Origin of the sequence: Streptoalloteichus tenebrarius, assembly GCF_024171885.1 — a bacterium.
Lineage (GTDB): Bacteria > Actinomycetota > Actinomycetes > Mycobacteriales > Pseudonocardiaceae > Streptoalloteichus > Streptoalloteichus tenebrarius.
On record NZ_JAMTCP010000007.1, the window covers coordinates 115,343 to 220,927 of the forward strand.

The window sequence follows — 105,585 nt, forward strand, 5'->3', positions numbered from 1 at the left end:
CGGGCCAGCAGCTCCTGCGCCTCGGTGAAGTGGATCTCGGGGATCTCGGCCGGGACGGACGGGAGCGCGGCGTCGAGCAGCTCGACGGCCGGGGCGGCCCGTTGGGCGACCGCGTCGACCATGCCCGCCACCACGTCCCGCAGCACGGCCATGACGTCGTGGTGGTCCGCGACGAAGCCCAGCTCGGCGTCCAGGCTGGTGTACTGCGCGAGGTGCCGGGTGGTGTCGTGCGGCTCGGCCCTGAAGACCGGCCCGACCTCATAGACCCGCTCGAACACGCCGACCAGGGCCTGTTTGAACATCTGCGGGGACTGCGCCAGGTAGGCGCGGCGCCCGAAGTAGTCGACGCCGAACACGGTCGCGCCGGACTCGGTGGCCGTCCCGACGAGCTTGGGGGTGTGGACCTCGGTGAAGCCGCGCGCGTCCAGCGCGGACCGGAACCCGGCGACGCTGGCCGCCGCGACCGCGAACCGCGCCCTGAGGCGCGGGTGGCGCAACGCCACGGGCGCGTGGTCCAGGATCGTGGGCAGCGTCGCGGAGACCGTGGGGCGGTACAGGTCGAACGGGGGCGCGACCACCGGCCCGGACAGGACCGAGACCACCGGCCGGGTGATCTCCGCGCCTCCCGGGGCGCTCGGGTTGTCGGTCACGAGGCCGACGACCTCGACGACGGTCTCCTCCGTCAGGTCCGGCCCCGCCTGCGTCTCTCCCGGTGGCAGGACGACCTGCGCCAGACCGGACCGGTCGCGCACGACCAGGAACGTCACGGACTTCAGCCGTCGGCGCCGGTGGACCCAGCCGGCGAGGCGAACGGTCTCGCCGACGTGTTGAGGCAGGTCGGCGGCCAGGGTACGAGAGATCATCTCTACTCCCGTCGGACATCGATGATCCCTTGGGAGTGCGGGCGAGAAGGGGGCTCGCGGTGCCACCGCACTTGCGCCGCCACCGGCGGAAAGCCGGGTGGCGGCCTCGTTGGCGCCCGGTCACGGGGGCGAACCGGCGGGGCATGGGGCGCGCCACCGGCTTGTGGCCGCCGTTCCTCCCCGCGCTCGGGAGGGTCTTCACCGACAGGGCGCGAGGCCGCCTTCCCAGCTCCCGGCGGCTCTCTCCTACTCGCGTGATCCTGGGCTACTCGTCTCCGTCAACGCTTTACCGCAGGATAGCCAGCACGCGGAGCGGATGCTCCCCGATTTCCCGCCGGCCTGTCCGTCGGTCGCGCGTCCGCCCCGGTGGCGACCGGAGACGGTCGACACTGGGGCGGGCAGGGCGCCCTTCCGACCTCGGCGAGCAGGGCGTCCAGTCGCGCGTAGCCCTCCACCGTGCCCGGCCCCACCCCGCTGGAGATCATCGTGTCGCGGGCCCCAGTCACTGAGGTCGTCGAACGTGACGGTCGCCAGGAGGACGCTGTCGCGCGTGCCCTCGCAGGTCATGGTGTGGATGATGCGCTGGTCGGGTCGCAGCTCGCGGAAGGAGCCGTAGAACGCCGCGATCTTCTCCCCTCCCTCCCAGTTCGAGTAGCGGAAGTTGCCGCCGGTCGGCTCCAGCCAGCGGGCGACCAGCTCCGGGTCCGTCCACGCCCGGTGCACCCGCGCCGGCGGGGGGTCGAACTCCTGGATGATGCGGACCGTCGGCAGGTTCGGGTCCACCTCGGTCCGGGTCTCCTCCTGGGGTTCCTTCGTGGAGACGGCGGCGTTCCATGCTGTCGGGCCACGGGGACCGTTCCGACTTGCCGCGGTGGTCTGGAGGGCTTGGAGCTTCGGAACCTCCAGTGCTGGCCGACACGCCAGGAGGTTCCGAAGCTCTTCGTCGGCGTTTCCTCGTGACCACTACACTCAGCCCCGGTGTTCACCGCATGGAGAACCCGGTCCCTGCTGGACAGGCAGGGCAGCACCGGCCCTCCAGGGCCGGTGAGGATCGCAACTCGGGCCGCAGGTGCAGGACTAGGGCCCGCTCGGCGTGCAGCACCGGCCCTCCAGGGCCGGTGAGGATCGCAACAGCCAGATCGGCGGACCCGCGCTCACCGGGGTTCTCGGCGGTCTCGCCGGCGCGCGCGTGGCCACCGTCGTGCTCGGGCTGTGCGCGGTCGTCGCGGGTGTGCTGGTCCTCGGCCTGCCGATACGCGACCGGCACCGCGACGACGAGCCGCTGCTCGTCGCGATCCGCCTCGTCATGTCCAGCGGGGCGTCCGCCCTCTGGTCGGATCGGAAGCTCAGGGCGGTGACCCTGGCGACGACACTGGGCGAGACCGGCATCGGAGCGCTCCCCGTGGTCGCCGCGCTGGTGGCCCAGAGCCACGGTTCCGCGTCGCTCGCGGGGCTCCTGGTGTCCGCCTTCGCGGTCGGCGCGTTGCTCGGGTCACTGGTCTACGGCAGGTATCCCGTGGGCGACGCGCTCCCAGAACTCCGGGTCGTGGTGTTCCTCGCCGGTGTCGGCCTCCCGCTGGTCCTCGTGGGCCCGTCCTCCGGGCTCGTGGCCGGGATCGTCCTGTTCGGCGTGTCCGGGCTGTCCTACGGGCCGTTGCTGATCGCGTTGTTGACCAACCGGGAGCGGCGGTCGCCCGAGGAGGCGCACGTCCAGGTCTTCGCGCTGGCTGCCGGGCTCCGGCTCAGCGGGGCGGCGGTGGGCGCGGCGGTCGCCGGGTGGTTCACGGCGTACGGCGGAGGGTGGATCGCCGCGGCGGTCGCCGCCTCCCAGATCCTGGCCTCGGCGCTGGGAGTTCTGCTCCTGGGCGGGTTCCGTCGTCTCGTGGGGACCGACAGCGTGTCGTCCTCCGACCGGTCGTGACGGTGCTCCCATCGGACCCGGCGCCCACTTCTCGGTGTCGGAGTTCTCCTGACGGCAGGGGCGTTTCGGCCGCTTCTCCTCCGCCATTCACCCGACAACGCGCTCATCCAGTTGGCAGGGTCGGCGATCCACCGCGTCGTCAACCGCCACAGTGGACAGCGGCCCTGCCCATCGCCCCGCGCGTCCCGGTGAAGGAGTCGGATAGCGTCTTGTGTGATCTCACAGTGAGGGAGGGAGCACGCGACGTGCGCGACCACGACGAGGAACGGGACATGTCACTGGTGTCGGCCACGGAGAACGGGGTCGACCTCAGTCGGCCCAACCCGGCCCGCATGTACGACTACTACCTCGGCGGTGTGCACAACTTCGCCGTCGACCGCAAGGCCGCGGCCGACGTGTTGGCGATCCTGCCCGAGACGCGGGACTTCGCCCTCCAGAACCGGGCCTTCCTGCGCCGTGTGGTGCGGTATCTCGTGCGGGAGGCCGGTGTCGTGCAGTTCCTCGACCTCGGCTCCGGCATCCCGACGGTCGGCAACGTGCACGAGATCGCGCAGGACGTGAACCCGGATTGCCGTGTCGTCTACGTCGACCACGAGCCGGTGGCCGTCGCCCACTCCCGGAAGCTGTTGCGGGACAACGACAACGCGGCGATCGTCCAGGCGGACATCCAGGACACGGACACCGTGTTGTCCCATCCGGACACCCGACGGCTGCTGGACTTCGACCAACCGGTCGCGGTGCTGATGCTCCAGGTGCTGCCGTTCGTGCCGGACGCCGACGACCCCGGCGCGATCATCGGGACCTACCGGTCGGCCTGCGCTCCCGGCAGCTTCCTGGCGCTGGCCCACAGCCTCACCCCCGAGTTCTGGCCGGGGGCGGTCGACCAGGCCATCGAGCTGTACCGGAGGAGCACGCACCCGCTGCACCTGCGCACCCCGGAGCAGGTCGAGGCCCTGTTCGACGGCTACGACCTCGTGCCGCCCGGCGTGGTCTTCACCGCCGCCTGGCGACCCGACCACCCGATCAGCCAGCAGGAGGCCATCAGCAGCCGCGCCGTCGCCGGTCTGGGCCGCCTCCCCCTCCGGTGAGGACCTGGCGTCCCTCCCCGCCGCCTCGGGGAGGGACGCCGGTGGTCCCGCGGTGAACAGGGGACCGTTCCGAGTCCTCTACCAGAGGAGGCGACTCGATCGCCTGCCACTGCTCGTCAGCCACCTCGTGCCCACATCCGACGCCTCGGGATCAAACAGATCAGCCACACCAGCTTTGCGGACAGCACACCTAGGGCCTGGCGGCGTGGGCGTAGCGTGCGGTGAAGGTGTGCAGCTCGCGTTCGAGGTTCCACTGGAGGCGCGCCTTGGCGTTGCCGCGCAGGAAGGTCCGGCAACCCTGGCTCAGGTCGCGGTCTCCTGGTCTGTCGTCGGCGCACGCCTCGACGAACCGCGTGTAGTTCCCTCGGCGCTGCCAGACGCTCCGCCCTTCGACGAAGGCGAACTCGACGGAGGCCCGGATGGCGTTCTTCAGGTCCCGTGCGGTGATTCCCGGGTGCTCCTCGACCGCCCGTTGGAACTCCCGGGAGAGGCTCCCCCGGGACACGCCGGCATCGTCGGTGGCCAGGGCGATCGGCACCCCCTCGGCCAGGTACCGCCGGATCGGGTGGGCCTCGCCCGCCACCCGCAGGATCTGGGCGTTGCTGGTCAGGGGGATCTCGACCAGGACCTGACGGTCGCGGAGGAGAGCGGGGAGGTCCGCCGGCTCCCAGGCGAGGTCGGTGCCGTGCCCGATCCGCTGGGCCCCGGCCCGCCGCACGGCCGCGTCGATGTGGAAGGCGAGGTCCTCCCGCTCGACGCCCCGCAGACCCGGCGCCAGCTCACCGGCGTGGAGCGTGAGCGGAACGTCGGCGAACCCGTTGTCCCGGAGGTACCTCAGCATGTCCATGTGGAGGAGGTAGTGCCGTCGGGCGTTCTCGTGGTCCTCCGGCTCGACGAGGTTGAGCGTGACGACGTGGGAGCGCCCGCGTTCGGCGAGCCAGAAGCCGAGGATCTGTTCGGCGAGGACCCGCTTGTTCGGGCGGTTGCGGCTCACCTCGTACCCGAACCGGATCTCCACGGCGCAGGCCGCCGACCGGGGTTGGTCGGAACAGCCCAGCTTCTCCCGGTAGCCGTCGTACGCGCTGTTCAGCGTGTGCTCGGCGACCTCGACGACCCGCCAGAACTCGTCGTTCCCGGTGAGCGTGGCGTGGAAGCGGCCGAACGCGTCCTCGTCCGTGGGCTCTGGCAACTGGTCGCCCAACCGCCCGAGCAGCGCGTCCAGCTCCTTCTCCCCCGCTGACAGCAGGGTTTCGAGGTAGCCGACGTTCTCCTCGGCCGCGGTCCGCGCGACCTCGGCGAGCATGTCCGCGTCGTGCCGGTGGGCCGTGCCGTCCGGCGCGTGGTTGACCTCGGCGAACCGGCCGAAGGCCCCGAAGAAGTGGTCGTGGCCCTCCTGGAGGTCTTTTGTGGCGAAGTCGAACCCCTCCATCGACCACGACGCGAGGACCCTGTGCCGGAACTCCTGGTCGCCGTCGGCGTGCTCGTCGGGTGGGAGGGCGTGGGTCGCGGGTCTCGTGCCGTCGGGACAGGGAACGAAACTCACGGTCGCCGCCGGCAGGTCCTCGTCGGTCAGGCACCGGTTGTCCTCGGCCGCCCATCTGATCAGGCTCTCCGTCCGCACGGCGCCGAGCAGGTGGTGGTGCAGGTCCCCGCCCTTGGGTAGCTCCCTGGCGAAGGCGGCCAGGCGCCGCGGGTCGTGGCGGACGCTGTCCAGGTAGGCGTCCAACGGATCAGACGATTCAGACGATGAGGAGGTCGACGGAGGTGGCGCGCTCCACGCCTGGGTGGGCAGTGCGACCGTGACGGTCGACAGTGTCGTGAGAGCCATCGCCATCAGTGCCACCCCACGACGACGTCGCCACCCGCGTCCCAGCGACCCGCGTCGGTCCCCGAGTTCCTGTGCACGCCGCATCGCCTGTCTCCTCCCTTGGTCACCGAACCGCGAAGCCCCTGTCCCCAAACCACTGGTCGCGCCTTGGATCAACGGCAGTATCCGAGACGGCGAGGGGATCTCGCTCCCGGAGATCTCGATGCCCACCCGAAGGTGTGCGTGGGGCCTGGCGGTCAGGACCCGAAACCGGTTGGATGGAAAGGAAAGTCGGCCCACCACGGGAGGTGGCGTGGCAGAGCCAGACAGGCCGGCGGCCCCGGAGTGGATGAGCGACGCGCCGCCCGCGCGGGGCCGGCTGACGTGTGACGTGGAGATCCGGTCGGCCGTCGCGAAAGACTTCGGACATGTCGTGCGCCGGATGCCCGACGCGGCGCTCCGACCGGAGTCGGCGGAGGACGTCGCCGCGCTCGTCACGTTCGCGGCCCAGCGGGGATTGCCCGTCGCGGCACGGGGACGAGGACACTCCACGGCGGGTCAGGCCCAGGTCGAGGGCGGCGTCGTCATCGACATGAGCACCCTCGACGCGATTCGCGACGTGGGGCCAGGTTTCGTGGACGTGGACGCGGGAGCCTCATGGCGCTCGGTAGTGGAGGCGACGCTGCCCCACGGGCTGACTCCCCCGGTGCTCACCGACTATCTCGGGCTCTCCGTCGGCGGCACGCTGTCCGTCGGCGGGATCGGCGGAGCCGCGCACCAGCACGGCATGCAGACCGACAACGTCCTCGAACTCGACGTCGTGACCGGAGACGGAGCGCTCCGAACGTGTTCCGCCAGCAGGGAAAGCTCGCTGTTCCACGCGGTTCTCGGCGGGCTCGGGCAGTGCGGGGTGATCACCAGGGCCAGGCTCCGCCTGGTTCCCGCACCAGACAGGGCGCGCTGCTACAAGCTCTTCCACCCGACGGTCCGGAGCCTCACCCGGGACCAACGCCGTCTGCTGGCCGACGGGCGTTTCCCCTATCTCGAAGGCCAGGTGAAGGCGGGCGAGGGCGGCTGGCGTCCGATGCTTGAAGCGGTGGCCTTCCTGTCGGAGGACGACCTCCCCCGGGACTCGGACCTGGTGGGCGACCTCGCCCATGACCAGGCGACGCTGGAGATCGAGGACGTTGCCTACCTCGACTTCCTCGACCGGATGGCGCCGGGAGAGGAGTACCTGCGATCCACGGGCGAGTGGTTCCACCCGCACCCGTGGTGGAACGCGTTCCTTCCGGATTCCACAGTGGACGATGTGGTCGAGGAGGTCCTGTCAGGGCTCTCCGTGGAGGATCTCGGCCCGAGTGGGGTGATCCTCCTTTACCCGACGTCGCGCCGGCGCATGTCGACGCCCCTGGTCCGGATGCCGGACGAACCCGTGGTCTTCCTCTTCGCGATCCTGCGCACCGCTCCGCTCGACGATCCGACGGCGCTCGTCGCGATGCTGCGCTCCAACCGAGCCCTGTACGAACGGGTCCGCGCCGCTGGCGGCACGCGGTACCCGGTCGCGTCGGTGCCGTTCGACCGGGACGACTGGGCACGGCATTTCGGGGCGGCCTGGCCGGGTTTCGTCGCGGCCAAGGACCGGTACGACCCGCATCGCGTCCTCGCGCCAGGTCAGGGGATCTTCTGACATCCCGGGCCACGGACCGACAGTCCACAGTGGACAAGGACAAGAAGAAGCGTCCCGACACTCATTCCCCATCGAGGGTAATGACCACCTTGACGTCGTCGGGCCTGCCCTCGAACGCCTCGGCGAACCGGTCCAACCGCACGCGGCGCGTGATCAGCCGGTCCAGCCACCCGAGGTCGGCGCGGGCGAGCGCCTCGGCGGCCATCCGGTAGTGCCGCAGGTTCGCGTTCACCGAGCCGATCACGACGTCGTTCTCCAGCACCAGTTCCCGGTTGAGCGCGCCCGCGTCGACGGGCAACATGCGCCCAGCGGGCGACACCCCGGTGAGGCACACGATGCCGTACGGCGCGGTGTACTCGATGGCCCCGAACACGACGCTGCCGGCCCCGGTCGCCTCGATGACCACGTCCGGTCGGAGCCTCGGCCCCACGACGTCGATCGGCTCGTGGTGGTAGGTCGCGCCCAGGTCCGCGACCAGACGCGGCTTCGGCCCCTCGGTGACGCGGTCGAGCACGTGCACGTCCAGACCGCGCTGCGTGCCGAGCAGCGCCGCCAGCAGGCCGATCGGGCCCGCGCCCGTCACCAGCGCCCGGCGCGGCTCGAACCAGGCGCGCTCCCCCACCCGCCACACCTGGTCCCACGCCTTCGCGACCACGGTGGTCGGCTCCATCAGCATGCCGACGCGCTCCAGCCCCGGGTCGAGCGTCACGGCGTAGTCGGGTTCCACGCACCACAGCTCGCTGCCGTAGCCGTCGATCTCCTTGATGCCGCGCTCGGTGTACCGGCCGTTGCGGCACATGTCGAACTCGCCGTGCGCGCACGCCCCGCACGGCTCCGGATCAGGACGGCGCACCACGCCGACCACCAGGTCGCCGGGCGCGAACCCACTGCCGGCGGGAGCCCGCTCGACGCGCCCCAGCGACTCGTGCCCGAGCACGAGGCGCGGCCGGCCCGGCGGGGGCCAGCCGTACTCGCCGTGGACGATCTCCTTGTCGGTGCCGCAGACCCCGATGGCCAGCCCCCTGACCAGCAGGTCGCCGGGTGCGGGCTCCGGTTCGGCCGTCTCGGACACCCGCAGCGACCCGGCCTGCCGGGGGTCCACGGTCAGGGCGCGCATACCTCCGGCCTACCCGTTCCGGCGCGGCCTACCCCTGCCAGGAGGCGATAGTAGGTGTGACGTGAGGTAGCCCCTCCGTGTGCCGACCGCCTCCCACCCGCGACCGTCCCGCTCACGGAGCCCTCGTCGGGCTCCACAGCGGGTAGGCGATCCCGGCGAGCCGGTTGATGGCGACGCCCTGCGCGGTGATCAGGATGACGCCGACCATCACCATGATGAGCTGCTCCGGGGTGCGCAGCAGTCCCAACGCGACGATCAACGTCGTGGCCCCCGCCGGAGGGTGGGACCGGTCCACCAGCGGCATGAGGCCGCAGGTGAGGCCCAACGCGATCGCGGCGGCGGCCATGCGGGCCGCGGTGACGTGGTTCAGGTCGGGCGGCTGGTCGTGCAGGCCGGTGACCAGGAGCGCGAACGCTCCGGCCAGGACGCCGACGAGGTGCCCGAGGATCGTGTTGCGGGGGCAGGCCGCCGGAGCGAGGGGCGAGGCGAACAGCAGGAACGCCGTGGGGCCGAGTGAGGGGAACAACAGCGGCTCGCCGGAGGCGAGGGCGGCGGTCCCGATGAGCGCCAACGAGACGAAGGAGTTCACCGCGGAGTAGGCGGCCCGGTTCGGCCGCGAGTCCAGCCGGTCGCGCAGGGGCGCGCGGGGACGGACGCCCTGCCGGCTCACGGCACGTACCTGCCGCGGCGGGGCTCCCGCGTCCCCAGCCCCTCTCCCCGGCTCCGGTAGACGACGTAGGGCCGGAACAGGTAGTGCACCGGCGCGGTGAAGGCATGGATGAGCCGGCTGAACGGCCACAGGCAGAACAACACCATCCCCGCGAGCACGTGCACCTTGTAGGTCAACGGGACCGAGGCCATCAGGGTGGGGTCGGGGTGGAGCAGGAGGATGCCCCGGAACCACGGCGAGACCGTCTCCCGGTAGTCGTACTCCCCCAACACGCCGTTGGTGAGGTCGGTGGTGGCCATCCCGGCCAGGAGCACCACCACGAGCAGGAGGTAGGTGAGCCGGTCGTTGCGCGTGGTCGCGGCGCGGACCGCCGGTGTCCCCCACCTGCGCCAGATCAGGGCGGCGAGCCCGCCGACGGCGGCGAGCCCGGCCACCGTGCCCATGACCAGCGCGAGCACGTGGTAGGCCTCCTGGCCCAGGCCGAGGAGCCGGGTCACGGACTTCGGCACGAGCAGCCCGAAGACGTGCCCGCCGACGACGAACAGCAGTCCGAAGTGGAACAGGGGGCTGGCCACCCGCAACACGCGGGACTCGTGGAGTTGCGAGCTGCGGGTGCTCAGCCCGAAGCGGTCGTGGCGGAAGCGCCACACCGTGCCGCCCACCAGGACGGCGATCGTCACGTAGGGCAACACGAGCCAGAGCATCAGGTCGACAGTGCTGATCATCGCGAGCCTTCCGGCGGGTGCGGCGCGCTCCCCGGCCGGCCGAAGCCGGGCAGGTCGAGGCCGACGAGTTCGGAGGGTGGCGCGGGGCTGGCGTCACGTCCGCCAGCGCCTGTCGGCGGCGTCGTCCCCACAACGGCGCGGACACAGTGGACGTACGGTGTGCCGCACCGCGCGAGGTTGTCGGCGAGGAGTTCCATCGCGGGCCGGTAGCGGGCCAACATCGCCTCGCCCGCCTGACGCGCCGGCGGGCCGCCGGTCGCGGTGAACTCCAACAGCATCGGGAGGTAGTCCGGCAGCTCTCCGCCGCTCGGCACGAACCCGTGCTCGCGGTAGAGCTGCTTGAACTCGGAGAGCGAGCCCCCGCGTCGTCGGGTGTCGCCGTCGGTGTACCAGGTCAGGTACAGGCAGAGCCGGGGCCGGCTGTCGAAGACCTCGACGTAATGGCGCGCGGCGTCCGCCTGCGGCGTGCTCGCGAGGTGTTCGACGACGCCGAGCAGCGCCGAGACCGGCTCCGACGGGTCCAGTTCGGACAGGGCGGACCGCAGGAGCGGAATCCGTTCCACCAGCAGGGAATCCGGGTAGTGCAGGCACCACGCGGCCGCCTGGCGCACCACGGACACCTGGTGCCGGCTCCGCTCCTCGGCCCGGCGTCCCCACCAGCTCATCGCGGCCGGCTCCCGGGGAAGAGGCCGTCCGGCCTGCTGTGCGGGTTCCAGACGAACAGCTCCACCGGGCCGCCCCGCGCGCTGTCACCGCCGCCCATCCCCGGCCCGCCGTCGGTGTCGAGGCTGCACCTGGTCGCCACGGCCTCCAGGTCGTGGGCCTGCCCCACGCCCGCCGTGGGGATCACGTACCGCTCCTCGTACCTGGCGAGCGCGAGCAGGCGGTACATGGCGCGGAGCTGGTCCTCGGTCAGCCCCACCTGGCTCGCGGCGGCGCCGTCGGGCACCTCGCCGAGGTTGACCGACCGCATGAAGGAGCGCATGGCGGCGAGGCGACGCAGCGAGGCGCGCACCGGTTCGGGGTCGCCGGCGGTGAACAGCTCCGCCAGGTACTCCACGGGAATGCGCAGGGATTCGATGGCGCCGAACAGGTTCCCGGTGTCCTCGCCGTCGAAGCCGGTCCTGGCCAGGGCGTCGACCACCGGTGACAGCGGCGGGACGTACCAGACCATGGGCATGGTCCGGTACTCCGGGTGCAGCGGGAGCGCGAGGCGGTAGGTGCAGATGAGGTCGCGGACCGGGGAGCGCCGGGCGGCCTCGACCCACTCGTGGGGGACGCCGTCGCGTTCGGCCGCGGCGGCGACCTCGGGGTCGTCCGGGTCGAGGAAGACGTCGAGCTGGGCCGGGTAGAGGTCCTTCTCGTCCGGTGTGCTCGCCGCCCTGGTCACGCGGTCGACGTCGTAGAGCATCACCCCGATGTAGCGCAGCCGGCCGACGCAGGTCTCGGCGCACACGGTCGGCTGCCCCACCTCCATGCGGGGATAGCAGAAGGTGCACTTCTCGGCCTTGCCCGTGCGGTGGTTGAAGTAGACCTTCTTGTACGGGCAGCCGCTGACGCACATCCGCCAGCCCCGGCACCGGTCCTGGTCGACCAGCACGATGCCGTCCTCCACCCGCTTGTACATCGCGCCCGAGGGGCAACTGGCCACACAGGACGGATTGAGGCAGTGCTCGCAGATCCGGGGCAGGTAGAACATGAACGCCTGCTCGAACTCGAAGCGCACCGCCGTGCCCAGCTCGTCCCGCAGCCTGGCCACGACGGGGTCTGCGGCCAGGTTCTCCGGCCCACCGCCCAGGCTGTCGTCCCAGTTGGGTCCGCTCCGCACGCTCGTGGGCGCCCCGGTGATCGCGGAGATCGGGCGGGCGACCGGGCTGTCGTCGCCGAGCGGCGCGGTGGTGAGCGTGCGGTAGTCGTAGGTCCACGGCTCGTAGTAGTCGGTCAGCTCCGGCAGGTCCGGGTTGGCGAACAACCGGCCGAGGCGCCGCAGCCGGCTCCCGCCCCGGAGCCGCAGGCGGCCCCGTCTGGTCAGCTCCCAGCCGCCGCGCCAGCGCTCCTGGTCCTCGTACCGCCGGGGGTACCCCTGGCCCGGGCGGGTCTCCACGTTGTTGAACCAGACGTACTCGGTGCCCTCCCGGTTGGTCCACGTCTGCTTGCACGTGACCGAGCAGGTGTGGCAGCCGATGCACTTGTCGAGGTTCATCACCATCGCCAGTTGCGCCATGACCCGCATCAGTAGGTCACCTCCTGCGAACGGCGGCGGATCACGGTGACCTCGTCGCGCTGGTTCCCGGTGGGTCCCAGGTAGTTGAAGCCAAAGCACAACTGCGCGTAGCCGCCGACGAGGTGGGTGGGCTTGATCTGCAACCTGGTCAGGGAGTTGTGGATGCCGCCGCGCCGGCCGGTGGTCTCGCTCCTCGGCACGTTCACCGTGCGCTCCTGCGCGTGGTACATGAAAACGGTTCCGGTGGGCATCCGGTGCGACACGATCGCCCGCGCGACGACGACCCCGTTGCGGTTGACCGCCTCCACCCAGTCGTTGTCCCGCACGCCGATCGCCTCGGCGTCGGCCGGGCTCATCCAGAACGTCGGCCCGCCCCGGGACAGGGTGAGCATCAGCGGGTTGTCCTGGTACTCCGAGTGGATCGACCACTTCGAGTGCGGTGTCAGGTAGCGGACCACCACCTGGCGCTGCCCGTCCGGTCCCAGTGGGGGCTCGTCGTAGAGGCGATGCAGGTCCAGCGGCGGCCGGTACACCGGGAGTTGTTCGCCGAGTTCGGCCATCCAGTCGTGGTCGAGGAAGAAGTGCTGCCGACCGGTCAACGTGTGCCAGGGTTTGAGCTGCTCGACGTTGATGGTGAACGGCGCGTACCGTCGGCCGCCCGACTCGTCGCCGGACCATTCGTAGCTCGTCACCACGCTCGCCGGCCGGGACCGGGTGTCGGCGAAGGTGACCCTGTGGTGCTCCGAGGGGGAGGACAACTGGGTCAGCGGGCGGCCGACACGCTCCTGGAGGGCGCGGAACCCCTCGTGGGCGATGCGGCCGTTGGTCGTGCCGGACAACGCGAGGATCGCGTCGGCGAACCGGCGGTCGGTGTCGATCCGGGGGCGGCCCGCCGTCGGCCCGGCGGTGAACGTCCCGTTCGACTCCCCCAGCCAGGCCAGCTCCCGCGACACGTCGACCGTGACGCCCTTCGTGGTCGTGCCCATCTTGTCCAGCAACGGCCCCAGCGCGGCGAGCTGGGCGGCCAGGGCCGGGTAGTCCCGCTCGACCACGGTGAGCACGGGCATGGTCCGGCCGGGCAGCGGAGCGCACTCGCCGGCGCGCCAGTCGCGTGTGGACCCTCCGGGCTGCGCGATCTCGCCGGGGGTGTCGTGCTGGAGTGCGGTCACCACCAGGTCGCGCCGCACCCCGAGGTGGGTGGCGGCCAGGCGGCTGAAGCACTCGGCGATCGCGTGGAAGATCGCGAAGTCGGTGCGGCACTGCCACGGCGGGTCGACCGCCGCGTTGAACGAGTGCACGAAGGGGTGCATGTCCGTGCTGGACAGGTCGTGCTTCTCGTACCAGGTCGCGGCGGGCAGGACCACGTCGGCGAACAGGGTGGTGCTGGTCATCCGGAAGTCCAGCGCCAGCAGGAGGTCGAGCTTGCCCTGCGGGGCCTCCTCCCGCCAGCGCACCGTCTCCGGCCGGCGCGACGGCGGCGTCTCCTTCGCGCGCACCTCGGTGTCCGCGCCGAGCAGGTGCCGCAGGAAGTACTCGTTGCCCTTCGCCGAGGAGCCCAGCAGGTTGGCCCGCCACACCGTGAGCACGCGGGGCCAGTTCCTCGGCGAGTCCGGGTCGTCGCAGGCGAAACCGAGCCGACCCGCCCTGAGTTCCTCGACCACGTGCGCGACCGGGTCGCGCCCCTCGGCGTCGGCCTCGGCCACGAGGTCGAGGGGGTTGCGGTCGAAGGTGGGGTAGGAGGGCATCCAGCCCATGCGCGCGGAGCGGGCCAGCAGGTCGGCCACGGTCGCGCCGGCGAGCTGGCCGCCCGCCAGCGGCCACGAGAGCACGTCGGCGCCGAGCGCGTCGTACCGCCACTGGTCGGTGTGGGTGTACCAGTAGGCGGTGCCGATCATCTGGCGGGGCGGGCGGCACCAGTCGAGCGCGCCGGCCAGCGACTGCCACCCGGTCAGCGGTCGCACCTTCTCCTGGCCCACGTAGTGCGCCCATCCGCCGCCGTTGCGCCCCTGGCAGCCCGTGAGGTGCAGCAACGCCAGGAAGGAGCGGTAGATCAGGTCGGCGTGGAACCAGTGGTTGGCCCCGGACCCCATGATGATCATGCAGCGGCCGTTCGACCGGATCGCGGTGTCGGCGAACTCGCGGGCGACCCGCACGACCTGGGCGGCGGGCACGCCGGTGATCGTCTCCTGCCACGCGGGCGTCGCGGGCTGGGAGGCGTCGTCGTCGCCGGCCGGCCAGTCGCCGGGCAGGCCGGGTCGCCCCACCCCGTACTGCGCGAGCAGCAGGTCGAAGACCGTGGTGGCCAGCCGGCCGTCCGGTCCGACCCGGATCGCCGGCACTCCGCGGGAGAGCACCTCGCCGACCCCGTCCGGGCGGTCGAAGCGGGGCAGCCCCACCTCGACCGCCTCCGCGTCCGACCGGCCGTGCAGGGACAACGTGGGTTCGATCCCGGCCAGGTCGAGGTTCCACCGACCGGGCTCCGTGGACCACCGGAAGCCGAGGGAACCGTTGGGCACCACGGGTTCGCCGGTGGCGTCGTCGAGCAGCACGGGTTTCCACTCCGCGTGCTCCTCGGTCCTGCCGAGGTCCGATGCCATCACGAACTTGCCCGGCACCAGTCGCCCGTCCCGTTCCACGAGGGAGACGAGGAACGGCAGGTCGGTGAAGCGGCTGACGTAGTCGGTGAACGCCGGCGTCCAGGCGTCCACGAAGAACTCCTTGAGCACCACGTGGCCCATGGCCAACGCCAGGGTGGCGTCGGTTCCGGGGTGGGGCGCCATCCACTCGTCGGCGAAGCGGGTGTTGTCGGCGAAGTCCGGGGAGACGACCACGACCTTCTGTCCCCGGTAGCGGGCCTCGGTCATGAAGTGGGCGTCGGGCGTGCGGGTGACGGGGACGTTCGAGCCCCACATGAGCAGGTACGCGGCGTCCCACCAGTCCGCGGACTCGGGGACGTCGGTCTGGTCGCCGAAGACCTGCGGCGAGGCCACGGGCAGGTCGGCGTACCAGTCGTAGAACGACAGCATCGGCGCGCCCAGCAGGGCCATGAACCGGGAGCCCACGGCGTGGGAGACCATCGACATGGCCGGGATGGGCGAGAACCCGGCGATCCGGTCGGGTCCGTGCTCGGCGATCGTGTGCACGTGCGCGGCGGCGACCATCTCCACCGCCTCGTCCCACCCGACGCGGACCAGGCCGCCCCTCCCCCTCGCCCTGTGGTAGGCCACCCGCTTCAGTGGATCGTCCACAATGGACTTCCAGGCGCGGACCGGGTCCCCGTGCTCCCGCCGCGCCGCGCGGTACATCTCGACCAGGACGCCGCGCGCGTAGGGGTAGCGGACGCGGAGCGGGGAGTAGGAGTACCAGGAGAAGGCCGCGCCCCTCGGACAACCGCGCGGTTCGTACTCGGGGCGGTCGGGACCCACCGAGGGGTAGTCGGTGTCCTGGGTCTCCCAGGTGATGATGCCGTCCTTGACGTACACCTTCCACCGGCACGAGCCGGTGCAGTTGACGCCGTGGGTGGAGGGCACGACCTTGTCGTGCTGCCACCGGTCACGGGAGAAGTCCTCGCCCGACCGGCCGCCCCGGCGGTGGACGGCCCTGAGGTCGGGAGAGGTGTCGGACCGGGTCAGGAACCGGCTCAGCCGCAGCAGCGCGGCGCTGGCCGAATCCTCGACGCCCTCGGGTTCGGATCTCGTCGTCCCAGCAGACATGCCGCCACTCGCCTCCCCAGGACGGTGGAGGGGGCCGCGTCGGCGCGGCCCGCTCGCACCACGCACCTCGTGCGCCAACCGAAGGTACGCCCGCCCTCACCCGAGGCACCCAAGGCAACAGAGAGCAAGCCCAAGATTCACCGGGTCGGGCTACGCTACCCCCAAAGGTTGGGAAGATTGCCCGCTTTGACCCTTACGCTCCGAAAATGTGTTTCGGGGCTATTCCTCCGATCGCGGACTCTTGCCCCGCCGCTCGGGTCATCTCGGCCCGGCAGGTGCGAGCATGTCCGACCCCACCATCCCGGACACCGGCGGACCACGGGAACACAACGGGCGAAAACAGGCTCTGACCAGGGCTTCTCCCACCGCTCGCCAGCGGAGGGAGATCGTTCGACCTGGCCTCGGCGGACGCGCGCCGCCCACACGGAGCCACCACCACGGCGCCGCCGCCCAGGGCGGTGGGCGCTGGGTCAGCCCCACCACGCGGAGCGGCGGCGTGAGGTGGAGACGGGGCGGGAGATCTCCTATCCGCTCGTCTCTCCGATCAGCGGAACGAAGGTCCTCGTGGGGGTCGGTGCCCTCGTCCACCTGACACACCGGCTGCCGGGGCGGACACGGCGGCGGCGCCCAGCCGTGCGGTTCGCGGCCTCCGGCGGCGGTAGACCACGTACGGGCGGCAGAGGTAGGCCAGCGGCACCGACCACACGTGGACGAGCCGGGTAAAGGGCCACATCGCGAACAGCACGAGCGCGCTCAGGGCGTGGAGCTGGAACACCAGGGGCACGTCGACCATGAGTTCCGGCCTCGGGTGGAACCAGAACACGCCCCGGAACCACACGGCGATCGTCTCCCGGTAGTCGTAGCCGCCCCCGAGGAGGTTGCGCCCGACGGTCCCGACGACACCGAAGGTGATCACCGCGGTCAGGACCAGGTACAGCGCCTTGTCCATCCGGTTGGTGGTGCGGCGGACCCGCCCGTTCACCACGCGCCGCAGCAACAACAGCACCAGGCCGACCACGACCAGCACCGCGGCGGCCACACCGCCGGCGAGCGCCATCACGTGGTAGGTGTGCTCGGAGACGCCGACCGCCTCCGTCCACGTCTTCGGCACCAGCAGACCCATCGCGTGCCCGGCGATCGCCATCAGGATGCCGATGTGGAACAGGGGCGACCCCAGCCGGAGCCACCGGCTCTCCAGCACCTGCGTGGTGCGCGTGGTCCACCCGAACTGGTCGACCCGCCACCGCCACACGTGGCCCACCACGAAGACGGTCAGCGCCACGTAGGGCAGCACCGTCCACAACACGACGTCCACTGTGGTCATACCCGCGCCCCCGTTCCGGTCAGGTACTCGGGTGGGGCGAACGGCGCCAGCCCCACGTCCTCGGCGGGTGGTCCTCCCGCCACCAGCTCCGCGACCGCTGATTCCTCCACAGAGGACAGTCCAGGCAGCAGCGCGGTGAGCGCGCCGAGCAGGCCGGCGTAGGGCGAGCCGGCGTCCCGCAGCGCCCGGTGGATCAGCTCGACGCCCGCCCGGTGCTGCCGCAGCGGCGCCTCGCCCGTCCCCGGGCCGGCGAGGGCGGCGAACTCGCAGACCAGGGGGAGGTAGTCGGGCAGCTCGTCGTCCGGCGGGGTCAGCCCGGCGGCGCGGTACCGCTGCTTGAGCACCAGCAGGGCCATCCCCCGGCGTCGCGTGTCACCGTGGAGGTAGTAGGTGAGGTAGAGGCTGGAGCGACGTCTGAGGTCGAAGGTCTCCACGTAGTGCCGGGCCAGGTCCATGGGCGGCTGGTCGGCGTACCAGGTCGCGAACCGGGACAGCTCGTGGCGGGCGGGCGAGTCCGGCAACGCCGCCACGGCGTCGACCAGCTCGGACCGGGCCGCGAGCAACTCGGCGTCGGGGTACTGGAGCAGCAGCGAGAGGAGGTGGAACACCGTCCCCCGCTCCGGGTCCGCCTCCACCGGACCGGACCGTCGGGCTCGCGCGGTCACGACGTCCTCCCCTCGTTCCTGACGAACAGCGGCAGGCCGATCCGGCCGTCCGCCCTGACCCCGGTGAGGGGGAAGTCGCCGCCGCCCATGCCGGGTCCGCCGTCGACGTCGAGGCCGCACCCCATGTTCTGCGACGACAGCGCGGCGGCGGTCTCCTGGTGCGCCGCCGGGATCACGTACCGGTCCTGGTACTTGGCCACGGCCAACAGGCGGTACATCTCCTCCATGTCCACTTCGGACATCCCGGTGGCCGCGAGCAGGTCCTCCGCGACCGAGCCGTCCAGCGAGCGGGCCCGCATGTAGCCCCGCATCGCGGCCAGCTTCATCAGCACCCCGGCCACGACCTCGCTGTCGCCCGCGCTGAGCAGGCTGGCCAGGTACTCCACCGGGATGCGCAGGTCCCGGATGGCGTGGAAGACGTCGTCGGGGTCGGCCGAGTCCCCGCCCCGCTCCGACACCACGTCCAGCACCGGTGACAGCGGCGGGACGTACCAGACCATCGGCATCGTGCGGTACTCCGGGTGCAGCGGCAGCGCGATCCGGTACCGGCAGATCAGCTTGTACACCGGGGAGCGGCGCGCGGCGTCAAGCCAGTCCTCGGGAATCCCCACGGAGAGCGCGGCCGAGCGCACCTCCGGGTCCTCCGGGTCGAGGAACACGTTCCGCTGGGCCTCCAGCAGGTCCGCCGGGTCCGGCGTGCTCGCGGCGGCCAACACGGCGTCGGCGTCGTAGAGCACCAGGCCGAGGTAGCGCAGGCGGCCGGGGCAGGTTTCCGCACACACCGTGGGTTGTCCTGCCTCCAGACGCGGGAAGCAGAACGTGCACTTCTCGGCCTTGCCGGTGCGGTGGTTGACGTAGACCTTCTTGTACGGGCAGCCGCTGACGCACATCCGCCAGCCCCGGCACCGGTCCTGGTCCACCAGGACGACGCCGTCCTCCGCCCGCTTGTACATCGCGCCCGACGGGCACGCCGACACGCACGCCGGGTTCAGGCAGTGCTCGCAGATCCGGGGCAGGTGGAACATGAAGGTGCGTTCGAACTCGAAGCGCACCCGCTCGGTGAGCCCGGCGAGATTCGGGTCGGCCGGGGCGTGCTCCGGCGCGCCCCCGAGGTCGTCCTCCCAGTTCGGCCCCCATGTGATGGCCATGTCCTCGCCGGTGAGGGCCGACTTGGGGCGGGCCACCGGGGTGTGGGCGCCGGCGGGCGCGGTGATCAGCGTGTCGTAGTCGTAGCTCGCCGGCTCGTAGTAGTCGTCCAGCGTCGGCAGGTCCGGGTTGGCGAACAGGCTCAGCAGCCGACGCGTCCGGCCACCCGAGCGGAGCCGGAGGCGGCCGTGCCGGTCCAGCACCCAGCCGCCGTGCCACCGCTCCTGGTCCTCGTACCGCTTGGGGTAGCCGATCCCGGGCTTGGTCTCGACGTTGTTGAACCAGACGTACTCCACGCCCTCCCGGTTGGTCCACGTCTGCTTGCAGGTCACCGAGCAGGTGTGGCACCCGATGCACTTGTCGAGGTTCATCACCATGGCGACCTGGGCCATGACCCGCATCAGTAGGTCACCTCCTGGGCGCGACGGCGGATCACCGTGACCTCGTCGCGCTGATTCCCGGTGGGGCCGTAGTAGTTGAAGGCATAGGTGAACTGGGCGTAGCCGCCGATGAGGTGGGTGGGTTTGAGCAGCAGGCGGGTCAGGGAGTTGTGGACGCCGCCGCGCCGCCCGGTCAGCTCGGTGCGCGGCACGTTCACGTTGCGGTCCTTCGCGTGGTACATGTAGACCGTCCCGGCGGGCATGCGGTGCGACACGATCGCCCGCGCCACCACCACGCCGTTGCGGTTGTACGCCTCGACCCAGTCGTTGTCGGCGACGCCGATGGCCCGAGCGTCCTCAGTGGACATCCAGATCGTCGGGCCACCGCGGGACAGGGCCAGCATGTGCGCGTTGTCCTGGTACTCGGAGTGGATCGACCACTTCGAGTGCGGCGTCAGGTAGCGCACGGTGATCTCGGGCCGGCCGTCCTCCGCCACGCCCTGCTCGCCGAAGTGCCGGTACATGTTCAGCGGCGGCCGGAACACCGGGAGCTGCTCGCCGAGTTCGGCCATCCAGTCGTGGTCGACGAAGAAGTGCTGCCGCCCGGTCACCGTGTGCCACGGCTTGTCCCGCTCGACGTTGATCACGAACGCCGAGTACCGCCGCCCTCCGGTCTCGCTGCCCGACCACTCGGGTGAGGTGAGCACCGGCTGGGGTCGGGTCCGGGTGTCGGCGAACGTGATGCGCCGGCCCTCGTTCTCCTCGGCGAGGTCCGCCAGGCGCGTGCCGGTGCGCCGTTCCAGCGTGCGGAAGCCCTCAGTGGCCAGGCGCCCGTTGCTCGTCGCGGACAGGGCCAGGATGGCCTCGCACATGTCCTCGGCGGTGGCCAGCGAGGGCCGGCCGGCGGCGACTCCACTGTGGACAACGCCGTTCTGGCTCCGCAGGTACGCGATCTCCGGCTCGACGCGGTAGGTGATGCCCTTGGTCGTCAGCCCCAGCTCGTCGAGCAACGGGCCGACCGCGCGCATCTTCTCGCCGACCGCCGCATAGTCCCGCTCGATCGTGACGAGCTTGGGCATGGTGCGTCCGGGCTCCGGCGCGCACTCGCCCGTCTTCCAGTCGCGCACACGACCGCCGGGCTGGGCCAGCTCGTCGGGTGTGTCGTGGGCCAGGGGCACGGCCAGGACGTCCGTGCGCGTCCCGAGGTGGTGCGCGGCCAGCTCCCCGAACCGGTCGGCCAGCGCTCGGAAGATGTCGTAGTCCGAGCGGGCCTGCCACGGCGGCGCGATCGCCGGGTTGAAGGCGTGGAGGAACGGGTGCATGTCCGTGCTGGACAGGTCGTGCTTCTCGTACCAGGTCGCGGCGGGCAGGACGACGTCGGCGAACAACCCGGTCGAGGTCATCCGGAAGTCGATGGCGGTGAGCAGGTCGAGCTTGCCCTCGGGCGCCTCCTCCCGCCACTCCACCTCGGTGGGACGCAGCTCCGGCGGCGACTCGGCGCTGCGGACGGCGGCGTCGGTGCCCAGCAGGTGGCGCAGGAAGTACTCGTTGCCCTTGCCCGAGGAGCCCAGCAGGTTCGCCCGCCACACCGTGAGGGCGCGGGGGAAGTTGGCCGGGTTGTCCGGGTCCTCGGCGGCGAACCGCAGCCTGCCCTCGGTCAGCTCGGTCACCACGTGCTCGCTGACCGTGCGTCCCGCGGCGCGCGCCTCGTCGGCCAGGTCCAGCGGGTTGCGGTCGAAGGTGGGGTGCGAGGGCAGCCAGCCCAGCCGGGCCGCCTTGGCGTTGCAGTCGGCGAAGGCCTTGCCGGACAGGGTTCCCCTGCCGAGCGGGCTGGCCAGCTCGTCGGCCAGGAAGCCCTCGTAGCGCCACTGGTCGGTGGCCAGGTACCAGAACGCGGTGCCCGCCATGTGGCGCGTGGGGCGCTGCCAGTCGAAGGCGAACGCCAGGTGTTGCATGCCGGTGACCGGACGTGCCTTCTCCTGGCCCACGTAGTGCGCCCAGCCACCCCCGTTCCTGCCCTGGCAGCCGGTGAGCAGCACCAGGGACAGCAGGGCGCGGTAGATCGTGTCGGAGTGGAACCAGTGGTTGGTGCCCGCGCCCATGGCGATCATCGAGCGCCCCTGGGTGCGCTCGGCGTTGCGGGCGAACTCCCTGGCGATCCTGGTGACGGTGGCCGAGGGGACCGAGGTGATGCGTTCCGCCCACGCCGGCGTGTACGGCTGGCCGGTGTCCTCATAGGACACCGGCCACTCCCCCGGCAGTCCCGACCGCGCCACGCCGTACTGCGCCATGAGCAGGTCGAAGACGGTGGTTACGAGCCGGTCGCCCACGCGCATGACCGGAACGCCCCGGCGCATCGCACTGCCGCCCTCGGTGTCGCCCACGTCGAACCGGGGCAGGTCGATCGGGACGGTTTCGCTGTGGCGGCCGAGCAACGACAGGAGCGGACGCGTGTCGCCGAGGTCGAGGTTCCACCGGCCCTGCCCCGACTCGCCCCAGCGGAAGCCGAGCGACCCGTTGGGCACCACGGGTTCCCCGGTGGTCTCGTCCACCAGCACCGTCCTGAACTCGGCGTGCTCCTCGTCGCTGCCGAGGTCGGCGGCGGTCAGGAACTTGCCCGGCACCCACGCGTCATCCCGCTCGTCGAGGGTGACCAGGAACGGCAGATCCGTGTAGCGGCGCGCGTAGTCGGCGAAGTAGGGCACCTCGCGGTCCCGGTAGAACTCGGTGAGCACGACATGGCCCATCGCCATGGCCAACGCTCCGTCGGTGCCGGGGTGCGGGGCGAGCCAGTCGTCGGCGAACTTGACGTTGTCGGCGTAGTCCGGGCTGATCGCCACCACCTTGGTGCCCCGGTAGCGCGTCTCGGTCAGGAAGTGCGCGTCCGGCGTGCGGGTGACCGGGATGTTGGAGCCCCACATGACCAGGTAGCTGGTGTTCCACCAGTCCGCCGACTCGGGCACGTCGGTCTGGTCGCCCCACACCTGCGGCGAGGCCACGGGAAGGTCGGCGTACCAGTCGTAGAAGGACAGCAACGTGCCGCCGATCAACGAGTGGTAGCGGGTCCCGGCGGCGAAGGAGGCCATGGACATGGCCGGGATCGGGGAGAAGCCGACCACGCGGTCCGGCCCGTACGCCTTCGTGGTGTGCACGTGTGCCGCCGCGACCAGTTCGAGGACCTCGTCCCAACTGGACCGGACGAAGCCGCCCTTCCCGCGCGCCCGCTTGAACCTCCTGGCGCGCTCGGGGTCGCCGGTGATCTCCGCCCACGCGGCGACCGGGTCGCCGAGCCTGGTCCTGGCCTCCCGCCACATCTCCAGCAGGACCCCGCGCACGTAGGGGTAGCGCACCCGGGAGGGCGAGTAGGTGTACCAGGAGAACGAGGCGCCCCTCGGGCACCCCCTCGGCTCGTACTCCGGCGAGTCGGGGCCGATCGACGGGTAGTCGGTGGCCTGGTGCTCCCACGTGATCAGGCCGTCCTTGACGAACACCTGCCAGGAGCAGGAACCCGTGCAGTTGACGCCGTGGGTGGACCGCACGACCTTGTCGTGTGCCCACCGGTCCCGGTAGAACCGCTCCCACTGTCCACTGTCGATCTGGTGCAGCGTCCGGCCGTCGACGGAGTGCTCCTCGCCGGTGAAGAAGCGGCGGGCCGCCAGCAACGGGACGGGTGGTGTGGTCATCCGGGGTTGGGGCGGAGTGGGACGACCGGGGTCTGTGTCCACCGGAGCTCCTCCAGTGATCGACGCGGGTGTTGCCCGCCAAGCGTCACCGGAACGGCGGAGCGGACGCAGGGCCGAAGGTCCCGTCCCGGCGTGGACGTCCGGCCATCCGGATGATGACCAACCACTCTGCTGGCGGTGTCCCGCGATCCTCGACAGTGCTGGGCGTGACGGCAGCGACTGCGCAACCTCCGCCGGCGCGGACGGGCCAGAGGTGGCTCGTCCTCGCGCTGGCCACCCTCGGATTCGCCGTGAACTTCTGGGCGTGGGCCCTGCTCAGCCCACTCGGTCCCCTGTTCAAGGACGAGTTGGGGATCAGCTCCTTCCAACAGGCACTGTTGCTCGCGGTGCCGGTCGTCGTCGGGTCGTTGGGCCGCATCCCGGTCGGGGCGCTCACCGACCGGTTCGGCGGGCGCGTGATGTTCCCGCTGGTGTCGGCCGCCACCATCGTCCCGGTGCTGGTGCTGGGCCTTGTCGGGCACGGCTCACTCGCGACCCTCCTATGTGGAGGGTTCTTCCTCGGCATCGGCGGCACGGCCTTCGCCATCGGCGTCCCCCTGGTCAACGGCTGGTTCCCCCCGCACCAACGCGGACTCGCCCTCGGCGTGTTCGGCGTCGGCATGGGAGGGACCGCGATCAGCGCGCTCACCACGGTGCCGATGGTGAAGGCCGCCGGGGTGCCCACCCCGTTCCTGATCACCGCGGCGGTGCTCGCCGCCTACGCGGTGGTGGCCGCGCTGCTGCTGCGCGACCCGCCGGGGCGTGAGCGCGTGGCCGCCCCGATGACGCGGCGGCTCGTCGCGGTGCTGCGGCTCCCCATCACCTGGCAGGCGTCGGCGCTGTACGCGCTCGCCTTCGGCGGCTACGTCGCCTTCTCCGTCTACCTGCCGACCTACCTGCGCACCGCCTACGCGCTCCCCCAGGACGACGCCGCCAACCGCATGGCCGGCTTCGTGGTGCTCGCCGTGCTGGCCCGGCCGCTGGGCGGCTGGCTGTCGGACCGCCTGCGCCCCACGCGGGTGCTGGGCGGCGCCCTGGCCGTCGTCGTGGTCGCCGCCGCCGTGCAGGCGTTCACCCCGGACCTGGTGCCGGTCGGCACGGTCGCCTTCCTGACGATGGCCGTCGCGCTGGGGGCGGCGAGCGGCGCGGTCTTCGCGCTGGTCGCGATGGTCACGCCCACCGAACAGGTCGGCGCGGTCACCGGCGTGGTCGGCGCCGCCGGCGGCCTCGGCGGCTTCCTCCCCCCGTTGCTCATGGGGGTGTTCTACGGCTCGCTGAACGACTACGGCCCAGGGCTGGCCCTCCTCGCGGTGTGCGCCGGCCTGGCCACCCTGTTCACCGCGCTGCTCAACCGCGGCTCGGCCCGCGCCGCGTGAGACACCAACCCAGCAACGACAACCCCCGTCCGGGCCTTCGGACACCGGACCCTCTCCGTCAGGAGTGCGCATGTTCTGCTTCCAGTGCGAGCAAACCGACCGAACCGGCCAGACCCCGGGGTGCGCGGGGGCGCGGGGGAACTGCGGAAAGACACCGGTCACCGCGGATCTCCAGGACCTGCTGGTGCACGCCGTGAAGGGCATCGCCCAGTACGCGAGCCGGGCGCGGGTCCTCGGCGCGGGGGATGACGACGCGGCGCGGTTCGTCCTGTTCTCCATGTTCACCACGCTGACCAACGTCAACTTCACGCCGACCCGGTTCGTCTCCCTGCTGCGCGAGGCGGAGGGGGTCCGGAACCGGGTGCGGGAGCGCTACGAGGAGGCGGCCCGCGCCAGGGGGCTCGTCCCGGAGGCGCTGTCGGGTCCGGCGACGTGGTCACCGGAGCCGGACCTGGATGGCATGCTCCGCCAGGCCGCCGAGGTCGGCGTGCGGGCTGGACTGGACGTGGTCGGCCCCGACGTCGTCGGGCTGCGCGCCCTGTGCCTGTACGGGCTCAAGGGAGTGTGCGCCTACGCGCACCACGCGACAGTGCTCGGGCTGCACGACCCGAAGGTCTACGCCGAGGTGGAGGACCTGCTGTCCTTCCTCGCCGACAACCCCACCGACCCCGACCAGCTCCTGGAGCGCGCGCTCCGCGTCGGCATGCTCAACCTCGACGTCATGCGGCTGCTCGACGCGGCGAACACCGGGACCTTCGGCAGCCCCCAGCCGACGGCGGTACGCACGACTCCGGTGGCGGGCAAGGCGATCCTGGTCAGCGGACACGACCTGAAGGACCTCGCCGCGCTGCTGGAGCAGACGGCGGGCACGGGGATCAACGTCTACACGCACGGCGAGATGCTGCCCGCGCACGGCTACCCGGCGCTGCGGGCGCACGAGCACCTCGTCGGCAACTACGGCGGCGCGTGGCACGAGCAGCAGGTCGAGTTCGCGCGGTTCCCCGGCCCGATCCTGATGACGTCCAACTGCATCATCGAGCCGCACCTCAGCTACCGGCACCGGATCTTCACGACGGGTCCGGTCGGCTGGCCCGGCGTCCGCCACCTCACCGAGGACTTCCGCCCGGTGATCCAGGCCGCCATGGCGATGCCCGGCTTCGCCGAGACCGAGGAGCCCGAGCGCGCCATCACCGTCGGTTTCGCCAGGGACGCCGTCCTCTCCGTCACCGACCGGATCGTGGACGCGGTCCGGCAGGGCGCCGTGCGCCACTTCTTCCTGATCGGCGGCTGCGACGGCCCCACGCCAGGGCGGAACTACTTCACGGACCTGGCCCTCAGCGCGCCGCAGGACTCCGTCATCCTGACCCTGGGGTGCAACAAGTACCGCTTCAACGACCACGATTTCGGTTCGATCGGCGGCATCCCCCGCCTGCTCGATCTCGGGCAGTGCAACGACACCTACTCCGCGATCACCATCGCGCTGCGGTTGGCCAAGGAGTTTGGCTGCGACGTCAACGAACTTCCGCTCACGCTCGCGTTGTCCTGGATGGAGCAGAAGGCCGTCGCGGTGCTGTTGTCGCTGCTGGCGCTGGGAATCCGGAACATCCACCTTGGACCGGACCTGCCGGGCTTCCTGACGCCGAACCTGGTCGCGCGGATCGTGGACGAGTTCGGGCTCCGGACCGTCGGCGACCCGGCCGAGGACATCGCGACGGCGCTGGGACGGCGGTAACCATGACGGACACGGTGGCACGGCAGACGCTCTCGGGGTCCCACCCCGTGACCATGACCACGGCGGACGGGGAGGTCCTGGAGATCCGGTGCGGCTCCGACCAGACCGTGGTGGACGCGGCGGCGGCAGCGGGGTTCTCACTGCCCTCGCTGTGCCACCAGGGCACCTGTGGGTCCTGCCGCGCCACCGTGACGTCCGGCGACTACCAGCTCGGCTCCCACAGCCCGGAGGCTCTCCCACCCGACAGGGGACGTGACGTCCTGCTGTGTAGGACCGTCCCTTGTGGACCCATCACGGTCGACCTCCCCTATGACCACGGCCGCATCCTCATGGGCGGAATCCCCACCCACACCGCGACGATCGCCGATCTCCGCGTGGTCGCCCGGGAGACGGTTCGGCTCGACCTCCAGCTCGACCCCGACGAGGACGGCACCCTCGGCAGCCAGTTCGACGCCGGCCAGTTCGCGCAGTTGGAGATCCCGGGCCGGGACGTGAAGCGGTCGTATTCCCTGTGCAACACGGGGAATTGGGAAGGACGACTGGAGTTCCTGATCCGACTCCGGGCCGGCGGGGATTTCTCCTCGTATCTTCGGGACGAGGCTCGCGTTGGCGACCGCCTTGTCGTTCACGGTCCCCAGGGCGCGTTCGGCCTCCACGAGACCGGCCTGAACCCGCGCTGGTTCGTCGCGGGTGGGACCGGCCTCGGGCCGCTGCTGTCGATGGTCCGGCGGATGGCCGAGTGGCAGGACCCGCAGCCGGCCCGTCTGCTGCTCGGCGTGAACGAGGAGTCCGACGTCCTCGGCCGCGCCGAGCTGGACGAGATCCGCATGCTCCTCCCCGACTTCACTTACGACATCAGCGTGTGGCGCCCGACCTCCGCCTGGTCCGGTCACGTCGGCACGCCCCTCGACCTCCTCCGGCGCGACCTCCCGTCGACCCCGGTCCTCCCGGACCTCTACGTCTGCGGCCCACCCGCCCTCATCGACTCGGTCATCGAAATCGCGACCACGCACGGCATCACCGAGGACCACATCTTCTACGAGCGCTACCTCCCCAACTGATCCCTTACTCCGCAACTACTTCAGGGCTCCCAGCCCAACATGAGGACGACACGGGTATGGCGTTCCTCTGTCGGAGATACCGGCGGTTACCCGCTAGAGCGCGTCCTCTACCGGGAATCCGCTGTGCATTGTTCGGAAAACCGCACTGCCGCCCGATAGAAGTATTGCTGACCCGCCTGATCCACGGCATTCTCACCTTCAGCCCGATGGCCTCCGACCCCCTCCCACATGACACGGAGAGAAGGTGGGTATGACGACTCCCTCCCCCCTGCGTCCCCGCATCGGCACCGCGACGGAGCAAGGCCCCAAACGGCCCCGCAACGCGGACGCCGTGGCATATCACACGATGCGTGACCGGCTGGCCGTGGCGGTCGTGGATGGCACAGGAAGTCGGCCTGAGGTCGTGGAGTGGGCGCGGGACGCGGCCGCCACCGCCGCCAGGGTGGCGGCACGGCGGGCGAGCGCCGTCCTGGGGATCGTCGCCGCGTCCGACCTGTGCGACCCCGATGACCCCGATGCGCCGGACGGCGCGATCGTCGTGGCGACGGCGGTGCCTGACGGGGACTGGCTGATCGGGTGGGCGGGCGACTGCCAGGCGATCGGCTGGGATGGTGACGACCGTGGCGCGTGGCGGCTCACCGCGCCACACACGGAGGGACAGCGACTCCGCGACCTGGGCGCCTCCGAGGAGGAGGCCCGACCCCATGACCGATCGCTCCTCCACGCTGTCGCCTCCGTGCCGCGCCACGGCATCGCTGCGGTGACCAGTCGGGCGGGGGTGCTGGTGCTGTCGTCGGACGGCCTGCACCGACTCCCTCTGTCCGATGTGGACAGCATCCTCACCGCGCACGCTGCCGACGTGGTGGGCGCGGCCGAACAGCTCGTGAAGGCCAGTCGCGCCGTCAGCACGGATGACATCACTGCCGCGGTGGTGGTGCATCCCCATCGTGCCGAGAGGAGGTGAGAGCACGTGACCGGAGACGATTTCGAGGGCAACGACGACGACACCCAGAGGCTCCCGCGCGTCCCCGGGGACCCGAAGCCCGCGAACCCGCGAACCCGCCGAAGAAGTGAGTGATCGCTGAAGGCCCCCGGCACGCCCCACAGTGTGGCGGAGGCCTTCTGCTGCCCCACCATCTCACGGGGCGGAGAGGACCGAAGCCGGGACCAACACCGTCGCGGTCCCGGCGACTCACCCCGCATCCGCGGGGAAACACGCGTCAGGGCCGGCCCACTGCCCGCACACCCAGGACTCACCCCCACTCACCCCCGCATGCGCGGGGAAGACCCTCCGTCCGGCGGCGACCTACGGACGCCTTGTGACTCACCCCCGCATGCGCGGGGAAGACCGATGCAAGGTCTGTGCCTCAAGGAGGATGGCCGACTCACCCCCGCGTGCGCGGGGAAGACGAGATCAAGCCCGACCTCACTCCCTGCATCTCCGACTCACCCCCGCGTGCGCGGGGAAGACGTGCGCCTACCTCGAACAGCGCGGTCCTCAGCGGACTCACCCCCGCGTGCGCGGGGAAGACGTGTGCAGCAGTGACATCCAGTCCCGCATATCCGACTCACCCCCGCGTGCGCGGGGAGGACCCTGTACCGCGCGACCCATAAAAGCAATGTCGTGACTCACCCCCGCGTGCGCGGGGAAGACCCTTCGTGAGCTGGGGCGATGGAGGGTCGTTACCGATTCTTGACCTGATGTCAGGCCGGCGCCTTCTCAAGGATCGGGCTCGTCGCGGGGTGACGAGCCCGCTCAGTCTCGCATGGCGGTCAGAGTTCGGGTCAGCGGTCGAGGCGTTGGTGGAGCACGAGGCGGCCGGGGAGCACGACGGCGGCCATGGCGAGCGCGGACACGGCGGCGACCACCGCCAGGTAGAACCACCACGGGATCGCGGGCCAGGGGTTCCCCGTCAGCCCGAAGGCCACGGTGACCATGGGCAGCAGGGCGGTGACCGTGCCGAGGCCGACGGCGGCGACGACCACGCCGACGCCCTCGACGACCAGGGACCGGGCGAGCTGGCGGCGGTCGGCGCCGATCCGGCGGAGCATCGCGAACGTGCTCGTCCGGCTGGTCACCGAGAGGACCAAACTGTTGGCCACGGAGACGGCGACATAGGCGAAGAGCGCGAACAGGGGCACGGTGCTGGCGAAGATCCCGTTGCTCACAGCGTCCCCTCCCCCGCCGAACGCCTTGGCGGCAGCCACGATCTCGCCGATCCGGGGAGGTTCAGCGTTCCGTGGCAGGAGAAGGAAATCCGCCGTGCTCCCCGCCGCGTCTGGCACGGCGCGGTGGCTCGTGAGCAGGTCGTAGTTCACGATCACGTCACCGAGGCCGAGTCCACGCTCGTGGATGCCGACGACGCGCGGGGTCACCTTGGCTCCGTCGGCGAGGACGAGTTCGACCTCGTCTCCGACGGAGACGCCGAGCGAGGCGGCGGTCATCGTGCCCACGACGGCCTGGTCGGCGCTGAGCGGGCTGGCCGGGTCCCAGGTCGCGCCGGGTTGGAGGCCGAGGTCGACGACCTCACCAAGCCGCCCCCGGAAACCCGTCGCCAGGTAGTCGAAGCGTTCCGGTCCTCCGAGGACGGTGGTCACCCCGACCACCTTCTGGCGGGCGACGGCCACGGCCCCGCCCGGGGCGGTCGTGGCTGGGAGGCCGAAGCCGTTCCCGACGACGGCGTGGTCCGTCTTCAGCCCGGCCGCAGCCTCCCGCTGCGCGGCGGCGGCGAGTGAGGCGGGGACGAGGATCTGGACCAGGGAAATGCCGACGATCAGCATCATCGGGGCCACGCCGGCGGCGAGCCGGGCGGCCTGGCCGGCCATTCCCGCTCCGGCGAGCCATCGGTGCGGTGTGGTGGACGCGAGGAGTCTGCGGGCCACCACCTGGAGCAGGGCGCCGACGACGGGTCGCGTCAGCAGCGCCGCGCCGAAGACGAGCAGCAGGCCGCCCCCGCTCGCCACGGCCACCCCGACGATGCCCTTGACCACGAGCGGCAGGAACGACGCGGCGATCCCGACGACGCTGAGCGCCCCGCCCACGACCAGCATCCAGCGGGGCGCGCCCCGTTCGTCGGCCGCCGCCGAGGACATGGCCGCCACCGGAGAGACGAGGGCGGACCTGCGCCCGGTGGCCCACCCGGTGGCGACGGCGATGAGCGTCGTGAGCAGAACGGCGGCGACGCCCGGAATCACGTCCAGGCTGAGCGCGAAGTCCCGTGGCAGCAGACCGACGCCGCGCAGCAGACCGCCGAGCACGGTCGTCATCAGACTCGCGGGGACCAAGCCGATCACGCCCGCCACCGCCCCGACGACCGCCATCTCGGCCACGACCAGGTGCTCCATCTGGCGCGGTGTCGCCCCGATGGCGCGCAGCGTCGCCACATCACCGCGCCGGCGGGACAACGCCACCGCACACGTGCTACCCACGACGATCAAAGTCACCAGCACGACGATCGCGAGGAGGGAGCCGGACAGCGTCTGGAGGTCGACCCGGGCGCGCGCGACGTCGGCGAACTCGACGCGGCCACGCTCGTTCCCGGTCGCGACGACGGCTCCCTTGTCCTTCAGGGCCTCGCTCAGGTCCTCGGCGAGCTTCTCCGCGTCGAACCCGTTGGCGGGTGGGAGGATTCCCACCGCCGCGACCGTGTCCTGGGAGCCGCGACGCGCCATGGCGCGGGCGGACTCGTCGGTCAGGTAGATCGCGGGTTCGCGAGGTGCGGCGTCGCCGGGCAGGGCGACCGTTCCCACGACGGTGCGGGACTGCGGCCCCGACTCGGTCAGCACCTCGATGGTGTTCCCGACCGACCAGCCCAGCGCGGCGTCGACGACGACCTGTCCCGAGGTGGCGGGCGCCGTCCCCGACACGAGCCTGAGCGGCGCGAGGACATGGGCGGACCACCCGTGCGCCACGACCGGAATCCAGTCCTCTGTGGATCGTGCGGCGACCCTGGCCGAGACATCCGGCACCACGGTCGCTCCCGCGCCGCGCGCCCGATCCCGGACGACATCCACGACCTCGCCGCCCAGGGGGCGCGGCCCGGGGAGGTCGACGCTCTTCTCCCTGCCCTCCCGGCTCACCACCGCGACGTCCGAGCCGCCGACCACGATCGGCGCTCCCGCGTACCGCTGGGCCGGGACCTCGTCCCGGATGCCGCCGGCCAGCAACGAACCGCACACCGCGAGCAGGGTGGACGTCGCGACCAGGGCCACGAGGGTGGCGCCGTTGCCGCCGAGCCTGCGCAGTCCACGGAGGATGGTCAGCATCCCGCTGCCTCCAGACGCGCCATGCGCCGCAAAACCCCGTCGACGCTGGGGCTGGTCGCCTCGTCCACGATCCTGCCGTCCGCGAGGAAGAGCACGCGGTCGGCGTGGGCGGCGGCGACCGGGTCGTGCGTGACCATGACGATGGTCCGCCCGTCCCGGTGCACCAGTTCCCGCATGAGCGCGAGGACCTGGCGCGCGGACCCGGTGTCGAGCGCGCCCGTGGGCTCGTCGCCGAACACGATCTCGGGTTCGGTGACCAACGCCCTGGCGAGCGCGACGCGTTGCCGCTGGCCGCCGGACATCTCGTGCGGCCGACGCCGCAGCAGGTCCTCCACGCCGACCCGGGACGCCAGGTCCCGCACCACCACCGGGTCGACCCTGCCCCCGGCCAGCCGGACGGGGACCTCGATGTTCTGGGCTGCGGTCAGGCCGGCGAGCAGGTTGTAGGACTGGAACACGAAGCCGACGCGGTCGCGCCGCAGCATCGCCCGCTGGGTCTCGTCCAAACCGGACACGGGAATTCGTCCGATGTGGACTGTCCCGTCGCTCACCTCGTCCAGTCCGGCGGCGCACTGCAACAGCGTGCTCTTGCCCGAACCGGACGGCCCCATGACCGCGACGAAACTCCCGCGCTCGACCCGCAGGTCGACGGAGTCCAGCGCGCGCACCCTGCCGGAGCCGCGCCCGTACTCTTTCGACACCCTGTCCATCCGCAGCGCCGGCACCACAGCCTCGTCCATACCCCGTCCCCGGCTCAGACCGTCAGCAGGACGTTGATGACCACGCCCACCACGAGGACGACCAGGAGGATCCAGGGCCACACGCGTCGTTCCTCGCGGGGTGCCCACTCCGTCGGTCCACCGGGTCGCCTGCGCTCCTTGCTCATCGTGACCTTCCTCGTCCGTGCCTGGTCCCGCGACCGCGGGCCTGACACGAGGCTAGGAACGGCGAGCGGTGAGCACAGTGGAGCGACGACGTGAATCCATGGTGGTGCCAGCGACACCATCCCGCGGGTTTCAGCTCCCCCGGTGTGCCTCGCGGAGATGGGCCAAGACGGCCCTGACCCTGCGGTGCCCCGGGCTGGAGGGCGGCAGGTCGAGCTTGGTGAACACGTTGCCGACGTGCTTGAGCACCGCGCGTTCGGTGAGGACGAGCCGTTCGGCGATCTCGGCGTTGTCCAGGCCCTCCGCCATGAGCGCGAGCACCTCGCGTTCCCTCGGCGTGAGCGCCGCGAGCGGGTCGGGGCGGCTCCTGGCCACGAGCTGGGAGACCACCTCGCCGTCGATGGCCGTGCCGCCCTCCGCCACGCGGCGCACCGAGCGCACGAACTCGGCGACGTCGCCCACCCGGTCCTTCAGCAGGTAGCCGACACCGCCGTGGCCGTCGGAGAGCAACTCGCGCGCGTACTCCTTCTCCACGTAGGACGAGAGCACGACGACCGGCAGGCCGGGGAACCGGCGGCGGGCCGCCGTGGCGATCCGCAACCCCTCGTCCCGGTGACCGGGAGGCAGCCGGATGTCGGTGACGACGACGTCCGGCGGGTCCTCCGCCAGGGCCGCCTCCAGCGCGTCGGCGTCGCCCACCGCTGAGACGACCTCGAACCCGCGCCCGCCCAGCAGGAGCGCCAGGCCCTCACGGAGCAACGGCTCGTCCTCCGCGATCACCACGCGCATGGCAGCTCCATCGTCAGCTCGGTCGGACCACCCACGGGACTGTGCACGGTGAAAGTACCGTCGAAGGCGCGCAGCCGGGTCCGGATGCCAGCCAACCCGGTGCCCGCCACCCCCTCCGCCAATGCTTTCTCCAGACCGCCGACCCCGTCGTCGTGGACCCGCACGGTGAGCAGGTCGGGCGAGCGACGAACCGTGATCCGGACGTGGGTCGCCCCGGAATGCCGGACCGCGTTCGTCAGTGCCTCCGTGGCCCCGAAGTACGCGGCGGACTCGACCGCCGCAGGCAACTCCCCAACGTCGTCGGCGTCGAGTTCGCACGGGACCGCGCAGTCCTCCGCCGCCGTCCGCAGCGCTCCGACCAGGCCACGGTCGGACAGGATCGGCGGGTAGATGCTGCGGACCACGGCGCGCAGTTCGGTCAGGGCGACCTGCGTCTGGGACCGGGCCTGCCGCGCGAACGCGCGGCCCGGGTGGTCGTCCGCCAACAGCTCGTCGAGCAGGCCGAGGTACATGCTGACGTTGACCAGCCGGGCCTGGAGGCCGTCGTGCAGGTCGCGCTCGATGCGCCGCAGCTCCGTGCCGTGCGCCTCCAGCACCTCGGCGCGGGTCCGGGACAGGTAGTCGACGCGTTCGGCGAGGTGGGCGGCCGGGTTCGGGGTGAGCACCCGCTCCCCCCACCGCGCGTAGAGGTGGGCGACCACCGGGGCGAAGGTCGCCAACGCGAGGTAGGCGAACCCGACGAAGGGGACGAGCAGGGCGCTGGACCAGCTCGTCACGGCGACACCGGGCAGGGGCGTGACCGGGTCGCTGGAGGGCATGGCCCACCACCAGAGGGGGACGGTGATCGCGTTCAGCGCGCCGAGCACGAGGTAGGCGGTCGCCATCCCGAGCACCAGTCCCCCGGTGGCGGTGATCGCGACCCAGCCGAGGTCCCGCCACGACGCCCCGTCGGTGACCAGCGCGCGGAACCTGGCCACCATGGAGGCGTCGGACGGGGCGCGGTACCGCTGTGAGACCAGTCGGCCGAGAACGCGCCCCAGCCGACGCCGTTCCCACCCGGTGAACCGCCGCACCAGCGCGGTGACGCCGACCAGGAGGGGAACGCCGACACCGACCAGGCACAACGCCATCGCCCCGAGCCAGACCACGAGCAGGAGCAGCGCCGCGACGCCCGACGCCAGGTTGACGAGCAGGACGCCTGCGGCTCTGGCGCTTCTCCGGAGCTGGTCGCTGAAGGATCTCGTGAGCACGAGGTCAGTCTGTGCCACGCGCCGCCCGGCTCTCGCGGGGAGCCGCATCCGAAGGTGTGACCGCCCACGCACGAGGAGGCCACCCAGACCTCGTTGATACGCACACAGGCCGTTACCCCGCCGGGCCCGGACCTGACGGGGTAACGACTGGACGGAAAAACCGAATCCCGAACAATCCCTCGTCTACACATTCCCCCCTTCTCTACGGGAATTCGATGGCCGGTCGGGGGCCGGGCCTACAAAGCCAACGGGCTGATCGGCGACCACAGGGCAGGGCCGGTCGCCACCACCAGCCGAGGAGCCAACCGATCCCCCGGCGGGGGCAGCGTCAACAGGGCGGCCACGACCTCACCCAGGTGGCCGTCGCGTTCCCACACGATCCCCGGCGGGTCCTCATCCGTCATCCGCAACCCGGTGACGTCAGTGGGCGACCGGACCCCGATCACGTCCCGCCACCCGCCCGGCCACTCCCGGAACCCGTCAACCTCCACCGGCCGACCATCCCGCACCAACGGCGGCAGGAACCGCCAGCCACCATTGCGCAACGTGATCAGGTGGGCGAGTTCGGGGAAGGCATCCACGGCGGCCTGGTCGGTGGCGTTCACCGCGGGTACTTCCCGGAGGCGAGCCGGGCCTGGCGCTCGGCCATGATCTTGCCGTAGTACCTGGCCAGCTCGACCGCGCGCGGGACGGGCAGGGTCACCCGGACCCGCCGCCGACGCAGGGGCGCCATCCGGCGGTTCCACGCGGCCCAGGACTCCGGAGTGGCCAGGTGCAGGACCGCGCAACGCTTCTTACTCACGGACAATCGCCTCCTGATATGTCCAGTGTGGAGTGGTGAATGAGACCGAAGGGTGTGTTGGTGGCGGCGGGACCGGGGTCAGGGATGGGAGGGGACCCGGTCCCGCCGCCGAGGCCCCGGTCCACCAGCGGGGCCTCATCCCGCGTCTCGCCCGCTACTGGGGCAGCCCATTAGGCGCACGGGACGCCAAAGGGGGGCTGAACGAACGAGACGCGGCCGCCTATCTCAAGCCGGCCAGAACCGTGGCCAGGAGGTAGCCGACATCGCTGGGCAGCAGGAGCACCGCGACCAGCAGCGCGATCAGATCCTCCAAAGATCGACCGTGGCGACCACTCGCGTCCGCATGAACCGCACCCGAAATGCGGTGACCGCTTCCTGGAGGGTTCTCTGCTCGATGTCGCCCCGTCTCTCGCCAGCATTGATCTCGGGCGCGTACATCGGGTGGCGTCGAAAGACGATGACGGCCATGGTGACCGCGAGCGCCAGCAGCACGGCGGCGCTGCCGATGGGGAGAAGAGTGAACACGGGTGCCCCCTGCGTGTCCAAAGTAGACGAAGCCTCAGCGACTGGCAGCGAAACGTGTAGACGTTTAGTGACGCAGGGAAGCTAACATCGAGCGCAGAGCAACATCTACACCTTGACCCCAAACATCTACACGTTCATCCGATCGGAGTAGGTAGAGGAGATGGCCGGCATGACCAAGCACCAGAAGATCGCGAATGAGCTTCGGGACGCGATCGCCAGCGGCGAGTACCCGGCGGGCGCGCTGTTGCCCGCGATTCCCGAGCTGATGGCGAGGTACGACGTCGCCCGAGACACGGTGCGGGACGCGATCGCGGCGCTCGCCAACGAGGGTCTTGTGCTCCCTCGAAGGGGTGTTGGCACGGTGGTCCGCGAGACGGCATCAGTGCAACTGGGCTACTCAGCCAGCCTGGCTGTCGCCCGGACGTGGCAGGAACAGGCGGGCGCCGGCCAGGACGAGGTCGTCCTCGCCGAATGGGAGACCGCGGACTCGGAGATCGCCGAACGCCTCGGCGTCGACCCTGGCAGCAGGGTGGTGCACCGGACGCGCCACTTCACGCAAGGCCTGGGCGTCGCGCAGATCGCGGACCAGTGGTTCCCCGAACACATCGTCGTCGCGGTCCGTGAGCGCGGCGCGGGAGACCTGGCGGACGCCACGCGTCGGCCGGACCGGGGCACGAGCCTGTTCCGACTCCTCGCCGACGCGGGTCACGCGCCCGTCGAGGCTGACGAGACGATCGGGACGCGCATGCCCGACCCCATGGAACGCGAGACCATGGAGCTTCCGCCAGGGGTTCCTGTCCTGGTGACGTACCGCATCACCACCGACGCGGCAGGGCGGCCAGTCGAGACCACCACGGCTGTGGGAGCTGGCGACCGCATGTCGGCGAGGTTCCGCCTGCCACTCAACTACTGAGTCCAGACCAACACCAACGACCCTGAGGCTGATGGCCTCCAGGGGAGGAAACGCATGCGCCCGTAGAAGGCGCAAAGCGTGCGGGCGCTCGTCAGGCCCAGGGCTCTCACGGAGCGACAGTTCGCTGAACTGCTCGCATGGATGCTGCTCGCGCTGGACCCGGCCAGCTCGACCGCGCGGGGGGACGGGCAGGGTCACCCGCACCCGCCGCCGACGCAGAGGCGCCATGCGACGGTTCCACGCGGCCCAGGACTCCGGATTGGCCAGGTACATGATGGTGCAACGCTTCTTGCTCATACGGATACCTCCCGCACATTGATCCACTCAGGACAGACAAGTGAATGGATGGCCCGTTGGATGGTGGCGGCGGGACCGGGGTCAGGGATGGGAGGGGACCCGGTCCCGCCGCCGAGGCCCCGGTCCACCAGCGGGGCCTCATCCCGCGTCTCGCCCGCTACTGGGGCAGCCCAGCCATCCGGGAGGATGTGGCAGGGCTGAACGAACGAGACGCGGCCGCCTATCTCAAGCCAGCCACAACCGTGGCCAGGAGGTAGCCGACATCGCTGGGCAGCAGGAGCACCGCGACCAGCAGCGCGATCACGGTTCGGGCGACACGGGCAACACGGACCCGAACCCGGATCGGGGGCCGGGCAGCACGAGAACGAAGCCGCCGTCGGCGGTGGGGACCAGCACGTCTCTGAGTTCGACCCCGCACACCTGGCATTCGGGGCGGACACACCGCGCCCAGTGCCCGAGCATCCAGAACGCAACCCCAAGCAGACCCACCGCGAGGCCAGTCACGAACAGACCCACCTCTGGGCTCCCCGCGTAGTGCGCCAGAGGATGTTCCTCGTCTCGCAAGGTGACGCCAGGGCACTGCTGGAAAGTTGAATCACCGCGACCTCCGGCACTGGCGAGGATGTTGTGTCCCGGCTACCAGCAGTCAGCCGTGGTAGCGGTCACCACGCTAGGGAGGTCTCGGTGATCAATTAGGGACAGACTGTCCCCTGGGACAGTCTGTCCCCATTCGATGGGGTGACAGGGTTACACGAGTACCTTCACGCGCTCGGCCAACGCGGACGCTTCCCGCCGCACGGCGTCCCTGCCGTTCCGGGCGAGGTCGGCGATCACCTCTCGCGCCGGCAAGGAGAACTGGACGGCTTCGCGCGAGTACCGCTCGGCCTGCACCAGTGGAAGCAGCGCTGTCGTGTCGCGGCGTTGGTGGTAGGCGCGGGCGACATTGATCAGGTGCTGGGCCTGCCAGACCCTTGAAGGAATGTCGTCCGGTTCGATCGCGTCAGCGTGCCGAAGTGCCTCGCTCACATCCCCGAGGCTCTGTGCCACCCAGCATCGGTGAACATCAACGTGGGATCGAGAGAACGGGTGCCGAGGGTGCACATATCCCGTGGGGAGTCGGGAAGCCACGCGGTCGGCCTCCTCCACCGCCAGCCATGCCGACGGGTCGCCCAGATGCCGGGCGGCGGTGCTGGCGATGGCGAGGTGCAGCGCACCTCGCATCCCCCAGACATCGTGGTCGCCGCTCTCAAGAACCGGATTGAGGGCTTCGACCGCCGTGTGCAGCACATCGAGCGCGCCTTCCGCCTGGCCACTCGCTCGGAGAGCGAACGCGTAGTACATCAAGGCGCTCGCCCGTGCGGTCGGATTGTCCGCGTCCTCGCCCATCTGGAGTCCGCGATCGACTGTCAGCCAGTACCAGTGCGTGGCTCCATCGACCCAGGCGAGGTATGCCTGTCCGAGGTGGTACACCTCGGACAGCACGAAGCGTGCTGTCCTGCGGTCCGCATCGCTGTCGGCCCCGGCCACCGCCATCCGGGCGCCCGTGATCAGGCTTGGCAGCGCGGAGGCGACGTCGGTTCGCATCGTGGGGCTGTTGTGCCAGGTCCGCCACGTCGAGTGGACCCGAGCCTTGAGGTGGTCGAGCGCGACAGGCTCGTCGTTTCGCGGGAGATAGGTGGTGAGGGCAAGGCCGACGGAGTCGGCGAGTGGGTGGCTGGGGCGGTCGGTGGTGACAACCGGGGTGGCCAGGTCGTCGCCGTAGATTTCCCGGAAGTCTCGGATTCCGAGCTGGCGGGCCAGCCGAGTGGCCATCTGGACGGTGAGTCCGCGCTCGCCGCGCTCGATCTTCTTCAACCAGTCCTCGGACTTGCCGAGAAGACCAGCGAGTGCGGCGCGGCTCTTTCCCGCGCGCTCACGCAGCTTCCGAACTCGGGTACCGATGGTGGCATCGGAGCCGGGCATTGCGCCTCCCGCGTGCTTGCCGTGTCGTCTCCGTAGCCGAGAGTAGCGCTACTGCGACACTCAACTACTTTCCCAGGGTTCGGAGAGTGCGCTCCCCATGTCGAGGGGTTGGCCGGTGCGGCCCCGTCGGAAAGTGGTGATCTCCCACCCAGCCGCCGTGGCTGCCTCCACGACGGCGCGACCGTAGAACCAGGAGCCGCCGAGAACCAACAGGCGCATGGCGTGATCCTCGCGGTGGTCGCATGAACGGCTCAAGTCCTCCAGGACGCCGTTGCCGAAAGACTCACCCCCGCGTACCCCGGTTCCCACCACCCTGGCGGACCTCTTCTCGTTGACCTACAACCATCGTTTGCGGCGACCGTCGACGCGGTCTCCAACCTTGGGAGGGCGGACGTGGACCGTAGGAAGTTCCTCACATCGGCACCTTTCGCGGCGCTCGCGGCGGTTGGCCCGTCCCGGGACTGGCTGCTCAACACCCTGGAGCAGATGCCCGAACCCGGCCGGCGGGTGCGGCTGGAAGACGTGACCGCCGTGAGGAACATGTTCAGCACGTTTCAGGAGATGGACATCTTCCAGGGCGGCGGGTCCGGGCGCATGGCGCTGGCGGCCTACATGAACGAGCATGTCTATCCCCTCCTGCGCCGCACCTACACACAGGAGGTCCACCGGGCGTTGTGCGCCGCGGCGGCGGAACAGACGTATCTCCTCGGGTGGATGGCGTTCGACAACGGCGAGCACGGCACCGCGCAGCGGTACCTGATCCAGGCCCTCCGGCTGGCGGAAGAGTCCCAGGACCCGGCGCTGGGCGCGCACGTGCTCGCCGGGATGGCGGACCAGGCAACCCTGCTGGGGTCTCCGCAGGAAGGCCGGAGGCTCGCCCAGGCGGGTCGACAGGGCCTCTCCCGGGTGAACTCGCCCGCGTGCCTGGCGGACCTGTGGACGTTGGAGGCGCGAGCGCTGGCGGTGATGGGCGACAAGGCCGGGACAGCGCATGCGATCAACGAGGCCGAGCGCGCGTTCGCGCGGGTCGAACCCGGCCGCGAGCCCGAATGGGCGCGGTTCATCGACCCCGCGTACCTCTGCGGAGAGTGGGCGAACGCGTTCCGGGACCTGGGGCAGCCGGAGTTGGCGGAACCGCACGCCCGGCGGTCGATCGCCCATGCTCGCCAGCAGAACCGTGCTCGCCGAGGCGCGCTCTCGTATGCGGCGTTGTCGGTGACCCATCTGCAACGACGGGATCTGGACGCGGCGCACGCCGCAGGGGTACGCACCCTCGATCTCGCCCGCAGGGTCAAGTCGTCGCGTTCGGTGGAGGCCGTCCGCGACGTTCAGCGCCGCATGCTGTCCTATGGTCCGCACCCGCTCGTGGCGGACTTCAACGAGCGCGCACGCGTCCTGCTCGCGGCGTGAAGAAGCCCCAAACAGGCGGGTGGGGCACCTCGGAGAGGTACCCCACCCGCTGTTGTGGCCCTGTTGTGGCCCTGTTGTGGCGCTGTTGTGGCCCGGATATGGGGACCCGGCTCTGCGCCTACCGGTGAGGGTTGGCGGTGGCGACCTCGTCGGCGAACAGACAGCGGGCGGTGTGGCCGTCGCCGAGGTCGAAGGGCGGCGGCACCTGCTGCGCGCACTCGGGCCGCGCCATCCAGCACCGGGTGTGGAAGGAACAGCCGCTCGGCGGGTTGATCGGCGACGGCGGGTCGCCCTCCAACAGGATGCGGCCGACGGCCGGGCGGTCGAAGTCCGGGCGGGGCGCCGCCGAGAGCAGCGCGCGGGTGTAGGGGTGCGACGGTCGGTCGTAGACCGCGTCGCAGGGACCCTCCTCGACGATCCGACCCAGGTACATGGTGATCACGCGGTCGGAGAAGTGCCGCACCACGTCCAGGTCGTGCGCGATGAACACGATGGTCAGCCCGAGTTCCCGCCGCAGCTCGGTGAGCAGGTTGATCACCTGCGCCCTGACCGAGACGTCGAGCGCCGACACCGGCTCGTCGCAGACCAGGATCTCCGGGTTGAGCGCGATCCCCCTGGCGATGCCGATCCGCTGCCGCTGCCCGCCGGAGAACTCGTGCGGGTAGCGGTCGAGGTGGTCGGGGTCGAGCCCGACCATGTCCAGCAGCTCCCGCACCCGGTCCCGAATCCGGTGCTTGGGCACGAGATCCCGGTGGATGCGGAAGGGCTCGCCGACGATGTTGGCCACCGTCTTGCGCGGGTCCAGCGAGGCGTACGGGTCCTGGAACAGCAACTGGATGTTGCGCCGCATGGTGTTCCAGTCGGCGCCGCGCACCGCGTTGATGTCCTTGCCCCGGTAACGGATCTCGCCCGAGGTCGGCTTTTCCAGCGCGACCAGCAGCTTGGCCAATGTGGACTTCCCGCAGCCCGACTCGCCGACCACGCCGAGGGCCTCACCCCGGTACAGCGTCAGGTCGATCCCGTCCACGGCGCGCACGACGTCCTTCTGCCACGGCCGCCCCGGTCGCCGCTTCTGGTAGTGCCTGGTGACGTCGCGCACCTCCAGCACGGCCTCGCTCATCGTTCGCCCACCTTCGTCCAGAAGTGACACGCGCTCTCCCGACCGTCCTTGACCGGCAGGAGCGGGGGCTCGTCGGTCCGGCACCGGGGCTGGGCCAACGGGCACCGCGGATGGAACTGGCACCCGCCGGGCCGGGCGGTCAGGCTGGGCGGCATGCCGGGAATGGCCGGCAACGCGCTGCCCCTGGGCAGATCGCGCGGGATCGAGGCCACGAGCCCGTGGCTGTAGGGGTGCACCGGGTCGAGGAACAGGTCCCTGACGCGGCTGCGCTCCACGATCCGCCCGGCATACATCACCACCGCGTTGGTGGCCACCTGCGCGGCCACCCCGAGGTCGTGGGTGATCAGGATCAGGCCCATGTCGCGTTCCCGCTGCTGCTCGGCGAGCAGGTCGAGGATCTGGGCCTGCACCGTGACGTCCAGCGCCGTGGTCGGCTCGTCCGCGATGACCACCTTGGGGTCCAGCGCCAACGCCATCGCGATCACGATGCGCTGCCGCATGCCCCCGGAGAACTGGTGCGGGTAGTCGTGCGCCCTGCTGGCGGCGGCCGGGATGCGCACCCTGTCCATCATCTCGACCGCGCGCCGCCACGCCTCGCTCCGGCCCATCCCCCGGTGGATGCGGTACAGCTCGGCGATCTGCCGGGCCACCGGCTGCACCGGGTTCAACGCGGACAGCGAGTCCTGGAACACCAACGCGATCTCGGAGCCGCGCGCGGCCCTCCGCTGCGCGGCCGGCAGGGTGAGCAGGTCCCTGCCCTCCAGCAGCACCGAGCCGCCCACGATCTCGGCCGGTGGGCTGTCCAGGATGCCCATGATCGCCTGGGCGGTGACGCTCTTGCCGGAGCCGGACTCGCCCAGCACGGCCAGGGTCTCCCCCGCCGCGACCGAGAAGCTGACGCCGTCCACCGCGTGCACCCTGCCGGCCCGCGTGTGGAAGTCCACCCGCAGGTCGGTCACCTCCAGCAGCGCCGACGACGACGGAGGAGAAGCAGGAGAAGCGGTGTCCACTGTGGACTTGGCACGGTTCGCGAGGTTCACCGGGTCACCGCTCCTTCGGGTCGAGCGCGTCGCGGAGGCTGTCGCCGAGCACGACGAAGGCCAGCACCGCCAACGACAGGAAGATCGACGGGAAGATCACCAGGTGCGGGTGGGCCTGCCACTGGGAGTGCGCCGCCGAGAGCTGGAGGCCCCAGGAGATCGCCGGCGGCTGGAGCCCGACGCCGAGGAAGGTCAGCGCCGCCTCCGCGGCGATCACCGCGCCGACCTCCAGCGTCTTCAGCACGATCAGCGGCGTCAGCGAGTTCGGCATGACGTGGCTGAGCAGCACCCGCGTGTGCCCCGACCCGAGCACGCGCGCGGCCTGCACGTACTCCAGGTTGCGCACCTTGAGCACCGAGCCGCGCATGTACCGCATCCCGCCCGGCCAGCCGAGCACGATCAGCACCAGCGACACCGACAGCACGTCGCGCTGCGGGAACATGTTCAGGACCACGATCGCGGCCACGATGAACGGCAACCCGAACATGATGTCGGCCGTCCGGGAGACCACCCCGTCGACCAGGCCGCCGAAGTAGCCGGCGAGCCCGCCGAACACCGCCGCCAGCACGAAGGTCGCCACCGTCACCAGCAGACCGATGCTGATCGACGACCGGGTGCCGTAGATGATGTTCGCCAGGTAGTCGCAGCCCTGGAGGTCGTAGCCGAAGGGGTGGCCGGACGAGGGCCCCACCCCGCTGAAGGCCAACGAGCACGCCCTCGGGTCCACGCTGGTGAACAGCCCGGGGAACGCCGCCATCGCCAGGTACAGCAGGGTGATCAGGGCCGAGACCACGAACAGGGGCTTGCGCAGCAGACCGCGCAGGCCGTCGCGCCGCCGCGCCGGGGCGGCCGCCGGGGTAGCCAGAACCGTCTCAGACACGCCGCACCCTCGGGTCGATCAGGCCGTAGCAGAGGTCGACGACCAGGTTCACCAGCAGGTACACCAGGATGATGAAGGTGGCGACGCCGACCACCACCGAACCCTCCTGGGTCTGGATCGCCTGCACCATCAGACCGCCCACTCCGGGCAGGTTGAACACGGACTCCACGATCACCGCGCCGCCGAGCAGGGTGGCCAGGCTCAGACCGAGGTAGGTCACGACCGGGATCATCGAGTTGCGCATCGCGTGCCCCCACACCACGCGCGCCGGCGCGGCGCCCTTGGCCCGTGCGGTCCGGATGAAGTCCGACCGCAGCACCTCCACCAGGCTGGACCGGGTGAGGCGGGCCAGCGGGGCCGCCGTCTCCAGCGCGATCACCAGCGCCGGCAGCAGGAAGCTCATGGGCCAGCCGTCGGCGATGCCCGCGATCGGGAACAACTGGAGGTTGACCCCGAACACGAGCTGCGCGATGAAGGCGAACACGAACCCGGGCAGGGCGATGAACAACACCGTGAAGCCCAGCGCCAGGTGGTCACCGAGCCGGCCGCGGCGCAGCGCCCCGTAGACGCCGACGCCGATGCCGATCACGATCTTCATGACCCAGGCGGTCAACGCGAGGTTGAACGTGACGGGCCATCGCTCCGCGATCAGCTCGCTGACCGGCCGGCCGTGGAAGTCGGTGCCCAGGTCGCCGTGCGCCAGGCCGGTCATGTAGTACCAGTACTGCGTCCACAGCGACTCGTCGAGGTGGTACTGCTGGCGCAGCGCGGCGACGGTCGAGGGACTCAGCGGCCGGTTCCCGGCCATCGCGGCGATCGGGTCGCCCGGCAGGGCGTGCACCAGCGCGAAGATCAGGAAGGTGACCCCGATCAGCACCGGCACCATCGCCGCGAGCCGGCGCAGGACGTAACCCAGCATGCGTCTGTCCCGCCGTCCCCGTCACTTGCCCTGACAGGTCAGGGCCGACCTGTAGTACTGCACGTCGCCGTAGACGTTGCCCACCTTCACGCACTCGCTGTGCGCCACGAACGCCTTGGGGAAGAACAGCGGCACCGAGGGCATGTCGGCCAGCAGGGCGTCCTCCGCCTGGCCCCACAGCCTCGCGGCGGTGGCCTTGTCCTGCGCGGACAGCGCCTGGCGCATCAGCTCGTTGGCGGCGGGGTTGTCGTAGCGGGTGTACTCGTTGCCGTCGCCGCCCTGCCGGAACATCGACAGGAACTGGTCGGCGCTCGGGTAGGCCAGGCCCCACAGGTTGATCACGGGACCGGTCAGGGCGTTGCTCTGGTACGCCGACTGCAACTCCGGGCCACGCACCGGCTTGAGCTGGACCTCCACCCCGAGGTCCTGGCGCACCGAGTTCGCCACGGCCTGCGCCACCTGCTCCAGGTACTGGGTGGACGCGCCCACGGAGTACCAGAGCACGACGGGCTTGCGGAACCCGCCGGCCTGCGCGGCCAGCTCCTTGGCCTTGGCGACGTCGCGGACGCAGGCGGCGCAGGACTTGTCGCGGTAGCCGTTGGCCACGTTGCTCAGCATGGAGTAGGCCGGGGCCGCGCCGCCCTGGAGGAGCGCGTTGGCCAGGCCCTCACGGTCGATCACCATCGACAGCGCCTGCCGCAGCCTCGGGTCCCGGAGCTCCTCGACGTACTGCGGGACGAGCATCTGCACGATGAGGGTCTGCTGCTCGACCTCGGTGGTGCGCTTGTCGCCCAGCGACTGCCTGGCGTCCTTGATGAGGTTGGTGGGCAGGTTGCGCAGCACGTCGAGCTGGCCGGCCTGCACGTCGCGGTAGGCGGTGTCCGGCGACTGGTACACCTTGAACACGATCTGCTTGGCGTCGGGCTTCTGGCCGGGGTAGTCCTCCCAGCGCTCCACGACGACCTGCTGGTTGTGGTCCCACTTCACGAACTTGTACGGACCGTTGCCGACCGGGGCGTTGTCGTAGGCCTTCGGGTCGGCCAGTCCGCTCTTGGGCATCGGGCAGGTGCCCAGTGTGGACAGGACCATCGGGAAGTCCGCGTTGGGCGTCTTCAGGGTCACCTGGAGCGTGTGGTCGTCCACGACCTTCACGCCGCTAAGCTCCTTGACGGCCGGCGTCCCGGTCGTGTTCATCTCGTCGTAGCCGGCGACCGGGCTGAAGGTCGTGTTGCCGAGCCAGCCGTTGGGGCCGTAGGCGGTGGCGTTCCACGCGTCGGCGAAGGAGTGGGCGGTGACGTCCTCGCCGTTGTGGAACTTCCGCCCCTCCCTGATCTTGATCGTGTAGTGCTGGGCGTCCGGGCTGTCCACACTGGTCGCCGCGCGCATCTCCACCGCGCCGGTGGACGGGTTCAGGCCGGTCAGCGGTTCGCACAGCGCCATGGCGACCTGGCTGCCGGTGTTCTGCTGGGGCGCGAGGTGCGTGGGGTCGGCCCCGTTGTCCACCCGCAGCACACCCGAGCTGCCACCGGTCTGGGTGTTCATGGAGCACGCCGCGGTGCCGACCAGCAGACCGACGGCCGCGCCCACCGCCGCCATGCGCTTCCTGTATGTCATCTCGTTCTCCTCGTGCGAACGAATCCCCTGCCGCGGTCCGCTTCCCACGCCCCAGCCGCCGGGTGGGGCGTGCGCCGCGAGCGGGATCCGGGCCAGCACAGCCAACTTCCGCTCAGTCGTGCCCAGGTATGGCACAGGAGCCGGGCTTCCCGCGGTGCGCGGGCCGGCCCGGCGTCCGGTGCGTCGATGCGGTGTCCGAAGTGGACACCCGGTGGACGGTTCAGCCCCTGCGCTGACCACCGTCGAAGTAGGACACCAGGTCCGCGTCCAGCACGGGGACGTCGACCGGGGCGCCGCCCGACCGCAGCGACTCGGTGGCCGCGCAGCCGGTGGCCACGGCCTCCCTGGCCGCGACCGGGGAGGTCAGGGTGCGGCCGCCGTCCCTGACGAACCGCAGGAACTCGGCCACGATGCGGGGGTCGGCCCCGCCGTGGCCGCCCTGGGCCTCGCCCACCGCCACGGTCCGGTCGGCCTGCGCCGCGTAGCCGCGGTGCCGGCGGTTCCACACCTCGACCCGCGCGCCGGTGCCGTCGCCGAAGTTCTCCAGCCGGCCCTCCGTCCCGATGACGGTGTAGTTCCGCCAGTAGTCGGGCGTGTAGTGGCACTGCTGGTAGGTGGCGAAGACGCCGTTGTCCAGCGCCATGGTGACCATGCTCAGGTCCTCGACGTCGATCACCGGGTTCAGTCCGGTCTGCGCCGTCGGCGGCCAGTTGCGCTCGTAGCGGTCCCAGTCGTGGCCGTCGAGGTAGCCCGACCCGTCGTGCCGGTCGGAGATCCCACCATAGACGGTGAGCCCGCCCATGGCGTTGACCCGCCGCGTGTACCCGCCGGCCAGCCAGTGGATCACGTCGATGTCGTGCGCGCCCTTCTGGAGCAGCAGGCCGGTGCTCCTGCTGCGCTCGGCGTGCCAGTCCTTGAAGTAGAAGTCGCCGCCGTGGCCGACGAAGTGCCGACACCACACGGCCTTGACCTCACCGATCTCCCCGGCCACGACCAGCTCGCGCATGGTCTGGATGACGGGCATGTGCCGCATGTTGTGCCCGACGTAGAGCTTGGCCCCGCTAGCGTGGGCCTCGGCGAGGATGCGGTCACCGCCCTCGGTCGTGATCGCCAGCGGCTTCTCCAGGTACACCGCGACACCCGCGCGGAGCGCGGCGAGCGCGTGCTCCTCGTGGAGGTGGTCGGGGCTGAGCACGAACACGGCGTCGAGGTCGGCCGCCAGGAGCTCGTCGAGGGTGGTGGCGAGGACGGTGTCGGCGCCGTACCGCTCCGCGGCGGCGGCCAGCCGCTCCCGCCTCGGGTCGCACACCGCGACGACCGCCGAGCCCGCGCCCGGCTGGTGGGCGTGGTCGACGAGCGACGCCCGCAGTCCGTAGCCGATGATCCCGATCCGCAGGTCCACCTTGCCGCCGCCTCCCCAATATGAGCGCTGATGCTTCAAACCGCCGCGTTGTGCGCAGATTCAAGCATCTGCCGTCGCCCAGGGGAAGAGTTGATCCTGAGCCGAGATCCGGGACGGGCAGCGTGGCTACCAGCGGCGAACGCCGCCCTCCCGCTCGCCTCCCGGCCGGCTCCACCGCCTGTCACCTGCGCGGACTCTGCTCGTTCGCGCAGTCGTCGACCGTGCCGGCACACGGGAGGGAGGCGCTTCGGAATGGATTCCGGGACGTGCGAACTGGTTCGCGGAAGGTCACGACCAGGCTCAGGTTCGGTCACGGAGGCGTCCCACGCGTGCACGCGCGGCGTTCACAACGCGCGACGCGACCAGAAGCGACGAAGCCCGGAGACGGGGCGAGCACGGCTCGCCGAGCGCGTCTCCGGGCGGGCGTCAGGGACTTCCGCTCGTTGTCGAGGAGTTACTGGACGTGCACGACAAGTAGGCAACGCACGGGAAGAGGCATCTCCGGTAGCCCCGGTGTCATCGCATCTTTGGTGCCCTGTCGGACGACCGTTCGTTCAGAGACGAGCGTTCGTTCAGAGACGAGCGTTCGCTCAGAACTCGAAGCGGAACACCCGCATCCAGTCACGCATCCCCGGGAGACGACCCAACAACCCGTGCGCGATGCGATAGGACCGCACCGGGATCCTCGGGAACTGCCGTAGGACGGACACCGCCTCGCGGTACCGCAGCCGCGGGTTCCAGCGCTCGACCTCGCGGCCGTCCCCGATCGCCGACTGGAACGACGGGTAGCCCCTCGGCGCCACCTTCGTCATCCTGACCCACGCCGGGGACGCCGCGTCGAACACCACCTCGCCGGACGGGAAGCGGTCGGTGATCCGCCGGAGCAGCCGGCGGACCTCCTCCTCGGGCAGGTACATGAGCAGGCCCTCGGCGATGACCAGGACGGGCCGGTCCGTGGGCACCTGGTCCCACCACTCCGACTCCGTGACCGACGCGGCGATGGTGCGGTACCGCTCGGACTCCGGGAAGAGCCGCCGGTGCAGCTCGATCACGTCCGCGTGGTCCACGTCGAACCACCGCACCTGCTCGGGGACGTCGAGCCGGAGGGCCCGGCTGTCCAGCCCGCAGCCGAGTTGGAGCACGGTCGCGTCCGGGTGGCGGCGGAGGAAGTCGCGGGACCACTCGTCGAGCTGCCGGGCGCGCAACGCCACCACATACCGGCTGCCCGCCGCGAACCTCAGCTTCCGGAAGTCGTAGTCGATCCGGGACAGCAGCTCGTCGGCCCACCTGTCCCCCAGGACCGAGTCCTTCGTGCGACTCTCGGTCGCCCGCAGGTACAGGGTCACGAGCATCGTGGACTGCACGCCGGTGAAGTCGACCTTCTCCGTCATCACTGGCTCCCCTTGGTGGTCCGGAACTCCGCCCAGCGGCGCACGAACTCGCTGCCGGCCTCCCGCTGGGTGAACTCACAGAAGTCGCGGAACTCGGCCAGCCGCTCACGCGGCCCCGCCCGGTCCTCGTCGACGACCGACAGCCCGAACGCGGCCACCTCGGCGCCGGCGCCCACCCGCGTGAAGTGGAGCCGGACGAGCCGGGACAGGCCGCCGGGCACGATCCGGTAGTGGTGCTCGCGGCCGGCGACCGGGACCCGCTCGACCAGGCCGCCCTCGCTCATCGGCCGGATGGTGGTGCTGACCGACGCCTTGCTCACCGAGAGCGTCCTCGCCAACGCGGTCAGGGACTGGTCGGGCGGGTCGCAGATCATCAGCCAGCCGTAGATCCGCCCCATCGTCCTGGGGGCGCCCAGCGACTCGAAGAACAACCCGACGCGGTCGACGAACTCGGCCTCGCCGTCGCTCATCATGATCGACTCCCGGAGGACGACCGTTCAGTGGGTTCTGAACGAACGGTACGCCCCTGTCGACACCGGTCACACCGCCGAGAGGTCTCAGTCGAGGCCACCTGTTCGGCGGCGACCCATTCGGCGCACACCCCCCTTGAGCAGCGCAAACGGGAGGAACCCGCCGTGCGGCGCTGGTTCGCGCGCACGGCGGGTCCTTTCCCCCCGCAACTCCGGGCGGTCACCAGTACGTCACTGGCGCACCCGGAGCAGGCCTTGTGTGGTTGTTCGGGGCCTCACGACCACGCGCCGGTGGCGGCGACCCGGGCGACGTAGGCCTCGAAGGTCGCCGGCTCCCGCCCGAGAACGCTCCGCACGCCGTCGACGGGCTCGGAGGTGACGCCGGTCTGGTGCAGGGCGAACATCGCGCACAGCGCGGTGGCCCCCGCCTCCGGCACGCCTGCGGCCAGCAGCTCCGCGCGGTACTCCGGCAACGTCAGCGACTCGAACCGGATCACCCGCCCGGTCGCCGCGGCGACCTGGTCGACGACCTCGCCGAAGGTCAGGCCCCTCGGTCCGGACAGCTCGTAGGTCCGCCCGGCGTGCCCGTCGGCGGTCAGCAGGGTCGCCGCGACCTCGGCCACGTCCTCGACGTCCACGAACGGCTCGGGGACCTCACCGATCGGCAGGGCGAGCCGGCCCTCCCGCAACGGCGCGTGCCACAGGTCCTCGTCGAAGTTCTGGTCGAAGTTGTTGGGCCGGATGATCGTCCACTCCACGCCCGAGGCGCGGACCGCCCGCTCGGCCTCGATCATGCCCTCGCCGAACCCCGGCCCGATGTGGTCGATCCCGCGCCCGGACAGGACGACGAACCTGCCGACGCCCGCCGTCACGGCCTCGTCCACGAAGTCGCGCACGGGAGCGGGGTCGTCCGGTGCGACCAGGTAGACGGCGGAGACGCCGTTCAGGGCGGCCGACCAGGAGGCCCGGTCGGCCCAGTCGAAGCGCACCTCCCCGGAGCGGGAGGCCGCCCGCACCGTCTCGCCCGCCGCGCGCAGTCGCCGCACCACGCGGCGCCCGGTCTTGCCCGTCGCGCCCAGGACGAGGAATTCGTGTCCACGTGTCGTCACGACCCGAGTCAACCCACCACGGGACCATTCCTCCATGTGCCAGCGTCCGGCGTCCATCACCGATCGTCCGGGGACATAGGCTGGTGGCATGGAGCCGTTCGACGATCTCCTGCGGGGTCTGCGCGCCGAGGGCGCCCTCTTCGGCCGGTCCGTGCTGTCTCCCCCGTGGGCGCTGCGGTTCGTCGACGGGGCGTCACTGACGCTGTGCGTTCCGTTGCGGGGACAGGGATGGATCGTGCGGGACGACGGCACGCCGCCCCGACTGGTCCAGGAGGGCGAGGCGGCGATCGTGCGCGGCCCCGAGCCCTTCGTGTTCGCCGACGAGCCCCGCTCGGCGACGCGGCGGGAGCTGTGCCGCGACGTCCACAGTGGAGGAATGGACCCCAGGGTGGCCGGTGAGGAACTGGGCAGCCCGACGATCTTCATGGTGGGCGCGTACCAGGTACGGCGCGAGAGGCCGCGCCGGTTGCTGCGCGTACTCCCGCCCGTCGTGGTCGTGCCGGACGAGCAGGACTGCTCCGCGATGCGGGCCTACCTGGAGGCGCAACTCACCAACGGTCGCCCCGGCCGGCAGATCGTGCTGGACCGACTGTTGGACTGGCTGCTGGTGTGCACGTTGCGGGACTGGTTCGACTCGGCGGACGCGGAGCCGCCCACGTGGTACCGGGCGTTGGGCGACGACGTCGTGGGTCCGGCGCTGCGCGCCATGCACGCCGCTCCCGACCGGCCGTGGTCGCTGGCGGACCTGGCCGCCGAGGCGGCGGTCTCCCGCACGACGCTGGCGAAGCGGTTCACCGAGCTGGTCGGCGAGCCCCCGCTGACCTACCTGACCGAGTGGCGGATGACGCTGGCCGCCGACCTGCTGGCCGAGTCCACCGCCACCGTCGGTGAGGTCGCCCGCCGCGTGGGCTACGCGGACGCCTTCAGCTTCAGCGCCGCGTTCAAGCGCGTGCGGGGACTGAGCCCGAGCGAGTACCGGGCCGGTTCCCGCTTCGCCGAGGCGGACGCCGCACGGCGGAACGGCACGTCCCCCCAGAGCGAAGCCGACGCGGGACGCCCCCTCTGCAAGGCCACCTGACCACGCGCCTTGCCGGCATGGGCACACCCGAGCTGCCCCAACTGTCCGGCGGCAGGTTGGCTGAGCCTTGCTCAGCCATACGATGGGGATCATGGCTCGGGTCAAGATCCATCCCATTCAACAGACATTCACTCTTTCGGGTGACAACGTGAAAGTCAAGCAGACCTGTGACTTCTGCGGGGCCGAGGAGCGGTGGACCTCCCCCGTTCAGCCCGCCATCACGGGCACGGCCCTGAGGCGGACTGTTCACCTCGTTCATCTTGTGAAGCACCACCGTCAGGAAGTCCAAGCCACCTTCTCGGCGAAGGAACGCGCCAACGAGATCTGGGTGGACGCGGATGGGGAAGTAGAACGATGAGTTCGACCGGGACTTGGACCACTGATCGCAGGGTGACGACACCGTGGAGAACACATTCGACACCGATGACTCGTCGAACTGACCGCTTACCTACCTGTTGAGTGGGGGGCGGGAAGACTCGAACGTCTCCCGCCCCAACTCCCTTCACCTTCACGCGGAACAACATCGTCCACAGTGGATTTTGCGAGGATTCCTCTCCCGCAAGCGTTGTCCTCAGTGGACAGAGAAAGGCACACGCGCCGGAGGACCCGCCCGCCGGAGGGCTGGCGGGCGGGTCCTCGCGTGGCGTCACGAGACCGTCACTTGATCTTGTCGTACTTCCTCGGCGTGTAGCCGTTGTTCTTCAGCCAGGAGACGGAGACCTTCTCGTGGTCCATGTCCGTCTTCGTGCTGCCCTGCTCGTAGATCCACATCACGGTCTTCTTGCTGTCGGCCCACTTCTCGAACAGCTTGACGTGACCGTTGGACAGCACGATGTCGCCCGGCTTCAGGTCGCCCCAGCCGATCTTCTTGGACACCTCGTCCAGCGTGTACGTGGTGCGGCTGGTCTTCAGCTTCCACGCCATGGAGACGTAGCCGGAGCAGTCCGTCCGGTACTTCTTGCCCTTGTTGATGTCCCAGGCGGAGGCGTTCTGGTTGTACGGGACCTTCCTGTCCCACCAGTCCTTGGCCCGCTTCATGACCTCGTTCCTGGTGATGGTGCCGCCGTAGCTGGCGTCGGCGGCCGTGATGTCCTCCGGCTCCTGGACGCCCTCCGGCGACTCGTCCACCACCGAGGGGTTGGGGGCGGCGGCTTCCGCCGGCGCGGCGGTCGCCGTTCCCGTCAGGCCCGACAGCAACCCCAGAACCAGTGCCGACGCCGGCAGCACCGCCGTCACGACCTTGCGAGTGCCCATCGTGGATCTCCTTCCGAACGCCGAGCTGGTGCTCGGCACACCGGGGAATCCTGAGCGGGCAGGCCTAAGCGACGGTAAAGATCGTTTTAACCACCGGGGACCGCCGGTCGGCGGCGCGGCTCAGACCCCGCGTCGCATCGCCCTGGTGCCCAGCCACAGCCCCACCACCGCGATCGCCAGGGCGGCGACCCCGCCGTACAGCACCGAGATCTCCCCGAACCTGCCCGCGAACAAGGCCCGCTCGGCGTCGACGATGTGCGAGACGGGGTTGAAGGCGGCGATGACCCGGAGCCACGCCGGGCCGTACTCGACCGGCAGCATCATGCCCGACAACAACATCAGCGGGTACAGCACCATCTGGGTCAGGGTCCAGAACAACTGGCCGCTGGGCTGCGACCTGATCGCGAGCAGGAAGGACAGGGCGCCCAGCCCTGTCCCGAACACCACCAGCACCACCAGCCCGGCCAACGCGCCCGCGAGGTGCGGCCGGAACCCCAGCGGCACCGCGAGAACGATGATCAGCACCGCCTGCGCCAGCAGGATCACGAACTCCTTGAGGGTGCGGCCGACCAGCATCGCGGTGCGGTTCAACGGCGTGACCAGCATCCGCTCCATCGAGCCGCCCAACAGCTCGACCAGCAGCGAGTAGCCCGCCATCATCGGACCGCTCAGGCACATCATCACCAGGATGCCGGGGACGAACCACTGCCACGCCGGGCCTCCGTCGCCCAGGCCGGGCGTCCCGGACAGGATCGACCCGAAGAGGAAGAGGAACAGCAACGGCTGACCCATGGCGAAGATGAGGCTGAGCGGCTCACGCAGGACCGGCGCGAACTCGCGCGAGAACACCGTGCGGACGTCGCGGAACATGGACATCTCCTTGCCGTATGGGCGGATCAGGCGGCCTGCTCGTCACGGAGGCTGCGGCCGGTGAGCGCGAGGAACACGTCGTCCAATGTGGGCTGGCTGACGTCCGCCGACACCGCGCTGACGCCCGCCGCCTCCAGCGTCCGCAGGTACTCCGGAAGCACCCGCGTCGCGGGCGAGACCCGCAGGCGCACTGTCGTCCCGTCGACCTCGACCTCCCCGGAGAACCGCTCCGCGACACCACGGGCGACGGCGGCGTCGGCCTCGGTGGACGTGGTGACCGTGATGTGGTCGCCGGTCAGCTCGCTCTTCAGCCGCTCGGCGGTGCCGTCCGCGATGACGCGGCCGTGGTCGACGACGACCACACGCTCGGCCATCCGGTCGGCCTCCTCCAGGTAGTGGGTGGTCAGCACGAGCGTCATCCCCAGCTCCCGACGCAGCCGCAGGATGTGCTCCCAGATGTTGGCCCGGCTCTGCGGATCGAGCCCGGTGGACGGCTCGTCGAGGAACAGCAGGGCCGGCCGGTGCACCAGCCCCATCGCGATGTCGACGCGGCGCCGCTGACCACCCGACAGCGTCCCGGGCTTGCGCAGGGCGAACTGGTCGAGTTCCAACTGCCCCAGCACCTCGTCGGCCCGCTCGCGCGCCGCCGCCACGCCCATGCCGTAGGCGCGGCCCTGCGTGACCAGCTCGTCGCGGACGCGGAAGTTCTCGCCGGCGCTGTTCCGCTGTCCCACGTAGCCGATGCGGGCACGCACCCCCGACGGGTCGGTCCGGATGTCGCAGCCGGCCACGGTCGCGCTGCCCGACGTCGGCGGCAGCAGGGTCGTCAGCATCCGCAGGAGCGTGGTCTTGCCCGCGCCGTTCGGCCCGAGCAGGGCGACCAGCTCCCCCGGCTCGATGTGGAGGTCGATCCCCGCGACCGCCGGCACGGTCTGTCCGCCCATCCGGAAGTGCCGGGTGAGCCCCCTCGTGTCGATCATTCTCGTCCTTCCGCTCGCCGATCGAAGGGCGAGACTACCGGAATGGAACGTCAAAGTTCCATCTTGGGTCTGTGGCGTTCCTTGGCTAGGTTGTGGCCGTGAGTGGAGCCCGCAGCCGAACCCGGCGCGCCATCCTGAGCGCCGCCGCCTCGGTCCTCGCGCGCGACCGCACCGCGACGCTGCCCGCGATCGCGGAGGCCGCCAACGTCGGGCGAACCACGCTCCACCGCTACTTCCCCGACCGCGAGGCGCTGATCAGGGAGACCATCAAGGACTCAGCCGAGGTCGTGAGCAGGTCCGTCCAGGACGCCGCCCCGCACGAGGGGCCGCCGCTGGAGGCGTTCCGCCGGGTGATCACCGCCTTCGTCGACGTTGGCGACCGACTGATGTTCCTGTTCGGCGACCCGCGCCTGCTGGAGTCGCGCGGCCCGACGTCCCAGCCGATCGCGCCCGGCGACCCCGTGCTCGACCTGATCCGCCGGGGCCAGGCCGAGGGCGTGTTCGACCCCGAACTCAGCCCGTTCTGGATTCGCAGCGTGGTGTGGTCGCTCGTGTACACCGGCTGCGAGGAGGCCGCCAACGGCAACCTGCCCCGACACGGCGTCGTCTCCACCGTCCTGCGCACGCTGGAGAACGGGATCACCAGAACGCCAGCCCGGTCGTCGTAACGCGCTGCCGCCAGTCTCTTGGCGGATGACCGCCTGACAGCGAGGGTTGCTCGTTTCGTGGCGTTGGTGTTCCTGCGCTTTCGCGCTTCGGCGAGCCCTGGGATCGGCGTTTTTGTTCAGTTGTCACTGAAACCTTCGCGGCGCTCATTCGCCCTGCGTGGAAGGCAGCGCGCGAGGTCAGGGCAGTTGCCGGCGGACGACACCGATCACGGCCCACTGAGAGTGCGGGGCATGCGCAAGCGTTTCGTGGCCCTCGGCGACTCATTCACCGAGGGCGTCGGCGACGAGGACCCCACCCGCCCGAACGGCGTCCGGGGCTGGGCCGACCGCGTGGCCGAACAGCTCGCCGCGGCCGACCCCGAGTTCCGCTACGCCAACCTCGCGATCCGGGGCCGGCTCCTCGACCAGGTCCTCACCGAGCAGCTCGCCCCCGCGCTGGCCCTCGGCCCCGACCTCGTCACCCTCTACGCCGGCGGCAACGACCTGCTGCGCCCCAAGGTCGACATCGACGCGCTGGCCGAGCGCTACGAGCGGGCCGTGGCCCGACTGACCGGGACCGGCGCGACCGTCGTGCTGTTCACCGGCGTCGACGGCGTCGCCGACCCCGTGTTCCGCAAGCTGCGGGGACGCACCGCCATCTTCAACGAGCACACCCGCGTCATCGCCGCCCGCCACGGCGCCCGCGTGGTCGACCTGTGGGCCATGCGCCAGCTCCGCGACCGCCGGCTGTGGGCCGACGACCGCCTGCACCTCAACGCCCTCGGGCACACCGAGGTCGCCATCGCCGTGCTCGACGTCCTCGGCGCGCCGCACGACCTCGCCCCCGCGAAGCTCGGACCCCACACCGTGATCAGCCGACGCCAGCAGCGCGCGGAGAACCTGCGGTGGGGGCGCGAACACGTGCTGCCGTGGATTCGCCGTCGGCTGCGCGGTGAGTCCTCGGGCGACACGATCGCCCCGAAGCGCCCCGACCTGCTCCCCCTCTGACCACCCCCACCCCGCACTGGTAGATCATGTGTGGGTGCGACAAGACTGGAGGCGCACTGACGACAGACAGGTCTCCGAGACGGCCCCACGCTCAGCATCACCGCAGGTCACGAAGTATGGTCCCCGCACACGCGGGGGTGAGTCCTGCGTGGAGGTGGCCGGCGACGACGTAGTGCCATGGTCCCCGCACACGCGGGGGTGAGCCAGCACAGGCATCGACGAAACCAACCCGCGTGCAGCAGGTGGCACTCGAACAGCCGCTCGCTCCCACCCGTCTCCCACCGCTACTTTCTGTCACAGATCTGGCGCCTCCTGATCACATCGGGTACTGGAACCGCGCCAGCCGCAGAGGGGGACGTTGATGCACCAGGCCGCCCTGTTCACATCCCGCGCCACCGACACCCTTCGGGGGCGAAGGACGGTCCGCCACTTCCTGGAAGGTCCGGCGCTCACTCCGGCCGACCTCTCCCTGGTTCTCCTGGTCACCGAGGACGACACCACCGAACGTCCTATGCCGACAGTCACCACGATCGGCATCCCGCCGGTCATCCGCCGGGCGGCGGCGCTGGGACTCCGCTCCGTCAAGCTCTTCGCGGAGTCCTCCCGGCGTGACGCCAGCGGGGAGGTTTCGCTGGCCACGGACACGTTGATGGTGCGCGCCATCCGCGCCGTGAAGGACGCGGATCCCACCATGGCGGTGATGACGGAGACCTGCCTGTGCTCCTACACCCCGGACGGCGTCTGCTACGTCACCGACGACGACGGTCGGCCGGACGTGCCAGCGACCATCGACATCACCGCACGACAGGCCGTCGTGCACGCGGAGGCCGGGGCCGACATCGTGGGTCCGGCCTCGATGGTGACCGGCACCGTGGCCGGTGTTCGCGCGGCGCTCGACAGCACCGGGTTCCACACGGTGTCGATCATGCCGCACGTGATCTTCTGGTCTCACCTGTACGACCGGTTCCGACTGACCATGGGCGCGACTCCGAAGGCGGGGACCAACCGTGAGTTCCAGATCCACCCCGGCAAGGCGGACCAGTTCGTCGAGACCGCGCTCCAGATGGTCGGCGACGGCGCCGACATGATCCTGCTGGAACCCGCGCTGTACTGCGGGGACGTGCTCGCCACGCTGCGCCAGCACACGCGCGTGCCGCTGGTCCCCTTCTCCGTGTCCGGGGAGTACACCGCCCTCACCACGGTGAACGAGGCAGGACTACGCGACGTGCGACTGCTCGTCGAGCTGTTCACGATGCTCAAGCGGGCCGGGGCGCACGCCACCCTCACCTACGCCGCGTTGGACATCGCCCAGCAGCTCAACGCCTAACCCCGGATCGCGGAGAGGATGCGCTCGGCGCCCTGGTCGATGAGGTCTTCGGCCAGGGCGCGCCCCACCTTCTCCGGCTCTGCCATCGCCCCGGTCGTCTCTCCCTGAACACGCTCACGGCCGTCCAGACTCGTGACCTGCCCGAGTATGCGCAGGGTCCCGTCCTCGGTGACGCGAGCATGAGCACCGACCGGGACGCTGCATCCACCGTGCAGCTCGGCGAGCAGAGCGCGCTCGGCGCGAACGGCAGCGTCCACTCGCGCATCAGCCACGGTGGCCAGCATGCGGCTCAGTTCCTCGCTGTCCTCCCGGACCTGAACGCCGAGCGCGCCTTGCCCCGGCGAGGGCGGGAACTGGTCCACCGGCAGCATTTCGCTGATCGCGTCGTCCAGACCGAGACGGCGCAGGCCCGCGACCGCGAGCACGACCGCGTCCAGCGCCATCGTCTCGATCTTCTTCAGCCGGGGCGGGACGTTCCCCCGGATCGGCACGATCTCCAGGTCGGGGCGGACCGCGAGGAGCTGGGCACGACGACGCGGCGAACCCGTCCCCACTCGCGCGCCCCGACGTAGCCCGGCGAGAGTGCTCCCGCACAGGGCATCCCGCACGTCCCCCCGCCCCGGCGGAGGAAGCAGGACCAGACCTTCCGTCGTGGCGGTCGGGAGATCTTTCAGCGAATGGATGACGACGTCGACCTCGCCACGGGCCAGCGCCGCCTCCTGCTCGCTGCTGAACGCGGAACCACCGCTGACGGCGGAGACGGTCGCGAGCGGGGAGCGCCGGTCCCTGTCGCCACCCTCCAGGATCGCCCGGTGCGTGAAGGTCACATCGGGAAACCGCTCCTTCAACGGCGCCAGGTACTCGCGCACCTGCGCGCGGGCGAGGTTGCTGGCACGAGAACCGACGAAATACGTGACTGGCACGAAGGGTGCCCCCTCGTCAGGAAGAGTCCATGAGCCGGTCCGCCGAGCATAGATCCTGAGGTTCTCCGGACACGTTTGGGTGACCCGCAGGCAGGTTGCGCTCCTCACCGAGGCGTACATCATCCCCGCGCACGCCGGGATATGAAGGGGAGCGGGCTGTTCCGGCTGTCAGCAGCCAGTTCACCGCCTCGGGCAGGTTGGTGGCCAGGTGGTCGGCCGTTGAGGGTGTTCCGGGTGGGGCCAGTCGGACGGCTCGCGTTCCTGCCGCCTTTCCGGCCAGCACGTCGGTCTCCTCGTCGCCGATGACGACCGAGCGGGAGAGATCGATGGCGGGATTGTCGGCCACTGCCTTGAGGAACAACCCTGGCAGCGGCTTGCGGCATCCACAGCTCTCTTTCTGGTGCACGCAGGAATAGAGGGCGTCGAGGCGCGCCCCCTCGGCCGCCAGCAGGGCCAGCAGACGCCGGTGCACGGCGCGCAGGGCGGCCTCGGTCATCAGTCCGCGCGCGACGCCGCGCTGGTTGGTGACCAGCACCGTCACCCAGCCCGCCTGGTTGAGCCGGGCGACGGCGGCCGCCGCGCCGGGCAGCAGGGCCAGCCCGTCAGGAGTGGTCACGTACCGCCCGGGCGGCGGTTTCACGTTCAGGGTGCCGTCCCGGTCGAGGAATGCCGCGCGCAGTCCGTCCACAATCGTCTCCGCTTCGGGGTCGCTGGACTGTTCCGGTGAGTTCCCTTGTCGGATCCTGGTGCCGCGCGGATAACCTCCGGACCACCGTTTCGCCCGCGACGCGGGCGAAGGGGGACCGACGCACCAGGAGGCGACATGCGCGTCCTCTTCGTATCCGCCAACGAGTCGGCCCCGTGGGGTCCGAGCGAGACCAACTGGGCGTTGGCCGCCACGCACTGGCTGCGGGAGGGCGCCGAGGTGCACGCCAGCGTGCGGGGCTGGGACGAGTTGCCGGACGAACTCCTCGCGGTGGAGAAGGCCGGGTGCGTGGTGCACCGCCGGTGGGAGCCGGCGCCGTTCGACCAGCGACCGGTGTACGAGCTGCCGTGGAGTGAACGGCAGCGGAGCACGTTGGAGCTGGTGCGGCCGGACCTCGTGGTGGTCTCGCAGGGCGACAACTACGAGGGACTGGGCTGGATGGAGGAGTGCGCCCGCCGGGGTTATCCCTATGTCGCGTACGCCAATTCGGCGGCGGAGCACGAGTGGTTGCCCGATGAGGTCGCGGAGCGCCTGGCCAAGGGCTACGCCGGCGCGCGGGCCTCGATGTTCGTCTCGGAACGCAACCTCCGGCTGACCGAGGACCAGGTGGGCGGTCCGATCGAGAACGCCCGCGTCGTCCGGTGCCACTTCAGGGTTTCCTACGACGCGGCCCCGCCGTGGCCGGAGTCGGACGAGCCGTTGCGGCTGGCGTGCGTGGCTCGGCTCGACCCGAACGACAAAGGCCAGGACGTGCTGTTCGACGTCCTGTCGCGACCGAAGTGGCGTCAGCGCCCGGTGCGGGTGACGTTGTTCGGCTCCGGCCCGTGCGAGCGGGTGCTGCTGGCGCTGCGCGACCGGCTTGAACTGTCCTCTGTGGACTTCGCAGGGCACACGGCCGACGTGGAGGGGATCTGGCGGGAGCACCACGCGCTGGTGCTGTGCTCGCGCGCCGAGGGCCTGCCCACGGTGATCATCGAGGCGATGCTCTGCGGGCGTCCGGTGATCGTCAGCGACGTGGCGGGCAACACCGAGCTGGTCGCCGACGACGTGACCGGCTTCGTGGCGGCGGGGCCGGTCGTCGCCTGCCTGGACGAGGCGATGGAACGGGCGTGGCGGAACCGGGACCGGTTGCGGGAGATGGGCCGGCTGGCCGCGTACAGCGTCCGGGAGCAGGTGCCACCGGACCCGATCGCGCTGCTGGTCGACCAGCTCGCGGAGTTGGTCCCCTAGGCGCGCGGACGCCGGGTGGCCGGCTGCCCGCGCGCGGCGCGCCCACCCTGTTCCTCCCCCGGGACACACCCCGCCCTCCCCGGCGCTAGTCGAGGGCGGGGCTGTCCCGCAGGACCTGGGTCACGAAGTGGAACACCATGCTGTGCAGGGCCTCCGCGAGGCCGACGTCCTTGGTCGGGACGTTGACCTCCACGTCGGCGAGGCGGCGCAGGTCACCGCCGTCGCCGGCGGTGACCGCGATGACCGACATGCCGGCCGCCCTGGCGTAGCGGGCCGCGCTGACGACGTTCGGGCTCGTGCCGGAGCAACTGATCGCCAGGACGTGGTCGCCCTCCCTGCCGAGCAGCCGCAGCGGTTCGACGAACACGTTCTCGTAGCCGGTGTCGTTGGCGTAGGCGGTGAGCATCGAGAGGTTGTCGGTCAGCGCGAGCGCGCGCAGCGGCGGGTTGCCCGGCGCGGACGTGCCCTTCAGCAGGTCCTGCGCCAGGTGCGACGCGGCGGAGGCGCTCCCGCCGTTGCCGATCAGGTAGACCGTGCCGCCCGCGCGGCGGATCCGGTCGAGTTCCACGACCAGCCGGTGGACCTGCTGCGCCATCGTCAGCAGCAGCGGGCCGGCCCCGGCCACGTACTCCTCCCACGAGGACCGCAGCGCGGCACTGGTGATGTCTTCGGTCATCGGTCCTTCCTCTGGTCCGCGGACCTCCCGGACCGCCCCCGCCTCAGCGCACGAAGTCCTCCTCGACGTCGTGGTCGACGTAGCCCTGGCCGCGCAGGTCGGCGGTCTCGCCGTCCAGCTCCCGCCAGTCGACCAGGAACGTCGGTCCGTAGCTAAAGGCCAGCAGGGTGCGGTCCCCGTCCGACAGCTTGCGCCGGGTGCCGTGCATCAGGGCCTCGTTGAGCAGCAGCAGGTCCCCGGCCTCCACGAACACGTCGGCCAGGGTGGGGAAGCCCTCGTCGATCAGCGACCTCCGCTCGCCGCGACGCGCCCTGGCCCGCAGGAGCGGGAAGTTGGCCTTGTGCGAGCCGTGGAGGTAGCAGAACGAGCCGTCCTCCTGGGTCCGGATGGCGCTGAGGTAGATCAACGCCTTCACGTAGGTGCAGTAGATCCGGCCGTCGTGGTAGGTGTGCATGATCGACAGGTCTCGGCCCACCGTGCGGTCGGGCATGTCGAGCAGCTCGGCGTAGCCGCCGTGCAGGTACAGCGCGCTGTGCCGCTGCCGGCGCAGGGCGTACGCCTCCAGCAGCCGCATCGGCTGGTTGATCACGTCTCTCGCCCTGCCCACCACCCGGTCGTCCAGCGCGAGCTTGCCGAAGGTGGGGCTGTGCGCGGTCAGGTCGTCGAACCGCTCGGTGTTCGCGTAGGGCTCGGTGGCGCTCAGCTCGTCCAGCTCGGCGCGGAACCGGCGCACCTCGTCGGCGTCGAACGCCCCTCGGACCACGAGGAACCCCGTCGTGTCGAAGACGTAGAGGTCCTCATCGGACAACATCGGCATCACCTTCCCCTTCCGGTACCGCCACCGCTTCCATCACCTGGGCCAGGGCCGCCACCACGAAGTCCACGTCGTCGTCGGTCATGCGGGTGTGCAGCGGCAGGCAGACGTGCCGCGCGCACGCCGCCTCCGCCACGGGGTAACGCCCGGCGGGGAGCCACCCGCGCAGGACGGGCTGGTGGTGCAGCGGGATCTCGTAGATCGCGCCGCCGAGACGCACGCCGCGCCGCTCCAGTTCGGCGGACAGCGCGGCCCGGTCGACGGCGGGGTCGAGCAGCAGCACGTACTTGTACCAACTCGCCGGGTCATGCGGTGGGAGCAACGGGCGCACGCCGGGAATCCCCTGGAGCGCCTTGGTGTAGCGCCGGGCGAGCCGGGTCCTGGTCTCGACGAACTCCCCCAACCTGCGCAACTGGGTGCGCCCCACGGCCGCGTGCAACTCGCTCATCCTGGCGTTCTCGCCGAGTACGGTGTGGACACTGCGCCACGGTTCGGGCTTGCCGAGGTTGCGGTGCAGGCGGACGAGATGGGCCAGCTCGTCGTCGTCGGTGACCACCATCCCGCCCTCGCCGGAGGTGATCACCTTGGTCGCGAAGAAGGAGAAGGCCCCGGCGACGCCGAACCGCCCCGCGTGCCGGCCGCCCAGTCGGCTGCCGTGCGCGTGCGCGCAGTCCTCGACCAGCCAGAGGCCGTGCCGGTCGCACCACTCGGCGATCGCGGTCACCTCGGGGGTGATGATCCCGCCCATGTGGACCAGGAGCACCCCGACGGTCCGCTCGGTGGCGGCGGCCTCCAGCGTCGCCAGGGTCGGCGCGAGGGTGTCGAGGTCGATCTCGGCCAGCCGGGTGTCGAGCCCGGCCAGCAGGGGCGCGGCCGCCGAGGAGTAGAAGGCGTTGGCCGGCACCAGCACCTCGCCCCTGGCCCCGTCGGACAGCGAGCGCAGGACGCAGACGAGCGCCGCGGTGCCGGACGCCACGGCCACGGCGTGCCGGCTGTCGACCAGCTCGGCCATCTCCGCCTCGAACGCCTCGACCTGGGCGCCCTGCGCGAGCTGCCCCGACCGCAGCGCGGCGGCGACGGCGGCCTGGACCTCCGCGATGTCGTCCTCGGAGAAGTCCGGCCGGACCGGGTCCACCCGGCGCGCGCTCACGGCCGCCCCACCCGCAGCCGCTCGACCTCCCTGCGCAGCCCCTCCCGCAGGGAGATGGTGGGCTGCCAGCCGAGCTGCACCCTGGCCTTGTCGGTGGAGACGAACCGTTGGGAGTAGACGAGTTCGCCGCGCCGGGTGGGTTCCTCCCTGTACACCACGGGCACCCCGCCGAACAGCTCCGACACCCGCGCGGCCAGCTCGCCGGTGGTGACGATCTCCGGCCCCTCCAGGTTGTAGACCTGGTTGGCGGCGACGGGGTCGGTGGCGAGCAGGAACGCCTCGGCGAGGTCGTGCACGTGCAGGAACGCGCGGCGTTCGCGGCCGTCGCCGTAGACGACCAGCGGCCCACCCTCGGCCGCCGCGCGCAGGAAGGCCGAGACGACCAGGCCCGGCCACATGCCCGGCCCGTAGACCGGGCTGTAGCGCAGGACCGTGAACTCCTGGCCGTGCAGGCGGGCGAAGTCCCACGCCAGGAACTCCTTGGCCATCATGGAGGTGGTGTAGAAGTGGCCGGCGCCGCTGGGCAGGAACGGCTCGTCCTCGTCGACGGCGTCGACCCGCATGGCGTTGTAGACCCAGCAGCTCCCGGCGATGATCACGCGCCGGACGCCGGTGCGGGCGGCGGCGCCGAGCACCACGGCGGTGCCGGTGACGTTGCAGTGGATCGCCGTGGTCGGGTCGGCCAGCGCCGCCCTGGCGTCGGCCACCCCGGCCAGGTGGGCCACCACGTCGGGTCGGAACGCGTCGACCGCCGCGCGCACCTCGCGTTCGGCCGTGACGTCCAGCGCCCAGCCGGGGAACTCCTCGTCGGGGGTCCACGCCGTGTCCAGCACCGCCACGTCGTGGCCCTCGTCGCGGAAGCGCCGCGCCACGTGCCGGCCGATGAAGCCGGCCCCTCCGGTCACCAGAGCACGCATCAGATCCTCTCCCTCACGCCGTGCACGCGGGCCCGCCAGTCCTCGGGGTCGGCGACGGCGCAGCCGTCGTCGTGGTCGGGCTCGTCGGCGAGCCGGGCCAGGAACTCGCGGTCGAGCAGCTCCTCGGTGGGACGTCGTTGCGGCGCCAGGAACTCCGCCCTGGGGAGCTGGTGGTGCGGCATCCTCCTGCCCGCGCTGCCGAGGCAGTTCCGGCAGGCCGCCAGGGGCCGGGGCGAGGTGAGGTAGGCCAGCAGGCGCTCGGCGAGATCGGGCCGGTCCTCGATCGGCAGGGCGTCGGCCCACGGGTCCTCCGGCCGCCCGATGACCCTGGGCAGGAAAACCGCCTGCGGGCAGCGGAAGAAGTGTCCCTCGTAGACGGTGTGGCAGCGCCAGACGTGGGCGACCTGGCAGGTCGTGAAGATCTGCTCGACCAGGCGCGCGTCCTCGGTCCCCACCTCGGAGTAGGAGTAGCGGAAGTGGGAGTAGTACGAGACGGTCAGCGTGGTCTGGTGCCGCTCCGCCTGGCGTCGGACGTGGGCCAGCTCGTCGTCGGACAGCTCGCGCCCCGGGTAGATCGAGACCTCGACCTCGTCGACGCGGGACCAGAAGTCGTCGCGCATCCGGGGCAGCAGCACGCCGTTGGTGCACACCAGGACGCGAGGCGCGATCCCGCTCTCCCTGATGATGTCCAGGATTGGCACCAACTGCTTGTGCAGCAACGGTTCCCCGCCGAGCACCTTGACGAACCGCGCGCGCAGGAACCGGGCCAGCAGCCCCAGGTCCCTGCGCACCACCTCGGGGTCGACCACCGACCGGCGGAAGACGGGCGAGAGGTGGCTACAGGACGCGCAGCCGAGGTTGCAGTGGTGTGCCACGTTCAGCTCGCAGCCTTCCGGGGTCACCACTCTGCCGTCGACCAGCTCATAGCTCATCGCGTCACCCGCTAACACCAGGAGAAGGTGGAGTCGAAGGGAACCGAGAAGTTGTTGGAGTAGCCGCCGAGGTAGTAGCGGAGCGTCGGTTTCCCGGTGCACGCCACGGGTTCGCCGCGGGCCTGGAGGTCGCGGGCGAACTTGTCGTCCTCGCCGATCGACCGCGCCGCGTCGTCGGCGTCGAACTCGTCGCGGAAGGGCACCTCCAGCAGGAGTTCCCTGGCCAGCAGCCACTCCCCCGTGTCGACCGAGACCACCGGGTCGGGCACGTCGAGGGGGTCCAGCCGGTCGCGGCGCACGCACGAGCCAACGCTGACCACGCCCGCCGCCAGCATCCTGGCGTACTCCGCCCTGCCCTCGGCCTCCTCCCGCGACCACGGCGAGCGCTGCTCCAGGTACGGGCTGCCGTCCTGGTTCAGCATGACCAGGTGCGAGTGCACGGCGCGACAGCCCGTGGCGCGGGCTCGGGCCAGCAGGCTGGCGAGGTGGTCGGGGGTGTACTCGTTGTCGTCGTCGAGGAAGGCGATCCACTCGGCCTCGCTGACCCGCACGGCGAGGTTGCGCAGCCGGGAGGAGCGGCCGGGGCCGGAGACCTCGCCGGCGGAGCGGGACACCACGATCCAGCGGAGGTTGTCGGGCAGCGACCGCCGGTGGCGCAGGAAGGCGAACGTCGGGGCGCAGTCGTCCACCACGACGAGGTGCTCGACCCGGTCGACGCGCTCCTGCGCGGCCACCGACCGGATCGCCCTGGCGAGCAGGCCCGGCCGGTTCCTGGTGATGGTGACGACGGTGATCGACATGGGCGGCTCACACCGGGAGTCGGGCGACCATGCTGCCGGACGGGGCGAACCCGAACGGCAGCTCGGCCGCGTCCAGGGCCCTCATCGCCCGCCGCAGGTCGTCCTGGCGCTCGGGGGGACAGTGGACCAGGAGGAAACCGCCGCCGCCGGCCCCGAGCAGCTTCCCGCCGGTCGCGCCGGCCGCGCGCGCCTCGGCCCACAGCCGCTCCGCCCTGCCGGTCGACACGCGCGAGCCCAGCCGGGACTTCGCGGCCCAGTGCGCGTCGAGCAGCCCGCCCACCTCGTCCACGGCGCCCCGCAGCAGGCAGTCCACCATCTCGTCGGCCAGCTCCCTGATCCGGTGCAGCAGGCCGAGGACCTCGGGTTCGCCGAGCAGGGTCCGCCGGACCTGCTCGGACAGCACGCTCCCCGAGTCGTGGCGGCCGCCGGTGTGGAAGAGCAGGAGCCGCTGGTCGAGGGCGGCCACGACCGGGGGCTCGACGCCGAGGTCCCGCACGTCGACGCGGCCGTCCTCGTGGAAGTCCAGCAGCCGCAACCCGCCGTAGGCGGCCATGTAGTGGTCCTGCTTGCCCACCGGCCGGCCGAGGTCGGTCATCTCGACGGCGCTGGCGCGTTCGGCGATCTCGCGGCGGGACAGGCCGACGTGGGTGGCGTGCACCAGGGACACGGTGAGCGCGCCGGAGCCGCCCAGCCCCGAGCCGCTCGGCGCGTCCCCGAACGTGGCGACGCGCGCGGCCCCGGTCAACCCCACCCTGCGGAGGCAGGCCCTGGCGACCGGGTCGGGCAGGTCGTTGATGTGTCCACTGTGGTCAATCGTGTCCGTTGTCACCCTGAGCCGGCCGGAGAACTCCCTCGGGTGCACGACCACACCGACGTAACGATTGATCGCCACGCTGACCACCCGGCCGCCGAACTTGGCCGCGTAGCTGGGCAGGTCCGTGCCACCACCCGCCAACGAGACGCGCAGCGGCGCCCTGGCGAGGACCACGTGCTGTTCGGTGTCAGGCACCGGCCGGGCACCTCCCCCGGCACTCCTTGCCCCGCCGCAGCAGGTCGTGCACGGCCTCGCGCACGACGGCGCGGGGCACCGACGTGAGGAACCGGCCTTCGTGGTTCGCCGGTCTGCCCAGTCCCTCCAACAACACCATGGGCACGACATCGCGGTCGTGGTGCCGGTAGCCGCGCTTGTTGTCGAACTCGACGTGGTGCAGCACGGTCCCGGGGTCGATGCCGGCGCTCAGGCACGGACACACCCCCGCCCGCGCGACCAGCTCCTCGTGCAGGGCCACGGTGTCGTCGTCGAGCAGGCCCAGTCGACGGGCCACGGACGCGGCGGCGAGCATGCCGAGCGCGACGGCCTCGCCGTGCCGCAACGGGCCGTCGGGGCGGGTCTGGGTCGCGCCGACCAGCTCCAGGGCGTGGCCGACCGTGTGCCCGTACTCCAGCAACACGCCGACCTGGCGCTCGTGCGGGTCCTCGGCCAGCAGCCGGCCCTTGACCTCCAGCGACAGCTCGAACACCCGGCTCAGCTCGTCCTCGTCGTAGTCGGAGGCCGGGCGCAGCAGTCCGCGCAGCTCCGGCACCTGTCGGGGGGCGAGCACGAGCGCGTTCTTGACCGTCTCGCAGATCCCGGACCGCAGGTCGCGCCGGCCGCTGCCGGCCAGCACGGTCAGGTCGATCAGGATCATCTCGGGCACGTGGTGCAGCCCGACCGTGTTCTTGGCGTAGGTGGTGTTGACCGCCTGCTTCGCCGACAGCACCGAGTCGCAGGCGGCGATCACGGTCGTCGGGACGTGGGCGAACCGGATGCCCCGGAACAGCAGTCCGGCCAGCAGGCCGGCGACGTTGCCCGGCACGCCGCCGCCCGCGGCGACCACCACCGACCGGCGGGTGACCCCGAAGGCCAGGGCCGCGTCGACGTGACGGGCCAGCGTGGACAGTGTCTTGTGCTCCTCGCCGGGGGGCTGGGAGAGCAGCAGCGTGGGCGCCTGCCGGTGGAGCGCCTCGGCCAGCCGCGCGCCGACGATCCTCCGCACGGTGTCGTCGGTGACGACGACGTAGCGGTCGGCGTCCAGGTCGAGCAGCAGCCCGACCGCGTCGTCGAGGAGGTTCGGGCCGCGGACGGTGCGGACCAGCCTGTCTCCGAGGTGGAAGTCGCTCTTCAGCACTGCGATCAGGCCCTTCGGGTGCTCACGGCGCCGGCGGGGCGGTCGTCGTCGGACCGTCGGGGGTCGCGGGGCCGCCCCCGCCGGCGGAGCGCGCCGCCAGCAGCCGACGGCGGGCCACCTCCACCGCCTCGGCGGAGAAGTCGTTGCAGGACCACCTCCTGCCGGACAGCTCGGCGGCCAGCGCCGTGGACCCGATGCCGACGAACGGGTCGACCACGTGCTCCCCCGGCTCGGTGAGCAGCCGGATGAAGTACGCGGGCGCGGCCACCGGGAACCGGTCCTCGCTCGGCCGCGTCCCCTCGGCCCGACAACGGTCGAGATACGCCTGGTCCACGTCCGCGTCGCCGAACGCGAGGAAGTTCCCGAACGGATGGGTCAGGTGGCTCTGGAAACCCCGGACCCTGCGGTTGTCCACGGGCACGTCCGGTGTCCTGGCGAGCCAGAACCAGGTCGTGACGCAGTCGCGCAGCCGGATTCCCCGCTCCTCGACCCACTCGTCCTTGGCGAGGAGGAAATCCGGGTTGTACCAGTAGAACTCCTGCAACAGCTTCCACGTGCCCGAGGCGAGCAGGGCGGCGATCGCGGCGAGGTTCTGCGCGGTCCGCACCGGCGCGTCCTCCGCCCAGGTGCAGCCCATCTCCAGGACGACGCTGCCGTCCGGCAGCAGGACCCGTTCGATCTCCCGCAGGAAACCCGTGATCCACTCCGTGAAGCGGGGACTGACCGGGTCGGCGGAGTCGGCCGTGAAGGGGCCGGTGAACCAGGGCGAGGTCACGACGAGGCGGACGTCGCGCGCGGGCAGCGACGCGAGGAACGCGGTGGCGTCGGCCCTGGTCAGCCGGCCCAGCTCGGTGGAGAGCACCGAGGGCGGCCGGTCCGTGCTGGTGGTGGTCACTGGGCGGCCCTTCCTGTGCTGGACGCGAGGGGGGTGGGGTCAGACCCGGACGAGCTGGTCCCGCACGCGGCGCAGGGCGTCGGCGACGAGAGCGATGTCCTCCGGCGGGGCCAGGAACATCCGGTGCGGGAGCAGGACGCAGTGCTCCCCCTCCCGCTCCGCCACCGGGAGGCGGAACCGCCGGGGGTCGAGCAGGCGCGCGCGCTCGGCGGACGCCTTGGTCCACCCGGAGGCCAACGGCTGGTAGAGCACGTTGTCGGTCAGGGCCGAGTCGATCGGCTCGACGTGGAGGCCCAACTCCCGCGACAGCGCCTCGGCGACGACGTGCTTGCAGTTCTGGCCGAACACGGCCGGGGCGAGGCGGACGCAGTACTGGTAGGCGGCGTCCTCGGTGAGCCCGGCCGGCCGGGACAACGGGCTGGCGCCCTCCACCTCGGCGAGCAGGTCGTCCAGCCGGCGCATCGCCACCCGGCGCCGCGCGTTCTCCCCGTCCAGCCGGTCGAGGCCGTCCAACGCGACCGCCGCGTTGAACTCGCTCATGCAGTAGTTGTAGCCCTGCACGCCGGGCAGTTCCTCCAGCTCCAGCTCGCCGACCGGGGTGCCGACGCGACGCCGGCGGCCGTCGGCGCGCTTGCGGGACAACAGGTCGTGGATCTCCGGGTCGGAGGTGACCGCGACGCCGCCCTCGCCGGAGGTGAGCAGTTTGGTCTGTTGCAGGCTGAACGCGCCGACCTGGCCGAGGGAGCCCAACCGACGGCCCCGCCACCGCGCGCCGTGCACGTGCGAGCAGTCCTCCAGCACCGGGATGCCGTGCCGGCCGGCCAACGCGGTCATCGCGTCCATGTCCACGGCGGACCCGTACACGTGCACGGGCATGATCAGCCTGGTTCTCGGGGTGATCGCCGCCTCCGCCGCCGCCACCGACATGCACAGCGTGTCCGGCTCGACGTCGACCAGGACGGGCACGGCGCCCACGCGCAACACGGCGGACGCGCACGCCACCCAGGTCAGCCCCGGCACCAGGACCTCGTCGCCCGCGCCAACGCCCAACGCCTCGATCGCGATGGTCAACGCGGCCGACCCGTTGCAGGTCGGGACGGCGTGCGCCGTTCCGACGAATTCGGCGAAACGCTGGGCGAAGGTGTTCTCGAACGATTCCTCACCGGTGTGCGCGCCGCTGACGGCCCACCGGCCGGAGCGCAACGCGGCGAGGAGTCGCTCCTCGGTTCTCGCGGTGCTCACGGGCCAGTCCGGCCACCGGGTCCCGGAGTCTCGGCGAGGATTCGGACGACCAGGGCTCATAGGCTTCCCCGTCCAACCAGGAGACGGCGCGCGACGCCGTCGAATACAGGTGTTGGGAGTCGCTTCCGAAAAACTGGGAAAACATTCCTCCGAACCATTCGGAGGAAGACCCACCGACTGTAACGAGGGCGGGGAATTGGGGTCAATCCCCTGTCACGGTGCGCCGCCATGCGGCCAGTCGGAAGGCCCGTCCGCTACGGGCCGCACACCGTCGCGGAACCGCTTGGGCCGGGTGCGGTGGCACCGGGACGGCCGGCCCGTTCGTTCAGCGCACACCTCAACTACGAGAGGTAGTCAGCTCCGCCGCGCGGTACGCCCGAAGGCTGGCGGCGGCGTACTCGGGGTCGTAGTGGACGCCGGCGGCACGCGCGGCGCGCGCCTGGCGGATCTCCGCGCGCAGTCCGCACCGGACGAACGGAACGATCATGTGCTCGGGGTACGGGGGCCCGCCCGCGTCCCGGTAGGCCGCGAGGAACCCGGCGGCGCGGTCGGCGATCATCCGGTCGTTGTCGCGGTTCTTGGCGAACTCCCAGGTGGCCCAGGCCAACTCGGACGCGAGCCAGCCGTGGCGGACGTCGTCCCAGTCCAGCAGCCCGACGACGCGTCCGTCCCGCCACAGCAGGTTGCGGCGGCAGAAGTCGCCGTGCGCCACCCCGCGCGGGTACGCATCGCCCTCGGTCGCCCGCCACCGGTCGAGCGCCCGGTCCAGTTCGCGGTCCAGTTCGCAGTCCAGTTCACGGTCCCGTTCGGGATCCGTTTCGGGGTCCTCGACTTCCGCGCGGTCCCCCATGCCATCGGGGTCCTCGGCCCCGCCCCGGTTCCCGAATTCTCCGATTCCTCCGTATATGCCGAACGCGCCGGGGCCATGAGGCCCGGCCAGGACGGGGTCCGGCGGCGCCTCTCCGGGACGGGAAGGCCGGGGACCGGGGTCCAGACGCGTCGCCGCCTGGTGCAGACGGGCAAGCAGACGGGCGGCGGCGACGCGTTGCCCGGCGTCGTCGCGGTCCACGTGATCGCCCTCGACGTGGGGCCAGAGGGAAACCGGGCCGTCGGCCCAGTCCACGACGAGCCGCCCCTCGGTCGTGGGGAGCGGGGTGACCACCTCCGGCACGGTCTCCGCCAGGTCGACCGCCACGCGGTAGCACCACTCCAGCTCGGACGCCCGCGCCCGGCGCGCGATCCGGACAACGAGCGGGCGGGGCCGCTCGACCCGCCACAACACACACTTGTCGCTGACGCCGAGCAGCGGCTCGCCCTCGTCGAGATCCATCTCGTACCGGGCCGCCAGAAGCATCCGCAGCGCCGTCGGCATCACTCGCGTGATTATCCTCCCAGGCGGTGCCCCCAGGGTGTCTCCTCAAAGCTGGTGTGGCTGCTCTGGTGTGATCCCGCACGGTGGTGCGTGGGCACGAGTTGGCCGACGAGCAGTGGCAGGCGATCAAACCGCTGGCGCCCGCCTCCGGCGTGAAGGGGTGTCCACGGGTGGACGGACCGCCGGGTGATCAACGGGATTGCTTTTCAGGGCGAAGACGGGTGTGGCCTGGCGTGACCTTCCGGAACGGCGTGGGCCGGGGAAGAGGTGTCGACCACCGGTTCTGGCGGTGGTCACGCACCGGAACCCTGACCACTCCGGGCCGACCCGCCACCCGGGGCGAGCCGGGTGATCGCGGACAACGACTACTCCCACCGAGCCATCCGCTCCCACCTGCGCCGACGGCATCTCTCAGGCGACGATTCCCGAACGCCGTGACCAGCAGGCCCACCGGCTACGCCGCAGCCGGACAGAGGGGGCGCCCACCGGCCTTCGACCGCACTGCCGACCCACGCCGCACCGTGGTTGAGCGGTGCGTCAACCCGTCTCACGCAGTTCCGCGCGATCGCGACCCGGTTCGACAAGACCGCGACCTCCTACCAGGGCGTGATCGATCTGGCCACGCTGCTCATCACGCTGTGAGGACACGCCCTGGCCCTCATCATGGGAAACGCACCCGATCGTCGTTCCACCATCCCGCCGCTCTGTCGGCCTCTGTCACGGGAATTCGTGGGCACAGAAGAAAAGGCGCGCGAAGACACTCGGCTGTGTCTTCGCGCGCCACGGTTCCTCACGGACGCGAGGCGCTCACGCCAGGATCAGGATCAACGGCGTGCCGGCGGGATGTTCTGGTTGTGCCGGAAGAGGTTGGTGGGGTCGTGGAGGGTCTTCAGCTCCACGAGCCGCTGATAGGTCTCCGGGTCGTACTCCGCCCGGACCTGGTCACTCGAAGGCGCCCCGCCGAGCATGAAGTTCGGCGAGTGGCCGAGCGCCGACCCGCCCAGCGCCTCGACCAGACGGCGGTGGGCCTTCTGGTCCACGGCGGCGTCCGGGGAGGTCGCGAACGTCAGTGCCCGCACCATGTACCGCGCGTCCCGGTGGCTCACCGCGTTGGGGACGGCCGGGGGCCGGCCGAGCGCGCCACCGAGATGGTGCAGGAAGACGATGCACGGGTTCGCCGAGTCGGGCGCGGCCAGGTCGAGGAGCGCCGGGATGGTCGAGGCGTCGACGTCCTCCAGCAGCAGGTTCGTGCCGACGTACGCGTGCGGCTGGGTCGGGTCGCCGTGGATGGAGCCGGACTCCGTGTACGGGATCTCCGCGAGCGTGTCGACCAGGCGCGGGCCCACCGCCCGCAACGGCGCGACGAGTCGCTCTCCCTCGGCGGCGTCGCCGTCGTGGGCGATCGCGACGTTGGCGACGAACCGACCGCGCAGTGGTTCGGGCACGCCCGGGAGGTCCGGCATCGGGATCAGGCTCACCGAGGAGGTCAGCCCCTCGGGCACGGTCTCCGTCCACTCGCGCCACGTGCGCAGGAGCTGGGGGATCAGGTCGGTGTCGAAGAACAGCGCGCCGCCGTAGAGCCGGGCGACCGGAACGAGGTCGATCTCCATCCCGGTCACGACGCCGAAGTTCCCCTGCCCGCCGCGCAGCGCCCAGAACAGGTCCGGGTCCTGTTCGGCGGTGACCTGGCGGAGGCGGCCGTCGGCGGTGACGACGTCGACGCGGCGCACGTGGTCGGCCGCGTAGCCGTAGCGGCGGGCCAGCAGGCCCATGCCGCCGCCCAGCACATACGAGACCACGCCCACGCCCGGCGCGCTGCCGTTGAGGGGCGCCAGGCCGTGCGGAGCGGCCTCGTGGATCACCTGCTCCCAGCGGGCTCCCGCCTCGACCCACGCCGTCCGCGCGGCGGCGTCCACCCGGACGCCGGTCATGCGGCGGGTCGAGACCAGCACGCCGCCCTCGGCGCCGGCCGACAGCCCGTGTCCGGTGGCCTGGACGGCGACGGTCAGGCCCCGCTCGCGGGCGAACTCCACCGCCACGCGCACGTCCTCGGCCCCCGTCGCGCACACGACCACCGCGGGCCGGTGGCGGTCGGCGGTCTGGTAGCCGGCGCACTCCTCGGCGTACCCCTCGGTCCCCGGCGGGAACACCGGTCCGCGCACCAGGCCGGCGAGGGCAGCGACATCGTCGGACATCTCACCACCCTGGGTGCGCGTCGGAGCGGGAGCACCGTCCATGGCCGTTTCCTTTCCCTGTCTCGAACGGAAATCCAGCGTGTCTGCGGGGTTCGCCCGGGTTCACCGGGGTTGGCCGGGGTTCACTCGGCGACGGAGAGCAGCAGCCGGAGGAACTCCTCCGGCGCGTCCCGGAGGATGTCGTGGCCGTACGGGAGGTTGTGCACCGTCCACGTCGGGTCCTGGCGCAGGCGCTCGTAGGTCGGGGTGAACGGGGTGTTCTCGAAGCCGGCCATGTAGAGGAAGTGCCGGGTGGGGACCTTCTCCCACGCCCCGGTGAGTCGGATCTTCTGGAGCAGCGTCGCCAGCGGGTGCGTCCTGGCGCGCGGGTCGAGGCCGAAGGGCGGGGCGGTCGCGGTGTACCCGTCCCCACCGATGCCGCTGAGGTACGCCTGCCGCCACAGGTCGTTCACCTGGTCCCACGCGGACTGGCCGTCCTCCGGCACGAAGGCGTCGGCGTAGACCAGCGCCCGCAACCGCTCGGGAACCCGGTCGGCGACCCCGCTGACCACCATGCCGCCGTAGCTGTGCCCGCACAGCACGGCGTCCTCGATCCTCTCGTTCTCCAGCACGTTGACCACGTCCTGGATGTGCGTGTCGAGGTTGACCGAGGAGGTCAGCAGGTGACTCCGGTCGCCGACGCCGGTCAGGGTCACCGCGTGCGCCTCATGGCCGTGCTCGCGCAGCTTCCTGGCGAGCGGCTCGAACCACCAGCCGCCGTGCCACGCGCCGGGAACGAGAACGAAGGTGGTCATGAGAGCGCCTCCTGGTTCAGGGTTTCGGGTCAGGGTCTTGCTCAGGGGTGTCGCGGAACGGACGCCACGGGCACCTGACTGTCCACTGAGGACAGACGTTGGCACGGGGGCGGTCCGTCGGTCCCGACGTCCTGCCCGGTCCTGCCCGCCGGGTCGCGACAGCAACGCTAGGCACCCTTCCGGACAGGACCTGTCCGGAAGGCGTGGCAGCCTTGTCGATGTGACGATGACCATGCCCGCCCGCATGCTCCGCCTGCTGTCGCTCCTCCAGAGCCGACGGGAGTGGTCCGGCGCGGAACTCGCCGAGCGGCTGGGGGTCACCGACCGCACGGTGCGCCGCGACGTCGACCGGCTGCGCGAGCTGGGCTACCCGGTCGACGCGAGCCCGGGCACCGGCGGCGGCTACCGCCTGGCCTCCGGCAGGGACCTGCCGCCCCTGCTGCTGGACGACGACGAGGCCGTGGCGGTCGCGGTCGGGCTGCTCACCGCGCCCGGCGGCGGGGTGCGCGGCATCGAGGAGACCTCGGCCCGCGCGCTGGCCAAGCTGGAGCAGGTCCTGCCCGCCCGACTGCGGCACCGGGTCGCCGCGGTCTCCGAGGTCACCCTGCCCATCACCCTGGCCAAGGGGACCAGGACCGACCCCGCGGTGCTCGCCGTCGTCGCCGCCGCCTGCCGCGACCACGAGCTGCTGACCTTCGACTACGAGAGCCGGGAGGGCGCGCCGTCCTCACGTCGGGTCGAGCCACACCACCTGGTCACCGTGCACGGGCTCTGGTACCTCGTCGCCTACGACCCCGAGCGGGCCGACTGGCGCACCTTCCGGGTCGACCGCGTCACCGCGCCCACGCCCACCCACCGGCGGTTCTCCCCCCGCCGGCTGCCGGCGGAGGACGCGGCCACCTATCTGGACCGCACCCTGGCCGCCGCCCCCTACCGCTACGACGCCGTGGCCACCGTGGCCGCACCCGCGTCCGTCGTGCTGGAGCGGATGATCGGACCCTCCCGCAGCCGGGTCGAACCGCTGGGCGCGCGCCGCTGCCGCGTCCGGCTGGGCGGCGACACCCTGGAGATCGTCGCCCAGCGGCTCCTGTCGCTGCTCGCCCTCGACGTCGACCTCACCCTCGACGGCCCGGCCGAGGTGCTCGACCACCTCCACGCGACGGGTCGGCGTCTGGCCGAACTCGCCGCCACGGGCAGCACCAAGCGCGACAGCGCCACGAAGGCCAGCACGCAGGCCGGCACGGGGCCAGGCGACGGCGCGTGACTCCATTTTGGAGGTGAGGGGCGTGGCCGACGGCGGCGGGCGGGATGTCCTTGAGCCGGACCGACGTGAGCGGACCGCCGCGCCGGGCCACCTGGGTGTGCAGCGCCAGCTCACACGCCGTCCACGTGCCCGCGGGGTCCTCCGGCTCCCCTGTGTCCTTGGTGTTCCTCTGGTCCTCGGTGCCGTCGGTGACGTGGACGAGGCCGGCGGCGGCCATCCGGTCGAGCAGCTCCGCGGCCCGGGCGGCCGAGCCGTTGGCCAGGGCGGAGGCGGGCAGGGGGCGCGCCAGCCGGCAGACGCTGTTCGGGACGAACACGCAACCACGCAGCAGGGTGGCGAGAACCGATGCGACAGGGCCGGGCTCCCCCGCGAGGAACGACCGGACCGAGGGCAGGGACAGGAACACGAGCGGGTCGTCACCCGAGGCCGGCCACGCCGGCGGTCTGACGCACGTCGACCAGAAGACCAGCGCGGAGTCGATCCCGGCGCGGACGAGGAGACACATCTCCTCCCACAGCCCTAAGGTGGATCGTTCGGAAACTCGGCAGATCATCTCCTGGGCGGAAAGGGACGGCACCGTGCGCATCCTCTTCACCTTCGTCGGCGGCACCGGGCACTTCGCGCCGCTCACGCCGATCGCGCGCGCCGCCGAGGCCGCTGGCCACACCGTCGCCTTCACGGCGGAGCCCCCGATGGCGTCGCCGGTGCGGGAGGCGGGCTTCACCGTCTTCCCCGCCGGCGTCGGACGCGAGGGAGCACCGGAACGCCTTCCCCTGCTGGAGGTGGACCGGGAGCGGGAGGACAGGGTGGTCCGGGAGAACTTCGCCCGCCACCGGGCCGGCCGGCGGGCCTCCGCCCTGCTCCCGCTCTGCCAGGAGTGGCGGCCGGACCTCCTGGTCTGCGAGGAGATGGACTTCGGAGCCCTGGTCGCCGCCGAACGCCTCGGCATCCCCCACGCCAGGGTGCTCGTCATCGCCTCGGGATCGTTCGTGCGGACCGAGCTGGTCGCCGAGCCGCTGCACACGCTGCGCGCCGAGCACGGCCTGGCGCCCGACCCCGACCTCGCGATGCTGGAGCGGCACCTCGTGCTGGCCCCGTTCCCGCCCAGTTTCCGCCACCCCGCGTACCCACTGCCCGCGACGGCGCACGCGCTGCGCCCACACGTCCTCGACGAGAGCGCCACGCCGCCGGCCTGGCTGGACGACCTGGCGGACGCCCCGACCGTCTACCTCACCCTCGGCACGATCTTCAACATGGAGAGCGGCGACCTGTTCTCCCGCGCGATCACCGGCCTGCGCGAGCTGCCCGTCAACCTCGTCGTGACCGTCGGCCGGCACCTCGACCCCGCCGAGTTCGGCCCCCAGCCCGCCAACGTCCACATCGAACGGTTCGTCCCGCAGGCGGCGATCCTCCCCCGCTGCGCGGCGGTGGTCTCGCACGGCGGCTCCGGCAGCGTCATGGGCGCGCTCGCGCACGGCCTGCCGATGGTCCTGCTCCCCATGGGGGCCGACCAGCCGCACAACGCGGACCGGTGCGAGGACCTCGGGGTCGCGGAGGTGCTCGACGCCGTCGGCTCGACCCCGGAGACGATCAGGGACGCCGTCTCCCGCGTGTTGTCGCAGCCCTCCTACCGATGCGCCGCCGAACGCCTGCGGGACGAGATGGTCGCCCTCCCCGGCCCGGAGCACGCGGTGTCGCTCCTCGAACGCCTCGCCGCGTGAGTCCTGGCGTCAACGCCGGTCGCGGTGTTGACGGTCGCGGTGTTGACGGTCGCGGAGTTGGCGGGCACGGAGTTGGCGGCCGTGGAACACGGCGACGGGGAGCAGGACGACGGCACCGAGGAAGAAGTAGCCGTTGATGACCAGGGTCCTGACGTGGTCCGCTGTGGACAGGGTCGCGGGTCCGGTACCGGCGAACAGGCCGTCCGGGGTGATGCCGAGGATCATGGAGATGTTCTCGACCATGCCGGGAACCCCGCGTACGACCAGCAGGGCGCTGCCGCACAGCAGCGGGAGCCTCACCGTCCACTGTGGAATGTTCTGGCCCCAGGGTCGCACCGTGGCCACCACGCAGAACCCTCCGACGGCGGACATCACGGTGATCAGCCCGTCGTAGGCGAGGAACACCCACACCGGGCCGTCCGCGTCCGGCCCCATCGCGGCCTCGTAGTCGATCCCCATCCAGGCGTGCCAGACAAACGACACGACCATCCACGCGAACGCGGCGCGCGCCCACCGGACGGCGGCGGCGCTCGGCGGGGCGACCGGATTCCGGTGATGTTCCCTGGTGGTGGGCATGTCGGGGCGCATGCCACCCAGCCTTGCCGTACGGGCAGGCGGAATCCTCCCTCCGGCGCGTGACCTCGCTCCCCCGCGCGAGGGAGCCGACGACGCCGGTCAGGCGCTGGCGCGAAGCCGGTGCGCGAGCGCGGTGTGCCGACGACCCGAGCCCACCGTCCGGACCGCCTGCCCCAACGCCTTCTTGGACCCCACCAGGACGACCAGCTTCTTGGCGCGGGTCACCCCCGTGTACAGCAGGTTCCGTTGCAGCATCATCCACGCGCTGGTGGTCACCGGGATCACCACGCACGGGTACTCACTGCCCTGCGAGCGGTGGATCGTCAACGCGTAGGCGTGCACCAGCTCGTCGAGTTCGAGGAAGTCGTAGTCGACGTCCTCGTCCTCGTCGGTCCGCACGGTCAGGGTCTGCGCCTCCAGGTCGAGCGCCGTGACCACGCCCTGCGTCCCGTTGAACACCCCGTTGGCGCCCTTGTCGTAGTTGTTGCGGATCTGGGTCACCTTGTCCCCGACCCGGAACACCCGGCCACCCACCCGCCGTTCCGGCGCGCCCTCCCGCGCGGGCGTGAGTTCCTGCTGGAGAAGCTGGTTCAGCATCCCGGCGCCGGCGGGACCGCGGTGCATCGGCGCCAGCACCTGCACATCGCGTCGGGGGTTGAGGCCGAACTTGCGGGGGATCCGCCGGCACACCACGTCGACCAGCAGCGCGGCGGTCTGCTCCGCGTCGTCGACGGAGAACAGGAAGAAGTCGGTCATGCCGTGCAGGAGGGGGTAGTCGCCGGCGTTGATCCGGTGGGCGTTGGTGACCACTCCGGACTCGGCGGCCTGCCGGAACACCTGGGTCAGCCGCACGTGCGGCACCGGGGTGCCCTCGGCCAGCAGATCGCGCAGCACCTCACCCGGCCCCACCGACGGCAACTGGTCCACGTCGCCCACCAACAGCAGGTGCGCGCCCGGCGCGACGGCCTTGAACAGCTTGTTGGCCAACAGCAGGTCGAGCATGGACACCTCGTCCACCACGACCAGGTCGGCGTCCAACGGGTTGTCCCGGTCGTAGGCGGCGTCCCCGCCCGGCTGGAGCCGCAGCAACCGGTGCACCGTCGCCGCCTCGTGCCCGGTCAGCTCCGCCAACCGCTTGGCCGCCCGGCCCGTCGGCGCGGCCAGCACCACCTTCGCCTTCTTGGCCCTGGCCAACGCGACGATCGAGCGCACCGTGAAGCTCTTGCCGCAGCCGGGGCCACCGGTCAGCACCGCCACCTTGCGGGTCAGCGCCAACCGCACCGCCTCCTGCTGGGCCGGCGCGAGGTCGGCGCCGACGGTGCGGCGCAGCCACGCGAACGCCCGGTCCCAGTCCACGTCGGCGAACGCCGGCATCCGGTCCGCCGGGGTGTCCAGCAGCCGCCGCGCCTGGTTGGCCAGGGCGATCTCGGCCCGGTGGAACGGCACGAGGTAGATCGCCGCCTCCGGCTCGGCCGGGTCGGGGCCGGGCAGCTCCTCCCGCACCACGCCCTCCTCGGCCACCAGCTCGGCGAGGCACTCGATCACCGCGCCCGCGTCGACCTGGAGGATCTTGATCGCCTCCGCGACCAGGCTCTGCTCCGGCAGGTAACAGTGGCCGTCGCCGGTCGCCTCGGACAGGGTGAACAACAGCCCGGCCTTGATGCGCTGCGGGGAGTCGTGCGGGATGCCGACGGCCCTGGCGATGGTGTCGGCGGTCTTGAACCCGATGCCCCAGACGTCGGTGGCCAGCCGGTAGGGCTCGTCCCGCACCACGCGGATCGCGTCGTCGGCGTACTGCTTGTAGATCTTCACGGCGAGCGAGGTGGAGACCCCCACGCCCTGGAGGAAGACCATGACCTCCTTGATCGCCTTCTGCTCCTCCCACGCGTCGGCGATCATCTTGGTGCGCTTGGGGCCGAGCTTGGGCACCTCGACCAGCCGCTCCGGGGTCTGCTCGATCACGTCCAGCGCGGCGACCCCGAAGTGCCGCACGATCTTCTCGGCCAGCTTCGGCCCGATCCCCTTGATCAACCCCGAGCCCAGGTACCGCTGGATGCCCTGCACGGTCGCGGGGAGGACGGTCGTGTAGTCCTCGACGTGGAACTGCCTGCCGTACTGCGGGTGCGACCCCCACCGGCCGCGCATCCGCAGCGACTCGCCGGGCTGCGCGCCCAACAACGCGCCGACCACGGTCACCAGCTCGCCCCGGCCGGCGTCCACGCGCGCGACGGTGTAGCCGGTCTCCTCGTTGGCGAAGGTGATCCGCTCCAGGGACCCCTCCAGCACCGAACCCCGGAACGTCCCGTCGCCCCGCTCCGCGCCAGCACGCATCGTCACCCGCACAGAGTTACCACGAGGTCTGACAATCGCCGGAAACGCACACGAGTCGGAGCGACCCACACCGGCCACCCCACCAGGACCCCCTGGTCAGCGACCTTCTCCCCCACCTCAACGCAGCCCCCACCCGCCCTGGGGGGCGAGCCCCGCTCCAGCCTATCCGCCCCGCACCACCCGCCGCCCGAGAAAAGTGGAGCCTGTGGATAACTGCCCGGCCGCAGCCCAAAAGACACCCGACTGTTGGCTTAGCACGGGCTCTATCCCTCCAGCCTGTGGATAACTGGCGCGCCCCGACCCCGCGATGCGGTATCCTGCGCACCCCTCGCGCCAGTGATGCCCGACTTCCTCCACAGCGCGACCGCCCCAACGAGGCACGAACACCACCCGCCGCGCAGCCCGAGCACGTGTCGACCCTGAATCCGGCCCTGGCCGCTGACGACACCGGCCGGGGAGACTGTGAGCCCGAAGCCGCAACTGTGGGGGCGATGTCGGCGGGCCACCTGGACCAACTCCGCTCCAAGTCACCCCCGCCAGTCGTTCGCCGGAGTGGTCAGAAGACGCATGGGCGGTGGATCGGGCCGGACGATGCGGTCCACCGGATCGTGAGTGGCGTCGACGACATGACGCCACCTGTCAATGACGTTCTACAGGCCTTGGGATGCCCACTGCTGCCGGCCTTGCGAGACAAGAGAATTCGACATGCCACCGTTGTCATCAACAACACGCCATGTACCGGCCACAAGGCTGCGACACCCTGTTACCGGTGCTGCTCCCCCAACAACTACAGACGGACCTTTGCGGGAGGATCAGCACCGTGGGGGCGCTGAAGGTTTGGTACGACGAACACCCTCTGGTCATCCGCACGTCCGGTGAGCTTGACTCCTTTCTGGACCGCATGAAGCGCGATACGGCCGACGGCCCTGTGCCGCCCATGGCCGAGATGTCCACCCACGGGCCGAGCGGCTGGGCGCTCGCCCAACTCGGCATCAACGCGACGCGCCGGGGGTTCTTCGCCTACGCGGACCCCGGTGGATCAACCGTGACCTTCAACGGCGACAACGACGACGCGACTGGGACGCGATCGACGTGTGTCCACTGGCAACCCGTCAAGTGACCCGAAGGTGAGCCCGGCCGCCCCGCGAACGGACCACCACCGTGGAGGCGAAGCGCCGATACGAATCACGCAGGCCGCCAACCCGGGAAGCCCCGACACATCCGACGATCGGGTCGCTGTCACGAGCCGCCGCCCCGGCTCACTGTCGTTCCCCCGGTCGGCGGCGACGAAGGGTCCCTGCGTAGGACGCCAAGTCGTCATATTGCGCGACATTCGTGTCACCCGTTTGTCAGGAACGTATGACTTCCCTGTTCAGTAGCCTCCTGCTGATCAGGTGGTGTTCCACACGGAAGGGGGGCCAGCATGGTTCCGGACCTCGCCGGCGCGGTCTGGCGCAAGAGCCGTCGCAGCAACGGGGGAGGTGGCGCCTGCGTCGAGGTCGCCGCCACCCTGGGCAGGGCGGCCGTGCGCGACTCGAAGAACCCGGCCGGTCCGGTGCTGGTGTTCACGCCACGCGCGTTCAGCGCGTTCGTGGGAGCCGTGCGGTCAGGGCGGATCAACCAGGGTTGAGCGCAGCCGGCCAGGACCGGGTACGGGCGTCACCCATACCCCCGGGTCGCACGAGCGAGAAGTCGGGGCACACGCGCCATAAATCGTCCAGTTTGGACGGACAACCGGGTGGGGCGTCGAGGGCGACGCCCCACCCGGTCTCACCTCACCGTCCACAGAGGACTTGGGCTGCGCCCGGCGGTCACTCGGCGTCCAGCTCCGCCAGGGCCGCGACCGGGTCGCGTCTGGCCGGCGCGGCCGGCCACCAGTCGCCGGACTCCCGGCGGTACGGGTGCCACCGGCCGTCCCTGCCGTAGCGGAGCTGGAGCCCGAGCTTGTCCAGGGTCCACCGGTTCCGCCAGACCCGGACGCCGCCGGTGTCACCCGCGTCGCCGCCGTCAACACCGTCAACACCGTCACTGCCGTCCCTGGTCAGCCGACCGACGACGGCACGCGCACGGGCCACGACCTCCTTCGGCGGCGCCCACGCCACCTCCAACGTGTCCAGACCCGCCGGACCGCCGTACTCCCACGCGCGGGCCGCGCGGTCCAGCTCGGCTCCCCGACCGCTCGCGCGCCGGAGCCGGTCGAGCACGGCGGGGTCGCGGTGCGTGGCGGCCAGCCGCACGGTGTCCTGCCACAGGTCCAGCGGCGCCGGCGTCCCCACCGCGTCGTCCCCGACGCCACGCTCCAGCTCGCGCAGCAGTTCCCGTGCGCGCAGCGCCGCGTCGGCGACGAGCACCGCCAGCCCGGCCGGGTCGATGTCCGGCGCGGGCGGGACGGACAGCGGGGTCGCCGGAGGCGGCGGCGTGGTGGGCGGCTCGGGCAACGGCGGCACGTCCCGCTGGTACGCCTCGCGCGCGGAAGCGCCCGCGGGAGCACCCGTCGGCGTCGCGGGGTCCTCCACGACGGCCAGGTCGACGGGCGCGGGCACGAGTTGGGCCTCGCCCCGCGCCGCGTTGCGACGCTGGAGGTCGTCGAGCAGCTCCCGCTCGCCCCGCCCGCGCATCAGCAACAGCACGAACGGGTCGGCGTCGAGCAGCCAGGACACCTGGTAGCACAGCGCCGCCGCGTGCCGGCAGGGAAGCTCCCAGTCCGGGCAGTCGCACTCCGGCTCCAGGTCGCCGATGCCGGGCAGCAGCCGCACGCCCGCGTCCTCGGCCGCCCGCACGAGGTCGTGCGGCATGTCCCTGTCGAGCAGCGCCGCGAGGTGGCCCGCCCTGGCCGCGACCCGGTCCAGGAACCGGTCCCACTCGACGTCGCCGAGCTGGTCGAGGAAGACCGCAGTCCGGTACGAGGTGTCGTCCTCGTGGTCGTGGACGGTCGCGCCGATCCGGCCAGGGCTGACCGTGATCGGGCCGACCTGTCCGCTGTGGGCGTGCTTCCTGCCCTGCTTCAACGGCCGCTGGTCGAGCGCGGTGTCCTCCAAGGCGGTGATCCACGCGTTGCCCCACCAGGACCGCGCGAAGCGCCCCGGCCGGCGACGGCTCGCGGGGAAGGCGGGGAAGCCGCGCACGCGGTCTCGGACGCGGTCGCGGTCGTCCCAGTCCTGTCGTGGTGTCATCGCGCGCTCCTCAGCTCGACCAGGGTCGCCAGCTCGGCGTCGGACAGTTCGGTCAGCTCGGTCAGGACCGCCTCGTCGCCGTCCTCCTGGCGCCCGAGCACGGCGTCGGCCAGTTCGCGCTTGGTGCGCAGCATCGCGGCGATGCGGTCCTCGACCGTGCCCTCGGCGACCAGCTTGTGCACCTGCACCGGCCGGGTCTGGCCGATCCGGTAGGCGCGGTCGGTCGCCTGCTCCTCCACGGCGGGGTTCCACCACCGGTCGTAGTGGATCACGTGGTCGGCGCGGGTGAGGTTGAGGCCGGTGCCGGCGGCCTTGAGGGACAGCAGGAAGATCGGCGCGGGGCCGTCCTCCCCGCCGTCGCCGTCCTGGAAGCGCCGCACCATCTCCTCCCGGGCGGCGACCGGGGTGCCGCCGTGCAGCAGCAGGGTGGGCAGGCCCCGGCCCCGCAGGTGCCGGTCGAGCAGCCGGGCCATGCTCACGTACTGGGTGAAGACCAGCACCGCGCCGTCCTCGGCGACGATCGTGTCCACCAGCTCGTCGAGCAGGTCGAGCTTGCCGGAGCGACCGGCCAGGCGGGGCCGGGTCTCCTTCAGGTACTGCGCGGGGTGGTTGCAGATCTGCTTCAGCGCGGTGAGCAGCCGGACGATCTGGCCGCGCCGGGCCATGCCGGTGCTCGTCCTGACCTCGGCCATGATCTCGCGCACGACCGCCTCGTACAGGCCGGCCTGCTCGGGGGTGAGCGCGACGGGCCGCTCGGTCTCGGTCTTGGGCGGCAGCTCGGGCGCGATGCCCGGATCGGACTTGCGCCGCCGCAGCAGGAAGGGGCGCACCAACTTGGACAGCCGCTCGGCGGTCGCCCGCGCCGTCGCCTCGTCCCCGCCCTCGATGGGCTTGGCCCAGCGGGAGCGGAACGCGGTGAGCGAGCCGAGCAGGCCCGGCGTGGTCCAGTCGAGGATCGCCCACAGTTCGGAGAGGTTGTTCTCGACGGGCGTTCCGGTGAGGGCGACGCGCGCCGCGGCCGGGATGCGCCGCAGCGCCCTGGCCGTGCCGGAGCGGGCGTTCTTGACGTGCTGCGCCTCGTCGGCGACGAGCAGTCCCCAGTGGACGGTCCCGAGCCTCTCGGCGTCCAGTCGCATCGTGCCGTAGGTGGTCAGGACGAAGCCGTCCTCGACCCCCTCCACCGACCGCCCCTGGCCGTGGAAGCGGCGCACGGTCGTCCCCGGCGCGAACCGCCGGATCTCCCGTTCCCAGTTGCCCAGCAGCGAGGCCGGGCAGACGACGAGGGTGGGGCCGGCGGTATCGGCGCTCTCCTGCCGGCGCAGGTGCAGCGCGATCAGGGTGATCGTCTTGCCGAGGCCCATGTCGTCGGCCAGGCAGCCACCGAGGCCCAGCGAGGTCATGGTGGACAGCCAGCGCAGCCCGCGGAGCTGGTAGTCGCGCAGGGTCGCGGCGAGCGCCGCCGGCGGGCGCTCGTCGGCCGGCCGACCGGTCTCCTGGAGGGCGGCGATCCGGTCCCGCAGCGCCGAGAGCCACCCGGTCGCGCTGACCTCGACCTGTTCGCCGTCGACCTCGGTGGAGCCGGTCAGCGCGACGCCGAGCGCGTCGATCGCGGTCAGCGGCTTCATCGCCCGCTCCCGCGCCTTCCTGACCAGGGACGGGTCGACCAGCAGCCACTGGTCGCGCAGCCGGACGACCGGGCGGCTCGCCTCGGCGAGGCGGTCCATCTCGGCGGCGGTCAGGGGGTGGCCGCCGAGGGCGAGCTGCCAGTCGAAGCGCAGCAGCTCGCCGCCGCCGAGCAGGGACGGCAGGTCGCTGGGCGCGACGCGGTCGTCGGAGCCCACCACGACCCTGGCGGTCAGGTCGCGGACCAGCTCCTTGGGCCAGCGCACCTCCACGCCGGCCGCCGCCAGCCGGGCGGCCCCGTCGACGAGCAGGTCCTGGACCTCGTCGTCGTCGAGCGCCAGCTCGTCCGGCGCGGCGCGGTCCAGCAACCGCTCCAACGGCGGCCACACGCGCGCGGCCCGTCGCACGGCGAGGACGGCGTCGACCCTGGCCCGGGGGCCGAACCGGTGCTCGGCCTCGCCCCACAGGTCCCCGGCGTCGGCGACGAGCGCGGGATCGGCCAGGCTGTGCGCCTGCACCACCGCGCGGACGCCGCTCGCCCCGCCCGCCTCCCACGCCTCGATCCCGCCGGGGATCTCCAGGCGCAACGAGATCCGCACGCCGGAGTCGACGCCGGCCGCCAGTTCCTCGGCCCATCCGCGCAGGTGGGGCACGCGTTGCGGGGCGAGGACCGCGAACGCGGCCGTGCCGGCGGCGTGGGCGGCGGCCGGGGTCCTGGTCATCCCGTCCGCGACCGCGTCGAGGAACGCCCGCACCACCACCTGCGGGTCGGGCAGGAGGAAGTCCTCGCCCCCTCGGGCGGCCACGGGCACCGCGCGGGCCGTGGCGGGCATGGCGGCGGCGAGCTGCCGCAGGCGCGTGACGTCCTCCGCCGCGAGCGGGCCGACCCGCCAGGCGTCGAAGTCCCCCGAGGAGACGCCGGGCAGCAGCCGACCACCGGCGACGAGCCGCAGGGCCTCCACCGCCACCGCGCCCCAGAACGCCGCGGCCGGGTGCGCGCCGGGGGCGCGCCGCGCCCGGGACACCAGGGGGAGCGCGTCGGCCACCGGCAGCCGCAGGGCGGGGACGGTGCGGGAGGCGACGCCGCCGTCCTCCTCCGGCACGACGACGGTCAGCTCCCCCGGCTCTCCGACGTCCTCGGGCAGCCCGCCCCCGTCGGGGTCCCAGAAGGCCAACCGGCCCGTCCTGGGTGGGTCACCCGCCTCGAACACGACCGCGCACCGCGCGAGCCTTCCCGCCGCCTCACCCGAAACCCGTGTCATACCGTCCTTTCCCACCCTCGATGCCCGCTGGTGTCGATCATGTCGACACCGCCGGTCCCCGCCCGTGTCACACCACGGGGGCGGCGCCGGGCGCGTCCCGCCGGCGCCGCCCCTGACGTCCCCGTGGGCGCGCTGTGCAACCCGGCGGGGAACTCCCCCTATTCCCGACCGGGGGGATGGTCTCCCCCGCGCCGCCAAGATCTGTCCACAGTGGTCAGTTCCGGCCGTCGCGCACGAGCCGGAAGAAGGCCCGCACATCATCCACGAAGAGGTCGGGTTGCTCGGTCGCCGCGAACGTGCCTCCCCGGTCGAACTCCGTCCACCGCAGGATGTTGTGGTTGTCCCGCTCGGCGAACCGGCGCATCGGCCTGATGATGTCCCTGGGGAACACCGCGACCCCGGTGGGCACGGTGGACGGGCGGATCTCGGTCGGCACGTCCACCTCCTCGGCCGTGTCCGGCGTCTCCACGAACGAGCGGGCGCTGGAGCCGGCCGTGTTGGTCAGCCAGTAGAGCATGACGGTGGTGAGGATGCGGTCCCGGTCGATGGCGTCCTCGGGGGTGTCGCCGCAGTCGGTCCACTCCTTCACCACGCTGACGATCCACGCGAGCTGGCCGACCGGGGAGTCGGTGAGGGCGTAGGCCAACGCCTGCGGGCGCGTCGACTGGATCTTCTTGTAGCCGTACAGCTCCTCCATGTAGTACTCGGCGCGGCGCAGCCACTCCGCCTCGTCCTCGGTCAGGTCGGCCAGTTCCGCGGGGTCGCCCGACGGGAACGTGACGAGACCGTTGGTGTGGACGCCCACGACGTGCTCCTGGTCGGTCATGCCCAGCTCGCGGGAGATCCACGAGCCCCAGTCGCCGCCCTGCGCGCCGTAGCGCTCGTACCCGAGCCGGCGCATCAGCTCACGCCACGCCCTGGCCACCCGGGTGCTGCCCCATCCCAGCTCCCGCGTGGGACCCGACAGGCCGTACCCGGGCAGGGAGGGGATGACGAGGTGGAAGGCGTCGGCCGGGTCGCCGCCGTGCGCGCGGGGGTTGGTGAGCGGGCCGATGACGTCGAGGTACTCCGCGACGGAGCTGGGCCAGCCGTGCGAGACGACCAACGGCAGGGCGTCGGGCTCCGGCGAGCGGACGTGCAGGAAGTGGATCTTCTGGCCGTCGATCTCGGTCGTGAACTGCGGGTGCTGGTTGAGGGCCGCCTCGTGTCGGCGCCAGTCGTAGCTGGTGCGCCAGTACTCGGCCAGGTCCCTGAGGTAGCCGAGCGGCGCTCCGTGGCTCCAGCCGACGCCGGGCAGCTCGTCGGGCCAGCGGGTGCGGGCGAGCCGGTCCCTCAGGTCGGCGAGGTCGGCCTCGGGGACGTCGAGGCGGAAGGGCCGGATCTCGGTGTTCGTCATCCTCTTCTTCCTGCTCCCTCAGCGGTGGGGGTGGAACGGACGCGACATCCGACCGGCGACGGCCTGGCGGGCCGGCCGGACGGGGGTGGAGGAACGGGGGGCGTGGGCGCGCGAGAGCGCGTCTGACCTGCTCGGTTCGGGGTTCGCCGTGTGGCGTGAACTGCGGCATATTGCACCGTGCGGTGTACCGTACCACGTACGGTACGGCGTGCGCTAGTGTCGGCCCATGGTCGAGTACAGCGGCACCGGCGACCCCGCCCGCAGCCTGGCGCTGCTGTGGCGGACCCGCGAGCGGACCAGCAGGAAGGGCAGGCCGGACCTGAGCGTGGACCGCATCGTGCGGACCGCGATCGAGATCGCCGACGCCGAGGGGCTGGGCGCGCTGGCCATGCGGCGGATCGCCGAGCGGCTCGGCGTCGGCACCATGACCCTGTACACCTACGTGCCCGGCAAGGGCGAGCTGCTCGACGTCATGCTGGACACGGTCAACGGCGAGGTGGCCATGCCCGAGGACGTGCCGGGCGGCTGGCGGGGCCGGCTGGAGCACGTGGCCAGGGAGAACTGGGCGCTGTACCAGCGGCACCCGTGGATGTTGCAGGTCGCGACGATCCGCCCCGTGCTCGGGCCGAACCTCATGGCCAAGTACGACTACGAGCTGCGCGCGGTCGACGGGATCGGTCTGACCGAGATCGAGATGGACTCGGTGCTCAGCCTGGTGCTCGGGTTCGTCACGAGCGCGGTGCGCGGCGCGCTGGAGGCGTCCCAGGCCGAGCAGAGCACCGGCATGACCGACGAGCAGTGGTGGGGGGCCTACGCCCCGCTGCTGAGCCGCGTGCTCGACCCGAACCGCTTCCCCACCGCGTCGCGCGTGGGGTCGGCGGCCGGCGCGGCGTACGGAGCGGCCCACGACCCGGCGCACGGCTTCGAGTTCGGGCTCCAGCGCGTGCTCGACGGGATCGAGACCTTCGTCAACGCGCGCGCCGCCGAGCTGGGCTCCGACTGATCGACTTCGTCCCGAGGGACACACGAGGGACACACGAGGGGCGTGCGAGGAGCGCGCGAGAGGACCGCGAGGGACACGCGCCGCGAACGGCGCGCGCCTCAGGCGTCCGGCGTGAGGACGTCGTGCGTGTAGACGAGGTGCTCGTGCATCAGCTCGCGCGCGCGGTCGGAGTCCCCGGCGAGCAACGCGTCGAGCAGGCCGGCGTGCTGGTCGGCCGACTCCCGCAGGCCACCGCCCTGGGCGAGCTGACCGGCGCCGTAGAGGCGGGTCTGGTCCCGCAGCAACCCCACCAGCTCGACCAGCCGGCGGTTGCCGGCCATCGCCAGCAACGTCAGGTGGAAGTCGCGGTCGGCCTCCAGGAAGGTCGGCAGGTCGCCCTGGTCGGCCGCGCGCTGCATGGTGGTCACCAGCTCGCGCAGGCGGGGCACCTCGGCCTCTGGGACGCGCCCGGCCACCCTGATCAGCGCGGGGACCTCCAGCAGCTCCCTGATCTCGTAGATCTCCGCGATGTCGGCGTCGGCCAGCTCGACCACGCGATAGCCCCGGTTGCGGACCGGTTCGAGCAGCCCCTCCCTGACCAGCTCCAGCATGGCCTCGCGCACCGGCGTCACCGAGACGCCGAGCTGGGCCGCGAGCTGCAACGCGGAGTAGATCCGGCCCGGGCGGATCTCGCCGGTGACCACGGCGGTCCTGATCATCCGGTGCGCCTGCTCGCGCAGGCTGCTCACGCTGAGTCGCTCGCTGGAGGTCAGGTTCACCATCCGCGGTCACACTCCGCTACTCGTCCACGTGGGCGCCCATGGTCGCACACGCCGAGACCGCATCGTGTCGGAACCGCCGGTCGACCGTTCTTGTGTTGTACCTAACACCTCAATTAGGGTCCCCGCTCATCCGGCCGCCCTGGTCGGTTCGACCGCACCCGGCAGGTCCGTCCAGCGGGCGGGCGTGCCGCCAACCGGAGGAGGTTCCACCTCATGACCGCATCCCCACCCACCCTGCGCGAGGGACGCGGGGTCCTCCGGCGCAAGCCGGTGGAACACATCGCGTCCGAGGGCGAGGGCGACCTCAAGCGGTCGCTGGGGCTGTGGCAGCTCACCGCGATCGGCATCGGCGGCATCATCGGCGCCGGCATCTTCTCACTCGCCGGAGCGGTCGCCAACAAAACCGCCGGCCCCGCCGTGCTCATCTCGTTCCTGGTCGCCGGCATCGCCAGCGCCGCGGCGGCCTTCGCCTACGCCGAGTTCGCCGGCCTCATCCCCAAGGCCGGCTCCGCCTACACCTACGGCTACGCCGTCCTCGGCGAGATCGTCGGCTGGTTCATCGGCTGGGACCTGCTGCTGGAATACATCGCCATCGTCGCCGTCGTCGCCATCGGCATCTCCGGGTACTTCGCCTACGTCCTCGACAACATCGGCATCAACCTCCCCGCGTGGATGCTCGGCGCGCCCGGCACGGGCCAGGACCACAAGGTCGACCTGTTCGCGGCCCTGTTGTGCCTGCTCATCGCGTTCGTCCTCAACCAGGGCATGAAGAACGCCGCGAAGTTCGAGACGGTCCTGGTGTGGCTGAAGGTCGGCCTGGTGCTGCTGGTGATCATCGTCGGCTTCTTCCACATCAACACCAACAACTACACGCCGTTCTTCCCGTTCGGCTTCGGCGGCGCGATCACCGGCGCGGCCACCGTGTTCTTCGCCGTCTTCGGCTACGACGCCATGAGCACCGCCGCCGAGGAATCCAAGGACGCCCAGAAGCACATGCCCAAGGCCATCGTGCTGTCCCTGGCCATCTCCATGGTCCTCTACGTCCTGGCCTGCCTGGTGCTGACCGGCATGGTCAACTTCAAGGACGTGGACAACGAGAGCGCCTTCGCCAGCGCGTTCGCCTCGGTGGGCCTGCCGGCCCTCGGCACCGTCATCGCCGTGGGCGCGATCGTCGGCATCCTGACGGTGATGTTCACGTTCATGCTCGGCGTGACCCGCGTGTGGTTCTCGATGAGCCGCGACGGCCTGCTGCCCAAGTGGTTCGCCAAGACCCACCCCGTGCGCAAGGTCCCCAGCCGGATCACGTGGATCGCCGGTGGCGCGTCCGCCCTCATCGCCGGCTTCCTGCCGATCGCCGAGGCCGCCGAGCTGACCAACATCGGCATCCTGCTCGCGTTCGTGGTCGTCTGCGCGGCGGTCATCGTGCTCCGCTACCGCCGCCCCGAGCTGCCCCGCACGTTCCGTTGCCCCGGCATGCCCGTGGTCCCGCTGCTCGGCATCGGCTTCTCGCTGTGGCTGATCACCTTCCTCACGCCGACGACCTGGATCCGGTTCGCCGTGTGGTTCGGCATCGGCCTCGTGGTCTACCTCGGCTACGGCTACCGCAAGTCCAACCTCAACCGGCCGAACGGCGCCGAGGGCGCGGCCGAGGTGGACGTGCCGGAACCGACGAAGTAGCGGGAGCCGGGGTCCGACGGGGTCTTCCGCCCGGATGGGAGGGGCGCGGACGACCACCGTGGACACCCACGGTCCCGCGAACGCCGAGGGGCGGGTCGCGCAACGCGACCCGCCCCTCGGCGTCATCAGGACCAGGAGGTCCGACCCGGTGGTCATGACCTGGTGATCACGACCTGGTGGTCCTGACCTGGTGACCATGAACTGGTGATCACGACCTGGTGGTCACGATCTGGTGATCACGACCGGGACAGCATCGCCCGGCCCAACAGCACCAGGTTCGCCGGCCGCTCGGCCAGCCGGCGGCAGGTGTAGCGGTACCAGTCGGGGCCGTAGGGCAGGTAGACCCGCACCCGGTGCCCCGCGTTCGCGAGCCGGCGCTGCTCGTCGGTCCGGACGCCGAAGAGCATCTGGAACTCCCAGTCGTCCCGACCCAGGCCGTGCTTCCTGGCCAGCGCCGCCGCGCCCGCGACCAGGCGTGGGTCGTGCGTGGCGACCATCGGATAGGCGCCACCCTCCATCAACACGCCGAGGCAGCGCAGGTAGGCGTCGTTGACGTCCGCACCGTTGGTCCTGGCCACGGCCGCCGGCTCGTGGTAGGCGCCCTTGCACAGCCGGATGCGGCTGCCCGGCTCGGCGAACGCGCGGCAGTCGCCCTCGGTCCGGTGCAGCATCGCCTGGAGGACGCCGCCCGTGCGCGGGTAGTCCTCCCGCAGCGCGCGCAGGACCCGCAGCGTGTCGTCGGTCGTGGAGCTGTCCTCCATGTCGACCGTGACCGTCGTGCCGGCCTCCTCGGCCGCCGCGCAGATCAGCCGGGTCTGCTCCTCGGCGACGCCCCAGTCCAGCTCGGAGCCCAGCGCCGACAGCTTGACCGAGACCTCGACGTGGTCGGCCAGGCCCGCGTCGGCCACCTTGCCCAGCAGCGCGACGTACTGCCGTGCCGTCTCCTCGGCGGCCCGCGCGTCGCGGCACGCCTCGCCGAGCTGGTCGATCGTCGCGTACCGGCCCTCGTCGGCCAGCCTCCTGGCCGCCCTGATCACGTCGTCGGCGGTCGCGCCGGCCACGAACCGGTCCACGGCCGGCCGCAGCAGGCGGTTGCGCCCGACCATCCGCTCCAGGCGGTCGCTGCGCGCCGCCGCCTGCAACATCGTCCTCAGCATCGGCCGGCCCTCACTCGCCCGTGGCCATGTGCGGGTAGCGGTGGTCGTACGGCGGCACGAACGTCTCCTTGATGCTGCGCGGCGACACCCAGCGCTGGAGGTTCAGCACGCTGCCGGCCTTGTCGTTGGTGCCGCTGGCCCTGCCGCCGCCGAACGGCTGCTGGCCCACGACGGCGCCGGTCGGCTTGTCGTTGACGTAGAAGTTGCCGGCCGCGAAGCGCAGGGTCCGCATGGCCTCGACGACGGCATGCCGGTCGGTGGCGAAGACCGCGCCGGTCAGGCCGTAGGGCGAGGTGTTGGCCGCCAGGTCGAGCACACCAGAGTAGTCGGCGTCGTCGTAGACGTGCACCGCCAGGAACGGCCCGAAGTACTCGGTGGTGAACACGTCGTGCCTCGGGTCGTCGGACTCGACGATGGTCGGCCGGACGAACCAGCCGGTGCTGTCGTCGGTGCGCCCGCCGGCCACCACGCGCACGGCGTCGTCGGCGTGGCAGCGGGAGATGACGCCGTCGAGCCGGCGGAAGGCCCGCTCGTCGATGACGGCGCCGCCGAAGGTGCTGAAGTCGGCGACGTCGCCGAAGCTCAGGCCCTCGGTCTCGGCGACCAGCTCGTCACGCAGCGCGGTCCACAGCGAGCGCGGCAGGTAGGCCCGCGAGGCGGCCGAGCACTTCTGGCCCTGGAACTCGAACGCGCCCCGCACCAGCGCGGTGCGCAGCGCGGCCGGGTCGGCCGAGGGGTGCGCGACCACGAAGTCCTTGCCGCCGGTCTCGCCGACCAGGCGTGGGTAGGCGCGGTAGGTCTCCAGGTTCGTGGCGACCTGCCGCCACAGGCCGCGGAAGACCGTGGTGGAGCCGGTGAAGTGGATGCCGGCCAGCTCGGGGCGGGCCAGCACGACGTCGGTGACCTCGACCGGGTCGCCGACGACCAGGTTGATCACGCCGTCCGGCAGGCCGGCCGCGCGCAGCAGCTCCATCGTCCAGTGCGCGGCGAGGAGCTGGGTGGCGGCGGGCTTCCACACCACGGTGTTGCCCATCAGCGCGGGTGCGGTGGGCAGGTTGCCGGCGATCGCCGTGAAGTTGAACGGGGTGATCGCGTAGACGAAGCCCTCCAGCGGGCGGTGGTCCGTGCGGTTCCACACGCCGCGCGAGGACACCGGCTGCTCGGTGAGCAGCTCGCGGGCGAAGGCGACGTTGTACCGCCAGAAGTCGATCAGCTCACAGGCGGAGTCGATCTCGGCCTGCTGCACGGACTTGCTCTGGCCGAGCATGGTGGCGGCGTTGAGCCGGGCCCGCCACGGGCCGGCCAGCAGGTCGGCGGCCCGCAGGAAGATCGCGGCGCGCTCGTCGAACGGCAGCTCGCGCCAGGCCGGGGCGGCGGCGAGGGCGGCGTCCACCGCCTCGGTGACCTGCCGCGCGCCGACCTCGGTGGCCACGCCGAGCAGCAGCGACCGGTCGTGCGGCGCGCGCACCTCCACGCGCCTGCCGCCGCCGTGGACGGTCCTGCCGTCGATCACGGACGGGATCTCCACGGTCTGCCCGCGCTGGTGGGCCAGCTCCGCCTGGAGCGCCCGGGCGTCCTCGCCGCCGGGGCGGTACTCCCTGACCGGCTCGTTGTACGCCTCGGGGACCGCCGTCACCCCGTCCACCGGATACGTCACCTGGTGTCCCTTTCCTCGACCCAACCCATCGTGTCTGAGGTGTTGTATATAACGCCTGCCGCAGCGTCAAGAGAGCGGCTCCCCCGTCGCCGTCTCGCCCGCACGTGCCGTGCCGACGCGGTTGCGCTTCGCCAGCGCCCCGAGCACGCTGTCGGGGTGGCTGACAAGCAGGAGGACGGGATCAAGCTCCACCTCGACGACTCGGGTCTCGCCCTGGGTCTCCCCCATCCGACGCACGGACAGGACCAGGTCCACGAGGTCCCCTACCGCCCGGTGGTGTTCCGGGACGACGACCTTCCCACCGCGCTCGAACGGTCCGCGGCCTGGCTCCGCCAGGCCCAGCGGTGGTTGGGCGAGCCGCTCGACGTGCTCGCGATCCACCTCGACTACGACGACCGCGAGGGCGCGCCGTACTACGAGGTGAAGCTGCTCTGCAACGAGGAGGACCTCGCCGGCGCCCCCATCGCGGCGCGGTCGCACGCGAACGACGTCGCGCGGAGCTAGCTCGTCGTCGCCCCGCCGGCCGGGACCTCTCCCGGCCGGCACGCGCCGACTCTCTCCGTCGGCGGACCAGAGGTCCCCAGCTCCGGCGGGCGGCGGGACCTCTCGCCCATCCCGCCGGAGCACACGCGCTCCGCGCCCCACCGACCCACTGGGTTGATGTGTCCACTGTGGAATTCCTTTCCCGTGTGAAGGAAACCTGTTTGTCCACAGAGGACTCTCTTTCTCCGCGACCGGTTCTTCGGCTTTCGCGCCGCTCGTCCTGATCACGGGCCTTGCGCCCGTTCGGCCCGCGCCCATCCTGGCGATCCCGCGCGGACGATGCTCCCCCGTCTCCCGGAGCGAACGCCGACGCGTCGGTGAAATCCCCGGTGAGCTGGTCTTTTCCCGTTCCTTTGCCGGGCCTTAGGCGGCCGCTCCCACCGTTGTCGTCGTCGGTCGGAGCGCGGCATCACCACCAGCGCCGACAGCTCCACCAGCACCGACACCACCGGCACCGCCGCCGCCCGACCCCCGAGCGGGCGGAGACGGACCAGCACCACGTGAGGGGACGTGACATGGAGAAGAAGGAGCTGGGGGGCATGACCCGCCGCCTCGCCCGAGGACTGACCATGCTGGGTGTGGGCGCGAGCCTCGTGCTCGGCTCGGTCGTCGCCACCACGCCGGCGGCCGTCGCCGCCACCGAGGTGGACCCCGACACCGTCGCGCCGGCCGTCCTGGAGGTCGAGCACGTCGACGGCCAGAAGCTGACCGGCGCGGAGCTGGCGGCGTTCCTGGCCGAGGACAACGCCCGGCTGGCCGCCGAGCCCGACACCGTGGTGGTGAACGACACCGCCACCGCCGCGCCCGCCGCGAGCACCCGCGACAAGATCGTGACGATCGCGCGGAAGGAGATCGGCACCAAGGAGAAGCCGAACGGCAGCAACTGCCAGAAGTACTCGAAGCAGTGCGTCGCCTGGTGTGCCCTGTTCTCGACCTGGGTCTGGCGCAAGGCCGGCGTCGACATCCCGCAGTACGCCTTCACCGGCGACGTCTACAAGTGGGGCCAGCGCCACAAGAAGGCCTACGGCAAGTCGAAGCTGCGCAGCCTGGCCAAGGGTGACGTGCTGCTTTTCGGCACCGGGCCGTCCAGCCCGAGCACCAGCAAGCACATCGGCATCGTGGAGAAGTTCGACCTGAAGAACGGCAAGGTGACCCTGATCGAGGGCAACGCCTCGAACCAGGTCAAGCGGGTCACCCGGGCCCTGAGCACCAAGACCTTCTACGGCGGCGTGCGGCCCTGACGCCCCGAGCACGACCACACCAACACCGCCAACACTGAGAGACCGGGTGGGGACACCGTCCCCACCCGGTCCGTGCTGTCTGGTCGTTCAGGCGACTGTGCCGATCCTCACCGGCCCCGAAGGGCCGGTGCTGCGCCTTGTCCTCAATGGACGATCCCGAGGCGTTTGCCGTTGCGATCCTCACCGGCCCCGGAGGGCGGTCGCTTCGGTTCGGCACCTCCATGTCTGACGCTGCCCGTCACCGACACGCGATGCTGCCGCCATTTGATCATGCGACCGCCGCCAGCGACCAGCACGGCCTCCTGTCGTGCGAGGTGTCTCCGGCACCTGGTGTCCAGCGCGCGGGCGGAGATGCGCCGAGCAGCGGCGATGGGGACCGAAGGTTTTCCCACAGTGGACCGGAAGCATGTCGAAAGAGCCTCCAGCCAGGGTGGAGGTGATCGACGAACCCCATTCGCAGTCAACGGATCCAGGGTGGTCCGTGCCAGGAGGACACAGACAGATGGACAAGACCGCAGCCCACGACCTCGCGCCGGTGACCGTGGCGGGTCTCGGGCCGATGGGCGCCGCGCTGGCCGCCGCCTTCGTGGACCGCGGCCACCCGACCACGGTGTGGAACCGGTCGGCCGCCAAGGCACGGCCGCTCGTCGCGCGGGGCGCCCGGCACGCGCAGACCCTGCCCGAGGCCGCGGGGGCGAGCCCCCTGCTGGTCATCTGCGTCACCGACTACGCCGCGGCGAAGTCGATCATCGAGGGTGCCGGCGACGCGCTGGCCGGTCGCACGGTGGTGAACCTCAGCTCCAGCACGCCGGAGGAGGCGCGCGAGGCGGTCGGCCTGGCCGCCGGGTTCGGCGCCGCCTACCTCGACGGGACGATCATGGTCCCGGTCCACGTCATCGGCGGCCCCGAGGCCGTCTTCTTCTACAGCGGCTCGCGGCCGGTGTACGACGCGCAGTTGGAGACGCTCAGGGCGCTGGGCGGTGACGTGCGCTTCCTCGGCGACGACCCGGGGCTGGCCGTGCTGTACAACACCGCGCTCCTCGGCCTGATGTGGGCGACGGCCAACGGCTACCTGCACGCCGCCGCGCTCGTCGGCACCGCGGGGGCCACCGCCGCCGACTTCGCCCCCGTCGGGCTCGACTGGCTGCTCCCGTCGGTGGTCATCCCGATCCTGCACGGGGCGACCAAGGAGATCGACGAGGGCGTCTACCCCGGCGACGCCGGCACGGTGCGGATGAACCTCAACGCCGCCGACCACCTGCTGGAGACCAGCCGCGCCCAGGGCATCAGCACGCACGTGCCGCGTTTCCTCAAGGACATGCTGGAGCGGACCGTCGAGGCCGGGTACGGCGACGGCAGCTACATGGGCATGATCGAGGTGCTGCGCCGCCCCGCCGAGGGCTGACGGCCGTCCCTCCGCGGCGGCCCACACCGCATGGGCCGGACCAGGGTTCCCGAAGCCGTCACCTCCCCAGTCTCGTGACGGCTTCGGGGCAGGGCCGGTCGTCCCGCGCGTCCCTTCATCTCCCTTTCGGGGCACGTCCCTCGTTTCCGTCAGACGGGAATCCGCACGAGGGTCACCACAACCGTCGCCGGAGGCGAGCGTGATGGCGGGGAGAGGACGGACCAGGCGGATTGACCGGCCCCGGGAAGCGGGGGCACCACGTTTCCCCAGGTGGTGCCCCCGTTCCATCGGACATGCGCGGGCACGGGGGACTGTGGCGGCGGAGTTATCCACAGTCACCCGAATTCCTCCACAGCACAGCGTGATGACCTTTCGCGCTGGGTGACGGGGCGATAGGCTGGAGCAGGGCTCGCCCCCCAGGGCGGGTGGGGGCTGAGCATTCTCAGGTGGTGCTCCCGCTCCATCAGGGCAGGCGCGGGCGTAAGGGCACGTCGGTGTCAGACGTCAGGGGCGCCGTGGTCGCCGCTATGGTCGGCGAGCAGCGCGTTCACCACCTCGTCGACGGGTGTTCCGGCTCCTTCTCGGAAGGCGGCCGTGAAGCCCGCCGGCCCCAGTGCCCCGCGAATCCTGGTCGCGGCGCGGTCGACGTCGCCGCGCTCGGCCGGGGGCAGGGGCGCGCCGACCGAGAGCCGGAGCGCGTCGGCCGTTCCGAGCAGCCGCGCGGCGGCCTGGTGCTCGCCCGCGGCCGACAACGCGGCGCCCAACCCCTCCAGGGCCAGCGCCACCGCCCTCGGGTCTCCGGTCGTCCTGGCGGCGACGAGTCCTTCCCGGTGCAGGCGACGCGCCCGTGCCGCGTCGCCGCGCTGCTCGGCGACGAAACCCAGCTCGGCCAGGATCAACGCGTTGCCGGTGCCGCCGTCGAGCCGGTGGTTCCAGTCCAGCCAGGTCAACAGGTGTTTCTCGGCGGTGTCCAGATCGCCGCGCCTGCGCGCGCCGAGCGCCAGCCCCAGCTCGGCGAACTGCGCCAGGATGCGGTCGGACTGCTTGGTGGCCAGCCGCAGGGCGCGGCCGTGGTACTCCGCCGCGCCGTCGAAGTCGCCCTCCAGCAACGCGATCCGGCCGAACACCGAGAGCTTGTACGCGACCTCGGTCCACAGGCCGAGGTCCTCGGCGTCCCGCAGCGCGTCCCGATTGAGGTGGTGCGCGCGCCGGTAGTCGCCGGTGATCTGGGCGTGGACGCACAGCATGTCGGCGGCGCGCAGCCGTCCCCAGCGGTCGCCCAGCTCCTGGAAGAGCGCGTGGCTGTCGAGGGCGTCCCGTTCGAGGTCACGCAGGTCGCCCCTGCCCAGCGCGAGGCGGGCCCTCGCGGCCAGGGCCACCGCCTCACCCCAGCGGTCCCCCAGCCGTCGGAAGCGGTCCAGGCTCGACTCGATCCACCGCCGGCCGGCCGACAGCTCGCCGATGCCCCAGTGCGCGAACCCGAGGAACCACTCGGCGTGCGCCCTGCCCCGGGGATCGTCGACCGCGTCATAGCCGCGCATCGCCTCGCCGGCGGCGGCCGCCAGTCGAGGGCCGTCGTCACCGCCGGTCAGCAATGCGAAGCCCGCGCGCCACGCGCGCGCGGCGGCCCTGGCGGCGGTGGGTTGGGCGGCGGTCACCTCGCCGTCGGTCGCTGGGGTGGCGGGCACGGCCAAGGCGACGTCGAACGCGCGCACCGCCTCCCCCAACCTGCCCCGGAGGAACCAGTACCAGGCCAGCGCGTTCACCAGGCGGAGCGCGTCCTCGGCAGCGCCCACCCGCACCGCGTCGTCCAGCGCCCGCCGCAGGTTCGGCATCTCGGCGTCGACGGACTCCAACCACCGTCGCTGGTCGTGTCCCCTGAGGTGGGTCGCGGCGCGTTCCGCGAAACCGAGGTGGTACGCGCGGTGCCGGGCGCGCACCGCGTTGGCCTCCCCCGCCTCGGCGAGACGCCGCGCGCTGTACTCGGCCACGGACTCCAACAGCCGGTAGCGCGAGCCGTCGGGGCGCTCGACGTGCGCCACGAGCGACCGGTCCACCAGACGCGCGAGCAGGTCGAGGACGTCCTCACGCGCCACGCCGTCGCCGGAGGCCACCGCCTCGGCGGCCGGGAGCGCCGCGCTGTCGGCGTGGACGGACAGCCGACGGAGCACGGCGCGTTCGGGCTCGGTGAGCAGCTCCCAGCTCCAGTCGATCACCGCGCGCAGGGTCCGCTGCCGGGGAGGGACCCCGCGCAGGCCGCTGGTCAGGACGCGGAACCGGTCGTCGAGGCGCGACACCAGGCCGGGCAGCCCCAGCGCGCGGACGCGGGTGGCGGCCAGCTCCAACGCGAGGGGGATGCCGTCCAGCCGGGCGCAGAGCGTCGCGACGTCGGCGGCGTTGTCCCTGGTCAGGGTGAAGCCGGGCGCGGCGGCGGAGGCGCGGGACACGAACAGCCGCACCGCGCCGGAACGCGCCACCGCGGCCGGGTCGTCGGCGTGGTCGGGGTCGGGGAGGTCCAGCGGCGGCACCGGACGGACCACCTCGCCGGGCAGGCCGAGCGCCTCCCGGCTGGTGGCGAGCACGCAGAGGTCGGGCGCGCCCCGCAGCAGGCGGTCGACCAGCTCCGCGACGGGCTCGACGACGTGTTCGCAGTTGTCCAGCACCAGCAGCATCCGCCGGCCACGCAACGCCGTGACGATCCGGTCCGCCAACGGCGTCGGTTGGGCCGGCTGCCGGTCGGTGAGGACGTCGTCGCGGATGTCGAGTGTCGCGGCGACCACCTCGGCCACGACGTCCACCGTGGTCGCCGGCGCGGCGGCCTGGCCGGCCAACTCCACGAGCCTGGCGTTGTCCGGGAAGTCGCCCGCCATCCCGGCCGCACACTCCAGCGCGACCCGCGTCTTGCCGACCCCGCCCGGCCCGACCAACGTGACCAGGCGCGCCGCCGGGAAGGCGGCCCGCACCTCGGCCACGATCGCGGAGCGGCCGACCAGTTCGGTGGGCGGCGCGGGCAGGTGCGAGCCCGCTCCCGTGGCCGAGATCGTCGTGGGAGGCGGAGGTGGTGGCGGTGTGGACGCGTCGACCGGGTCGCCGCGCAGGATCGCCTGGTGCAGGGCCACCAGGTCGGCGCCGGGGTCCAAACCCAGTTCCTCGGCCAGGCGGGCGCGCAGGTCGGCGTAGGTGGCGAGCGCCTCGGCCCGCCGGCCCGCGCGGTACAACGCGCGCATCTGCGCGGCGCGCAGCCGTTCCCGCAGCGGGTGTCGGGCGACCAGGTCGGCCAACTCGCCCACCACCAGGTTGTGCTCGCCGAGCACCAGGCGGGCCTCGGCCAGTTCCTCCACCGCGACCATGCGCTCCTCCTCCAACCGGCGCGCGGCCGCGAGGACGAACGGTTGGTCGGCGAAGTCGGCGAACGCGGGTCCCCGCCACAGCGCGAGCGCGTCGGAGAGCACGGCGGCGCGCCGGCGCGGATCACTCTCGTCCCAGGCCCGGGTGGTGAGGGCGCGGAACCGGGTGGCGTCGAGGGAGTCGGGGTCGACCGAGAGCTGGTAGCCGGGCGGCCGGGAGCGCACGAGATCGCGGCCGTCCGCCTCGACCGACGCGAGCACCCTGCGGAGCTGGGACACCTTGGTCTGGAGCGCCGCGACCGGGTTCGCCGGCAGGTCGTCGCCCCAGACGTCGCCGATCAGCCGGTCCACGGCGACCGGGCGGCCGACGTTGGCCGCCAGGTCGGCGAGCAGGGCGCGGATCTTCAGCTCGGGGACCCTGACCGGCGTCCCGTCCTCGGCCCACAGGGCGAGCGGACCCAGGACCCCGAAGCGCATGCGCCCACGTTAGCTGAATCGAGTGAACCCGAAACCCCGCGCCGCCCAGCCCCCACCACCGCGTCCAGTCCACAGAGGACAGAGTTCCCCGCCCTGACCGGCGCGAACGCCCCTCGGGTCCTCTTCTGCTAGAGATGAACGATGCGGTTATCGAAGAACCAGGTCATCGAAGGCCTTCCCGCGAGCCGAGCCCGCGATCTGATGAGACGTTTCCAGCACGTGCCCGGATATCTGGAGGACGCAGCCCAGGTGCTCGGCACGGACGAGGCCGAGGCGGAAGCTGTGCTGACGCGGTTCAGCGAGGCGGGGTACCTGGAAGTCGCCCCACTCCAGCCGGGTGTGCCGAGCTGGATCACCACGGTGCGGGGCAACGCTCTCGCCAACGCGACTTTCGCCAGGCCCATCACGAGGGCGACGGCACAGCGTCATCTCGACGGCTTCCTGGCGCGGGTCCGCACGTACAACGCTGATCGCCGCAAGCCCTACACCGTCGCCAGGGTCGTGGTCTTCGGGAGCTACCTCGACCAGAGCCAGGACCGCCTCAGCGATCTCGACCTGGCGATCCAGGTGGTCCGGCGTGGGGGCACTGACGAGTTCCGCGCCCGCTGCCACGCGGTCGTGGCGGACTCGGGCCGCCAGTTTTCCTCCTCCCACGACCGGCTGTTCTGGCCACTCCGGGAACTCGTCCTATACCTGCGGGACCGCAAGGCGGCGATCAGCCTCACGGACGAGGACATCACGACGGTGACCGACCGGTGGGCATGCGTCTACGACGTGCGCGGTGACGAGGACGCCGAGCAGCCTCCGGCCGAGGCGGTCCAGCCTCCGGCCGAGGCGATGCAGCCTTCGGCCGAGGCGATGGTCACGCACCAGGCCTGAGGCCCGTCAGGCCAGGGGCCTGAGGCCGTGTTCGCGATCTCGGACAGGCGGCGGATCCGCGTACGGGACTGCCCCGGACGAACGCCGACCCCACGCGACCATGACGGTGGCGCCGAGGAGAGACCCGGCAGGACCCCGCCCCACCCGCGACCGACGGGGCTGAGGTGTCCGAGGTGTCCGAACCGCTGTCCTGTCCGAGCCGTTCGTCCCGGTCAACGCGTTTGTCGCAACTCCTCCACCAGGCCGGCCGTCGCGAGCTACCCTGCCGCCACTGGGGATGTGTGTGGGATCAAGAAGGGCGTCGCCCCTCGGTGGTCGGCTGTCCGGCCGGGCGCCGGCGTCGAACGCGACGCGCCTCCTGTTTCCCTGCCGCGTCACCGTCGAGCAGGCGCTCGTGACACGGAGGCAGGCTTGGACTTCAGAATCCTGGGCCCCGTCGAGATCTGGCAGGCGGACGTCCGTCTCGAACCGCTCCCATCACCGCGCGCGCGTCAGGTGCTGGCGGTGCTGTTGCTCGACGCGGGGCATGTCGTGCCGACTGACCGCATCGTGGAGGCCGTGTGGGCCGACGACCCTCCACCGAACGCACGCAAGTGCCTTCAGGTGTACGTGTCCCAACTGCGTCGGATCCTCCCGGACGGGGCCTTGCGGCACTCGCCGCCCGGCTACCTGCTCGACGTCCCGCCGGAGCGGGCCGACGTGCACGTGTTCCGGTCCCGGGTCGCCGAGGCGCGGCGCGCGGAGTCGCCGGCCACGGCCGCGGAGCTGCTCCGCGAGGCGCTGGGCCTGTGGCGTGGGGAGCCGCTGGCCGATGTGGCCTCGGACTGGGTGCGGCAGCGGGTGGTCCCGGTCCTGGTGGAGGAGCGGTTGTCGGCGTTGGAGGAACGCGTCGACGCCGACCTCGCGCTCGGGCGGCACGAGGAGTTGGCGGGCGAGCTGCGGCGGCTCGTGGCCGGGCATCCCCTGCGGGAGCGGTTGCGCGGCCAGTTGATGACGGCCCTGCGGCGGTGCGGCCGCCGCGCCGAGGCGCTCCAGGTGTTCCAGGAGGCCCGGGCGGTCATGGTCGAGGAGCTGGGGGTGGAGCCGGGGCCGGAGTTGCGCCGCCTGCACGAGGAGATCCTCCGGGACGAGACGCCGGTGCCGCGCCCCTCCTCGGGCGGGCGGGCGCGGCGCAACGACCTCCCCAGGGACGTGCCCGACTTCACCGGGCGCGACCAGGAGCTGGCGCGGATCGTGTCCGACGTGGAGACGGCCGGCGCGGCGTTACGGGTGTGGTGCGTGCACGGGCGGCCAGGTGTCGGCAAGACCGCGTTCGCCGTGCACGCCGCGCGCCACCTCGCCGCGCGTTACCCGGACGGGCAGCTCTTCGTCGAACTGCACGGCAGTTCCAGCGACCAGCGGCCGACCTCGCCCGAGAGCGCGCTGGACACCGTGTTGCGGGCCGTGGGCGTGGCCGCCGAGCGCGTGCCGGAGACGGTGGCCGACCGCGCCGCGCTGTGGCGGGCCGAGCTGGCTGGACGCCGCGTGCTCGTCGTGCTGGACGACGCGGCCGACGCCGCGCAGGTCCGGCCGCTGCTGCCCGGCGGGGACGGGTGCCTGGTCCTGGTCACGAGCCGGCGTCGGCTGTCCGGGTTGGAGGGGGCCAGGCGGCTGCGGCTGGACGTCCTGCCGACGGACGACGCGCTCGCCCTGTTCGCCCGCCTGCTCGACGACGGGCGGGTGGAGTCGGAGCGGGACGCCGCCGCCGAGGTGGTCGAGCTGTGCGAGCGCCTGCCGCTGGCGATCCGGATCACCGGCGCGCGGCTGGCCGCCCGGTCGCACTGGCCGGTGTCCAAGCTCGTCGCCCGGTTGCGGTGCGAGCAGCAGCGGTTGGACGAGCTGGCCGTCGGCGACCTGGCGGTCCGCACCGGTCTCGGCCTGACCTACCTCGCGCTGGACGAGCCGAGCCGGCGGGCCTACCGGCTGTTGGGCACGCTCGGGCACGCCAACGTCGCCGGGTGGCTGGCCGCTCCCCTGCTCGACCTGCCGGAGCCGGCGGCGGAGGAGATCGTCGAACGGCTGCTGGACGCCCAGCTCGTCGAGGTCACCAGCACGCCGACCGAGCCGGTCCGGTACCGCGTGCACGACCTGGTCCGCCTGCACGCCAGGGAACGCGCCGAGCGGGAGGAGGCCGAGGCGGACAGGAAGGCCGCGCTGGGCCGGGTCGTGGACGCGTGGATGTCCCGGGTGGAGCGGCTGGTCGAGCACCTGCCGCCGGCCCTGCCCCGGCTGTGCCAGGTCGAGCTGAACTCGATGCCGGGCCAGGCCCGCCCCCGCCCGCCGGAGGTCGACGCGTGGTTCGAGCAGGAGGAGCCGTCGCTGGTCGCCGCGGTGGAGCGCGCGGCGGAGCTGGGCATGGCCGAGCCGGCGGCCCGGCTGGCCGAGGCGCTGGTCTTCGCCTGGTTCGCCGTGCGCAACAGGCACGACGCGTGGGAGCGCACCCACAACGCGGCGTTGGCCGCGGTGCGGCGGAGCGGGAACCGCGACAGCGAGGCCGCGCTGGCGTGCGGGCTGGGCCAGCTCGCCTACAAGCGGGACCAGCTCCGGCCCGCGCGCGACCACTTCCAGACCGCGCTGGAGCTGTTCCGGCAGACCGGCAACCGGCGGGGCGAGGCCGTGGCCCTGAACGGGCTCGGCATGGTCAGCAGGGAACTCGCCGACCACGCCGGCGCCCTGCCCGCGCTCACCAGGGCACACCAGCTCCTGCGCGGCCTCGGGGACGTCGAGGGCACGGCCCACGCCCTCTACGGGATCGGGTACGTCCGCAGGGAGCTGGGACAGGACCGGGCGGCGCTCCAGGCGCTCACGGCGGCCGTGCGGGCCTACGAGGAGGCGGGCAACCAGCGGGGGAAGGCGTTGGCGCTGCGGGGAGTCGGGCTGGTGTACCGGGCCAACGACGAGTGGGACCAGGCCGAGCGCCACTTCCGGCTGGCCCACGAGATCGTGCGCGAGGTCGGCGACACGCTCCTCACCTGCTACACCACGCAGGCGCTGGCCAAGACGCGCATCCGTCAGGGCCGAGGGGACGAGTTCGTGCCCGCGTTGCTGGACTGCCTCGGGGTCTGCCGCGACCTGCACGACCGGTTCGGGATCGCGCTGATCCGCCGCACCCTCGGCGAGCACCACCTCGCGGCCGGGGAGCTGGCGCTGGCCCGCGACCAGCTCAACCTGTCCCTGCTGTCCTGGTCGTCGTTGGGGCTTCCCCTGTGGCGCGCACGCACCCTGCGGGACCTCGGCGCGTCCTACGCGCTGGAGGGCGACCCGCTGGCCGCCCACGCGGCGTGGGACGAGGCCGCGGTCGTGTTCCGCCGACTCGGGACCAGGGAGGCCGCCGAGGTCGCGGGGTGGCACGCCCGCTGGAACTGCCCCTGCCGCGACGAGGACCCCGTGGAGTCCGACGAGCAGCGCAGGGTGGCCTCGGCGTGACTCGCGGGGAGGACGCGACGTCCCCCGCCGTCGATGCGGGGGTCAGGGTCGCGCGGCTGCGCAGCGGCGTCGTGCTGTCCCCGTCCGGCGGGGCGCTGGGCCGGCTGCGTCCCCTCTTCTCCGCGTTCCTGGGCGGCCGGTGGGGCGACGGCCGGCAGTACCTGTCGTGGATCTCGCTGGACGACGAGGTCAACGCCATCCGGTTCGTGCTGGAGCACCCGTCCCTGTCCGGGCCGGTCAATCTCACCGCGCCAGCTCCGGTCACCAACACCGAGTTCACCCACGCGCTCGGGGACGCGCTGCGCCGCCCCACGCCGTGGGTGGTCCCCGGGTTCGCGTTGCGGGCCGTGCTCGGCGAGGCCGCGGAGACCCTGCTGACCGGCCA

The 105,585-nt window shown here is 71.6% G+C and carries 85 protein-coding genes, 2 pseudogenes and 1 CRISPR repeat array (1 of these 88 running past the window's edge); of the genes and pseudogenes, 28 read left to right on the forward strand and 59 right to left on the reverse strand.

Annotated features, from left to right (window positions below; genetic code table 11):
- Both aspS and LX15_RS09520 read right to left on the reverse strand, forming a co-directional pair.
- On the reverse strand, nucleotides 1–863 hold the 5' portion of the coding sequence (aspS, locus tag LX15_RS09515) for an aspartate--tRNA(Asn) ligase (protein ID WP_253669150.1). It extends 439 nt beyond the left edge of the window; the window shows 863 of its 1,302 coding nt (coding positions 1–863); its start codon is at nucleotides 861–863; its stop codon lies off the left edge, out of view.
- Between the two features lie 246 nt (nucleotides 864–1,109).
- Nucleotides 1,110–1,646, reverse strand: a complete 537-nt coding sequence (locus LX15_RS09520) for an SRPBCC domain-containing protein (protein WP_308213438.1) — start codon at nucleotides 1,644–1,646, stop codon at nucleotides 1,110–1,112.
- A 310-nt stretch (nucleotides 1,647–1,956) separates the two neighbouring features.
- On the opposite strand from LX15_RS09520, the gene LX15_RS09525 reads away from it, so the two are divergent.
- Nucleotides 1,957–2,784, forward strand: coding sequence for an MFS transporter (locus LX15_RS09525; RefSeq protein WP_253669151.1), 828 nt, complete (start codon nucleotides 1,957–1,959; stop codon nucleotides 2,782–2,784).
- A gap of 272 nt (nucleotides 2,785–3,056) precedes the next feature.
- The gene (locus LX15_RS09530) at nucleotides 3,057–3,872 is read left to right on the forward strand and encodes an SAM-dependent methyltransferase (RefSeq protein ID WP_301304326.1); all 816 of its coding nucleotides are present in this window, start codon (nucleotides 3,057–3,059) and stop codon (nucleotides 3,870–3,872) included.
- A gap of 190 nt (nucleotides 3,873–4,062) precedes the next feature.
- Here the strand turns inward: LX15_RS09530 and LX15_RS09535 are convergent, their stop codons facing one another.
- Nucleotides 4,063–5,598, reverse strand: a complete 1,536-nt coding sequence (locus LX15_RS09535) for an amidohydrolase family protein (protein ID WP_253669153.1) — start codon at nucleotides 5,596–5,598, stop codon at nucleotides 4,063–4,065.
- 394 nt (nucleotides 5,599–5,992) lie between these two features.
- Here LX15_RS09535 and LX15_RS09540 point away from each other — a divergent pair, with 394 nt between their 5' ends.
- The gene (locus LX15_RS09540; RefSeq protein WP_253669154.1) at nucleotides 5,993–7,366 is read left to right on the forward strand and encodes an FAD-binding protein; all 1,374 of its coding nucleotides are present in this window, start codon (nucleotides 5,993–5,995) and stop codon (nucleotides 7,364–7,366) included.
- 61 nt (nucleotides 7,367–7,427) lie between these two features.
- On the opposite strand, the gene LX15_RS09545 is transcribed toward LX15_RS09540, so the two are convergent.
- From LX15_RS09545 to LX15_RS09590, 10 genes are all read right to left on the reverse strand, one after another.
- Nucleotides 7,428–8,483, reverse strand: coding sequence for a glucose 1-dehydrogenase (locus tag LX15_RS09545; protein WP_253669155.1), 1,056 nt, complete (start codon nucleotides 8,481–8,483; stop codon nucleotides 7,428–7,430).
- Nucleotides 8,484–8,595: 112 nt separating this feature from the next.
- Complete coding sequence (locus LX15_RS09550) at nucleotides 8,596–9,153, reverse strand: HPP family protein (RefSeq protein WP_253669156.1); 558 nt, start codon at nucleotides 9,151–9,153, stop codon at nucleotides 8,596–8,598.
- Complete coding sequence (narI, locus tag LX15_RS09555; protein WP_253669157.1) at nucleotides 9,150–9,878, reverse strand: respiratory nitrate reductase subunit gamma; 729 nt, start codon at nucleotides 9,876–9,878, stop codon at nucleotides 9,150–9,152. Before narI (LX15_RS09555) ends, LX15_RS09550 begins: the two co-directional genes overlap by 4 nt.
- Nucleotides 9,875–10,543 (reverse strand): nitrate reductase molybdenum cofactor assembly chaperone, encoded by a 669-nt coding sequence (gene narJ, locus LX15_RS09560; RefSeq protein ID WP_253669158.1) that lies wholly within the window; start codon nucleotides 10,541–10,543, stop codon nucleotides 9,875–9,877. Before narJ (LX15_RS09560) ends, narI (LX15_RS09555) begins: the two co-directional genes overlap by 4 nt.
- Nucleotides 10,540–12,111 (reverse strand): nitrate reductase subunit beta, encoded by a 1,572-nt coding sequence (gene narH, locus LX15_RS09565; RefSeq protein ID WP_253669159.1) that lies wholly within the window; start codon nucleotides 12,109–12,111, stop codon nucleotides 10,540–10,542. The genes narJ (LX15_RS09560) and narH (LX15_RS09565) overlap by 4 nt, the downstream gene beginning before the upstream one ends.
- Entirely contained in the window at nucleotides 12,111–15,815 is a 3,705-nt protein-coding gene (locus LX15_RS09570; protein WP_253669160.1) for a nitrate reductase subunit alpha, read from the reverse strand. Before LX15_RS09570 ends, narH (LX15_RS09565) begins: the two co-directional genes overlap by 1 nt.
- 544 nt (nucleotides 15,816–16,359) lie before the next feature.
- Nucleotides 16,360–17,139: a respiratory nitrate reductase subunit gamma gene (gene narI / locus LX15_RS09575; RefSeq protein ID WP_253669161.1), complete on the reverse strand. Its 780-nt coding sequence runs from the start codon at nucleotides 17,137–17,139 to the stop codon at nucleotides 16,360–16,362.
- Entirely contained in the window at nucleotides 17,136–17,804 is a 669-nt protein-coding gene (gene narJ / locus LX15_RS09580; protein ID WP_253669162.1) for a nitrate reductase molybdenum cofactor assembly chaperone, read from the reverse strand. Before narJ (LX15_RS09580) ends, narI (LX15_RS09575) begins: the two co-directional genes overlap by 4 nt.
- A complete protein-coding gene (gene narH, locus LX15_RS09585) occupies nucleotides 17,801–19,351 on the reverse strand; it encodes a nitrate reductase subunit beta (protein WP_253669163.1) in 1,551 nt (516 codons plus the stop codon). Before narH (LX15_RS09585) ends, narJ (LX15_RS09580) begins: the two co-directional genes overlap by 4 nt.
- Nucleotides 19,351–23,013: a nitrate reductase subunit alpha gene (locus LX15_RS09590; protein ID WP_253669164.1), complete on the reverse strand. Its 3,663-nt coding sequence runs from the start codon at nucleotides 23,011–23,013 to the stop codon at nucleotides 19,351–19,353. Before LX15_RS09590 ends, narH (LX15_RS09585) begins: the two co-directional genes overlap by 1 nt.
- 200 nt (nucleotides 23,014–23,213) lie before the next feature.
- On the opposite strand from LX15_RS09590, the gene LX15_RS09595 reads away from it, so the two are divergent.
- From LX15_RS09595 to LX15_RS09610, 4 genes are all read left to right on the forward strand, one after another.
- Nucleotides 23,214–24,428 (forward strand): MFS transporter, encoded by a 1,215-nt coding sequence (locus LX15_RS09595; protein WP_372502550.1) that lies wholly within the window; start codon nucleotides 23,214–23,216, stop codon nucleotides 24,426–24,428.
- A gap of 70 nt (nucleotides 24,429–24,498) precedes the next feature.
- Complete coding sequence (gene hcp, locus LX15_RS09600; protein WP_253669165.1) at nucleotides 24,499–26,160, forward strand: hydroxylamine reductase; 1,662 nt, start codon at nucleotides 24,499–24,501, stop codon at nucleotides 26,158–26,160.
- Between the two features lie 53 nt (nucleotides 26,161–26,213).
- Nucleotides 26,214–27,221 carry an FAD-binding oxidoreductase gene (locus tag LX15_RS09605; RefSeq protein ID WP_253669166.1) on the forward strand — a complete coding sequence of 336 codons (1,008 nt, stop codon included), beginning with the start codon at nucleotides 26,214–26,216 and terminating at the stop codon, nucleotides 27,219–27,221.
- Nucleotides 27,222–27,471: 250 nt separating this feature from the next.
- Complete coding sequence (locus LX15_RS09610; RefSeq protein ID WP_253669167.1) at nucleotides 27,472–28,185, forward strand: PP2C family protein-serine/threonine phosphatase; 714 nt, start codon at nucleotides 27,472–27,474, stop codon at nucleotides 28,183–28,185.
- A gap of 296 nt (nucleotides 28,186–28,481) precedes the next feature.
- Nucleotides 28,482–28,871: direct repeats of the CRISPR family, unit length 24 nt; unit sequence GACTCACCCCCGCGTGCGCGGGGA.
- Between the two features lie 135 nt (nucleotides 28,872–29,006).
- Here LX15_RS09610 and LX15_RS09615 read toward each other — a convergent pair.
- The 8 genes from LX15_RS09615 to LX15_RS09645 form a co-directional block, all read right to left on the reverse strand.
- On the reverse strand, nucleotides 29,007–31,487 hold the full coding sequence (locus tag LX15_RS09615) for an FtsX-like permease family protein (protein WP_253669168.1): 2,481 nt from the start codon (nucleotides 31,485–31,487) through the stop codon (nucleotides 29,007–29,009).
- Nucleotides 31,481–32,227, reverse strand: a complete 747-nt coding sequence (locus LX15_RS09620) for an ABC transporter ATP-binding protein (RefSeq protein WP_253669169.1) — start codon at nucleotides 32,225–32,227, stop codon at nucleotides 31,481–31,483. Before LX15_RS09620 ends, LX15_RS09615 begins: the two co-directional genes overlap by 7 nt.
- Before the next feature lie 14 nt (nucleotides 32,228–32,241).
- Nucleotides 32,242–32,373 (reverse strand): hypothetical protein, encoded by a 132-nt coding sequence (locus LX15_RS32355; protein WP_301304301.1) that lies wholly within the window; start codon nucleotides 32,371–32,373, stop codon nucleotides 32,242–32,244.
- A 130-nt stretch (nucleotides 32,374–32,503) separates the two neighbouring features.
- Nucleotides 32,504–33,160 carry a response regulator gene (locus tag LX15_RS09625; protein ID WP_253669170.1) on the reverse strand — a complete coding sequence of 219 codons (657 nt, stop codon included), beginning with the start codon at nucleotides 33,158–33,160 and terminating at the stop codon, nucleotides 32,504–32,506.
- Nucleotides 33,148–34,410 carry a sensor histidine kinase gene (locus LX15_RS09630; RefSeq protein ID WP_253669171.1) on the reverse strand — a complete coding sequence of 421 codons (1,263 nt, stop codon included), beginning with the start codon at nucleotides 34,408–34,410 and terminating at the stop codon, nucleotides 33,148–33,150. The genes LX15_RS09625 and LX15_RS09630 overlap by 13 nt, the downstream gene beginning before the upstream one ends.
- Before the next feature lie 236 nt (nucleotides 34,411–34,646).
- Nucleotides 34,647–35,015: a hypothetical protein gene (locus LX15_RS09635; RefSeq protein WP_253669172.1), complete on the reverse strand. Its 369-nt coding sequence runs from the start codon at nucleotides 35,013–35,015 to the stop codon at nucleotides 34,647–34,649.
- Nucleotides 35,012–35,212, reverse strand: a complete 201-nt coding sequence (locus LX15_RS09640; RefSeq protein ID WP_253669173.1) for a hypothetical protein — start codon at nucleotides 35,210–35,212, stop codon at nucleotides 35,012–35,014. The genes LX15_RS09635 and LX15_RS09640 overlap by 4 nt, the downstream gene beginning before the upstream one ends.
- Nucleotides 35,213–35,512: 300 nt before the next feature.
- Entirely contained in the window at nucleotides 35,513–35,737 is a 225-nt protein-coding gene (locus LX15_RS09645; RefSeq protein WP_253669174.1) for a hypothetical protein, read from the reverse strand.
- Between the two features lie 169 nt (nucleotides 35,738–35,906).
- Here LX15_RS09645 and LX15_RS09650 point away from each other — a divergent pair, with 169 nt between their 5' ends.
- Entirely contained in the window at nucleotides 35,907–36,650 is a 744-nt protein-coding gene (locus LX15_RS09650; protein WP_253669175.1) for a GntR family transcriptional regulator, read from the forward strand.
- 597 nt (nucleotides 36,651–37,247) lie between these two features.
- Here LX15_RS09650 and LX15_RS09655 read toward each other — a convergent pair.
- A complete protein-coding gene (locus LX15_RS09655) occupies nucleotides 37,248–37,463 on the reverse strand; it encodes a hypothetical protein (RefSeq protein WP_253669176.1) in 216 nt (71 codons plus the stop codon).
- 231 nt (nucleotides 37,464–37,694) lie between these two features.
- A complete protein-coding gene (locus LX15_RS09660) occupies nucleotides 37,695–38,909 on the reverse strand; it encodes a helix-turn-helix domain-containing protein (RefSeq protein WP_253669177.1) in 1,215 nt (404 codons plus the stop codon).
- Between the two features lie 261 nt (nucleotides 38,910–39,170).
- Here LX15_RS09660 and LX15_RS09665 point away from each other — a divergent pair.
- A pseudogene (locus LX15_RS09665) lies at nucleotides 39,171–40,319 on the forward strand (NsdA family TPR-like regulatory protein); the annotation flags it as partial.
- Nucleotides 40,320–40,437: 118 nt separating this feature from the next.
- Here the strand turns inward: LX15_RS09665 and LX15_RS09670 are convergent.
- The 9 genes from LX15_RS09670 to LX15_RS09710 all read right to left on the reverse strand — a co-directional run bounded on the left by LX15_RS09670 (nucleotide 40,438) and on the right by LX15_RS09710 (nucleotide 50,264).
- Nucleotides 40,438–41,439 (reverse strand): ABC transporter ATP-binding protein, encoded by a 1,002-nt coding sequence (locus tag LX15_RS09670; protein ID WP_253669179.1) that lies wholly within the window; start codon nucleotides 41,437–41,439, stop codon nucleotides 40,438–40,440.
- On the reverse strand, nucleotides 41,436–42,449 hold the full coding sequence (locus tag LX15_RS09675; protein WP_253669234.1) for an ABC transporter ATP-binding protein: 1,014 nt from the start codon (nucleotides 42,447–42,449) through the stop codon (nucleotides 41,436–41,438). Before LX15_RS09675 ends, LX15_RS09670 begins: the two co-directional genes overlap by 4 nt.
- A gap of 34 nt (nucleotides 42,450–42,483) precedes the next feature.
- Nucleotides 42,484–43,359, reverse strand: a complete 876-nt coding sequence (locus tag LX15_RS09680; protein WP_253669180.1) for an ABC transporter permease — start codon at nucleotides 43,357–43,359, stop codon at nucleotides 42,484–42,486.
- Entirely contained in the window at nucleotides 43,352–44,278 is a 927-nt protein-coding gene (locus tag LX15_RS09685; protein WP_253669181.1) for an ABC transporter permease, read from the reverse strand. The genes LX15_RS09680 and LX15_RS09685 overlap by 8 nt, the downstream gene beginning before the upstream one ends.
- Nucleotides 44,279–44,299: 21 nt before the next feature.
- Entirely contained in the window at nucleotides 44,300–45,892 is a 1,593-nt protein-coding gene (locus tag LX15_RS09690; RefSeq protein WP_253669182.1) for a peptide ABC transporter substrate-binding protein, read from the reverse strand.
- A gap of 220 nt (nucleotides 45,893–46,112) precedes the next feature.
- Complete coding sequence (locus tag LX15_RS09695) at nucleotides 46,113–47,294, reverse strand: Gfo/Idh/MocA family protein (RefSeq protein ID WP_253669183.1); 1,182 nt, start codon at nucleotides 47,292–47,294, stop codon at nucleotides 46,113–46,115.
- A gap of 590 nt (nucleotides 47,295–47,884) precedes the next feature.
- Entirely contained in the window at nucleotides 47,885–48,685 is an 801-nt protein-coding gene (locus LX15_RS09700; RefSeq protein WP_253669184.1) for a class I SAM-dependent methyltransferase, read from the reverse strand.
- A complete protein-coding gene (locus tag LX15_RS09705) occupies nucleotides 48,685–49,155 on the reverse strand; it encodes a GbsR/MarR family transcriptional regulator (RefSeq protein WP_253669185.1) in 471 nt (156 codons plus the stop codon). Before LX15_RS09705 ends, LX15_RS09700 begins: the two co-directional genes overlap by 1 nt.
- Before the next feature lie 275 nt (nucleotides 49,156–49,430).
- Nucleotides 49,431–50,264 carry an NAD(P)H-binding protein gene (locus tag LX15_RS09710; protein WP_253669186.1) on the reverse strand — a complete coding sequence of 278 codons (834 nt, stop codon included), beginning with the start codon at nucleotides 50,262–50,264 and terminating at the stop codon, nucleotides 49,431–49,433.
- Nucleotides 50,265–50,352: 88 nt separating this feature from the next.
- On the opposite strand from LX15_RS09710, the gene LX15_RS09715 reads away from it, so the two are divergent.
- Both LX15_RS09715 and LX15_RS09720 read left to right on the forward strand, forming a co-directional pair.
- Complete coding sequence (locus LX15_RS09715) at nucleotides 50,353–51,342, forward strand: AraC family transcriptional regulator (protein WP_253669187.1); 990 nt, start codon at nucleotides 50,353–50,355, stop codon at nucleotides 51,340–51,342.
- 91 nt (nucleotides 51,343–51,433) lie between these two features.
- Nucleotides 51,434–51,700 carry a hypothetical protein gene (locus tag LX15_RS09720; protein WP_253669188.1) on the forward strand — a complete coding sequence of 89 codons (267 nt, stop codon included), beginning with the start codon at nucleotides 51,434–51,436 and terminating at the stop codon, nucleotides 51,698–51,700.
- Nucleotides 51,701–51,999: 299 nt separating this feature from the next.
- On the opposite strand, the gene LX15_RS09725 is transcribed toward LX15_RS09720, so the two are convergent.
- The 3 genes from LX15_RS09725 to LX15_RS09735 all read right to left on the reverse strand — a co-directional run bounded on the left by LX15_RS09725 (nucleotide 52,000) and on the right by LX15_RS09735 (nucleotide 54,446).
- Nucleotides 52,000–52,596, reverse strand: a complete 597-nt coding sequence (locus LX15_RS09725; protein ID WP_253669189.1) for an NlpC/P60 family protein — start codon at nucleotides 52,594–52,596, stop codon at nucleotides 52,000–52,002.
- 120 nt (nucleotides 52,597–52,716) lie between these two features.
- Nucleotides 52,717–53,466 carry an ABC transporter permease gene (locus LX15_RS09730; protein WP_253669190.1) on the reverse strand — a complete coding sequence of 250 codons (750 nt, stop codon included), beginning with the start codon at nucleotides 53,464–53,466 and terminating at the stop codon, nucleotides 52,717–52,719.
- Between the two features lie 26 nt (nucleotides 53,467–53,492).
- The gene (locus tag LX15_RS09735) at nucleotides 53,493–54,446 is read right to left on the reverse strand and encodes an ATP-binding cassette domain-containing protein (RefSeq protein WP_253669191.1); all 954 of its coding nucleotides are present in this window, start codon (nucleotides 54,444–54,446) and stop codon (nucleotides 53,493–53,495) included.
- 98 nt (nucleotides 54,447–54,544) lie between these two features.
- On the opposite strand from LX15_RS09735, the gene LX15_RS09740 reads away from it, so the two are divergent.
- From LX15_RS09740 to LX15_RS09750, 3 genes are all read left to right on the forward strand, one after another.
- Entirely contained in the window at nucleotides 54,545–55,114 is a 570-nt protein-coding gene (locus tag LX15_RS09740) for a TetR/AcrR family transcriptional regulator (RefSeq protein ID WP_253669192.1), read from the forward strand.
- A gap of 231 nt (nucleotides 55,115–55,345) precedes the next feature.
- Nucleotides 55,346–56,101 (forward strand): SGNH/GDSL hydrolase family protein, encoded by a 756-nt coding sequence (locus tag LX15_RS09745; protein WP_253669193.1) that lies wholly within the window; start codon nucleotides 55,346–55,348, stop codon nucleotides 56,099–56,101.
- Nucleotides 56,102–56,462: 361 nt separating this feature from the next.
- On the forward strand, nucleotides 56,463–57,428 hold the full coding sequence (locus LX15_RS09750; protein ID WP_253669194.1) for a porphobilinogen synthase: 966 nt from the start codon (nucleotides 56,463–56,465) through the stop codon (nucleotides 57,426–57,428).
- On the opposite strand, the gene hemC is transcribed toward LX15_RS09750, so the two are convergent.
- Both hemC and LX15_RS09760 read right to left on the reverse strand, forming a co-directional pair.
- Nucleotides 57,425–58,351 carry a hydroxymethylbilane synthase gene (hemC, locus tag LX15_RS09755; RefSeq protein WP_253669195.1) on the reverse strand — a complete coding sequence of 309 codons (927 nt, stop codon included), beginning with the start codon at nucleotides 58,349–58,351 and terminating at the stop codon, nucleotides 57,425–57,427. The two genes, LX15_RS09750 and hemC, sit on opposite strands and share 4 nt — an antisense overlap.
- A gap of 16 nt (nucleotides 58,352–58,367) precedes the next feature.
- Nucleotides 58,368–59,039, reverse strand: coding sequence for a D-glycero-alpha-D-manno-heptose-1,7-bisphosphate 7-phosphatase (locus LX15_RS09760; protein ID WP_253669196.1), 672 nt, complete (start codon nucleotides 59,037–59,039; stop codon nucleotides 58,368–58,370).
- A 135-nt stretch (nucleotides 59,040–59,174) separates the two neighbouring features.
- On the opposite strand from LX15_RS09760, the gene LX15_RS09765 reads away from it, so the two are divergent.
- Nucleotides 59,175–60,287, forward strand: coding sequence for a glycosyltransferase family 4 protein (locus LX15_RS09765; protein WP_253669197.1), 1,113 nt, complete (start codon nucleotides 59,175–59,177; stop codon nucleotides 60,285–60,287).
- Nucleotides 60,288–60,372: 85 nt separating this feature from the next.
- On the opposite strand, the gene LX15_RS09770 is transcribed toward LX15_RS09765, so the two are convergent.
- The 13 genes from LX15_RS09770 to LX15_RS09830 all read right to left on the reverse strand — a co-directional run bounded on the left by LX15_RS09770 (nucleotide 60,373) and on the right by LX15_RS09830 (nucleotide 74,242).
- Nucleotides 60,373–60,963: an SIS domain-containing protein gene (locus LX15_RS09770; protein ID WP_253669198.1), complete on the reverse strand. Its 591-nt coding sequence runs from the start codon at nucleotides 60,961–60,963 to the stop codon at nucleotides 60,373–60,375.
- Between the two features lie 43 nt (nucleotides 60,964–61,006).
- Nucleotides 61,007–61,774, reverse strand: a complete 768-nt coding sequence (locus LX15_RS09775) for a phytanoyl-CoA dioxygenase family protein (protein ID WP_253669199.1) — start codon at nucleotides 61,772–61,774, stop codon at nucleotides 61,007–61,009.
- Nucleotides 61,761–62,927 (reverse strand): DegT/DnrJ/EryC1/StrS family aminotransferase, encoded by a 1,167-nt coding sequence (locus tag LX15_RS09780; protein ID WP_253669200.1) that lies wholly within the window; start codon nucleotides 62,925–62,927, stop codon nucleotides 61,761–61,763. Before LX15_RS09780 ends, LX15_RS09775 begins: the two co-directional genes overlap by 14 nt.
- A complete protein-coding gene (locus LX15_RS09785; RefSeq protein WP_253669201.1) occupies nucleotides 62,924–63,844 on the reverse strand; it encodes an NAD-dependent epimerase/dehydratase family protein in 921 nt (306 codons plus the stop codon). Before LX15_RS09785 ends, LX15_RS09780 begins: the two co-directional genes overlap by 4 nt.
- Entirely contained in the window at nucleotides 63,844–64,776 is a 933-nt protein-coding gene (locus LX15_RS09790; protein WP_253669202.1) for a radical SAM protein, read from the reverse strand. Before LX15_RS09790 ends, LX15_RS09785 begins: the two co-directional genes overlap by 1 nt.
- Nucleotides 64,777–64,787: 11 nt before the next feature.
- Complete coding sequence (locus tag LX15_RS09795) at nucleotides 64,788–65,576, reverse strand: glycosyltransferase family 2 protein (protein WP_253669203.1); 789 nt, start codon at nucleotides 65,574–65,576, stop codon at nucleotides 64,788–64,790.
- A gap of 7 nt (nucleotides 65,577–65,583) precedes the next feature.
- Nucleotides 65,584–66,585 carry a GHMP family kinase ATP-binding protein gene (locus LX15_RS33055; RefSeq protein WP_253669204.1) on the reverse strand — a complete coding sequence of 334 codons (1,002 nt, stop codon included), beginning with the start codon at nucleotides 66,583–66,585 and terminating at the stop codon, nucleotides 65,584–65,586.
- Nucleotides 66,578–67,744 carry a 2-deoxy-scyllo-inosose synthase gene (locus LX15_RS09805; protein WP_253669205.1) on the reverse strand — a complete coding sequence of 389 codons (1,167 nt, stop codon included), beginning with the start codon at nucleotides 67,742–67,744 and terminating at the stop codon, nucleotides 66,578–66,580. Before LX15_RS09805 ends, LX15_RS33055 begins: the two co-directional genes overlap by 8 nt.
- 22 nt (nucleotides 67,745–67,766) lie before the next feature.
- The gene (locus tag LX15_RS09810; RefSeq protein WP_253669206.1) at nucleotides 67,767–68,639 is read right to left on the reverse strand and encodes a DNA-methyltransferase; all 873 of its coding nucleotides are present in this window, start codon (nucleotides 68,637–68,639) and stop codon (nucleotides 67,767–67,769) included.
- Between the two features lie 39 nt (nucleotides 68,640–68,678).
- Nucleotides 68,679–69,881, reverse strand: a complete 1,203-nt coding sequence (locus tag LX15_RS09815) for a DegT/DnrJ/EryC1/StrS family aminotransferase (RefSeq protein WP_253669207.1) — start codon at nucleotides 69,879–69,881, stop codon at nucleotides 68,679–68,681.
- A 337-nt stretch (nucleotides 69,882–70,218) separates the two neighbouring features.
- Nucleotides 70,219–71,253, reverse strand: a complete 1,035-nt coding sequence (locus LX15_RS09820; RefSeq protein ID WP_253669208.1) for a phosphotransferase enzyme family protein — start codon at nucleotides 71,251–71,253, stop codon at nucleotides 70,219–70,221.
- An 824-nt stretch (nucleotides 71,254–72,077) separates the two neighbouring features.
- Complete coding sequence (locus tag LX15_RS09825; RefSeq protein ID WP_253669209.1) at nucleotides 72,078–73,448, reverse strand: FAD-binding oxidoreductase; 1,371 nt, start codon at nucleotides 73,446–73,448, stop codon at nucleotides 72,078–72,080.
- 122 nt (nucleotides 73,449–73,570) lie between these two features.
- Entirely contained in the window at nucleotides 73,571–74,242 is a 672-nt protein-coding gene (locus LX15_RS09830) for an alpha/beta fold hydrolase (protein WP_253669210.1), read from the reverse strand.
- Nucleotides 74,243–74,468: 226 nt separating this feature from the next.
- On the opposite strand from LX15_RS09830, the gene LX15_RS09835 reads away from it, so the two are divergent.
- Both LX15_RS09835 and LX15_RS33060 read left to right on the forward strand, forming a co-directional pair.
- Nucleotides 74,469–75,506 (forward strand): helix-turn-helix transcriptional regulator, encoded by a 1,038-nt coding sequence (locus LX15_RS09835; RefSeq protein WP_253669235.1) that lies wholly within the window; start codon nucleotides 74,469–74,471, stop codon nucleotides 75,504–75,506.
- Between the two features lie 188 nt (nucleotides 75,507–75,694).
- Entirely contained in the window at nucleotides 75,695–77,227 is a 1,533-nt protein-coding gene (locus tag LX15_RS33060) for a glycosyltransferase (protein ID WP_253669211.1), read from the forward strand.
- Nucleotides 77,228–77,236: 9 nt separating this feature from the next.
- Here the strand turns inward: LX15_RS33060 and LX15_RS09845 are convergent, their stop codons facing one another.
- A complete protein-coding gene (locus LX15_RS09845; protein ID WP_253669212.1) occupies nucleotides 77,237–77,815 on the reverse strand; it encodes a DUF3995 domain-containing protein in 579 nt (192 codons plus the stop codon).
- Nucleotides 77,816–77,902: 87 nt separating this feature from the next.
- Nucleotides 77,903–80,134, reverse strand: coding sequence for an SF1B family DNA helicase RecD2 (recD2, locus tag LX15_RS09850; RefSeq protein ID WP_253669236.1), 2,232 nt, complete (start codon nucleotides 80,132–80,134; stop codon nucleotides 77,903–77,905).
- A 491-nt stretch (nucleotides 80,135–80,625) separates the two neighbouring features.
- Here recD2 and LX15_RS33500 point away from each other — a divergent pair, with 491 nt between their 5' ends.
- The 3 genes from LX15_RS33500 (at nucleotide 80,626) to LX15_RS09860 (ending at nucleotide 81,764) form a co-directional block, all read left to right on the forward strand.
- The gene (locus LX15_RS33500) at nucleotides 80,626–80,967 is read left to right on the forward strand and encodes a DddA-like double-stranded DNA deaminase toxin (protein WP_372502552.1); all 342 of its coding nucleotides are present in this window, start codon (nucleotides 80,626–80,628) and stop codon (nucleotides 80,965–80,967) included.
- Complete coding sequence (locus LX15_RS09855; RefSeq protein WP_253669213.1) at nucleotides 80,955–81,254, forward strand: Imm1 family immunity protein; 300 nt, start codon at nucleotides 80,955–80,957, stop codon at nucleotides 81,252–81,254. The genes LX15_RS33500 and LX15_RS09855 overlap by 13 nt, the downstream gene beginning before the upstream one ends.
- A gap of 303 nt (nucleotides 81,255–81,557) precedes the next feature.
- A complete protein-coding gene (locus LX15_RS09860; RefSeq protein WP_253669214.1) occupies nucleotides 81,558–81,764 on the forward strand; it encodes a DUF397 domain-containing protein in 207 nt (68 codons plus the stop codon).
- A 181-nt stretch (nucleotides 81,765–81,945) separates the two neighbouring features.
- Here LX15_RS09860 and LX15_RS09865 read toward each other — a convergent pair whose 3' ends face one another.
- The 3 genes from LX15_RS09865 to LX15_RS09875 form a co-directional block, all read right to left on the reverse strand.
- Nucleotides 81,946–83,307, reverse strand: a complete 1,362-nt coding sequence (locus LX15_RS09865) for an SWIM zinc finger family protein (RefSeq protein ID WP_253669215.1) — start codon at nucleotides 83,305–83,307, stop codon at nucleotides 81,946–81,948.
- On the reverse strand, nucleotides 83,304–86,192 hold the full coding sequence (locus LX15_RS09870) for an SCO1167/SCO6262 family helicase (protein ID WP_253669216.1): 2,889 nt from the start codon (nucleotides 86,190–86,192) through the stop codon (nucleotides 83,304–83,306). The genes LX15_RS09865 and LX15_RS09870 overlap by 4 nt, the downstream gene beginning before the upstream one ends.
- Before the next feature lie 214 nt (nucleotides 86,193–86,406).
- On the reverse strand, nucleotides 86,407–87,588 hold the full coding sequence (locus LX15_RS09875; protein WP_253669217.1) for an epoxide hydrolase family protein: 1,182 nt from the start codon (nucleotides 87,586–87,588) through the stop codon (nucleotides 86,407–86,409).
- Nucleotides 87,589–87,814: 226 nt separating this feature from the next.
- On the opposite strand from LX15_RS09875, the gene LX15_RS09880 reads away from it, so the two are divergent.
- Nucleotides 87,815–88,591 (forward strand): TetR/AcrR family transcriptional regulator, encoded by a 777-nt coding sequence (locus LX15_RS09880; protein ID WP_253669218.1) that lies wholly within the window; start codon nucleotides 87,815–87,817, stop codon nucleotides 88,589–88,591.
- Between the two features lie 98 nt (nucleotides 88,592–88,689).
- Here the strand turns inward: LX15_RS09880 and LX15_RS09885 are convergent, their stop codons facing one another.
- A complete protein-coding gene (locus tag LX15_RS09885; RefSeq protein WP_253669219.1) occupies nucleotides 88,690–89,352 on the reverse strand; it encodes a GntR family transcriptional regulator in 663 nt (220 codons plus the stop codon).
- A 213-nt stretch (nucleotides 89,353–89,565) separates the two neighbouring features.
- On the opposite strand from LX15_RS09885, the gene LX15_RS09890 reads away from it, so the two are divergent.
- Nucleotides 89,566–91,029, forward strand: coding sequence for an amino acid permease (locus LX15_RS09890; RefSeq protein WP_253669220.1), 1,464 nt, complete (start codon nucleotides 89,566–89,568; stop codon nucleotides 91,027–91,029).
- Nucleotides 91,030–91,265: 236 nt separating this feature from the next.
- On the opposite strand, the gene LX15_RS09895 is transcribed toward LX15_RS09890, so the two are convergent.
- On the reverse strand, nucleotides 91,266–92,186 hold the full coding sequence (locus tag LX15_RS09895; protein WP_253669221.1) for a proline dehydrogenase family protein: 921 nt from the start codon (nucleotides 92,184–92,186) through the stop codon (nucleotides 91,266–91,268).
- Nucleotides 92,187–92,196: 10 nt separating this feature from the next.
- Nucleotides 92,197–93,831, reverse strand: a complete 1,635-nt coding sequence (gene pruA / locus LX15_RS09900) for an L-glutamate gamma-semialdehyde dehydrogenase (RefSeq protein ID WP_253669237.1) — start codon at nucleotides 93,829–93,831, stop codon at nucleotides 92,197–92,199.
- 168 nt (nucleotides 93,832–93,999) lie between these two features.
- Here pruA and LX15_RS09905 point away from each other — a divergent pair, with 168 nt between their 5' ends.
- The 3 genes from LX15_RS09905 (at nucleotide 94,000) to LX15_RS09915 (ending at nucleotide 97,032) form a co-directional block, all read left to right on the forward strand.
- A complete protein-coding gene (locus tag LX15_RS09905) occupies nucleotides 94,000–94,347 on the forward strand; it encodes a hypothetical protein (protein ID WP_253669222.1) in 348 nt (115 codons plus the stop codon).
- 554 nt (nucleotides 94,348–94,901) lie between these two features.
- Entirely contained in the window at nucleotides 94,902–95,627 is a 726-nt protein-coding gene (locus LX15_RS09910; protein ID WP_253669223.1) for a CHAP domain-containing protein, read from the forward strand.
- A gap of 502 nt (nucleotides 95,628–96,129) precedes the next feature.
- On the forward strand, nucleotides 96,130–97,032 hold the full coding sequence (locus tag LX15_RS09915; protein WP_253669224.1) for an NAD(P)-dependent oxidoreductase: 903 nt from the start codon (nucleotides 96,130–96,132) through the stop codon (nucleotides 97,030–97,032).
- Between the two features lie 497 nt (nucleotides 97,033–97,529).
- On the opposite strand, the gene LX15_RS09920 is transcribed toward LX15_RS09915, so the two are convergent.
- Nucleotides 97,530–100,856: an AfsR/SARP family transcriptional regulator gene (locus LX15_RS09920; RefSeq protein ID WP_253669225.1), complete on the reverse strand. Its 3,327-nt coding sequence runs from the start codon at nucleotides 100,854–100,856 to the stop codon at nucleotides 97,530–97,532.
- A 201-nt stretch (nucleotides 100,857–101,057) separates the two neighbouring features.
- On the opposite strand from LX15_RS09920, the gene LX15_RS09925 reads away from it, so the two are divergent.
- From LX15_RS09925 to LX15_RS09935, 3 genes and pseudogenes are all read left to right on the forward strand, one after another.
- Nucleotides 101,058–101,735 (forward strand): nucleotidyltransferase domain-containing protein, encoded by a 678-nt coding sequence (locus LX15_RS09925; RefSeq protein WP_253669226.1) that lies wholly within the window; start codon nucleotides 101,058–101,060, stop codon nucleotides 101,733–101,735.
- 411 nt (nucleotides 101,736–102,146) lie between these two features.
- Nucleotides 102,147–105,200, forward strand: coding sequence for an AfsR/SARP family transcriptional regulator (locus tag LX15_RS09930; protein ID WP_253669227.1), 3,054 nt, complete (start codon nucleotides 102,147–102,149; stop codon nucleotides 105,198–105,200).
- Nucleotides 105,197–105,585: pseudogene (locus tag LX15_RS09935) on the forward strand (epimerase); the annotation flags it as partial. The gene LX15_RS09930 and the pseudogene LX15_RS09935, both read left to right, overlap by 4 nt.

Excerpts from the sequence above, each read along its gene's own strand:
- LX15_RS09530 (WP_301304326.1), top strand. The coding sequence starts at position 3,057 with ATGTCACTGGTGTCGGCCACGGAGAACGGGGTCGACCTCAGTCGGCCC.
- LX15_RS09545 (WP_253669155.1), bottom strand. The coding sequence starts at position 8,483 with ATGCGCGCCCTGACCGTGGACCCCCGGCAGGCCGGGTCGCTGCGGGTG.
- narI (WP_253669157.1), bottom strand. The coding sequence starts at position 9,878 with ATGATCAGCACTGTCGACCTGATGCTCTGGCTCGTGTTGCCCTACGTG.
- narJ (WP_253669158.1), bottom strand. The coding sequence starts at position 10,543 with ATGAGCTGGTGGGGACGCCGGGCCGAGGAGCGGAGCCGGCACCAGGTG.
- narH (WP_253669159.1), bottom strand. The coding sequence starts at position 12,111 with ATGCGGGTCATGGCGCAACTGGCGATGGTGATGAACCTCGACAAGTGC.
- LX15_RS09570 (WP_253669160.1), bottom strand. The coding sequence starts at position 15,815 with ATGTCTGCTGGGACGACGAGATCCGAACCCGAGGGCGTCGAGGATTCG.
- narI (WP_253669161.1), bottom strand. The coding sequence starts at position 17,139 with ATGACCACAGTGGACGTCGTGTTGTGGACGGTGCTGCCCTACGTGGCG.
- narH (WP_253669163.1), bottom strand. The coding sequence starts at position 19,351 with ATGCGGGTCATGGCCCAGGTCGCCATGGTGATGAACCTCGACAAGTGC.
- LX15_RS09590 (WP_253669164.1), bottom strand. The coding sequence starts at position 23,013 with ATGACCACACCACCCGTCCCGTTGCTGGCGGCCCGCCGCTTCTTCACC.
- hcp (WP_253669165.1), top strand. The coding sequence starts at position 24,499 with ATGTTCTGCTTCCAGTGCGAGCAAACCGACCGAACCGGCCAGACCCCG.
- LX15_RS09605 (WP_253669166.1), top strand. The coding sequence starts at position 26,214 with ATGACCACGGCGGACGGGGAGGTCCTGGAGATCCGGTGCGGCTCCGAC.
- LX15_RS09610 (WP_253669167.1), top strand. The coding sequence starts at position 27,472 with ATGACGACTCCCTCCCCCCTGCGTCCCCGCATCGGCACCGCGACGGAG.
- LX15_RS09615 (WP_253669168.1), bottom strand. The coding sequence starts at position 31,487 with ATGCTGACCATCCTCCGTGGACTGCGCAGGCTCGGCGGCAACGGCGCC.
- LX15_RS09620 (WP_253669169.1), bottom strand. The coding sequence starts at position 32,227 with ATGGACGAGGCTGTGGTGCCGGCGCTGCGGATGGACAGGGTGTCGAAA.
- LX15_RS32355 (WP_301304301.1), bottom strand. The coding sequence starts at position 32,373 with ATGAGCAAGGAGCGCAGGCGACCCGGTGGACCGACGGAGTGGGCACCC.
- LX15_RS09625 (WP_253669170.1), bottom strand. The coding sequence starts at position 33,160 with ATGCGCGTGGTGATCGCGGAGGACGAGCCGTTGCTCCGTGAGGGCCTG.
- LX15_RS09650 (WP_253669175.1), top strand. The coding sequence starts at position 35,907 with ATGACCAAGCACCAGAAGATCGCGAATGAGCTTCGGGACGCGATCGCC.
- LX15_RS09660 (WP_253669177.1), bottom strand. The coding sequence starts at position 38,909 with ATGCCCGGCTCCGATGCCACCATCGGTACCCGAGTTCGGAAGCTGCGT.
- LX15_RS09670 (WP_253669179.1), bottom strand. The coding sequence starts at position 41,439 with ATGAGCGAGGCCGTGCTGGAGGTGCGCGACGTCACCAGGCACTACCAG.
- LX15_RS09685 (WP_253669181.1), bottom strand. The coding sequence starts at position 44,278 with ATGCTGGGTTACGTCCTGCGCCGGCTCGCGGCGATGGTGCCGGTGCTG.
- LX15_RS09690 (WP_253669182.1), bottom strand. The coding sequence starts at position 45,892 with ATGACATACAGGAAGCGCATGGCGGCGGTGGGCGCGGCCGTCGGTCTG.
- LX15_RS09700 (WP_253669184.1), bottom strand. The coding sequence starts at position 48,685 with ATGACGGAGAAGGTCGACTTCACCGGCGTGCAGTCCACGATGCTCGTG.
- LX15_RS09705 (WP_253669185.1), bottom strand. The coding sequence starts at position 49,155 with ATGAGCGACGGCGAGGCCGAGTTCGTCGACCGCGTCGGGTTGTTCTTC.
- LX15_RS09715 (WP_253669187.1), top strand. The coding sequence starts at position 50,353 with ATGGAGCCGTTCGACGATCTCCTGCGGGGTCTGCGCGCCGAGGGCGCC.
- LX15_RS09720 (WP_253669188.1), top strand. The coding sequence starts at position 51,434 with ATGGCTCGGGTCAAGATCCATCCCATTCAACAGACATTCACTCTTTCG.
- LX15_RS09725 (WP_253669189.1), bottom strand. The coding sequence starts at position 52,596 with ATGGGCACTCGCAAGGTCGTGACGGCGGTGCTGCCGGCGTCGGCACTG.
- LX15_RS09730 (WP_253669190.1), bottom strand. The coding sequence starts at position 53,466 with ATGTTCCGCGACGTCCGCACGGTGTTCTCGCGCGAGTTCGCGCCGGTC.
- LX15_RS09735 (WP_253669191.1), bottom strand. The coding sequence starts at position 54,446 with ATGATCGACACGAGGGGGCTCACCCGGCACTTCCGGATGGGCGGACAG.
- LX15_RS09745 (WP_253669193.1), top strand. The coding sequence starts at position 55,346 with ATGCGCAAGCGTTTCGTGGCCCTCGGCGACTCATTCACCGAGGGCGTC.
- LX15_RS09750 (WP_253669194.1), top strand. The coding sequence starts at position 56,463 with ATGCACCAGGCCGCCCTGTTCACATCCCGCGCCACCGACACCCTTCGG.
- LX15_RS09765 (WP_253669197.1), top strand. The coding sequence starts at position 59,175 with ATGCGCGTCCTCTTCGTATCCGCCAACGAGTCGGCCCCGTGGGGTCCG.
- LX15_RS09770 (WP_253669198.1), bottom strand. The coding sequence starts at position 60,963 with ATGACCGAAGACATCACCAGTGCCGCGCTGCGGTCCTCGTGGGAGGAG.
- LX15_RS09775 (WP_253669199.1), bottom strand. The coding sequence starts at position 61,774 with ATGTTGTCCGATGAGGACCTCTACGTCTTCGACACGACGGGGTTCCTC.
- LX15_RS09785 (WP_253669201.1), bottom strand. The coding sequence starts at position 63,844 with ATGCGTGCTCTGGTGACCGGAGGGGCCGGCTTCATCGGCCGGCACGTG.
- LX15_RS09790 (WP_253669202.1), bottom strand. The coding sequence starts at position 64,776 with ATGAGCTATGAGCTGGTCGACGGCAGAGTGGTGACCCCGGAAGGCTGC.
- LX15_RS09795 (WP_253669203.1), bottom strand. The coding sequence starts at position 65,576 with ATGTCGATCACCGTCGTCACCATCACCAGGAACCGGCCGGGCCTGCTC.
- LX15_RS09820 (WP_253669208.1), bottom strand. The coding sequence starts at position 71,253 with ATGCCGACGGCGCTGCGGATGCTTCTGGCGGCCCGGTACGAGATGGAT.
- LX15_RS09825 (WP_253669209.1), bottom strand. The coding sequence starts at position 73,448 with ATGTCCGACGATGTCGCTGCCCTCGCCGGCCTGGTGCGCGGACCGGTG.
- LX15_RS09830 (WP_253669210.1), bottom strand. The coding sequence starts at position 74,242 with ATGACCACCTTCGTTCTCGTTCCCGGCGCGTGGCACGGCGGCTGGTGG.
- LX15_RS09835 (WP_253669235.1), top strand. The coding sequence starts at position 74,469 with ATGACCATGCCCGCCCGCATGCTCCGCCTGCTGTCGCTCCTCCAGAGC.
- LX15_RS09845 (WP_253669212.1), bottom strand. The coding sequence starts at position 77,815 with ATGCGCCCCGACATGCCCACCACCAGGGAACATCACCGGAATCCGGTC.
- recD2 (WP_253669236.1), bottom strand. The coding sequence starts at position 80,134 with ATGCGTGCTGGCGCGGAGCGGGGCGACGGGACGTTCCGGGGTTCGGTG.
- LX15_RS33500 (WP_372502552.1), top strand. The coding sequence starts at position 80,626 with ATGTCGGCGGGCCACCTGGACCAACTCCGCTCCAAGTCACCCCCGCCA.
- LX15_RS09860 (WP_253669214.1), top strand. The coding sequence starts at position 81,558 with ATGGTTCCGGACCTCGCCGGCGCGGTCTGGCGCAAGAGCCGTCGCAGC.
- LX15_RS09865 (WP_253669215.1), bottom strand. The coding sequence starts at position 83,307 with ATGACACCACGACAGGACTGGGACGACCGCGACCGCGTCCGAGACCGC.
- LX15_RS09870 (WP_253669216.1), bottom strand. The coding sequence starts at position 86,192 with ATGACACGGGTTTCGGGTGAGGCGGCGGGAAGGCTCGCGCGGTGCGCG.
- LX15_RS09875 (WP_253669217.1), bottom strand. The coding sequence starts at position 87,588 with ATGACGAACACCGAGATCCGGCCCTTCCGCCTCGACGTCCCCGAGGCC.
- LX15_RS09880 (WP_253669218.1), top strand. The coding sequence starts at position 87,815 with ATGGTCGAGTACAGCGGCACCGGCGACCCCGCCCGCAGCCTGGCGCTG.
- LX15_RS09885 (WP_253669219.1), bottom strand. The coding sequence starts at position 89,352 with ATGGTGAACCTGACCTCCAGCGAGCGACTCAGCGTGAGCAGCCTGCGC.
- LX15_RS09890 (WP_253669220.1), top strand. The coding sequence starts at position 89,566 with ATGACCGCATCCCCACCCACCCTGCGCGAGGGACGCGGGGTCCTCCGG.
- LX15_RS09895 (WP_253669221.1), bottom strand. The coding sequence starts at position 92,186 with ATGCTGAGGACGATGTTGCAGGCGGCGGCGCGCAGCGACCGCCTGGAG.
- LX15_RS09910 (WP_253669223.1), top strand. The coding sequence starts at position 94,902 with ATGGAGAAGAAGGAGCTGGGGGGCATGACCCGCCGCCTCGCCCGAGGA.
- LX15_RS09915 (WP_253669224.1), top strand. The coding sequence starts at position 96,130 with ATGGACAAGACCGCAGCCCACGACCTCGCGCCGGTGACCGTGGCGGGT.
- LX15_RS09920 (WP_253669225.1), bottom strand. The coding sequence starts at position 100,856 with ATGCGCTTCGGGGTCCTGGGTCCGCTCGCCCTGTGGGCCGAGGACGGG.
- LX15_RS09925 (WP_253669226.1), top strand. The coding sequence starts at position 101,058 with ATGAGACGTTTCCAGCACGTGCCCGGATATCTGGAGGACGCAGCCCAG.